The 114,049-nt window shown below is 62.4% G+C and carries 107 protein-coding genes and 1 pseudogene (1 of these 108 cut by a window edge); 61 read left to right on the forward strand and 47 right to left on the reverse strand.

All coding sequences use genetic code 11. The annotated features are described in order from the left end of the window. On the forward strand, window positions 1-530 hold a 530-nt coding region (locus A8G00_RS07835), incomplete at its 5' end, for an IS30 family transposase (protein ID WP_253257940.1). 118 nt (window positions 531-648) lie between these two features. Here the strand turns inward: A8G00_RS07835 and A8G00_RS07840 are convergent. Beyond that, window positions 649-918, reverse strand: a complete 270-nt coding sequence (locus tag A8G00_RS07840) for a hypothetical protein (protein WP_253257941.1) — start codon at window positions 916-918, stop codon at window positions 649-651. A gap of 143 nt (window positions 919-1,061) precedes the next feature. On the opposite strand from A8G00_RS07840, the gene A8G00_RS07845 reads away from it, so the two are divergent. Beyond that, a complete protein-coding gene (locus A8G00_RS07845; protein WP_253257942.1) occupies window positions 1,062-1,718 on the forward strand; it encodes a hypothetical protein in 657 nt (218 codons plus the stop codon). On the opposite strand, the gene A8G00_RS07850 is transcribed toward A8G00_RS07845, so the two are convergent. The 7 genes from A8G00_RS07850 to A8G00_RS07875 all read right to left on the reverse strand — a co-directional run bounded on the left by A8G00_RS07850 (window position 1,698) and on the right by A8G00_RS07875 (window position 6,821). Then, window positions 1,698-2,330 (reverse strand): DUF6088 family protein, encoded by a 633-nt coding sequence (locus A8G00_RS07850; RefSeq protein WP_103000431.1) that lies wholly within the window; start codon window positions 2,328-2,330, stop codon window positions 1,698-1,700. The genes A8G00_RS07845 and A8G00_RS07850 overlap by 21 nt on opposite strands. A 139-nt stretch (window positions 2,331-2,469) precedes the next feature. Further along, complete coding sequence (locus A8G00_RS07855; protein ID WP_103000432.1) at window positions 2,470-3,576, reverse strand: relaxase/mobilization nuclease domain-containing protein; 1,107 nt, start codon at window positions 3,574-3,576, stop codon at window positions 2,470-2,472. Further along, a complete protein-coding gene (locus tag A8G00_RS07860; protein WP_103000433.1) occupies window positions 3,569-4,105 on the reverse strand; it encodes a plasmid mobilization relaxosome protein MobC in 537 nt (178 codons plus the stop codon). The genes A8G00_RS07855 and A8G00_RS07860 overlap by 8 nt, the downstream gene beginning before the upstream one ends. A 250-nt stretch (window positions 4,106-4,355) precedes the next feature. Further along, window positions 4,356-5,288 (reverse strand): ParB/RepB/Spo0J family partition protein, encoded by a 933-nt coding sequence (locus A8G00_RS07865; protein ID WP_103000434.1) that lies wholly within the window; start codon window positions 5,286-5,288, stop codon window positions 4,356-4,358. Beyond that, entirely contained in the window at window positions 5,288-6,052 is a 765-nt protein-coding gene (locus A8G00_RS07870) for a ParA family protein (RefSeq protein ID WP_103000435.1), read from the reverse strand. Before A8G00_RS07870 ends, A8G00_RS07865 begins: the two co-directional genes overlap by 1 nt. Before the next feature lie 13 nt (window positions 6,053-6,065). Beyond that, the gene (locus A8G00_RS25080) at window positions 6,066-6,242 is read right to left on the reverse strand and encodes a hypothetical protein (protein WP_020820482.1); all 177 of its coding nucleotides are present in this window, start codon (window positions 6,240-6,242) and stop codon (window positions 6,066-6,068) included. A gap of 186 nt (window positions 6,243-6,428) precedes the next feature. Next, on the reverse strand, window positions 6,429-6,821 hold the full coding sequence (locus A8G00_RS07875) for a DUF3768 domain-containing protein (protein ID WP_172451809.1): 393 nt from the start codon (window positions 6,819-6,821) through the stop codon (window positions 6,429-6,431). 503 nt (window positions 6,822-7,324) lie between these two features. Between A8G00_RS07875 and A8G00_RS07880 the strand changes: the two genes are divergently transcribed. The 3 genes from A8G00_RS07880 (at window position 7,325) to A8G00_RS07890 (ending at window position 16,032) form a co-directional block, all read left to right on the forward strand. Next, on the forward strand, window positions 7,325-10,438 hold the full coding sequence (locus A8G00_RS07880; protein ID WP_103000437.1) for a helicase-related protein: 3,114 nt from the start codon (window positions 7,325-7,327) through the stop codon (window positions 10,436-10,438). Beyond that, a complete protein-coding gene (locus tag A8G00_RS07885) occupies window positions 10,435-12,195 on the forward strand; it encodes a hypothetical protein (RefSeq protein ID WP_253257943.1) in 1,761 nt (586 codons plus the stop codon). Before A8G00_RS07880 ends, A8G00_RS07885 begins: the two co-directional genes overlap by 4 nt. Before the next feature lie 117 nt (window positions 12,196-12,312). Further along, a complete protein-coding gene (locus A8G00_RS07890) occupies window positions 12,313-16,032 on the forward strand; it encodes an AAA family ATPase (protein WP_103000439.1) in 3,720 nt (1,239 codons plus the stop codon). 139 nt (window positions 16,033-16,171) lie between these two features. Here the strand turns inward: A8G00_RS07890 and A8G00_RS07895 are convergent, their stop codons facing one another. Both A8G00_RS07895 and A8G00_RS07900 read right to left on the reverse strand, forming a co-directional pair. Continuing rightward, the gene (locus A8G00_RS07895; protein ID WP_103000440.1) at window positions 16,172-16,693 is read right to left on the reverse strand and encodes a hypothetical protein; all 522 of its coding nucleotides are present in this window, start codon (window positions 16,691-16,693) and stop codon (window positions 16,172-16,174) included. A 93-nt stretch (window positions 16,694-16,786) separates the two neighbouring features. Continuing rightward, window positions 16,787-16,951 carry a hypothetical protein gene (locus A8G00_RS07900; protein WP_007682673.1) on the reverse strand — a complete coding sequence of 55 codons (165 nt, stop codon included), beginning with the start codon at window positions 16,949-16,951 and terminating at the stop codon, window positions 16,787-16,789. 305 nt (window positions 16,952-17,256) lie between these two features. Here A8G00_RS07900 and A8G00_RS07905 point away from each other — a divergent pair, with 305 nt between their 5' ends. After that, window positions 17,257-17,691, forward strand: a complete 435-nt coding sequence (locus tag A8G00_RS07905; protein ID WP_103000482.1) for a thermonuclease family protein — start codon at window positions 17,257-17,259, stop codon at window positions 17,689-17,691. 75 nt (window positions 17,692-17,766) lie between these two features. Here the strand turns inward: A8G00_RS07905 and A8G00_RS07910 are convergent, their stop codons facing one another. The 3 genes from A8G00_RS07910 to A8G00_RS07920 form a co-directional block, all read right to left on the reverse strand. Beyond that, entirely contained in the window at window positions 17,767-18,174 is a 408-nt protein-coding gene (locus A8G00_RS07910) for a single-stranded DNA-binding protein (protein ID WP_007682669.1), read from the reverse strand. A gap of 433 nt (window positions 18,175-18,607) precedes the next feature. Continuing rightward, window positions 18,608-19,243, reverse strand: a complete 636-nt coding sequence (locus A8G00_RS07915) for a hypothetical protein (protein ID WP_103000483.1) — start codon at window positions 19,241-19,243, stop codon at window positions 18,608-18,610. A 122-nt stretch (window positions 19,244-19,365) separates the two neighbouring features. Continuing rightward, on the reverse strand, window positions 19,366-20,295 hold the full coding sequence (locus A8G00_RS07920) for a DUF2493 domain-containing protein (protein WP_103000441.1): 930 nt from the start codon (window positions 20,293-20,295) through the stop codon (window positions 19,366-19,368). Between the two features lie 650 nt (window positions 20,296-20,945). Here A8G00_RS07920 and A8G00_RS07925 point away from each other — a divergent pair. After that, the gene (locus A8G00_RS07925) at window positions 20,946-21,791 is read left to right on the forward strand and encodes a hypothetical protein (RefSeq protein WP_010335866.1); all 846 of its coding nucleotides are present in this window, start codon (window positions 20,946-20,948) and stop codon (window positions 21,789-21,791) included. Here the strand turns inward: A8G00_RS07925 and A8G00_RS07930 are convergent. From A8G00_RS07930 to A8G00_RS07955, 7 genes are all read right to left on the reverse strand, one after another. After that, on the reverse strand, window positions 21,763-22,845 hold the full coding sequence (locus A8G00_RS07930) for a glycosyltransferase family 4 protein (RefSeq protein ID WP_017183057.1): 1,083 nt from the start codon (window positions 22,843-22,845) through the stop codon (window positions 21,763-21,765). The genes A8G00_RS07925 and A8G00_RS07930 overlap by 29 nt on opposite strands. A gap of 5 nt (window positions 22,846-22,850) precedes the next feature. Continuing rightward, a complete protein-coding gene (locus A8G00_RS07935) occupies window positions 22,851-24,152 on the reverse strand; it encodes a lipopolysaccharide biosynthesis protein (RefSeq protein WP_037509322.1) in 1,302 nt (433 codons plus the stop codon). Further along, window positions 24,149-24,937: a glycosyltransferase family 2 protein gene (locus tag A8G00_RS07940; RefSeq protein ID WP_010335869.1), complete on the reverse strand. Its 789-nt coding sequence runs from the start codon at window positions 24,935-24,937 to the stop codon at window positions 24,149-24,151. Before A8G00_RS07940 ends, A8G00_RS07935 begins: the two co-directional genes overlap by 4 nt. Next, window positions 24,937-26,133, reverse strand: a complete 1,197-nt coding sequence (locus tag A8G00_RS07945; RefSeq protein ID WP_010335870.1) for a hypothetical protein — start codon at window positions 26,131-26,133, stop codon at window positions 24,937-24,939. Before A8G00_RS07945 ends, A8G00_RS07940 begins: the two co-directional genes overlap by 1 nt. Window positions 26,134-26,276: 143 nt before the next feature. After that, window positions 26,277-26,435: a hypothetical protein gene (locus A8G00_RS25085; protein WP_017183059.1), complete on the reverse strand. Its 159-nt coding sequence runs from the start codon at window positions 26,433-26,435 to the stop codon at window positions 26,277-26,279. Between the two features lies 1 nt (window position 26,436). Beyond that, window positions 26,437-27,819: a HAMP domain-containing sensor histidine kinase gene (locus tag A8G00_RS07950; protein ID WP_010335871.1), complete on the reverse strand. Its 1,383-nt coding sequence runs from the start codon at window positions 27,817-27,819 to the stop codon at window positions 26,437-26,439. Next, window positions 27,809-28,483, reverse strand: coding sequence for a response regulator transcription factor (locus A8G00_RS07955; RefSeq protein ID WP_010335872.1), 675 nt, complete (start codon window positions 28,481-28,483; stop codon window positions 27,809-27,811). The genes A8G00_RS07950 and A8G00_RS07955 overlap by 11 nt, the downstream gene beginning before the upstream one ends. A 160-nt stretch (window positions 28,484-28,643) precedes the next feature. On the opposite strand from A8G00_RS07955, the gene A8G00_RS07960 reads away from it, so the two are divergent. From A8G00_RS07960 to A8G00_RS08000, 9 genes are all read left to right on the forward strand, one after another. Then, window positions 28,644-28,961: a PepSY domain-containing protein gene (locus A8G00_RS07960; RefSeq protein WP_172451810.1), complete on the forward strand. Its 318-nt coding sequence runs from the start codon at window positions 28,644-28,646 to the stop codon at window positions 28,959-28,961. An 80-nt stretch (window positions 28,962-29,041) separates the two neighbouring features. Continuing rightward, window positions 29,042-30,361 (forward strand): TolC family protein, encoded by a 1,320-nt coding sequence (locus tag A8G00_RS07965; protein WP_010335874.1) that lies wholly within the window; start codon window positions 29,042-29,044, stop codon window positions 30,359-30,361. Beyond that, on the forward strand, window positions 30,358-31,383 hold the full coding sequence (locus tag A8G00_RS07970; RefSeq protein ID WP_017183061.1) for an efflux RND transporter periplasmic adaptor subunit: 1,026 nt from the start codon (window positions 30,358-30,360) through the stop codon (window positions 31,381-31,383). Before A8G00_RS07965 ends, A8G00_RS07970 begins: the two co-directional genes overlap by 4 nt. Continuing rightward, window positions 31,383-34,457, forward strand: coding sequence for an efflux RND transporter permease subunit (locus A8G00_RS07975; protein ID WP_017183062.1), 3,075 nt, complete (start codon window positions 31,383-31,385; stop codon window positions 34,455-34,457). The genes A8G00_RS07970 and A8G00_RS07975 overlap by 1 nt, the downstream gene beginning before the upstream one ends. 56 nt (window positions 34,458-34,513) lie before the next feature. After that, entirely contained in the window at window positions 34,514-35,530 is a 1,017-nt protein-coding gene (locus A8G00_RS07980; protein ID WP_010335878.1) for a YncE family protein, read from the forward strand. Window positions 35,531-35,557: 27 nt separating this feature from the next. Then, window positions 35,558-36,313: a phosphatase PAP2 family protein gene (locus tag A8G00_RS07985; protein WP_017183063.1), complete on the forward strand. Its 756-nt coding sequence runs from the start codon at window positions 35,558-35,560 to the stop codon at window positions 36,311-36,313. Further along, window positions 36,303-36,830 (forward strand): RNA polymerase sigma factor, encoded by a 528-nt coding sequence (locus A8G00_RS07990; protein WP_010335880.1) that lies wholly within the window; start codon window positions 36,303-36,305, stop codon window positions 36,828-36,830. The genes A8G00_RS07985 and A8G00_RS07990 overlap by 11 nt, the downstream gene beginning before the upstream one ends. 57 nt (window positions 36,831-36,887) lie before the next feature. Next, entirely contained in the window at window positions 36,888-37,835 is a 948-nt protein-coding gene (locus A8G00_RS07995) for a FecR domain-containing protein (RefSeq protein WP_017183064.1), read from the forward strand. After that, a complete protein-coding gene (locus A8G00_RS08000) occupies window positions 37,741-40,128 on the forward strand; it encodes a TonB-dependent receptor (protein WP_234781520.1) in 2,388 nt (795 codons plus the stop codon). The genes A8G00_RS07995 and A8G00_RS08000 overlap by 95 nt, the downstream gene beginning before the upstream one ends. On the opposite strand, the gene A8G00_RS08005 is transcribed toward A8G00_RS08000, so the two are convergent. Next, complete coding sequence (locus A8G00_RS08005) at window positions 40,100-41,158, reverse strand: endonuclease/exonuclease/phosphatase family protein (RefSeq protein WP_037509330.1); 1,059 nt, start codon at window positions 41,156-41,158, stop codon at window positions 40,100-40,102. The two genes, A8G00_RS08000 and A8G00_RS08005, sit on opposite strands and share 29 nt — an antisense overlap. 142 nt (window positions 41,159-41,300) lie before the next feature. Between A8G00_RS08005 and A8G00_RS08010 the strand changes: the two genes are divergently transcribed. The 14 genes from A8G00_RS08010 to A8G00_RS08075 all read left to right on the forward strand — a co-directional run bounded on the left by A8G00_RS08010 (window position 41,301) and on the right by A8G00_RS08075 (window position 58,133). Next, window positions 41,301-42,074: a hypothetical protein gene (locus A8G00_RS08010; RefSeq protein ID WP_037509331.1), complete on the forward strand. Its 774-nt coding sequence runs from the start codon at window positions 41,301-41,303 to the stop codon at window positions 42,072-42,074. Continuing rightward, window positions 42,071-42,814, forward strand: a complete 744-nt coding sequence (locus tag A8G00_RS08015) for a DUF2334 domain-containing protein (protein ID WP_037509333.1) — start codon at window positions 42,071-42,073, stop codon at window positions 42,812-42,814. The genes A8G00_RS08010 and A8G00_RS08015 overlap by 4 nt, the downstream gene beginning before the upstream one ends. Before the next feature lie 7 nt (window positions 42,815-42,821). After that, window positions 42,822-43,985 (forward strand): glycosyltransferase, encoded by a 1,164-nt coding sequence (locus A8G00_RS08020; protein WP_051887075.1) that lies wholly within the window; start codon window positions 42,822-42,824, stop codon window positions 43,983-43,985. A 41-nt stretch (window positions 43,986-44,026) separates the two neighbouring features. Then, a complete protein-coding gene (locus A8G00_RS08025; RefSeq protein WP_230588555.1) occupies window positions 44,027-44,983 on the forward strand; it encodes a hypothetical protein in 957 nt (318 codons plus the stop codon). Continuing rightward, window positions 44,980-45,483, forward strand: a complete 504-nt coding sequence (locus tag A8G00_RS08030; RefSeq protein WP_037509337.1) for a DUF2141 domain-containing protein — start codon at window positions 44,980-44,982, stop codon at window positions 45,481-45,483. Before A8G00_RS08025 ends, A8G00_RS08030 begins: the two co-directional genes overlap by 4 nt. Before the next feature lie 3 nt (window positions 45,484-45,486). After that, entirely contained in the window at window positions 45,487-46,659 is a 1,173-nt protein-coding gene (locus A8G00_RS08035; protein WP_037509339.1) for a glycosyltransferase, read from the forward strand. A 388-nt stretch (window positions 46,660-47,047) separates the two neighbouring features. Then, a complete protein-coding gene (locus tag A8G00_RS08040; protein WP_010338368.1) occupies window positions 47,048-47,587 on the forward strand; it encodes a phosphatase PAP2 family protein in 540 nt (179 codons plus the stop codon). A gap of 109 nt (window positions 47,588-47,696) precedes the next feature. Next, complete coding sequence (locus A8G00_RS08045; protein WP_010338369.1) at window positions 47,697-48,689, forward strand: efflux RND transporter periplasmic adaptor subunit; 993 nt, start codon at window positions 47,697-47,699, stop codon at window positions 48,687-48,689. Further along, entirely contained in the window at window positions 48,689-51,808 is a 3,120-nt protein-coding gene (locus A8G00_RS08050) for an efflux RND transporter permease subunit (RefSeq protein WP_037509340.1), read from the forward strand. The genes A8G00_RS08045 and A8G00_RS08050 overlap by 1 nt, the downstream gene beginning before the upstream one ends. After that, window positions 51,805-53,211: an efflux transporter outer membrane subunit gene (locus A8G00_RS08055; RefSeq protein ID WP_029547837.1), complete on the forward strand. Its 1,407-nt coding sequence runs from the start codon at window positions 51,805-51,807 to the stop codon at window positions 53,209-53,211. The genes A8G00_RS08050 and A8G00_RS08055 overlap by 4 nt, the downstream gene beginning before the upstream one ends. Before the next feature lie 8 nt (window positions 53,212-53,219). After that, a complete protein-coding gene (locus A8G00_RS08060) occupies window positions 53,220-53,894 on the forward strand; it encodes a response regulator transcription factor (RefSeq protein ID WP_010338372.1) in 675 nt (224 codons plus the stop codon). Next, window positions 53,894-55,222 carry a HAMP domain-containing sensor histidine kinase gene (locus A8G00_RS08065; RefSeq protein ID WP_010338374.1) on the forward strand — a complete coding sequence of 443 codons (1,329 nt, stop codon included), beginning with the start codon at window positions 53,894-53,896 and terminating at the stop codon, window positions 55,220-55,222. The genes A8G00_RS08060 and A8G00_RS08065 overlap by 1 nt, the downstream gene beginning before the upstream one ends. A 128-nt stretch (window positions 55,223-55,350) precedes the next feature. Continuing rightward, a complete protein-coding gene (locus tag A8G00_RS08070) occupies window positions 55,351-57,537 on the forward strand; it encodes a TonB-dependent siderophore receptor (RefSeq protein ID WP_037509342.1) in 2,187 nt (728 codons plus the stop codon). A 2-nt stretch (window positions 57,538-57,539) separates the two neighbouring features. Next, window positions 57,540-58,133, forward strand: coding sequence for a type IV toxin-antitoxin system AbiEi family antitoxin domain-containing protein (locus A8G00_RS08075; RefSeq protein ID WP_037509343.1), 594 nt, complete (start codon window positions 57,540-57,542; stop codon window positions 58,131-58,133). 55 nt (window positions 58,134-58,188) lie between these two features. Here the strand turns inward: A8G00_RS08075 and A8G00_RS08080 are convergent, their stop codons facing one another. Next, window positions 58,189-58,992: an alpha-hydroxy acid oxidase gene (locus tag A8G00_RS08080; protein WP_080572848.1), complete on the reverse strand. Its 804-nt coding sequence runs from the start codon at window positions 58,990-58,992 to the stop codon at window positions 58,189-58,191. A 189-nt stretch (window positions 58,993-59,181) separates the two neighbouring features. Between A8G00_RS08080 and A8G00_RS08085 the strand changes: the two genes are divergently transcribed. Then, window positions 59,182-59,814, forward strand: a complete 633-nt coding sequence (locus A8G00_RS08085; protein ID WP_010338379.1) for a tyrosine-type recombinase/integrase — start codon at window positions 59,182-59,184, stop codon at window positions 59,812-59,814. Window positions 59,815-59,949: 135 nt separating this feature from the next. Further along, a pseudogene (locus A8G00_RS25570) lies at window positions 59,950-60,204 on the forward strand (hypothetical protein); the annotation flags it as partial. On the opposite strand, the gene A8G00_RS08095 reads toward A8G00_RS25570, so the two are convergent. The 9 genes from A8G00_RS08095 to A8G00_RS08135 are packed head-to-tail and all read right to left on the reverse strand — an operon-like array spanning window position 60,196 to window position 67,105. Beyond that, complete coding sequence (locus tag A8G00_RS08095; RefSeq protein ID WP_080572849.1) at window positions 60,196-60,300, reverse strand: DUF2474 family protein; 105 nt, start codon at window positions 60,298-60,300, stop codon at window positions 60,196-60,198. The pseudogene A8G00_RS25570 and the gene A8G00_RS08095 overlap by 9 nt on opposite strands. Then, a complete protein-coding gene (gene cydB / locus A8G00_RS08100) occupies window positions 60,300-61,298 on the reverse strand; it encodes a cytochrome d ubiquinol oxidase subunit II (RefSeq protein WP_010338381.1) in 999 nt (332 codons plus the stop codon). The genes A8G00_RS08095 and cydB overlap by 1 nt, the downstream gene beginning before the upstream one ends. Then, complete coding sequence (locus tag A8G00_RS08105; protein ID WP_010338382.1) at window positions 61,295-62,689, reverse strand: cytochrome ubiquinol oxidase subunit I; 1,395 nt, start codon at window positions 62,687-62,689, stop codon at window positions 61,295-61,297. Before A8G00_RS08105 ends, cydB begins: the two co-directional genes overlap by 4 nt. 12 nt (window positions 62,690-62,701) lie before the next feature. After that, the gene (locus A8G00_RS08110) at window positions 62,702-63,487 is read right to left on the reverse strand and encodes a sulfite exporter TauE/SafE family protein (RefSeq protein WP_010338383.1); all 786 of its coding nucleotides are present in this window, start codon (window positions 63,485-63,487) and stop codon (window positions 62,702-62,704) included. Window positions 63,488-63,490: 3 nt separating this feature from the next. Continuing rightward, the gene (locus A8G00_RS08115) at window positions 63,491-65,074 is read right to left on the reverse strand and encodes a bifunctional protein tyrosine phosphatase family protein/NAD(P)/FAD-dependent oxidoreductase (RefSeq protein ID WP_029547838.1); all 1,584 of its coding nucleotides are present in this window, start codon (window positions 65,072-65,074) and stop codon (window positions 63,491-63,493) included. A 37-nt stretch (window positions 65,075-65,111) separates the two neighbouring features. Next, window positions 65,112-65,522, reverse strand: coding sequence for a DUF6691 family protein (locus A8G00_RS08120; protein WP_010338385.1), 411 nt, complete (start codon window positions 65,520-65,522; stop codon window positions 65,112-65,114). Continuing rightward, window positions 65,519-65,725 carry a DUF2892 domain-containing protein gene (locus tag A8G00_RS08125; protein ID WP_010338386.1) on the reverse strand — a complete coding sequence of 69 codons (207 nt, stop codon included), beginning with the start codon at window positions 65,723-65,725 and terminating at the stop codon, window positions 65,519-65,521. Before A8G00_RS08125 ends, A8G00_RS08120 begins: the two co-directional genes overlap by 4 nt. A 16-nt stretch (window positions 65,726-65,741) precedes the next feature. Continuing rightward, a complete protein-coding gene (locus tag A8G00_RS08130) occupies window positions 65,742-66,191 on the reverse strand; it encodes a YeeE/YedE family protein (protein ID WP_010338387.1) in 450 nt (149 codons plus the stop codon). Further along, window positions 66,188-67,105 (reverse strand): MBL fold metallo-hydrolase, encoded by a 918-nt coding sequence (locus A8G00_RS08135; RefSeq protein WP_010338389.1) that lies wholly within the window; start codon window positions 67,103-67,105, stop codon window positions 66,188-66,190. Before A8G00_RS08135 ends, A8G00_RS08130 begins: the two co-directional genes overlap by 4 nt. A gap of 87 nt (window positions 67,106-67,192) precedes the next feature. On the opposite strand from A8G00_RS08135, the gene A8G00_RS08140 reads away from it, so the two are divergent. Both A8G00_RS08140 and A8G00_RS08145 read left to right on the forward strand, forming a co-directional pair. After that, complete coding sequence (locus A8G00_RS08140) at window positions 67,193-67,816, forward strand: peroxiredoxin (protein ID WP_010338390.1); 624 nt, start codon at window positions 67,193-67,195, stop codon at window positions 67,814-67,816. Next, on the forward strand, window positions 67,813-68,205 hold the full coding sequence (locus A8G00_RS08145) for a metalloregulator ArsR/SmtB family transcription factor (protein ID WP_010338391.1): 393 nt from the start codon (window positions 67,813-67,815) through the stop codon (window positions 68,203-68,205). The genes A8G00_RS08140 and A8G00_RS08145 overlap by 4 nt, the downstream gene beginning before the upstream one ends. A 120-nt stretch (window positions 68,206-68,325) precedes the next feature. Here the strand turns inward: A8G00_RS08145 and A8G00_RS08150 are convergent, their stop codons facing one another. After that, window positions 68,326-69,018, reverse strand: coding sequence for a VIT family protein (locus A8G00_RS08150; RefSeq protein WP_010338392.1), 693 nt, complete (start codon window positions 69,016-69,018; stop codon window positions 68,326-68,328). A 205-nt stretch (window positions 69,019-69,223) separates the two neighbouring features. Here A8G00_RS08150 and A8G00_RS08155 point away from each other — a divergent pair, with 205 nt between their 5' ends. The 7 genes from A8G00_RS08155 (at window position 69,224) to A8G00_RS25860 (ending at window position 77,453) form a co-directional block, all read left to right on the forward strand. Then, entirely contained in the window at window positions 69,224-69,904 is a 681-nt protein-coding gene (locus tag A8G00_RS08155; RefSeq protein WP_010338393.1) for a response regulator transcription factor, read from the forward strand. Further along, complete coding sequence (locus A8G00_RS08160) at window positions 69,898-70,911, forward strand: HAMP domain-containing sensor histidine kinase (RefSeq protein ID WP_010338394.1); 1,014 nt, start codon at window positions 69,898-69,900, stop codon at window positions 70,909-70,911. The genes A8G00_RS08155 and A8G00_RS08160 overlap by 7 nt, the downstream gene beginning before the upstream one ends. Window positions 70,912-70,959: 48 nt before the next feature. Further along, window positions 70,960-72,069: an efflux RND transporter periplasmic adaptor subunit gene (locus A8G00_RS08165; protein ID WP_010338395.1), complete on the forward strand. Its 1,110-nt coding sequence runs from the start codon at window positions 70,960-70,962 to the stop codon at window positions 72,067-72,069. A gap of 9 nt (window positions 72,070-72,078) precedes the next feature. Further along, window positions 72,079-75,168, forward strand: a complete 3,090-nt coding sequence (locus A8G00_RS08170; RefSeq protein WP_037509346.1) for an efflux RND transporter permease subunit — start codon at window positions 72,079-72,081, stop codon at window positions 75,166-75,168. Then, on the forward strand, window positions 75,161-75,460 hold the full coding sequence (locus tag A8G00_RS08175; protein WP_010338397.1) for a DUF3240 family protein: 300 nt from the start codon (window positions 75,161-75,163) through the stop codon (window positions 75,458-75,460). Before A8G00_RS08170 ends, A8G00_RS08175 begins: the two co-directional genes overlap by 8 nt. Continuing rightward, window positions 75,457-76,722, forward strand: a complete 1,266-nt coding sequence (locus tag A8G00_RS08180; protein WP_010338398.1) for a TolC family protein — start codon at window positions 75,457-75,459, stop codon at window positions 76,720-76,722. The genes A8G00_RS08175 and A8G00_RS08180 overlap by 4 nt, the downstream gene beginning before the upstream one ends. Window positions 76,723-76,787: 65 nt before the next feature. Next, window positions 76,788-77,453 (forward strand): cytochrome b/b6 domain-containing protein, encoded by a 666-nt coding sequence (locus A8G00_RS25860; protein WP_029547841.1) that lies wholly within the window; start codon window positions 76,788-76,790, stop codon window positions 77,451-77,453. A gap of 70 nt (window positions 77,454-77,523) precedes the next feature. On the opposite strand, the gene arsH is transcribed toward A8G00_RS25860, so the two are convergent. Further along, entirely contained in the window at window positions 77,524-78,264 is a 741-nt protein-coding gene (arsH, locus tag A8G00_RS08190; protein ID WP_010338400.1) for an arsenical resistance protein ArsH, read from the reverse strand. Then, window positions 78,261-78,650 carry a GNAT family N-acetyltransferase gene (locus A8G00_RS08195; protein ID WP_103000444.1) on the reverse strand — a complete coding sequence of 130 codons (390 nt, stop codon included), beginning with the start codon at window positions 78,648-78,650 and terminating at the stop codon, window positions 78,261-78,263. Before A8G00_RS08195 ends, arsH begins: the two co-directional genes overlap by 4 nt. Before the next feature lie 60 nt (window positions 78,651-78,710). On the opposite strand from A8G00_RS08195, the gene A8G00_RS25090 reads away from it, so the two are divergent. After that, entirely contained in the window at window positions 78,711-78,857 is a 147-nt protein-coding gene (locus A8G00_RS25090) for a hypothetical protein (protein WP_155276474.1), read from the forward strand. A 93-nt stretch (window positions 78,858-78,950) separates the two neighbouring features. On the opposite strand, the gene A8G00_RS08200 is transcribed toward A8G00_RS25090, so the two are convergent. The 7 genes from A8G00_RS08200 to A8G00_RS25095 all read right to left on the reverse strand — a co-directional run bounded on the left by A8G00_RS08200 (window position 78,951) and on the right by A8G00_RS25095 (window position 88,844). After that, entirely contained in the window at window positions 78,951-79,286 is a 336-nt protein-coding gene (locus A8G00_RS08200) for a hypothetical protein (RefSeq protein ID WP_230588556.1), read from the reverse strand. 313 nt (window positions 79,287-79,599) lie between these two features. Further along, window positions 79,600-80,520 carry an ArdC family protein gene (locus A8G00_RS08205; protein WP_103000484.1) on the reverse strand — a complete coding sequence of 307 codons (921 nt, stop codon included), beginning with the start codon at window positions 80,518-80,520 and terminating at the stop codon, window positions 79,600-79,602. Between the two features lie 90 nt (window positions 80,521-80,610). After that, entirely contained in the window at window positions 80,611-82,623 is a 2,013-nt protein-coding gene (locus A8G00_RS08210) for a ParB/RepB/Spo0J family partition protein (protein ID WP_103000445.1), read from the reverse strand. 111 nt (window positions 82,624-82,734) lie between these two features. Next, on the reverse strand, window positions 82,735-86,934 hold the full coding sequence (locus tag A8G00_RS08215; protein WP_172451812.1) for a strawberry notch family protein: 4,200 nt from the start codon (window positions 86,932-86,934) through the stop codon (window positions 82,735-82,737). Window positions 86,935-87,000: 66 nt separating this feature from the next. After that, window positions 87,001-87,867 (reverse strand): toprim domain-containing protein, encoded by an 867-nt coding sequence (locus A8G00_RS08220; protein WP_103000447.1) that lies wholly within the window; start codon window positions 87,865-87,867, stop codon window positions 87,001-87,003. 62 nt (window positions 87,868-87,929) lie between these two features. Further along, window positions 87,930-88,256 carry a single-stranded DNA-binding protein gene (locus tag A8G00_RS08225; RefSeq protein WP_017183648.1) on the reverse strand — a complete coding sequence of 109 codons (327 nt, stop codon included), beginning with the start codon at window positions 88,254-88,256 and terminating at the stop codon, window positions 87,930-87,932. 372 nt (window positions 88,257-88,628) lie between these two features. Further along, window positions 88,629-88,844 (reverse strand): hypothetical protein, encoded by a 216-nt coding sequence (locus tag A8G00_RS25095; RefSeq protein ID WP_172451813.1) that lies wholly within the window; start codon window positions 88,842-88,844, stop codon window positions 88,629-88,631. 78 nt (window positions 88,845-88,922) lie between these two features. On the opposite strand from A8G00_RS25095, the gene A8G00_RS08230 reads away from it, so the two are divergent. From A8G00_RS08230 to A8G00_RS08245, 4 genes are all read left to right on the forward strand, one after another. Next, window positions 88,923-90,011 carry a replication initiation protein gene (locus A8G00_RS08230; RefSeq protein WP_041865596.1) on the forward strand — a complete coding sequence of 363 codons (1,089 nt, stop codon included), beginning with the start codon at window positions 88,923-88,925 and terminating at the stop codon, window positions 90,009-90,011. A 195-nt stretch (window positions 90,012-90,206) separates the two neighbouring features. Next, the gene (locus A8G00_RS08235) at window positions 90,207-91,409 is read left to right on the forward strand and encodes an AAA family ATPase (RefSeq protein ID WP_103000448.1); all 1,203 of its coding nucleotides are present in this window, start codon (window positions 90,207-90,209) and stop codon (window positions 91,407-91,409) included. 47 nt (window positions 91,410-91,456) lie between these two features. Continuing rightward, window positions 91,457-92,470 (forward strand): ParB/RepB/Spo0J family partition protein, encoded by a 1,014-nt coding sequence (locus A8G00_RS08240; protein ID WP_028056255.1) that lies wholly within the window; start codon window positions 91,457-91,459, stop codon window positions 92,468-92,470. A 64-nt stretch (window positions 92,471-92,534) separates the two neighbouring features. Continuing rightward, complete coding sequence (locus A8G00_RS08245) at window positions 92,535-92,885, forward strand: hypothetical protein (RefSeq protein ID WP_017183653.1); 351 nt, start codon at window positions 92,535-92,537, stop codon at window positions 92,883-92,885. Between the two features lie 44 nt (window positions 92,886-92,929). Here the strand turns inward: A8G00_RS08245 and A8G00_RS08250 are convergent, their stop codons facing one another. The 3 genes from A8G00_RS08250 to A8G00_RS08260 form a co-directional block, all read right to left on the reverse strand. Further along, entirely contained in the window at window positions 92,930-93,613 is a 684-nt protein-coding gene (locus tag A8G00_RS08250) for an RES family NAD+ phosphorylase (RefSeq protein WP_015449222.1), read from the reverse strand. Then, window positions 93,613-94,011: an antitoxin Xre-like helix-turn-helix domain-containing protein gene (locus tag A8G00_RS08255; protein ID WP_103000449.1), complete on the reverse strand. Its 399-nt coding sequence runs from the start codon at window positions 94,009-94,011 to the stop codon at window positions 93,613-93,615. The genes A8G00_RS08250 and A8G00_RS08255 overlap by 1 nt, the downstream gene beginning before the upstream one ends. A 96-nt stretch (window positions 94,012-94,107) precedes the next feature. Beyond that, complete coding sequence (locus A8G00_RS08260) at window positions 94,108-95,274, reverse strand: hypothetical protein (protein ID WP_103000450.1); 1,167 nt, start codon at window positions 95,272-95,274, stop codon at window positions 94,108-94,110. A gap of 146 nt (window positions 95,275-95,420) precedes the next feature. Between A8G00_RS08260 and A8G00_RS08265 the strand changes: the two genes are divergently transcribed. Beyond that, window positions 95,421-96,659: a site-specific integrase gene (locus tag A8G00_RS08265; protein ID WP_013039113.1), complete on the forward strand. Its 1,239-nt coding sequence runs from the start codon at window positions 95,421-95,423 to the stop codon at window positions 96,657-96,659. A gap of 314 nt (window positions 96,660-96,973) precedes the next feature. Here the strand turns inward: A8G00_RS08265 and A8G00_RS08270 are convergent, their stop codons facing one another. Together A8G00_RS08270 and A8G00_RS08275 are read right to left on the reverse strand one after the other, a co-directional pair. Then, on the reverse strand, window positions 96,974-97,852 hold the full coding sequence (locus tag A8G00_RS08270; protein WP_009824028.1) for an AAA family ATPase: 879 nt from the start codon (window positions 97,850-97,852) through the stop codon (window positions 96,974-96,976). Next, window positions 97,779-99,179 (reverse strand): Mu transposase C-terminal domain-containing protein, encoded by a 1,401-nt coding sequence (locus A8G00_RS08275; protein ID WP_004212864.1) that lies wholly within the window; start codon window positions 99,177-99,179, stop codon window positions 97,779-97,781. The genes A8G00_RS08270 and A8G00_RS08275 overlap by 74 nt, the downstream gene beginning before the upstream one ends. A gap of 191 nt (window positions 99,180-99,370) precedes the next feature. Here A8G00_RS08275 and A8G00_RS08280 point away from each other — a divergent pair, with 191 nt between their 5' ends. Further along, window positions 99,371-99,943 carry a recombinase family protein gene (locus A8G00_RS08280; RefSeq protein WP_009824027.1) on the forward strand — a complete coding sequence of 191 codons (573 nt, stop codon included), beginning with the start codon at window positions 99,371-99,373 and terminating at the stop codon, window positions 99,941-99,943. A 289-nt stretch (window positions 99,944-100,232) separates the two neighbouring features. Then, complete coding sequence (locus A8G00_RS08285) at window positions 100,233-101,435, forward strand: aspartyl protease family protein (protein ID WP_013039112.1); 1,203 nt, start codon at window positions 100,233-100,235, stop codon at window positions 101,433-101,435. Here A8G00_RS08285 and A8G00_RS08290 read toward each other — a convergent pair. Continuing rightward, window positions 101,429-101,848, reverse strand: a complete 420-nt coding sequence (locus A8G00_RS08290) for a helix-turn-helix domain-containing protein (RefSeq protein WP_007406847.1) — start codon at window positions 101,846-101,848, stop codon at window positions 101,429-101,431. The genes A8G00_RS08285 and A8G00_RS08290 overlap by 7 nt on opposite strands. 75 nt (window positions 101,849-101,923) lie before the next feature. Between A8G00_RS08290 and A8G00_RS08295 the strand changes: the two genes are divergently transcribed. The 12 genes from A8G00_RS08295 to A8G00_RS08350 all read left to right on the forward strand — a co-directional run. Then, the gene (locus tag A8G00_RS08295) at window positions 101,924-102,550 is read left to right on the forward strand and encodes a cation transporter (protein ID WP_004212870.1); all 627 of its coding nucleotides are present in this window, start codon (window positions 101,924-101,926) and stop codon (window positions 102,548-102,550) included. Beyond that, complete coding sequence (locus A8G00_RS08300) at window positions 102,550-104,517, forward strand: cytochrome c/FTR1 family iron permease (RefSeq protein ID WP_004212871.1); 1,968 nt, start codon at window positions 102,550-102,552, stop codon at window positions 104,515-104,517. Before A8G00_RS08295 ends, A8G00_RS08300 begins: the two co-directional genes overlap by 1 nt. Before the next feature lie 73 nt (window positions 104,518-104,590). Continuing rightward, window positions 104,591-104,887: a hypothetical protein gene (locus tag A8G00_RS08305; RefSeq protein WP_007406840.1), complete on the forward strand. Its 297-nt coding sequence runs from the start codon at window positions 104,591-104,593 to the stop codon at window positions 104,885-104,887. 60 nt (window positions 104,888-104,947) lie between these two features. Further along, window positions 104,948-106,225 (forward strand): TolC family protein, encoded by a 1,278-nt coding sequence (locus A8G00_RS08310; RefSeq protein WP_013039111.1) that lies wholly within the window; start codon window positions 104,948-104,950, stop codon window positions 106,223-106,225. Beyond that, window positions 106,225-107,403, forward strand: coding sequence for an efflux RND transporter periplasmic adaptor subunit (locus A8G00_RS08315; RefSeq protein ID WP_004212877.1), 1,179 nt, complete (start codon window positions 106,225-106,227; stop codon window positions 107,401-107,403). Before A8G00_RS08310 ends, A8G00_RS08315 begins: the two co-directional genes overlap by 1 nt. 3 nt (window positions 107,404-107,406) lie before the next feature. Next, window positions 107,407-110,652: an efflux RND transporter permease subunit gene (locus A8G00_RS08320; protein WP_004212878.1), complete on the forward strand. Its 3,246-nt coding sequence runs from the start codon at window positions 107,407-107,409 to the stop codon at window positions 110,650-110,652. 53 nt (window positions 110,653-110,705) lie between these two features. Then, complete coding sequence (locus A8G00_RS08325) at window positions 110,706-111,194, forward strand: SRPBCC domain-containing protein (protein ID WP_013849881.1); 489 nt, start codon at window positions 110,706-110,708, stop codon at window positions 111,192-111,194. Next, on the forward strand, window positions 111,191-111,568 hold the full coding sequence (locus A8G00_RS08330; protein ID WP_009824022.1) for a hypothetical protein: 378 nt from the start codon (window positions 111,191-111,193) through the stop codon (window positions 111,566-111,568). Before A8G00_RS08325 ends, A8G00_RS08330 begins: the two co-directional genes overlap by 4 nt. Window positions 111,569-111,615: 47 nt before the next feature. Beyond that, window positions 111,616-112,029: a hypothetical protein gene (locus tag A8G00_RS08335; protein WP_004212881.1), complete on the forward strand. Its 414-nt coding sequence runs from the start codon at window positions 111,616-111,618 to the stop codon at window positions 112,027-112,029. A 3-nt stretch (window positions 112,030-112,032) separates the two neighbouring features. Further along, a complete protein-coding gene (locus A8G00_RS08340; protein ID WP_004212882.1) occupies window positions 112,033-112,719 on the forward strand; it encodes a ZIP family metal transporter in 687 nt (228 codons plus the stop codon). Further along, complete coding sequence (locus tag A8G00_RS08345; protein ID WP_004212885.1) at window positions 112,716-113,324, forward strand: cation transporter; 609 nt, start codon at window positions 112,716-112,718, stop codon at window positions 113,322-113,324. Before A8G00_RS08340 ends, A8G00_RS08345 begins: the two co-directional genes overlap by 4 nt. Beyond that, a protein-coding gene (locus A8G00_RS08350) for a heavy metal translocating P-type ATPase (protein ID WP_004212886.1) crosses the window boundary here: on the forward strand, window positions 113,321-114,049 show its 5' end (the start). Its footprint extends 1,773 nt past the window's final position; 729 of the gene's 2,502 nt are visible here — the first part of the coding sequence; the start codon lies at window positions 113,321-113,323; the stop codon falls past the right edge of the window. The genes A8G00_RS08345 and A8G00_RS08350 overlap by 4 nt, the downstream gene beginning before the upstream one ends.

The following is a 114,049-nucleotide window of genomic DNA, read 5'->3' on the forward strand; positions in this document are numbered from 1 at the left end:
TCTCAACTTCACGCAGCTTGCCGATAATCTCTTCCGGCTTGTGCTTCTTGCTCGGCATTCATCGTCCCTTTCGTGGTCCAGACTATCATAGTCTCTGGGCCGCTCAGCGGGGGGCAGATCAGGTCGAGCGCCGCAGCCGTTTCACCTTCCTCGCGCGTAATCCGAGCCGGCATTCCGCCGGTGTCATGGCCGGCATTGATCGGCATCTGCATGCTCTGCCCCCTTCCCTCCGACGAAGCATCACCTTCGATCGAGGCACAGAATTTGCCGCCTTTGCGACACTGCGAAACAGGCTCGGCATCACCAGTTATTTTTGCCTGCCGTCAGCACCCTGGCAGAAAGGCGGCGTGGAAAATTGCAATGGGCGGATACGGCGCTTCCTACCCTCCAACACCGACCTTGCGCTGCTGTCGGACAAAGAGATCCAGGCCGTCGCCGACCGCCTCAACAGCACCCCTCGCAAGTGCCTGGGCTACCGCACCCCGCAGGAGGTTTTGGGAGAGCAAATCGCCATCCTCAAGGCCGGATAAATTTTGCCATCCGGGGTGGGGCTCGCCCCACCCCGGATGAAATGCTACGCGTCACGTCGGATGTCGCGCTTCAAATCGAAACCGCCTATCAATCATTTATCATCCGAAAGAGCAAGGGTCATTCCGGTGAATTGATATCCGCCCAATCGGTGATCTCCTCGAAAAGGTGCATGCCTTCCGGATCTTCCCATCCCTTACGCCCGTCATCCCATCGGCCGATTACGGGGCGATCTCCTTCCCAGAGCAGCATGAGGCGACCCTCTTTTCGGTCGTCGGGCATCGCGCCAATCGAGTCCCATGGGATGTATTTCGATGTGATCACGCAAAATCTCCTCGCATGCCGGCGGCGCGCGAGTTCATTCACGCTGCGCTGCTCCAGCAACGGCATTGAAGATCGAATCGACGATGTCTAGAAATAAAGTGCCCCGACGGTTTGCAAAGCAGGGACCGCCGGGGGATACCCAGTTCATATGGCGCAGGGGTGCCTAAAAATCAAGTGAAAAGGTTCCCGTGCCAACATTCGTTCATGCCTTGTCCGCTGACCGCTTCGACACTTATCTGAAGTGGGCCGGAGCCGATCAGACGCTCGCAGAGCGCCTGTACACCTATAATGTGCAGCTTTCCGCAGCCCTCTATGGCCCTCTACACATGCTCGAGGTCGTGCTGCGTAACATGGCGGACGCGCGGCTTGCGGCCCAACATGGCGCCGCCTGGATCGACGATCCTGCGATCCTTGTGACGAACTATCAGACGGGCGCAATCGCAAAAGCACGGCAAACGCTGCAGAAAGACGGGAAGGCAGCGACCCGTCCGCAGATCGTAGCGGAGCTGAACTTCGGCTTCTGGGCGTCACTCTTCGGCCCCAAGTCACACCACCTCTGGCAAAGCCTGCGACCCATCTTTCAGGCCAAAGGCGTACAGCGCGGTTTGATCGCGCGGGACTTGCGCGACCTGCGTATATTGCGCAACCGCGTCGCCCACTATGAACCCATCATCGCGCTTCCGCTTGCGCAGCGCTATGCGAGTATCACGACCTTGACGGGCTGGCTGTCTCCAAGCGCCGCGACATGGATCGCCAAGTATTCGACATGGCCGACACTTTATCCGGCCGTCCCTATCCTTGTGCCCGACCCTGCATCTGGAGATTTGCTGGTGGCGCCAGCGGCGCTACCCTTTCTCCCTGCATGACCTATCTCTCCGCGACGCCTGGATCTTGAGGACAATGTCGCCCATCCAGCCCGGCATGGCCGAGCGGGCCGCGACAAGCGCGCGCGTATCGGCATCGTCGAGGCGCGCGGCGAAGCGCCCGATCGCATCCGCGTCGATATTGCCCTTCCCTAGATGTGCGAGCGCCTGGACGATCGCATTCACAGACTCCGGCGCGTCGAGCACCGGCGCGCGGCTGTGCTTCAAGGTAACGCTGCGGCCGCCAGCCTTGGCGGTGCGGGTGCGACCGCTGGTGGCGTAGCTCGCCCGGGCGGGCACCTGTGTCGAGAGACCAAAGCTATTGGCCGCCGCCGCTCCCGACGGCGCGAGCGCATCGCCGCTCTGCGCGGAGAGCGCCTGGGCCACCTGCCCGGGATCCGGGCTCAGGGCACCAAGCTTGTCATGCTGGCGGGGATAGTCGTAGAGACCACGGCCGATCCGACGGATGTCACCGGCATGCGCGAGACGCGACAGCGCCATGTCGACCGAGCCGCGCGTGCCGAAGTCGACGAACTGCTTGGGCGTAAACACCCAGCCACGGCCCTTGCCGCGCACACGCTTCATAATCCGATCAGCCACCGCAGACATGTCCATGCTCCTGCCTGTTAGATAGTAGCATGGTTTTTTCTAACAAGCCATGACCACAGAAGGCGCCAGTTCCCTCGACTTTCCAAGACATTCTAGCACATGGTAGTGGGAGCATCCCTTCGCAAGATCAACCGCCCCATGCGAATCAACGCTCCCGCCCACGCTCCGGCGCTGGCCGCTCGGGACCAGCTCCACCCTCCAGCTCGCGCGCCGGCTGTGTCGCTTGCCGCCCCTGCATCATCTCGCGAGCCAGGGCCAGACGTCGGGAGACCGCCGGCGGCATAGCCGCCAGGAAACCCGCAATTTCGTCGGAAAGCGCCTGGTCGTCGGGCTCGCCGGTACGTGCCAGCGCCACCGCCGCCTCCGCATAAGCACCGCGTATCTGCTTCTGGCGAACCAGCGCCATCACGTCTTGCGGCCGCCGTTCCTCGTCGCGCGCGCGCACAAAGGCCCGAGCGCGCAAAACGTTGAGTTCATCCATATTGAGCCGGCGCCCCTCCTGACCGATCCGAGCATCGAGATGCAGCGCTGCTGAGCGCAGACGCTTTTGAACGTGACCGCGTGCGCGTCTGGGCGTCGCCTCAGCCGCGATGCCGCGCGCCCGTAGCTCATGCGCGAATGTCTCTCTCATATGATGGAGGTCGGCCTTGCGCGGATTTAACCGCGTGCCGTCCGCACCTTCGGTGGCCACCGTCAGATGGATGTGCGGATGATCGGTATCGGTATGGAGCGCCAGCATATAGGCGTGATTGTCCTCGAACAGGATCCGGGCGAACGCCTGGGCGGCATCCTGCAGCGTCTCGGGATCGGTCGAACCGCCGGGCATGGAGAGGACGAGTGACAGCGAGGTCGGCCGATCGCGACCATGCTCGTTCATCGCCTCGTCGAGCATGGCCCAGTCCTGCGCGATCTCCTTCAGCCGTTTAGGATCATCGATGATCTCGCCTTCGCTCGAGCGCACCGCAAGCTTCCCGTGCCGCGCAACATAGCCGAAATGCTCGGATAGATGATGCGCGCCATATTGCTTGCCCGAGACCTTGACCATGACCTCCGGGGCCTTGCGCACGATCCGCTCGAGCTTGGCCCGAGCCTCGGCCTGGCTCAGCGGCACGGACCGCCCCTGCCCTCCCCGGCCCGGTGCGCCTCGTCCGATGCGGACATAGGCCCCCCGCAGTGTCCGTTTACCGCCGGTGGGCGGCCGCCATGCCTCCATGAGGCTGGGCAGCGGCAGGATGCCCTCCTCCTCAAGCATCGAGGCTATCCCAATAGGCAAGATCGCCCTTGAGCGCGGTGCCGAGACCGGCAAGCGCCATCCGGATTTCCGTCCGAAAGCTTGCCACCCGCGCCGCCTCGCGCGCGACATCGAGCCCGGATTCGACCATCACCGATGCGTTGAGCGCCCGCGTCGCCTGATTTAGATTGATGCCGATCCGGTTGAGCTCGCGCCACGCCTGGGCCACTGCCGCCCGTTCTTCAAGCGGCAGCGGTGCCGCCGAATGCAGCCGGCAGCGCACCAGCCTCGTCACCCAGTCGGTTCGCTTCATACCCAAAGCATCGGCCTCGGCATCCAGCGCGGCAATTTCCGCATCGCTCAGCCGGATCTCAAACCGCCGTGTTGCTCGCTCCCGCCGGCGAACTGGTCCCGGCGTCCCGCCCTCCTCCGCGTCCACTGCAGTCATGACGAGGCGCCGCAGCAAAGCCGAGCGGCCGCCGGCGCTCTCCGCCACAGCATCGAAGCGCTGGGCGACTTCATCGTCGAGACGGAAGGTGAAGACGGGCATGCATCAAAGGCTATTGTCATACATCCCCGGCGTCACGCCTATCCGGCCCTCACCTTCACTCAACTCATCTGATAGTCTGCTTGAGCAGACTTCGACCATTCTTGGCAAAATGCGCCTATCATTCACGCCTGATCCACGAAGGGCGGCGCCAACGGTGCCGCCCCAGCTCGGACCTACGGAAAAGGCCGCACCCCGAAAGGGGCGCGGCGACATACACGCGAACAGGATATGCGAACGCGGAGGAAGAGGGTCAGAGCATCGCGGCGTCGGGGCGTCCCTCAGACACGGCGCAAAGTCGTTCGGCCGCGATCTCTTGCCGGGAACCATCGCCGAAGATCACGACAACACGCGGGCCAAGGACAAGACGCGCGGGACGGCCATCGACTTCAACGGCAAGGCTGGCCTCTGGCGTTTGCTCCCCTGGTCGCGCGACTGGCTCAGTCCCTGCCCGAGGTTGGGGACGGGCGACGGTCACCGCCGCAGCCTGCATCGGCGCTGCCTCAATGCTGGGAACGTCCGTCTTACTCTTCAGCCCGGCAATGAACCGCGCGCCTTCCGCCAATGTCGCGCCGCTCTCATCCCAGGCGCCCACATAGGCCTCGACTTCCGCAGGATAATACCTGGCTGTGCGATGCAGGTCATAGAGCAGCCGGATCGGCGCGCGCGGGAGCACCTCCCTGAGATAGGCAGGCATGTCACCATAGGCTGCATAGAGCGAGACGAACTGCTTGGAGCGGCCCAGCGCAGCGGCGATTTCGACCTGGCTCATGCCGCCCTTGAGCATACGGGCAATCGCATGAGCGAGCTCGACCGAAGAAAGGTTCGCACGCTGATCGTTCTCAACGATCTGATCGGCGAGCAGATGGGTTCCCTCCCCCTCGGCCACGACGATCGCCGGGATCGTCACCAGGCCCGCGAGCTCGGAGGCACGAAAACGCCGCTCGCCCAAACGGATGCGATGCAAGCCGGCGGCGTCGGCGGGCGCAACCGTGATCGGCTGCAAGACCCCGCGGGCCGCTATGGAGGCCGCAAGCTCGGCCAAGGCGTCATCGTCGAAACTGCGCCGGGGATTGCCGGGGTCGGGGATGACTCGATCCAGAGGGATTTCCTCGACCCGGCGCGCTGTTTCATGCGCGCCGACGAGCAGGCCGAACTCCTCGATGCGTTCGTCGAACTTACCCATCAGGTGGCGGCCGCTGGCGCTGAACCGAGCCGCCGTTCGATCTCGGCGAGGATCGGCCGAATTTCCTCGGCCGCCGCCTTGGCGCCGCCACCACCCTCCATCCAGACCGGCCGATGATTTTCCGCGGCATGCTTGTAGGTCGGTCGCGCCTTGATAAAGGCCGGGAACATCAGCCGCTCGCCCACCGCGTGGGCGAGCTTGACGGCATTGTCTATTTCGCGCCGGTCGAACGGGTTGACCATCGATGGTAGCAATCCGAGGAAATCGATCTTGCGCCCTGCCCTCGCCGCCTCGGCCTTGCGCAGCGCGGTCAGCAGCATCTTGGCGCACTCGACCGAATCTTCGGCGACCTGGACGGGCGCGATCACTGCGTCGGCGACCGCGAGAGCGCTCAAGGTCAGCTCGTCCCATTTGGGACCGGTATCAATCACGCACAGGTCGAAATGGGGCGCGAGCGCAGGAAAGCGGCCGAGAAAGTCGCGCACATCCTGCGCTGCCTTGATCATCTGCAGACGCTGGTCGGCGGCGAGCAACGTCAGTCCGGTCTGGCCGTCGGCGGCAAACGCCGCCGACGGATCGAAGAGATCGGCCGCGAAGCCACCCGGCCGCTCGCCGGCCAGACGGCGCGACGAACTGCCTTGCGGGTCTAGGTCGACGAACACGACCCGGCGCCCTGCCGCTTCGGCCAGATACCAGGCGAGGTGCGTGGCGAGAAAGGTCTTGCCTACCCCGCCCTTGAGAAGGCTCACAGCGATCGTTCTCATTGGCGCGGCCAGCTCAGCAATAGTCGTCCGGACCGTCGCGCAGATTGCGCTCATAATGGTCACGCGATGACCAGTCGCCGCCACCGCCGATGCCGGGACCGACATAGCGGAAGAGATAGACGGTGAGCGCAAAACAGCCGAACGCAAAGAGGATCGCGTGATCGGGATGCGCGGCGAAATAGGCGGACATGACGGTAGCTCCTCAAATGGTCTGATCCCGTGCCGGTTCACAGCTTTGCACCGGCCGCACGGGGGCGACGCTCCGGTGCGCCCTCCCCTCCTCAAACGCGCTCGGCGCTTGGAGATCTTTCGCGCGCAGTCTGCTCAAGCAGACTTTTCACGGCCATCCCCCCGGTCAGGGGGATGGCCGTGCCGATCAATATTCCTCGGCGAGTAGGATCGTCAGAACCCGAGTGGTGACGTCGGGATTGGCCGGATCGGGTGAGCCCCAGGCAAGCTCGAGATCGTAATAGTCGATCTTCCAATAGAGAACGGCGCTCTCATATTCGAAGCGACCAAAATCATGCTCGCCCAATGGATCGTTGTCGGAATTGAAACTGTCATAGTTTCGCACCGTGCGAAGGATCTCGGCGCGTCTGCGAAATCCGCGAAAAAGGGACACGTCACCGACCAGCGCGACAACGCCCGCGGTCATGACGATCTGGTTTCTGCCAGGGCTGTAAATAGATCTCCGCAGGCTGTCATTCAGTGCGGCGATGCGATCGATCCGCTCGGCTCGGTCTGCCGATTGTTGGGAAGGCTGCGACATGGCTGTGACTCCGGTCTGGATCAGCCCCGCCCATCGGGGCCTTCCGACAGGCGCCCCAAGGGCGGCGTCATAGCGGGGTCGTGCACCCGGAGGGTCGCAACGCAGTGGAGAAGCCCGCTATGCGGGCTTGCTCGGCCCCGCGCGCCGACCAGGAAGCCGACAACGGAACAAGGAACCAGATGGCGTTGCTCCTCCCCGGGTATCGCACCCAGTTTGCAGACGCTGACCGTCGCCAAGCCGACTATTGACCACGACAGAATTTGTCACCCCTGCAAGCTATAATAGCCCCGCCTAGGACGAGGAAGGATCGACTCGATGAATTTCCTGCATGCTCGAACGGTCCGGGAAGTTACTTCCGCCCGTCGCAAGAGAGGGCGGCGCACATCTGTCAATTCCAGCATCTACCAAAGTGAATGGCGCAGATTTTTAATGATTTAACATTCGCCTGACACTTGACGCTGTCGGCTTTCTATTGATCATCCTGTGAGGGGGGAAGTTTCACTATGTTCGAGGCAGGCGAGCGGGTACGATTGAAAAACGATCCGGCGGTTGTCGGTGTCGTAACCGACCGGCCGCCCGAAGAACGAGCAGGACGCACCTTCTTTCAGATTGAGCTTCCGACAGGCCGCCGAAGTCTGCCGGCAAACCAGCTCGAACATGTCCTGGCCGCCCCCGATGCGCTCGTGGATCTGCGAAACGGCAAGCTCTCCGCCCCAACCGATTTGCGACGCGCTCTGACCCATCTGCGCATGACGGGCCGCCTTGCCGACATGATCTACAGCATGGGCGCGACGAACACCGAGTTTCACGCTTACCAGTTCAAGCCGGTCCTCAAGCTCCTGAACGCGCCTTCTCGTGGCTTGCTCATCGCCGATGAAGTCGGTCTCGGTAAAACCATCGAAGCGGGGCTCATCTGGACAGAGCTGGTGGCGCGGAATCACGATTGCCGTCGACTGCTGGTGGTCTGCCCTAAGCCGCTCGTCGAAAAATGGCGGGCTGAGCTGCGCAACAAATTCAATGTCGACGCGCGTATCTGCGGTGCCGCCGAGTTGCTCGACACGCTGCGTGACGACCAGGAGCGTCGCGAGGGTTTTCAGGTCATCGCATCGCTCTCCGCCGTCCGTCCGCCGCGCGGATGGGACGATCCCGACGAGCCCGCCTCGGGTGCGCGCGCAGACCTCGCGCGGTTGCTCAATGATTCGGCTCAGGATTTGTTCGATCTCGCGATCTTCGATGAGGCGCATCATCTGCGCAATGCCGAGACGATGAACCATAAGCTGGCAAAGCTTGTGACCGATGTGAGCGATTATTCGCTGTTTCTTTCGGCCACCCCGATCAATCTGCGCGCCAACGACCTGCGCGCGCTCTTGAAGCTCATCGATCCGGACACATTCGAACGCGAATATCTCTTCGACATCCTCCAGGAAGAAAATGTCCCGCTGGTGCGGGCTTGGGAAGCGGCACGCGATACTCGCGTGCCGATGCACGAATTGGCGAAGCTCGTCGGGGATCTCCCCGAGGGGCGAGTTCTCAAGACCGGCGAACGGCTGAAACGCCTGCGCGAAGAGTTCGAAAAAGGCATCGTCGATTCCCCGGCAAACCGCGTGAAATTGGCAGCGCGGATCGAAGAGATGTCGCTGCTGGGATCCACGATCAATCGCACGCGACGGCGCGATGTTGCCGAATTCAAGGTCGAGCGCCGCCCCCAGACGGTAAAATGGCCGATGAATGAGGCGGAGGACGCCTTCTATCAACGGGCGACACAGCGCATCGAGGCATATGCCTTTGCCAACGACATCAACGAGCGGTTCCTGCTCGCCCAAACCCAGCGACTCCTCGCCTCGAGCCTGGCCACTGCCTATCGCCATTGGGGCGAGCGCAGCGGCTACCTCACGCTAGACGAGGAGGACGATGCATCACCCCCTGGAGCGTTGCCAGGCCCGCTGATTAGCGCGCTTGGCGAAATCTGCGATGATCCCGCCGTTCTAGCGGAACTGGAAGCCGCCGATACCAAGCTTGCAAAGCTGCTCGATTGGCTATGCCAGTTGCGCGAGCGGGATCCCGATCAAAAGTTCATCGTCTTCTCGAGCTTTCGCCGCACGATCAGCTATCTCGCAGCGAAGCTCCAGGCCGCCGGCTTTGCGATCATGGAACTCCATGGCGGCGTCAAAGCCGACCGCCAGGAAATCGTCTCGCGTTTTGCCGACGCTCCCGCAGGCACGATCCTGCTGACGTCCGAGGTCGGCGGTGAAGGCCTCGATCTTCAATTCTGCCGCATTCTGATCAATTGGGACCTGCCCTGGAATCCCATGAAGGTGGAGCAGCGGATCGGTCGTATCGACCGTATCGGGCAGCGATCACCATCAATCGACATCATCAATCTGATCGCCGCTGAAACGATCGAAGAGCAGGTCTATGACCGGCTCTATCTGAGGCTGGGGATCATCCAGGAGACACTCGGCGACTTCGAACCCATCCTGGGCGAGATAATCCGCGACATCGAATTCATCCTGACCAACCCCGAGCTTTCTCCAGAGGCACGGGCACGCGAATTCGACCGCTCTATCCAGGCTGCCGAGCAGAGGAAGATGCAGGCAGAGGAGCTCGAGCGCGAAGCGCCTGGGCTCGTGGCGCATGGCGACAGTATCCTTCAGAAGGTCAAGGAAGCCTACGCACCGCATAAGCGGCTGACCGAAAGCGATCTGCGCGATTATATCGCCGGCATTCTGGTCAATACGTTCGAGGGCACGCGTTTCGAGCCGATCAACGGAATTGATATCGAAGCGTATGACATCCGCCTGTCGCCAAGAGCGCAAGCCGAATTCGGGCATTTCCGAAACCTGAACGCCAGGCGCTATCCGACCCGTTTTTCTCGCGACGCTGCGAGCGGCGTCAAAGCGGTTTTCGGCAGCAACCCCGATCCGATCCGCCATCGCAATCTGGAAGCCATTCCGATGACCCATCCGCTGGCGCGCTTTTGCGCCCAGCTCCTTGATAATCGTCAGGTCGGCGTCGCTCCCCGGCCGGCAACCGCATATCGCGTGCCTCATCAGCCCCATTGGCCTCTGGCGCCGGGCCGATATGTCGTGGCAGTCGAGCGTTGGTCGATTGATGGCCTTCTGCCTATCGACCGCCTGTCATTCGCCGGTGTCGATTTCGCCACCGGCGCAAGCTTGGACGAGGATGCCGTCGAGCAAGTGCTGATGGAATCGCTGGCCAGCGCCCCTCAGCTCCAACATCTCGAACCGGCCGATCTACCCCATGTCGCCGATGTGATGGAATCGCACCTTATGCCGGCGCTCAAGGAACGCCGAACCGATTTCGAAGGGGCGGAAGCCGCCCGGCACTATGACGACGTCGCCACTCAGCGCGCGCTCATCACCCAGCACAAGGAACGAGAGAAAAGCAGGGCCGAAACCCAGATCCGCGAATTGCGCGCCTCGGGCAGCGCCAAGAAAATGAACATCACATACGCCATCCAGGGCAAGCTGAATGCCTTTCTCGCCCGGATGGATATCAAGCTGGAGCAAATAAACCGCAAGGAAAATGACCTGAGCTTTGATGAGCCGATGCTCGTCGGTATTGCAGTAGTCGAGGTCGCGGAGGGCGGCGTATGAGCAGAAAGGGCAAGGGCTTTGCAAGCTTGGCTGATGCCGCTTCCGCCCTCATGGATCTGCGCACAGCCCTGGCTGGAACAAATGCTTCATCCCGAAGCCCTGATCGCAAGCCCCAGACCGCGGGCGGTGACTTTATCGAGCTCGAACAGCAAATGCTCGCGAAACGGGCGGCAGGGCAGAGCATCGAGAAAGTGAGCCCGTCCCCCTCGTCTTTTCCGGCGCGGAGCGAGGTGGGCAAGCGAGCGCACGAACCCGTTCACAAAGCAGGGAGGAAAAAAGGCAAGAAGGCCCAGCCACAACCCAAGCCCAAAGGCCCGAAGAAAATCATCCTCAAAGGCCCAGGCATGAAGGCCGCCTATCAGGCCATCCTGGAAGCCGAGCGGGCCGCCGCGGAGAAGAAGCCAACTCCCGCCGCGGCAAAGCCTGCCCCCTCACGGGAGAAGATATTCCGCGAGGTCATTGCGGCGGTGAGCAACACCACGCCAATGATCGAGCCACGTCCGGTTTCGATCACGCCCCAGAACCAGGCGGCCATCGAACGCGCAATTGTTGATGGCGCGGCGCAGCTCGCGGAAAATCTCCAGCCCGACCTAGACGATGGCTTCATCGTCGGCTTCGATTTTGGAACGAGTTCGGTCAAGCTGGCCGTGAGCCAGCCCTATCATGCGGATAACCCGACCAAGGCCATGCCAGCGCCCGAAGGCCTACAGTCCTTCGGCCATCCTTATCTTTGGCAAACCGCCTTGTGGCTTGCCCCCAAAACCGGCCGTCTTTCACTTTACCCCATACCTGGTGCGGTAACGCTGGAGGGCTTCAAAACCGGGATCATCGGAGCGCATGGCGGCGAGCTGGTGAGGCCCGACGTCAACCTCACCCGCGTCGAGGCGGCGGCGGCTTTTCTCGCCCTCCATTTCGCGCATTTTTTCGGATGGTACAGGCAGGCGAAGCCGCTCGGTTCGGCGGGCGCGGTCCAGTTCATGGCCGTGAATATCGGTATCCCCGTTGCCGCGCACGACGATGCCAGATCCTTCTCGATCTTCAAACGGATCGTTGCCGCAGCCTTGGAACTGGCCCCTTTCGCATCACGATTGACCCCCGACCTCGTCCGGCAGACCCATTCTCGATCGCCGGACCGATTGCCCGAAGGCTTCTACCTGGTGCCGGAATTGACGGCGGCGATTGCAGGCTATGCTTTCGCACCGACCTCCCAACCAGGTTCCCACATGCTTGTCGATGTCGGGGCGTCGACACTCGATATCGTCGCATTCAATCTCGTGGGGCGCGAAAGCATCGCGGTGTTCTCAGCCGCAGTCGAACTCCTCGGCGCAGCCGCGCTGGACAGCGCGCTTGACCAGCAGCTGAGTGCTGAAGATTTCAAGCGCGCATGCGATCATGAATTCGAGATCGTCTATGGCCGGGCGCGCTCACCCGAACGCGCCCAGGACGGCTTCCATGCCGCCTATCGCAGAAAGCCGGTACAATTGCTGGTGACGGGAGGTGGCAGCAAGACGCAGGTCCATGACCGTTTCATCGCTGAAATGCCGACGGAACGGGTGTTGGGCGCAGCCGCGACGATCCACCCGCTCCCGCCGCGGGCAATGACCGACATGTCGTGCGATCGATCGCGGCTGCTACTCGCCTATGGCCTAACCCGAGATCTGCCCGATCTCCCTGAGATCAGGTTGCCATCGCAAGTCCCATCCATCACGCCCACCCATCGGGCTGAGCCCAGCTTTATCGGCCCGGAGATGACATAATGCCAAGCTTACGCGATGGGCTGTGATCGAGGGCTAGTTTGCGACACTCAAATTGCGCCAAATAATCAAACCGGTAGATGAACTAGAGATCGAGTGCTCGGGGGAAATAGGGGTATCATGAGTCAAGCGGCTTTACGGCATGTGTCAGTTCGCGTTCCTTGGCATGACAGCAAGTGGAACGGCCGAGTCTGCAAGGATCCCAAGGGCAATTCCGCATGCCTTGCTGTGCGCAGGACCGCGCAAAATCGCGACGATGAATTCGAGACGCAGTCCGCAGGCACCGCGTTCGCCGAGCTCGAACAGATGCCGCCCTGTCTCGCGGAGCGCGGGACTTTCCTGTCTCCGCAACCGTTCATTCACAGGAGCCGGTTGGACTATTCCAACTATAGCAAGGATCATGAGCACATCCTGCCCACGCCGGTCCATGTACCGGCCTACGGTGGCGTACTCACGCCCTTCAAATGGATGCTGCGGGAGCATGCCTGGCAGCTGTCCGAAGACCTTGGCCTTGATGCAGACGTATCGCGCGAGCCGCAGGAGGGCAAAGCGCCCCAACTGATCGTCGACACCCCTTGGGTTCAGGAATGTGATAATCAACGGAGCTTGCTCGAAGGGTTTCACTCGCTGCTCGAAGACGGCGAATCCCTAGTCTTTTTCTATGCGCGTCAAACGCCGATGGCCGAAAGCCAGGCCCGCCAGATCGTCGCCGTTGCGCGGCTGAGCACGACCGGGAAAGTCGATGAATATCCTTATGATGGGGGCAAGGCCGCAGGCCGTATCCGGTCCATGGTGTGGGAGCGGCCTTTTCAGCATTCCTTGCGCCCTGATCCCGAAAACCCGGGCTTTTGGACAGGAGGTGTCGTCCTTCCCTATCACGAACTGATCGAAGCGGCCGCCAAAACAGACGACATCGACCTTACCGAATTTGTCGCTGAAGTGCCGAGCGAGGGCTATGAGCAGTTTCTCTATGCCAGCGAGCATGTGACGCATGGCAGCGCGATTACTGCGCTGCAGGCTGTGCGGACGGCAATTGACGCCGCATCAAAGGTACTGCCCGGGCCTTGGGCTAATTATCTCGCCTGGATCGATAGCGAACTGAGCCGCCTATGGACCATGCAGGGCTCGGCGCCAGGACTGGGCAGCGCGCTTTCCTGCTTCGACCCGAAGTTCAACGGCACTTTGTTTGCGCTGGCGCTCGCCTCCGAGCTTGAGGAAGGCGAAGATCCGTGGCCCGCCGTCGAAGCCATTTTCGCTGGTGCGCGCACACCCCCGGTCCGCGCTCCGAAAATCTCGTCGATGCAATCGAAGCGCTTCAAACGGCTCAGGGAGCAAGAACCCGATCGCTATGATCTGATGCGCCTACTCTCCTGCTTCGAGCTGACAAAGGAGCAAGCGCAAACGGCATATGCCCGGCCTGACATATTGGCCGTACTGGCCAACCCCTATTTGATCTTCGAGGATACGCGCCTGTCCTCTAATCCGGTCAGCCTGACGACCATTGATCGTGGTCTCTTCCCATCGGAGAAAACCGCTGCCAAGCCAGCACTTCCTCGCGAATGCGAAATCGATCTGGACGAAGCCGATCATCCCCTGCGGCTCAGGGCCATCGTCATTAAGGCATTGGAACAGGCTGCGCTGCAGGGACACACGTTGCTCAGCGCCGAAATTCTCTCGACCGCAGTGGCCGAATTGCCCTTGTCCCGAACCGTCACGATTGATGGGCCGACACTCGATCTGTGCCGGGAAGAGTTCGAGGACGCGATCTGCGTTCTTGACTATGAAGGGACACTATTCGCGCAGCTCAGCCGTTATGATGAGGCGCGCGACGTCATCGCGTCCCATGTCCAAGCCCGCCTCAAGGCCGGGACGGCCGCCAGCGTAGACTGGCCAAGCCTAGTCACCGCCAAGTTCGGTGACCCGGTGGCCGGAGATGAGGATGAGCAGGCCGCACAAAACGAGAAAGTCCTGGCGCTCGAAATTCTTGAGCAGTCGAAAATTGCGGTCCTTACCGGGCCTGCCGGCACCGGCAAGACAACGCTGCTCAAGATCTTTCTTGATCAGGAGAAGGTGGTGGGCCGGGATATTTTGCTCCTTGCTCCGACCGGCAAAGCCCGCGTGAGGCTGGGCCAACAGACTGGCAGGCCGGAACAGGCGCGAACGCTCGCGCAATTCCTCAACGAATTCGGACGCTACGACGGCGAGACCGCGCGCTATCTGGTGCGAACCGATGGAGCGACGGCTGATGTAACGACATGCGTTGTCGATGAGTCATCGATGCTGACGGAAGATCAGCTCGCGTCGCTTTGCAGCGCCCTGCCAAAGGCCGCACGCCTTATTCTCGTCGGCGATCCGCAACAGCTTCCGCCCATTGGGGCCGGGCGGCCTTTCGTCGACATCATCAATCATCTCGATGCGCACGACGGCGTGGGCTTGGCGCGGCTCACCGTCAGCCGTCGCCAGTCCGAAGGCGGACTTGTTCCCGCTCTGTCGCTGCCCGATGTCCAGCTGGCCAACCTCTTCTCCGGTAAACCGCTACCACCAGGTGAGGATGCGGTGATTTCCGCTGGCCAGACCCCAGCGGACTCCGCACGTCTGAAATTCCGTTCTTGGGATACGCCTGGCGATCTGCGCGAACGGATCATCGACGTCCTCGCGGAGGAATTGGGTTCAGCCGGTGAGGATCTGGAACGACAGGTCGAGCTGTCGTTAGGCGGCACCGGAAGCGGCGATTTCATATATTTCAACGAAGGGTGCGGCGAGAAGGCCGAGGCTTGGCAAATCCTCTCTGCCCACAGGAACATGGCAAGCGGATCGGCCGAGATTAATCGTCTGATCAAACAGACGGTGCGTGCCGAGCGACTGGCATCCGCGCAGCGCTGGGGAAGGGGTTGGAGGATGATCCCGCCGCGAGGTGCCGATCAAATTACCTATGGCGACAAGGTCATGTGCTTGCGCAACCATTCGCGTAAGCGATGGAACAGAGAGGCTGGTCAGCGCGCCGGCTATCTCGCAAATGGGGAAGTTGGCATCGTCAATGGCGATGCCGGCAAGCACAAGCTCTATTGGACGAAGGTCGAGTTCGCCTCGCAGAGCGGCGAAAGCTTCAGCTTCAAACCGGGCGATTTTTCAGAAGAAGGCAGCCCCTACCTCGAGCTCGCCTATGCCGTTACCGTGCACAAGGCACAGGGATCGGAATTCGGCGCGGTGATCCTCGTCCTTCCGCGCAGCAGCAATCTGCTGACCCGCGAGATGCTATATACCGCGCTCACCCGTCAGCGAAGCCGTGTCTGGATTCTGCATCAGGGTGCCTTCAGCCACTACCGTAAACTGCGATCGGAATTCTTCTCCGAGACCGCCAGGCGGTCCACCAATCTGTTCGGCGCGCCTGACATGCGTCATCTGTCGGTCCAGGATGTCGGCGGTGTCCGCTGGGGCTGGCTGGCCGCCAAGCTCATTCACGCAACACGTCGCGGGGATCTCGTCAGCTCCAAATCGGAAATACTGATCGCCGATACACTCTACGCACTCGAGCAAGCGGGCAAGATTCGATACAGCTTCGAGAAGCCGCTCACCGATGGTGCTGGCGGCTATCGTCTCCCGGATTTCACCATCGAGCACGAGCAGGATACCTGGTACTGGGAGCATTGCGGCCTGATGGATAAAGCGGACTATGTCGAGCGCTGGACACAGAAATTAAGCTGGTATGCGGCCCAAGGCATCAGCGTTTGGAACGACAGCAATCCATCCGGCCGGCTGATCGTGACTGAGGAGACCAAGGATTCCGGCTTTGATAGTCAGGCAATCCATGATCTCGCCGAGCGCCTCTTTGGTACATGACGACGCCGCACGAGCGGTGCGCGGCCTACCCCGACGCACCGCTCACGGCAGGGATCGTCACCCGAATGGGCTGAGACTTGGAAATCCAAGGCTCAGGGCGAAGCCTAGAGCCCGGTCCGGCATCGCCGGAGCCGCCCGTTCAGCTCTTCACGGTTCGCCGGAAATTGCCGAGAACAGAGCACAGCTTCTGACTTTTCCGTTTCAGATCGGTGAGACGTTCTTCGGCTTCGGCTTGCTCGAAAAGCAGCATCAGGCGTTCAGCCTGCTGCCCGCGGATCGAGACATGGCGCAAGATCACGATCCATTTTCCGGTTCGCTCGAGCGCGATCTTGGCCTGACCATGGGCAAGAAACGACCGTAGGCCCTCGAGTGTGCGGAGATCCGAAAGGGCCTTGGCGGCCGCCTTGCCTTCTTGAGCGAAAGCGCCTTCTGCCTCGATAAGTTTGCTGAGGTCATCGAACCGCTGACCGATCAAATGCCGCAGCCGTACTGTCTCCCCTCTACCTGGCATGGCCTTGAGAAGGAGCAGCGTTTCGGTGACGGCCGCTTCAGCCGCCGAGAAATGCTGCAAACACGCGCCGCGCCACGCGTTCACATCTTGGATCGTCTGGTTCCACAAGGGATCATCGTTAGCAATTTCGATTGGCGCACCGTCATCCATGCCAAACGCCTAGCGCTGCCGCCTTTATTTTCGTTGAATCAATGACACGCCCTCCATGGCAAAGCCGGGAGCCGTAGGCTCCCGGAAGCGCCATCAGGCGAATGGATCATATTCGGCCACCAGGGCAACGCTGCCGTCCGCATCCTCTGCGGTGATGACCCCATATTGCTGCCCGATCGCGATGACGAAGGTGACCACCATGAGGCTGCGCGAGAGACTGAAGGCGTGACGACGAGCGGTTGCGATGTCGGTGAACATGTCGGGGCTCCTTTGCGCGCCGGCGGGTCCGTCCCGCTCAACTGGCGCCCGATGTGTCCGGCCGGCGGCCGCGATCACTTTTTTGGCGCAGCCCAAAAAGCCGTAGCGCAGCGACCGGACCTCTTGCGGGTTGATCGCAATAGGCCGCTGGTCGGACCAAGGATTGCGCCCGATTGAGAGCGGGTGGACCCGCCGGCCAGGCCCCCATGATCCCGCCGACTTTTGCCCAGGCGGTCACCCCGCCCCGCCGGTCCGACGATGGCATACCCATGACAAGCACGCGCCGCTGGGCTAGCGTCGCCGCGATGCTGTTCGCACTCCTGCTTGCCGCCACCGTAATTCCCGATGGCCAGGTCTTCACCTGCACGCCGACGCGCGTCTGGGACGGAGACGGGCCGATCTGGTGCCGCGAAGGCATGCATGTCCGTCTCGCCGGAATTGCCGCGCGAGAGATGGACGGGAGTTGCCGGCCAGGTCAGCCCTGCCCCGAGGCGAGCGCCCTCGCCGCCCGTAACGCTCTTGTTAATCTGCTCGGCGGCGCACAGGGGCGCACCAGCTCGGGCCACATTATGGTCGATGGTCCCACCATGCGCTGCCTTTCAACCGGCAACGCACGCGGCAACAGGACCGGCGCCTGGTGCGCCGCGCCCTCTATCGGCGACTTAAGCTGCGCCATGATCCGCACCGGCACCGTGCTGCGCTGGGATCGCTATGCCCAAGGGCGATGCCGATCCCGCTGATCCGCTTGCCTCCTTTCCCACCCGAGCAGGGAAATAGGCCCGGCGGCGACGCCGCCGGGCCTGATGGGACCGATTTCAGAAAGGGATTTCATCGTCCTCGGGCTCGTGGCCGCCGCCTGCATTGTCATTCGCCTTGGCGCGGGTGAGGAAGGTCACCTCATCGGCGATGATCTCGACGCCGTAGCGCTCGATATTCTCGTTGTCGGTCCAGCGGGTGTAGTGAATGCGGCCCCGGACCATGACCTTCATGCCTTTGTCGACATACTGCTCGACCGTCTTGCCGACCCCGTTGAAGCAGGTGATCCGGTGCCATTCGGTATCCTCGAGCCGGCGGTTGTTGTCGTCGCGGAGGATCTTGCCGTTGCTGTCGCGCTTCGGACGCGAGGTGGCGAGGCTGAAATGCGTGATGCGGGTGCCGCCCTGGGTGGTGCGGGCTTCGGGCGTGGCGCCGACATTGCCGGCGAGGATGACGAGATTCTGCATGGCTGGAGTTCCTTCGAACTGGGTCCAAGGGACCGTCCCTTCGACTGATCCCCGGCCAAGGCGGACAGGACGGATCATCCACCGGCAGGCGCAGCGCCGGGAAACCCCGAGACAAGGGGTGGTGCGGGCAGCCGTGGCACACGGCAACTCGGCCCGAAGGATCGCGGGTTGGATGGGCCGGACGGCCGACTTAGGGGTCAGATGAGGAGAAGGACGGCTCGTCGCTTGGCCGTGCCAGGAACCCCTCCTTGGTGATCACAGGCATCCCCGACCTATAGGGCCACGCCGGTCCAACGCCTTGGCGAACCTCAAGCTCGACTTTGCCCCGCCCGCCGCCCAAGCCGCGCGGCGGAACGGACCATGTCCCGCGCCGCCGTCCGGCGGAACCCAAACCATGGCATGCTCATGCTAGGGGACGGGCAAGAAGGCGCAGTTACGGCGTCGGCATCGGCAGGCTCAGTCCGGCCGCCACGGCATCGAGGAGCGAGCCCATCGCGCGCAGCACGGCCGCGAAATCGCAAACATAACCATCCGCCACCAGCGCGTCGATACGATGCCCGGCATAGGCGGGACCGAGGCTTGTAAGCAAATCGACGAGAATACGGCCAGGGGACGGGAGGCCAAGCCGCCGCGCTTCGTCGAAGGCGGCGATGAGGTCGTGACGAATATCGCGCGCGACCTCCTCGTGCGACCAGACCCAGCTCATAAGATAGGCTTTGAGCCCCAGCTCGCAGGATATCGCCAGTAGGTGCAGCGCGGGAGCAAGAGCAACGGTGGCTCCAAAGCGTGCCCCTTCGTGAAACTCGCGCGCGCGATCAAGGAAGATCGAGGCGGTCTGCCGATCGCTGGGCTCCGCCAATCTCTCGATCGCGCGCCAGCGGCGTGGCGACAGCTGGCCGAGCCATGCCGGGCCGCCTTGGTTGCGCAACTGGCGCAGGCAGGCGCCATTGGCCTCTTCGACGTCGCGGCCGGTCGACCACAAGAATAGCAGCTTCGCTTTCCAGCGGTGGCCATGCGCCGCGCGAAAGGCAAGGAGTGCGCGCGCCGTGGGATGATCGGGCATGAACATGATGCAAACCTCCGGGAAACAGGACGCACCCGCCCTGCCATCCTCCCCTCCGGCATTCGCAGCATTTCGAAACGGGGAAAGCCGGCCGCCGAAGCGGCCGGCGCGGCGGATCAGCCGCAGGGTCACGACGCTGGCGGTGTGCCCAGCGGTCCGCGGCGATCAACGACGTGGATGCCGCGCGCCTTGGCTTCGATCACCAGCCTTTCGGTGACACCATTGCCTTGAAAGGCGATGACGTAGCGCGGCTTGACCGATAGCATCTGCTCATTGCGGCGGAACCCGGCGCGATCGCCAAGCTTGCGATCGAGCCCGAACCGCAGCTGCTGGATACCGTTCTGCTCGGCCCAAGACGCGGCCAGGCGCTCAATGCCTTTCATGTCACCGCCATGGACGAGATACATGTCGCCCACCCGCTCGCGGACAGCATTGAGCGTTCGCAGCAGGTTATCCGCGAACTGCTTGGCGTCGTCGTCGCTGGCGAAACGCAGCCGCCCGCCGGCGAAGATCACGGGCGTGCCATGGACCATATTGGCATCGCGCACCCGTTCTCGCCGCGCCTGGAGATAGGACCGGCCATCGACGATCGCCGCGGTCGTGCCGAGCGAAATGCGATTGCCCGACGCCGGCACCCAGGAACGGCCCGTCTCGTGCAGATAATGGCGGGCCGCCGTGTCGCGCATCGTCTCATAGGCCTCGGCGGACTGCTCGATCTTGCGGGCGAGATCGATCTTGTCCTCAAGGTCGGCGGTCGCGACTTCCGAGCCATCCTGCTCGGCGAGCAGAAGCCGAATTTCGTCCGTCAGCCGGTCGATCATCTGGTGCTTCTTGGCGGCGGCGCGGTGGAAGAGATTGACCAGGCCCCAGCCCAGATCCTCGATGTCGCGCTCGAGCGCACTAAAGGGAAAAAGCACGAAAAGATCGCTCCAGACAGCGCTGACGGTTTGTTCCATGGCTTCGGCGGGGGGCGGCGCCTCCAGGGTGCGCAGGTCGCTGGTGTGATCAAGATGACCGAGTTCGAGGGCGGAGAGTATCGCCGAGAGAGTGCTGGTCATGAGCTTTGCCTTTCGTTCCACTTGGGGCCGGCGGCCCATCCGCCGGATGCGCAGCCTCCGGGCCATCGAAGGAAGCGGCGGCAGCACCGCCGGGCAAAGCCCAAGGGAAACCCGGGACAATGCCGGGTGGAGCGGGCAGGCGCGCAAGCGCCAACACGGCCGGATTGGCCCCGGGTTGCGGCAGCCAGCGCGATGGCCCAAGCATGCGCATCCTCTGGCGAGGGGCTGAGGCTTCATGGAATCAAGGAGCAGCGATTTTCCAGCGATCGTGTCAAATCTCGGATGCTGGATCTCGTCGCATCATGATCGACGCCTCCCGAACAGGCAGAGCTTGGGACAAAACCGACGTTCGCGAGCTGCGCCGGGAACGGCAGGTTCCCGTCCAACACCTGCCGTTCCTGAAGCACTGATGATCGTTTCCCGGAATGCGAGGGATGGCCGATTGCGGAATGGCAGCTTCTCGTCGGCCGAGATGCACTAGCTGCCAGTCCGGTTCCGGGTGGGAAATCATCGAGGCACGAAGCGTGCGATTGCCGTCGAGCATGGCCATCATCCCAGAGCAAGGGGGTAGCGGAATATTGGACCGATGTGCATAGCAAGTCATGCCCCGGCGCAAAGACATATGGAGATGCGGGATCGTCCATCAGCCGATGGCTGCAATCATCGCATCGGGCCGGATCGATAGCGCGTTGACATGGCTCCCGGAGGAGCCGGCATTCCAGTTTCTTGCCGATCCATTCGGATGGAGAGGTGCGGACGGAACGCTTCACATCTTTGCCGAGCATTATGATTATCGCCATCGTCATGGCACGATCATGCGCCTGTCGCTCGATGAGCATCTGTCGGTTGTCGAACGGCGCCTTTGCCTGAGTGAGCCCTGGCACCTGTCCTACCCCCAGATTTTCGCCGGCGAAGGTGCGACCTGGATGCTGCCCGAGGCGCATCGATCGGGCGCGCTGACGCTTTATCGCGACCATGGCGGCCTGGCTGACTGGCGGCCGGAACTGCGCATCGCACTGGACTGCGTTCCGGTCGATGCAACGATCCTCCATCATCAAGACCGCTGGTGGCTCTTTTATTCGCCGGCCACCTCAAAGCAGACAAAGATATCGCAGCTTCATATCGCCTGGGCCGAGCGCCTGGCGGGCCCCTGGATCGTGCATCCGCGCAATCCCGTGCGCGTCGATGTGACATCATCGCGCCCTGGTGGCTCGCCCCAGATCCTGTCCGGACATGTCGTTCTGCCGGTCCAAGACTGCAGCAGCACCTATGGCGGAGCCATCCGTCCTCTCTGGATCGACAGGCTGGATGAGGCGAATTTCAGCGCGAAAGCCGGCGACGCCATGCCGGTCCCATTGTCCGCCGGCGCCTATCGGGACGGCATGCACAGCCTGACCGCATGCGGGGAGATCAGCCTGGTCGATGTGAAGCGGATCGACCGATCCGCACGCGGGCTGGCGCTGGAAATCAGGCGTGCGCTTGGCGGATATGGGTGAGAATGGCTGTACCTGTTCTTTCGAAACGCTCTCTTGAGTAGCGCTGGTTCACCAGGTTTCGTGCGGCCTGCCCCATTTCTTCAAGCCTTGAAGGCGTAGCAAGCAGGGTCTCCAGCGCATGGGCGAGAGCATCAGTATCTGCCGGTGCGCAGGTCAGGCCGCTGACGCCCGGCATGATCGAATAGGGCATTTCCCCGACCGCTGAAGCGATCACCGGCAGCCCGGCCGCCATCGCCTCATGCGCGGCGATGCAAAAGCCTTCGGATCGTGACGGCTGAACATAGAGATGCAGTCCGGCGAGGAAGCTCTTGGGGGCATCGGTAAATCCGGCGAATTCGACATCGACCCCTGCGTTGCGAGCCAGCATCTCCAGGCGACCGCGCTCGCTCCCCTCACCCGCGATCGCCAGCGAGAATGGAGGCGTGGCAAGGCCCCGAGCCTTGATTTGCGCCAGGGCCGCGATCAAGATGTCATAGCCCTTGACCCGATGAAGCCGTCCCAAAGAACCGATGCGGATCGGCTCGCCGGCCTGCCATGGGGATGCCTGCGGCATGGCTGGATCGACGGCGTAGATGGGCCAGCAGCGTAGCCGCTCGTCCGGAACCTGGAGTCGATGCTGCGTCAGATCGGTGACGGACTGCGAATCCCCCACCCACAAAGCCGCCCTGGGCGCCAGGAGGCGCATCAGCCTTTCATTCCAGGGCTTGAGGAAGGCAGCATGCTGCCAGCAGACGACCGGAAGTCCGAGGGAAGGCCCGATAATGAGACCAAGGATCGTGGCACGGCTGAGCGACGTCCAGATATGGGTCGCGCCCCAGTCCATCAGTTCCCGCCGTAGCCACAAGGCGGCCGCCAGATGATCGCCTGTCCCGCCTTCCCGAACGCGCGGAAGCAGCCCCGCCTCGATAATCGCGGGCAAGCCGCGCCTGTCGCTTGGCCGAAGCGCGAACAACCGCACCTGCGCGCCGCCGGCGCGCAGCACGTCGGCTATGGCGGGCACGGGCTGCGCAGCGCCGCCGCCTTCGACCGAATTGATGACATAGGCAATGCGCATGCCGTTCACTGCGACAGGCTCCGGTGCCAGGCCAGGCCGCCCAGCAGGAGACTGGCAATCAGGGCCTGACCAACGGCCTGTATCCCTGCGCCCATCAGCCCGAACGACCCGAGCAACCAGGGCAGCGCCGGCAGGAAAATGAGGCTCGCAAAGAGGTTCGCGCTCATCGACAGGGCCGGATATCCCATAGCGGAAAGCGCAGAGCTGCAGGGCGGTCCGACCAGCGCGATTACCCGCGCAATGATCAGAACCACCATGACCGCGCCGGCCGCCTGGAACGCGCTGCCCGCCAGCAGGGTAACCATCATGGTCGGGAAAAGCGCCGCCAGGATGACCACGGGCAAGGCCGCGGCGATCGCGATCAGAATGACGCGCACAAGCGTGCGGCGGAGCGGTGCGCCGCCTTGGCCGGAGGCAACCATCCCTGCCAGTTCGGCATAGGCGGTGTTCCCCAATATCTGTGCCGGCTGCGAGATGATCACGGTCGCGCGCTGGGCGACCGCGAAAAGCCCGGCGACGGCAGGCCCCATGACCCAGCCGACGATCAGCGGTGCGAGCCGCCCAGCCAGTTCCGCTAGCGTGACATCGGCATTGCTGGCCACCAGGAACCGCCAGATGCCGGCATTTTCGCTTGCCACATTACCCGCCTGTGGACGGATCAGGACCGCGCCCAGTCTTGTGTAGGCACAGATAAGCCCCATGCCCCAGAGTACCGCGAACTCGGCGATGGCGGCCAGCAGCCAGGCAGCGAGGAAGCCCTTGAGCCCCCAGCCGAACAGCAGCGCCAGCGAGGCTCCGCACAGGCGCACGAGCGGCTGGACCATATTGTGCAGGCCGATAAGGTCGAAGCGGTCGATCAGTTGCAGATAGCCCGCCGGCGTAGAGCGCACCGATCCCAGCACGGCGAAGCTGTAAGGAATGGCGAAAGCCATGGTTTCGGGCGGCCAGCCCAGATGTGGTCCGACCCAGGGCGCCAGCAGCATGGCGGCGATGATCGCCGCGACGCCGCCCGCCAGTTCGACCTTGGCACCGAAACGAAGCAGACGTGCGAGGCGGTGCGATGCCCCTTCCTGTCGCGCCTCCGCGCCATAGCGCACGATCGCCTGCCAGGCCGGAAATTCGACGATGCCGCATATCGCCGTCACATAGGCATGGACGAGAACCAATATGCCATAGTCATGCGGCCCCAGGGCGCGCGCGGCGATGACAAGATAGACGAGACTGATGAGCCCGGCGCCGGCCTTGCCGCCGAGCACAAGTCCCAATCCCCTGAAAATACGCCCTGTAACGGTTGCTCGTTCGATCATGGGCGTTGGGCAGGCCAGTCTTTCATGCGCAGGGCATCGCCCGTGCCGTTGCGTGCCGCAAGACGCCGGCCGAGGAAAGTGTAGAAATACCAGTCCAGGGCAAATCGCGGCGTGTAGCGGTAGATCAGCCGTTCGGCCCGTGTCCAGCTTACGGCCTTGCGGCATGATCGCCGCGCTGAGGGAAAACAGACATGATCCCGGTCGTAGATGGCGCGGCCATGCGTCATCACGCGATGCACGATTTCATGATCCTCAAGGACATAGGGCCATCGTTTGGCGTCGAAGCCGCCTGCTGCCCGCAAGGCATCCGTGCGATAGGCCTGGGCATAGCCACCGGCATGACATTTCGCCGAGAAACGTCGGCTCTTGCGCAGGATGAAATCGGTCCGTTTTCGTGACTCAGCGCTCTCCAGCGGCGCATAAAGGTCGATGGCCATCACCGAGGCCGCTTCCGGATCGCCCGTAAACAGGTCGAGGATGCGCTTTACATAGTCGATCGGATATTCCGTGTCCGCATCACAGATCGCCACAAAGGCGGTCTCAACCCTCGACAGGCCAAGCGCCATGGCGTGAATTTTCCCGGGGGTCGGGCACGACAATATCTCTGCCCTGGATCCGAGAGATCGGGCTGCCTCGCGCGCTTGTTCGGTGCCGTTGTCAGTCGAGCCATTGTCGATAAGAAGCAGTCGGAAACGAATATCACTTTGAATCGCAAGGGTCTGAACCGTCTTGTCGATCCAGCCTTCCTCATTGAAGAAAGGCAGAATGATGGTCAGCGAGGACATCAGGCAGCACGAAAATTGCTGAAGCCAACGACGTTGCCTCGGCGCTTGTCTGCAAGCTGCGTGATGACCGCCGCTGCCCGGTCTGACGACGGTCGGCCGTCCAGATCGAAGCTGTCGGCGAACAGATTCTCCTGAATGGCTTGGTAGTGATCGCGATGCAGACCATTTGCGCGGGCGAGAGCCGGGCCAAGATCCTTGGGATCCGAGATGACTTCGCCGGCTCGCCAGTGCGCAAAGTTCGGATCCCCCCGCCAGTCGATGCCATGGCTGTTGAGAAACACACAGGGTCGCGGACGCAGCAGAAATTCATAGACCTGGCTACTCGCGTCGCCCAGATAGACATCGGCGATCAGCGTATAGCTCATATCGGTCGATGCCCGGCTGCCGAGGTCAATATGGATATTGTCGCCATGCAGAAAGCGCTTCGCGATGGTCCCCGGGCGATTGACGCTCAACTTGTCTATCGTGACTACGAACGGCCTTTCGAAGAGCATTACATGGGGTGCAAAAATAAGCTCTTGCGCATCCCGCTCGACGAAATGATCGAGCACCTGTCTGCCATGCTTGTACCAGGAAGAAAGATGCGGCGAGCAGTGCGGATTATATAAAATGATCGGCCGCTCGCGGGAAAAATGCTGGGTTCTGCCCGCCTGCCGAACAAGATCGAATTTGGGATAGCCCACGATGCTGATGGTAGAGGGATCAATCCCGGCTTCAGCGATCAGCCGGCGACGGATCTTCTCGCCCGAACACAGAACATGGTCGAACCCGGCACTGGCCTTGTCAAAGCCGATCGCACGATCGCCCGCGCCATGACGCGTATGAATCATGAAGAGCTTGTCGAGGCCATAGCGCTTCTTGAGGAGCAGAGATGTCTTCTCCGCCACGACAAGCATGTCCAGGCTACGGAAAAATTCGAGATTGTCCCGATAGAGCAGCAATTTCCTGGCCGGGATCATGCTGCCCAGCATCCCGACAAGCCGCTCCGACCGCGTCGTCAGGCCGAGTTCGACATGCTGGATCCTTGATCCCAGTAACGGTCCCGCCAACCGCCGCACCTCATGGGCCAGGCGATCATTTGTTGTTGCGATGATGATCTCGCCGGCAAAACCGCCCGCAGCGAGTGAAATCGCTATGGGCAGGCTGTGGGCCAGTTGGTGGATCTGATCATGGTTGAACAGGAAGCCGATGCGCATGGGGCGCTGACGCCGTGGCACTGGAGCCACCTCAGCTCACGAACGAAAAATATTTGCGGAAGGCGCCATCCGATGAGTTTTGCGATCTGGAGCTTCGTTCTCTCCATATTCTGTACGATTGGCCCGTTGATAGCAGGGCGCTTTCAGACCTGTGGCTTGAAGGTCAGTTGCTGCGGGCAATTACCTTCAATGCCATTCCGGCGTTGCTGCTTTCCGCCATTTGCGCCGTTCGTTCCGTCCTGCAGAATATCCGGCAAGCCGTTGCGCAGACCCGACCTGATCGCATCGACGGGCGATGCCATATCATCCTTGGGGCTGAAGCGTCGGAAAGGTGACTTGCACACACATGCCGGCACTATCCTCACAGATTGTGCAATGTGCTTGATGCAAGTTCGCTATCGCGGCCACGAGCGCCAGCCCCAATCCGGAGCCCTCGGTGTTGCGACTGGCATCCAGGCGATAGAAGCGACCGAACACCTTTTCCCGCTCGTCTGCTGGTATGCCTGGGCCATCATCGCAGATCTCGATGACAGGCGAAGTATCCTGATAGCGGAGTCGTGAGGTGATCCGTGTGCCGGCAGGCGTATGAACGAGGGCGTTTTCGATGAGGTTGATCACCAATTGGGTAAGCAACTCGCCATCGCCATGGATCAGAATATTTCCGGCATGGTCGGCAAGGAGATGGTGGTCGCCATCTTCCGCAACAGGCTCATAGAGTTGCTGGATCCGATCCATGAGTTCGCTCAAATCCACGGCCTTGAACCGCCTGCGCCCAATTCCTCCCTCCACGGTGCCAATGCGCAGAAGGGCGTTGAATGTGGCAAGCAGGCCCGATGTCTGTGCCAGCGCTGCCTCCACTGCCGCCGGCTCGATCGGATCGGCATCCCGCATCTGCTCCAGTTGCTGGTGCAGCCTTGTGAGGGGGGTACGCAGGTCGTGGGCTATGTCGGTGGAAACCTGGCGGAGGGCCTCCATAGCCGCCTCGTTGCGATCGAGCATGATGTTGAGATTGTGGGCGAGCCCGTCAAATTCCGGGCCAAAGCCGATCATCGGCAATCGCTCCTCCCGCTCGCCTTCGACAATCCGGCTTACCGCCAGATTTACGCGTTCCAGGCGCCGCAGGAATAGGACGGCCGCCAGGAAACCGCCCACCAGAACGAACAGCGTAATGCCCACCCCGCTGAGCAGGGTGAAGGCAAGGAGGCGACTGCGCAGATCCAGCACATCGAAATTGTCGGTGGCGACGACCAGCGTCAGGCCGTCCGGTAGGCTCGTCCCCAGCGCCGTCAGCGTCTCCAACCGACCGCTGACCGGGCCGCTGTCATGCTCAACCATTTCGAGCGCATATGTGCCAACCCGGGCCGCGCTGACCGGCAGGTCGCCGGCAAGACGCCGCCGCTGCGCATCGACCAGCAGATAGTGAAATTGCGCGTCATCGCCCACGCTCTGGTGGCGCGCGATGGCATCGGTCAGGCCCGATTGTCCTAGCTGCGCATATTCGCCGCCAAGGATGGCAACTTCCGCCTTCAATCGGCCGCTCGTCGCCTCGGCTGCATAATGTCCAATCTGGCTCCGAACAGTGAACAGAAGTGCCCCAGCCCCGATCGCAAAGATCAGGGCCAGCAGCACGGCAAAACGAAACGCCGCGCTACGCAAGGGCGCACGCAGCACGGCTTCAAACGTCATCGATACGATATCCCGCCCCGCGCACGGTCTGGATCAGTTCCCTGCCAAATCCGCGATCGACCTTGGCGCGCAGCCGACTGACATGGCTTTCGATGATGTTGGTTCTCGGATCAAAATGGAATGACCAGACATTTTCGAGGAGCATCGTCCTTGTGACGATCTCCCCGGCATGCAGCATCAGATATTCGAGCAGCTTGAATTCCTGCGCCTGCAATTCGATCCGATTACCGCCTCGGAGCACCGTTCGCTTGATCCTGTCCAGGCTGAGATCGGAGACCTCAAGAACGGAAACTGTTTCGGCGATGGGCGGACGACGCGCCAGCGCATTGACGCGGGCAAGCAGTTCGGTCGCGGCGAAAGGTTTGGCGAGATAGTCATCTGCGCCCGCTTCAAGCCCCTCGACGCGGTCTTCGACGCCATTCATGGCGGTGAGGAACAGGGCTGGCGCTCTCACGCCAGCTGCGCGCAGCGCTTTCAAGACCGCCAATCCGTCAAGGCCCGGTACCATTCGGTCGAGAATGAGGACGGCATGGTCCCCGCTTGATCCCAGGAAGATCGCATCGCGGCCATTGTCGCACACATCCAGCACATGACCGGCAGCAGTCAGGACGCGCTCGAGATGGACGCGCGTCGTTTCATCATCCTCGAGCAGCAGCAGCTTCATCGCCCGTCCTCATCGCACGATCCTGGTCTTCAACAGAAGGATTTTGCTTCATCTTCCTTCGTCCCCGCAAGTTGGGGATTATCAATGTTCGCGTCACGCTGCGCGAAACTGGCGACCGCTAGAGCGGGTAATGCGCAGATTCGCGCAGGAGGATATCGCCATGAAAAGGATGCCAACCGCCCTGGCGGCTGCCCTGATTGGCAGCATTGCCACGATGCTGCCCGCCGCGCCCGCTGCAAAACTCAAGGGCAGCCAATATGCTGCTCAATCCAAGCTCTCGCTCGCTGCTGCGCGGATGGCGGCGCTCAAGCTGCGCCCCGGCACGATAACCGATCAGGAAATGGAAAAGGAAAAGGGCGGCAGCGGACTGCGCTATTCCTTCGACATCATGAGCAAGGGACGGGCCTATGAAGTGGGCATCGACGCCGTGACGGGCAAACCGCTCGAAAATGTGCCTGAAGGCCATAACCCGGATTGAGCGCCTGGTACCGGGCCAGGCCAACCGGCCCGGTCGCTCCATAAACAGGGGTCAGCCTTCTCATGCCACGTCGCCTTCCCATGTCTGCAAGCCTTAGCCTGCTGGCACTGTCGCTTGCTGGCTGCGCGCATTATACGCCTCTGCCGCTCGCAACCCAGGCGCCGCTCGCGCCTGATCTTCGCTCGCTGGATCCGTCCATCCCCAGCGAACCGCTTGGCGTGGAGCAGGTGGTTACCCTTGCCCTTGCGAACAATCCCGATCTCAGGGCGATCCGGTTCAAGCGCGGCATCGCCACCGGACAGACATTGCAAGCCGGCCTTCTGCCCAATCCGTCGCTGAGCGGCGCACTGCTGCCGCTGCTATCCGGCGCCGGCAGCGTACCGGCGTGGAATCTGGGCATTGCGCAGGATATCAAGAGCCTGGTCACCTACCGTTCCAGGCGCCGTGCCGCCGCCGACAGTGAACAACAGGTCGCAGCCGACATCATCTGGCAGGAATGGCAGGTTGCAGGCCAGGCGCGCCAACTCGCCTGCGACCTCATCATGGGGAACCGCGCCCGCCCGAGCTATGCTGGAGCCTACACGCTTCTGGTCGAGCGCAACACCAAGCTTGAGAAGGCATTGGCAGCGCATAGCGTGACGCTGGTGACGGTCGCGCCCGATCGACTGGCTTTGCAGTCTGCCCGCGCCGCGCTCGATGCCCTGGATCAGCGTCAACTTGGTCTCAAGCATCAGCTCAATGCATTGCTGGGCCTCACGCCCGACGCGCAGCTTCCATTGGCCGAGCAGGTCGATCTCCCACCATTCGACATGGCAGCGATCAGGGCCGATCTTCCCAACTTGCCGGCTCGCCGCCCCGATCTCATAGCCCTGCGCATGGGCTATGCCTCGTCAGACGAGCAAGTGCGCCAGGCGATCCTTTCCCAATTTCCCGACATGAACCTTGGCGGAAGCGTCGCAAGCGACAATGCCAAGGTCATCAATGGTGGCCCGAATATTCAGATCGGCCTGCCGATATTTGATCGCAACCAGGGCAATATCGCCATCGCCCGGGCTACCCGCGAACAGCTTCATGCCGATTATTCCGCGCGGCTCGCGGCCACGATGGGCACAGTCGAAGCCATGTTGAGCGAGGCAGAGCAGCTTTCAGCCCAGCTCATGACGGCCCGGCATGATCTTCCCGCCGCACGCCTTGCTGCCGAGCGGGCACAGGCCGCCTTTGGCGCGTCCAATCTCGACGAGCGCGGCTATGTCGACCTCGTTTCCAATCGCTTCACCAAGGAGCAGGAAATCATGACACTCGAACTTGCGCTCCTCGATCGCCAGATCGCCATACAGACCCTCATCGGATCGGGCCTGCCCAAGGCAGATGCGCTGACTGCGCCGGATGCGGCACGATGAAGGGCGCAGCTTTCCTTGCGCCCATCGTCCTGCTTCTTGCAGGATGCGGAAATACGCCAGTGGCGCCGAGCGATGCGCCGACGACATTGGTCAGCACAGTGACAGCGCGGCGTGGCGCACTGCCGGCAACGCTCGACTGCTATGGCACCGTGGCACCTGCCATCAATGGAACACAGAGCCTGAGCGTTGCGCAACCCGGACAGGTTACCGCGCTGCTGGTAGCGCCCGGCACGGCCGTGAAAGCGGGCCAATCCCTGGCGACTTTCATGGTCGCGCCCTCGGCCCGCAGCGCTTATGAGCAGGCCTCGAGCGGGCTGGCTGCCGCGCGCAAACAGGCTGCGACGACAGCGCAACTCCTCTCGCAACAACTCGCGACCCAGGATCAGCTCACCCAGGCGAACAAGGCGGTTTCCGACGCGCAACATGCACTCGCAGCCCTTCAGGCGGAAGGGGCGGGGCAGGCAGCCCGCACGCTTGTCGCGCCCTTTGACGGGATCGTGACCAGCATATCTGTCGCACAGGGCGATCGCCTGCAGGCTGGCGCCCCGATCGTCACGGTTGCCAGGGCCGGTGGGATTGTCGTCACCGTTGGGGTCGATCCCGCCGTCCATGGCCGCGTAGCGGTAGGCATGCCTGCATCGCTCAAGCGGCTTTCGGGCGGGCAAAGCCTGGCAGGACAAGTCGTTCGGGCAGACAGCGCTCTTAACCCACTCACCCGACTGATCGATGTTGATGTCAGCTTCCCGGCTGGCGCGCTGCTCCCCGGCGAAGCCATGCAGGTAGCCATCGAGACCGGCCAGGTTTCCGGCTGGATCGTGCCACATCAGTCGGTGGTGACGGCTGGCGGCCCGGCCCGCCTGTTTCAGGTGGCCAATCGCCAGGCCCGGGCGATCCCGATCCGCATCCTGCTTGCCTCCGACCGGGGCGATGTCGTCGAGGGCGCACTTGATCCAGGCAAGCCGCTGATCGTCTCGGGCGCCTATCAGGTCAGTGACGGCGACGCCGTGCGGTGGAGCAACTGATGCTGGAATATCTGCTCCGTACGCAAGCGCGTACATTGGTTCTCATCGCCATGGCGCTTGCGCTGGCAGGTGTCGTTGCATCGCTATCGCTGCCCACGGGACTGTTTCCCCAGGTGTCCTTCCCTCGGGTGGTGGTCGATCTCAACGCCGGAAGCCGTCCGGCCGACCAGACGGCGCTCACAATTACCCGCCCGGCAGAAGAAGCGATCCGCGCCATACCCGGCGTCCAGAATGTCCGCTCGGAAACGAGCCGCGGATCGGCGCAGATCTCGGTCGATTTTGGCTGGGGGCGCGACATGGTCGCCAGCACTTTGCTGGTCGACACGGCTTTGGGGCGGATATTGCCGTCGCTGCCCGCCGGCACCCAATATGACGTCCGTCGCATGGATCCTACGGTCTTTCCGATCATCTCCTATGCGCTGGTATCCGAGCATGGCGACCCGGTGGCCTTGCAGGATTTGGCCACCTATCAGATCACGCCCCTGCTTTCATCGATCAATGGCCTGGCGCGTGTCGGTGTCCAAGGCGGTGATACCGCCGAGGTACAGGTGCTCGCCGACCCATATCGATTAGCCGATCACGGCCTGTCGATGACCGACCTGGCCAGCGCAATCCGCAATGGCAATGTGTTGAGCGCGGTCGGCCAGGTGCAGGATCGCGGCCGTCTGTCGTTGGTCATCGCCGACCGCAGCATCATCAGTGCGGGCGACGTCGGCAACATCGTCATCAAGGCTGCAACTGCCGGGATCGTTCACGTCCGCGATGTCGCGACCGTCCAGGACGGCGCGGTTCCGGTTTGGCAGCGCATCGTCGACGACGGCAAGCCTGCGGTGCTGTTCAATATCTATGAGCAGCCCGATGGCAACGCGGTCCAGATAGCCCGTGAAGTGCAGGCAAAGCTGGCTGGCGTAAAACTGCCAGCCGGCGTCAAGCTGGTGAACTGGTATGATCAAAGCGAACTGGTCACCCAATCTGCAGCAAGCGTGCGTGATGCCGTATTGATCGGCCTTGTCCTGGCCGGCCTCGTCCTGTTGTGGTTCCTGCGCAGTTGGCGCGTGACGCTGATCGCGGTGATCGTCGTCCCCGCCACATTGGCAGCGACAATATTGCTGCTTTCGCTGCTCGGCATGAGCTTCAACATCATGACCCTTGGCGGCATTGCAGCGGCCGTCGGCCTGCTCATCGACGATGTAATCGTGATGGTCGAACATATTGCGCGGCGGGCGGGCGCCCTTGGCAGCGATGGGAAGCCACTCGGCGACGCCGCCGTCCTGCCCGCAGCGCGAGAGTTCATGGTACCACTCACCGGCTCCAGCCTTGCCACCTTGATCGTGTTTCTGCCGCTGTCCTTCCTGACCGGCGTGACCGGTGCCTTTTCCAAGGCTCTTTCCATCACCATGGCCGGAGCACTGGCTCTTTCCTGGGCGATGACGGCCTTCGTCGTTCCGATACTCGCGCGCTGGCTGATCGATTTCAACCAGTGGCATGATCCTGGACTGGCCGGTGACGGACGTATTGGGCGTCTACATGAGCGTACGCTCGATCGCCTTTCGGCTCGTCCATGGCTCCTTGCCATGATCGCAGGCCCGCTGCTGCTGATCGGCTTTGTCGGCTATTCCAATGTGCCCACCGGGTTCATGCCGAAGGTCGATGAAGGCGGCTTCATCATGGATTATTTCACGGCGCCCGGCACATCGCTCGAGGAGACCGGCCGACAGGTCGGGCAGATCGATGCGATGCTGCGTGCCAATCCCCAGGTGCTGACCTTCTCGCGTCGCCTCGGCACCGGGCTCGGGGGCGACCTCGGACAAAGCTATCATGGCGACTATTTTGTGCGACTGAAGCCGGATCACAGCACGCCGACCGAAGTGCTTGCCGCCTCGATCGCAAGCGAGATCGCCATCAAGGTTCCCGGTGTTGAAGTGGAAGTCGCGCAGTTGATGGAGGATCTCATCGGCGATCTGACGGCTGTTCCTCAACCGATCGAGGTAAAGCTTTATGCCGCTGATCCTGGCATTCTACAGAGCGAGGCACGCAAAGTTGCAGCCTTGATCGGGCAAATTCCAGGCGTCATCGAGGTGAAGGACGGCGTGCAACTCGCCGGCGACGCGCTCAACGTCCATGTCGATCCTGTTCGCGCCGGAATCGAAGGAGTCGCCCCCGCAGATGTCGAGGCGCAGCTTTCCACCGCTCTTACCGGGGCGATCGCCACGACACTGGCGCAGCCCAGCAAGGCGGTCGATGTGCGTGTCCGCTTGGCCGAGACAATGACGCTCAGCCAGGATGGCCTGTCTCAACTGCCGATCCGGGCTGGCGACGGTCATATATTTCCGCTCTCGCGGGTCGCCACGATCGAGGCCGTCACCGGCCAACCGCAGATTGCGCGCGAGAATCTCGAGCCGATGGTGGCTGTGACGGGGCGTATCCAGGGGCGCGGTATCGGCGCAGCCGTCGGTGACGTAACCAGGGCGCTCGACAGGCCGGGGGCACTTGGCACCGGCGTGCGCTACGAAATGGGCGGCCTCTATCAACAGCAGCAGATCGCCTTTGCAGGACTGATCAAGGTGTTCGCCATGGCCCTGGTCGCCGAACTCATACTCCTGCTGATCCTGTATCGGCGCTTCTGGCTGCCGGTCATCATCATCGGCTGTTCCCTGCTTTCGACCACCGCCGTCTTTACGGCCCTCTGGCTCGCGGGCGTGGACCTCAACATCACCGCTCTCATGGGCATGACGATGATCATCGGCATCGGCACCGAAATGGCGATCTTCTACGTGTCCGAGTTCGAGGAACTCTGCCGCGTAATGCCCGCCGCACAAGCCACCCGGGAAGCCAGCCGGAATCGCCTGCGACCGATCCTGATGACGACCCTGGCCGCAATGTTGACACTCCTGCCGCTGGCGCTGGCTATCGGGCAGGGATCGGGCATCCAGCAGCCGCTGGCGATAGCGATCATCGCTGGCCTGCTGCTTCAGTTCCCGCTCGTGCTGCTGGCGATGCCAGTGCTGGTGCGACTGACTTTGCCGCGCGGCGAAACGGCACAAGCCGGGACGGGAGCCCTACCGGCCACATGACCATATCAAGAGGGCCAGCGCCCCAGCAGCAATCTGCCCATCTGAAGGAACAGCCCATGAAACATGCCCTCCTCCTTCTCGCCGCCCTGGCAGGAAGCGGCAGCGCGCTCGCTGCAGCGAGCCCCCCTCCTTACCGGATCACCGATAAAATTGCCGGACCCGATGGGGGATGGGACTATGCCCGCGTCGATAGCCGGACACATCAGCTCTATGTCGCCCGTGCCCGCGAGGTGACGGTAATCGACACCCGCACCCACAAGATGATCGGCTCGCTAGGCGTCATCGCTCACGGTCATTCTGCAGTGCCGGTCTCGGACGATCGACTTCTGGTGACCAGCGGCGACGATGCAAGCGTAAGATTCCTTCAGCGTGCCAATGGCAAGCAACTGGCACGCTTGACCGTCGGATTGAAGCCGGATGCGGCGATCCTCTCCCACGATGGCAAGCGCGCTTTCGTCATGAATGCGACAAGCGGCACGATATCGGTCGTCGATGTCCAGAGCATGAAAATCGAAAGAACAATCAAGGCGAAACCGGGCCTGGAATATGCGGTACTCGACCGGACCGGCACCATGTTCGTCAATAACGAGGATTTCAGCGAGATCGAACTGCTCGACACCATCACGGGAAAGATGGGACAGTCGATCCCGCTTCCTGGATGCGAGGGCCCCAGCGGCCTTGCTCTCGACGGGAAGTCCACCCGACTGATCGCCGCCTGCGCCAATGGCAAGGCCGCGATAGTGGATGCGCGAAGCCGCCGCTTGGTCAAGCTTGTAGACATTGGGCGGGGACCTGACGCAGTCCTGATCGACGAGACCCATAGACTGGCCTTCATTCCTTGCGGCAAGGATGGGGTACTCGATATCTTTTCGCTCGAGGGCCCTGAGGTCCGCAGGATTGGCCGCGTGGAAACCGAAATTGGCGCGCGCACCGGCGCGATAGATCCGGCCACGGGGACGATCTATCTTCCGGTCGCCAACATGGTATCGCCGCCGAGCGGCAGCGGACCTCTGCAGCCCATGCCAGGCAGTTTCCATGTGCTTGTGATATCGCGCCGCCAAATTGCGGGTTGATCGTCAAATACCTCAGCGAGGAACCTCATGCCCTCTGTCCTGCAGAAATTATCCGCCAGGCATCGTATCGACAGCTATATACTGGTCATGTTCCTTGCGGCAGCAGCGGGCATATTGCTCTTCCTGAAGCTTGGATCCGAAATATTGGAGGGCGACAGCTTCGCGATAGACCGATATCTTCTCCAGTGCCTGCGTCGCAGTTCGGATAGCGCAATTCCGATCGGCCCCGCCTGGCTCCGATCGGCAATGGTGGATATTTCCGCGCTGGGTGGCATCAATCTGCTGACGCTCATCACCCTGTTGGCATCGGGCTATCTTCTTGCTGCGCGAAAGCAGGTAACCGCCCTCTTTCTCCCGATCTCCATTGCGGCTGGCGCCGCGATGAGCGCGCTTTTCAAAATTGAATATGCAAGGCCGAGACCGGATATCGTCAAGCATCTGGTGGAGGTCAGCTCTGCCAGCTTTCCCAGCGGGCACGCGATGAACTCCGCTATCGTCTATCTTACGGTCGGCGCCTTGCTGGCCAGAGCCGAGCAGGCTCCTCGAGTACGGATCTACATCATCTCCGTGGCAATCTGCCTCACCCTGGCGATCGGCAGCTCTCGCATCTACCTGGGCGTTCACTGGCCGAGCGATGTGGTAGCGGGATGGTGCGTAGGAGCGAGTTGGGCGGCCATGGCGTTGCTGATCGCACATCGGCTGCCGGGCGCCAGAGCAGGCGTTGGGCCAGAATCTCTTTCCGGTTCGTCCGTTTATCTGTCAAATCGCGATCATGAGTCTTAGCGACGATAGCGATCTTGAGCTCATTTATGGCGTTCATCGTGCTGATTTACGTCGCTTTCTGATCGCGCGCGTCGGAGATGCTGCCGAAGCAGATGATCTGCTTCAGGAATTGTGGGTGCGTGCCAGGAATGTGGCGGCAGGGCCGATCGGCAATGGTCGCGCCTATCTTTACAAGATGGCCCAGAATCTCGTTCTTGATCGACTTCGCGAGCAGCAGCGGCGCATGGCTCGGGAGCGGCGCTGGAACGATCAGGAAACCGATTTCACGGCACCGGGCATCGACCCGGTCGATCGGTCGCAAACCGCCGAGGACCAGATCATCGCGCGCGAGGAAGTGCAGCGCATCAAAACGGCGCTCGAGACGCTGCCGGAAGGGGCAAGAAGGGCATTCGAACTGCACAAGCTTCGAGGGCTGACACATGGCGAGGTGGCTGCGCAGTTGGGCATCAGCAAGAGCGGCGTCGAAAAACATATGGCCGTCGCCATGAAATATCTTCGCCGCGCGCTCACGGACTGAGGTAATGCCGTCACGATATCGTCACACAGTGATCAAACAGGTGGAAGGGCAATCGCCATGACGGCGCGTGCGGATTTTGACGAAGCGATGCTTGACCAGGCGATTGCCTGGCAGGCGGCGCTCGAGCACGACGATGCGGATTGGGACGGCTATCTCGCGTGGCTGGAGGCAAACCCCCGGCACCGGGAAGCCTTTGATTCGATTGCCCTGGTCGATGCTGCTGTCCGCGAACATCGGGACGTTCTGAGCCATGAGCCTTCTCCTCCTGTCGCCGAAATCGATCCAAGACACCGTTGGAAGCCGAGACTGGTGATGGGCGGTGCTCTCGCCGCTTGCCTGGCGCTTGCCGTTGCGCTCCCGACATTCTGGCAGACATCCAGACCCATTGCCTACAGCAACGAAGGCTCAGCGCCGCGCATGATCGCTCTGGCCAGCGGCACCAGCGTCACCCTGTCGCCGGGAAGCGCCATTCTGGTATCGGCAAAGAATGACGGGCAAATCGAGCTTGCGAAGGGGGAGGCCTATTTTGACGTCCGCCACGATCCCTCGCGCGTCCTGACCGTATCGGCCGGCAACTATCGCGTTACCGATATTGGCACCCGCTTTTCGGTCAATCTTGCAAACTCTGCCTTGCGGGTCGGTGTCGCACAGGGGGCGGTTTCCGTCGCCGGCGCGCAGACCGCTTCGGCAGTCAGGGTCGATGCCGGCCATCAGTTGGTCGGCAAGGATGGTCTATTGACACTCAGCACGGTAGAGCCCTCCCAAGTGGGAAGCTGGCGCAGTGGCCGGCTGACCTATACGAATGCGCCGCTTGCAATGGTGGCTGGCGACATCGAACGATATTCGGGCAAGAGGATTTCTGTCGATTCCGCGCTGGAGAACAAGCATTTTTCGGGCATTCTTGTCATCGGTGACGGATCGAAACTTGCCAGCGACCTGGCGGCCGTCATGGGGCTCGAAGTGCGTCAGCAAGGCGATCTTGTGCATATTGCTGCTGGCCGGTGAGATTGGCCCGGAAACGGTTCTTGCACGCGCACCGGTAGTCAGTCTCGATATCGCGCCCGGGCCGCTCATGGCCGCGATGGACAAATTCTCCGCCTCGACGGGTATCTCCATCGGCTTCAAGGCCAATGTCACACAACTGAAAACGCGTGGTGTGAAAGGGCGCTTGTCGCCCGAGGAAGCCCTGGCGCGGTTGCTCGAAGGAACCGGACTTCAAGCGCTCAGGATCGGTGATCGCCTCTATCGTATCGAGCCCAAGCCGGCGGTAATCGCAGTCCGACAATCCCCTCGCACGCCTGCCCCCACAGTGGCGCCTGCGGCAAGTGAAATCATCGTGACCGCGCAGAAGCGGCCACAGCCGCTCGCGAATATCCCCTTATCAGTATCCGTGCTGTCGCTTGATCCGCTGGGGGGAGCGAGAAGTCCGACGTCCCGCGACATCAGCCTCGACATGGAAGGCCTGGCCATGACCAACATGGGACCAGGGCGTAACCGACAGTTTATCCGCGGGGTTGCCGACAGCCCATTCAACGGCCTGAGCCAATCGACGGTTGCAGTCCAGGTCGATGAGGCAAGGGTGACATTCAATGCGCCGGATCCCGATCTCCGGCTCATCGATGTCGATCGGATCGAAGTCCTCAAGGGACCGCAAGGGCCGCTCTATGGTTCGGGCGCACTGGGTGGCATCTATCACATCGTCACCAGAAAGGCCGAACTGGATGACAGCTATGCCCTGGCGCGACTGTCAGCTCAGGCCGTTCAGCATGGCGAATTGGGCACGGGCGCCGAGGGCATCATGAACCTGCCTGTCGTCGATGGCCGCCTGGCATTACGCGCCGTGGGCTATCGTCTTCTGGAAGGCGGCTGGATATCCAATGATGGTTCCGACAAGGCGACCAATTCAACGGAGACCGTCGGCGCGCGGATAGCGCTGCGATGGCAGCCCTCAGAGCGATGGACGGTCGATGCAGGCTTCATGCTGCAGGACATCAATGCGCGCGACAGCCAATATGTGCTTCAATCCGACGAAATGCTGTCGCGTGATCATCCCATTGCCGAGCCCACCGACAATGATTTCAAGCTGTGGCATGGCACCGTCAAAGGCAATATCGGTACGCTGGAACTGACGTCGGCGACCAGCTATGTCGAGCATGGTTTCGACTATATTCTCGATGCCAGCAGCGCTGCCGACCAGTTCGGATTGACGGGCCAGGTCCGGTTCGACGATGATCGTCGATATACGGTGCTGAACCAGGAACTGCGCATCGCACCTCAAGGCGAGCAGCATTGGCTTGCTGGCCTTTCCTACCTTCGGGCGACCACTCGAGGGGAGGCTTCCGTCACCCCGGAAGGGGGCGATCCCGCCATAGTGGAAATCTACGATCGGCAGGTTGTCGAATATGCGATATTCGGTGAAGCGACCTTGCCGCTCTTCAATCGCCTGGATGCGACGATCGGCGCGCGCCTGTTTCAGAGCATCACGCGCGATGGAACCGGTGACGAACCCAGGATCACGCCCGTTCGTGCGCGCAAGACCATCCTGTCTCCCAGCGCTGCAATCTCCTATCGATTGAACGGATCAGGTATTGTCTATCTCCGCTATGCAAGGGCGATGCGTCCTGGAGGTCTGGCGCCTGCGGAAACCACGTCGGCGCGCCAATTCGATGCGGACGAATTGAGCACCTTCGATCTTGGCTTTCGCAAGACTGCCTTTGATGGTCGCTGGTCCCTTTCAGCTAGCACCTATTACACGCTCTGGAACGACATCCAGTCGGACTATCTGCTCGAAGATGGGCTGGTCTCTACCCGCAATGCAGGCAAGGGACGGATCATCGGAGCCGAGATCGCTCTGGATTGGAATCTGGGCAATGGCTTTACCATTTCCGCCGGTGGCAGCGCGCAGTCGGCCTTGCTCACGCGTGCGGCCGATGGCGTCAAGCTCGATGATCGCAGCCTTCCCATAGCCCCGGCCTTCGCTGGCCGGGCATCTTTTGGCAAATCCTTCGCCTTGGCCGGTGGCTGGCAGGCCAGGACCGGGCTGCAGGCCAATTATATCGGGAAAGCAAGATTGTCCTTCGACGATGATCTGGACCGAAGCATGGGCAATTATGCGACCGCGTCCGCCCATGCAGAGGCGACGCGAGGCCACTGGACCCTCAGCGTCAATATGGACAATCTGTTCGATATTCGGGGTGACAGCTTCTCCTTCGGCAATCCTTTCGCGATCCGGGAGGAAGCGCAATATACGCCAATCCGACCTCGCACCCTTACACTCGCCCTGGCGCGATCCTGGTAAGAGGCTGGCGATTGCGCAATTGATAGGTCGCAGAATAACCCACATGGTCAGACAGCATGGTTCCGTCCGGTTCATGGCCGAACGGGACATCGATGCTGCTCAACTCGAGGTCGGTACGTCGGCCAGGTGTGAAAAACTGCCAGTCGCGGGCGCGCTTCCTTGAAAAACGCGCATCGGCCGAAAGAGCGATGCCACGACGGGCCGCTTCTCCATAGGCGTCGTCAATATCGCCATCCTGACACCATCTGGACTGAGCCCTGGAGAGCAGCATTTGCTTGCGCGCTGGAACGCTGCCCACATTAAAGTCCCCAGCAACGATCAGGGGCCGCGATGGATCATGCGCGCTCGTAATGAAGTTGGTGAGATAATCGACCTGCAATCGGTAGGCGGCCAGCGATCGGTCATCCTGGACCCGTGACGCACGCCTGCTGTTCAGATGCGTCGTGACGATATCGACCCTGTCCCATTGCCCGGGGAGAGCGACGCTGACCAGCAGCGCGCCCTTGTTTGCCAGACAATCAAATCCTGCACAGGCAAAGGCCGGGAAGGCCATTTTCCGGACGCCCGCAATCGGATAATCGGACAGGATCTGAAGCCCGCTTCCGACATATTTGCCGAGCGTTTCACCATGATACCATGCGGCAGCGTCTGTCAGAGCATGCGAGCCGGACGGCAGATTTCCCTGTCCAGGCATCTGCGCGCCCGGACCTTCCACTACATATCGGTAGCCCGCTGCCCGGCCGATCGCCCGAGCGTCAGTCGTAAAGGCTTCCTGCAGAACGATGATGTGAGGTTGCGTCCCATCCTCGCGCATGGTCCGCAAATGCTGCACAATCTGCGCGAATGCCTGTGTCCGCCCTCTTGCGACGGGCCAGGGCAGACCATGGATATTATAGGTCAGCACGGACAAATGCCCGTCGAAAGGCAGCGGGAGCCTGGGCGTCAGATCCGGCGATGACGGGGTCGGTGCCGCAGCGCCGAGCATGCCCATGAGCGAAGCTGCGATCAGAACTGCCTTCGAGGTCCGCAAATTGTGTCTCCCGTATTCGCCGCCTGCGACGATGCGAATGCACGGGCACCTCAGTTTCCATCACGGAAAAAATTGCTGGGCTTGAAGCTGAGGTCTCCATCTCACCACGCCGTCGAGGCACGCAACGGGGAGATGTGAGCTGATGATTATATCTGCGCATCATGCGTTCGGGATCGTGACGCTGGTCTTATTCGGAGCTTTTGAAGCCATGCCGGCTCGAGCCGCCAATGAAGATCCACGCTATGCTCCCCTACTGGTAGCGAGCAATGCCAGGCTCTTGCACGGGATACCGGTTGCGCACGCCCCCAAGACCTACGCGCTTGCCGTCGCGACGCCCACCGATCATTTCGATCTGGCACGGGTCAGATCCCGTTCGCTCAATCTGCTGCTTGGTCCTTCCAGCCTGCGTCTGTCCGCCAACCGTGCCGCATCCTTTGTTCATCAGGATGGAAGCGCTGATCAGGATCGCTGGTCCTTGAGAAGCATATCCTTCAATGCGGCCATACCATTGATGGATATGCTGAACCTGTCGCTGAACGGGGATTACGCGCATATGGGGCGACGCCTCCATGTCGTGGAGATCAACCCCCGCCGGTTGTCGACCAATATTGCCAGTATCGGGCTTGCCATCGACGATGCGCGGGGCTCTCGCCTTTCCTTGGACTATCGGTCCATCTCTCGCCCGTCACGGCATGATGCCCTTACTCGCCTGGCGGAGACGCTGGGGGGCGCCCCATTGACCGGTTCTGGCCCTGAGCTTGCCCTTGCCAGTCCGGCACCGGGGGTCTCCGGATCGATCGATTGGCGCCTTTGCGTCAGTGACATGCGTCGCCCCGCAATGGATCTCACCGGCCTGGAGGGATCAGCCATTGTCAACGATGCGCGCGCCCTGGCCAGCTTTCGCTATCATCTATGAAAGAGAAGCGACTTCTATTCTCGATCCACGACGTCGGACCAGCTTTTGAGGGCCAGGTGGATCGCCTCGTCGATCATGTCGCCCCCTATGTGCGGCTTGACCGGACCGCGATGCTGGTGGTCCCCAACCATTGGGGCGATCATCCTATTTCGGCGCGCTCACCCTTTGCTGGCCGGGTTCGCCGATGGGCGGAAAGCGGCGCGGAGATTTTCCTGCATGGCTGGTTTCACCGTGACGGAGCCAGCCACGGCGGCCTTGGCGCCCGGTTCAAGGCTCAGCACATGACAGCTGGCGAGGGAGAATTTCTCGGACTGGATCTCGCCACGGCCCGTCAGCGGCTTGCAGACGGGCGGGCCCTGATCGAGGAGATTACCGGTCAACCGATTGCCGGCTTTGTTGCGCCGGCCTGGCTGTATGGAGAACCCGCCCTGACAGCGCTTGAGGAACTCGGTTTCCCAATTGCGGAAGATCATATGAAGATCTGGTCACCCATGACTGGGCAAACTCTGGCGCGTGGACCGGTCATGACATGGGCCAGCCGGAGCAAACTCCGCATGGCATCATCCCTGGCGGTCGCATATCTCCTACCGCCGCTATTGCACCGGTCGGAGAATTTCAGGGTCGCCGTCCATCCCGGTGACACGACCCAGCCGGCTATCATGCTCAGCATCAATGATGTTCTGCAGCGGGCGGTCCTGACCCGCCGGCCGAGCCGCTATGGGCATTTGCTGGACGATTGAACCGAATATGCGCGTGCTGACATTTCTTCACAGCTTCGAAGCCGGCGGCGTGGAACGTATCGCGCTGCGTCTTGTCCGCGCCTGGCGGGGCGCCGGTATTGAAGCCCCTCTCTTCATGGGTCGGTCCGATGGCCCGATGCGGAACGAACTCGCCCGCGCGCTCGAATTCCATCAGCCACGCCAGCCCCCCTTTTCCACCAGGCGGTTCGAGACGCTGTGGATGATGATTACCCTGCCGGCCGTCATTCGGCGGCTCCAGCCTGATCTGCTATTTTGTGCCGGCAACAGCTACACGGTCGTTGCGCTGGCGATGAAATTGCTGCTTGGCAGGCGTTGTCCCCCTATTGTCGCCAAGATCAGCAATGATCTCGAGCGCAGGGATATGCCCATGCCGATCCGCACGCTGTATCGGCTATGGGTGCGCCTCCATGCCCGGTTCATCGATCATTTCGTGGGTATGGAACATGCAATGGAAAGGGAGATATCCTCCGCCATCCACATCCCATCGAGATGCATCTCCATCATAGCCGACCCTGCGATCGACCAGCGCCAACTCGAGACTTTACGAGCCGGTGCCACTGGCCGTCGACGGCAGGAAAATGAGGGCCTTCAATTCGTGGCGGTCGGAAGGCTTGTCCCGCAGAAGAATTTCGGGCTCATGCTTCGCGCCTTCGCCGTCGCTGCAACAACGCGCGATTGCCTGACGATATATGGAGACGGGCCGGAGCGCGAACGCCTGGCTGCGCTGGCCCTGCAACTAGGCATAGAAGATCGGGTTCGTTTCAAGGGCCATGTGCCCGATCCGGCGAGGCACCTCACCGGATTCGATATTTTCTTGCTATCGTCCAATTATGAGGGCGTACCAGCGGTGATCATCGAAGCGCTCGGCGCCGGACTTCCGATCATCGCGACCGATTGCAGTTCCGCCATGTCCGAACTCACGCAACATGGACGTCTGGCGACGCTCGTCCCTGTCGGCAATCTCTATGATCTGGCTGCTGCGATCGCTGCAGCCCGCCGCATGGATCAATGCGAGGATGCCAGCTATTCCCAGGCGAAACGTTTCACGATCGAACAGGCATGTGGCGATTATATCACCTGTTTTAAACATGTTACATACAACTCTATCTCCGAAAATAATTGCCATCCGCAAGCTGAGGTTCGGTCCTGAGTGCGCCGTCCCATGGGTGACGCAACTATCAAGAGACGATCATGACGGACCCGAATTCAGGTGGTTCAGTCCTTTCCTCAAATCTCGTTTTCCAGCCCACGGTGCCAGCCATTGGCACCATGATCTCGCCAGAGCCGCTGATACGGACAGGGCGCAACTGGACGATATGGGCGGGGCCGATCATCTCGCTGCTGATCCTGCTGGCGGTCCTGCAGCAGTTCAGGGGCCTGGACACGGCCCACCTCCTGCAGCTTCTGCCGACAACACCCATATTCTGGACCGCGTTCGCCGCCTATTATCTTGCCGGCCCGATCTCGGAATGGGTCATTTTTCGGCGACTCTGGCATATTCCAGCGGCGGGCTTCGGCGCGCTTCTTCGCAAGCTGGTGAGCAACGAGATTCTGCTGGGCTATCTTGGCGAGGTCTACTTTTACGCATGGGCCAGGCGTAGCGCCGACATCAGGTCCGCACCCTTTGCGGCGCTCAAGGACGTCACCATCCTGTCTGCGCTCGCCGGCAACGTCGTGACGCTGATCATGATGATCTTCGCCTTCCCGCTTCTGGGCAGCGGCGTCGCGGGGATTGGCAGATGGGAGATATCGGGATCCATCTTCTTCGTCCTGCTGACGTCCATGCTTGCCATGCTTTTGCGCAATCGGCTGTTCGCGCTGCCTCGGCACGAACTGTGGCTGATTTCCGCCATTCACGTGCTGCGTATCCTGGCCACGACATTGCTGGCCGCCATGATGTGGCACCTGCTGCTCCCCTCGGTGGACCTGAGCATGTGGATCATCCTTGGAACGATCAGACAGTTGCTTTCCAGGCTGCCCCTGCTTCCCAACAAGGACGTCGTCTTTGCGGGTGTGGCCGCTTTCTTGATCGGACGGGACAGCGACATTGTTTCGGCGATGGCTTTGATGGCCACGCTGATTCTTGCCGCGCATCTTGTTGTCGGTCTGCTTCTGGGAATGAACGGCCTGATCAAGGATCGGACATGATCCTGTTTGCCATGATGTCCGCTGCGCCGATCCCTTCATCGCCAGATCTGGGCAAGGCTGAGGGGCTCTGTCGGCCAAATGAAAGCGGGTCAGCCTTTCTCGTGTCGGTCGAGGGACTGAAGGACCGCAGGGGACGCCTCAAGCTTGAGCTCTACCCAGCAAATGACGCCGATTTTCTCGCCGACGACAATATCCTGATTTCGGAAGGTAAGGTGTTTCGGCGGGTCGAGGAAACCGTCCCCTCCCAGGGGTCAGTGACGCTGTGCATCCGGGCACCAGGCCCCGGCGTCTACGCGATCAGCTTGATGCATGATCGCGATGCCAACCGGAAATTCTCGCTCTCGATCGACGGCGTAGGTTTTGCGGGCAATCCCAAACTCGGATTGTCGAAACCGTCAGCGGCAAAGGCATCGGCGCGCGTAGGCGCCGCTCCGGCCCATATTCCCATCAGGCTCAATTACCGGCGCGGCCTGTTTTCCTTCGGACCTTTGGAGCGCTAGCCCATGCGAATTGTCGACGTTTGCGCTTTTTATGCGCCGCAGGGCGGCGGGGTTAAGACCTATGTAGAGCGGAAACTGCATGCCGGCGCAGCGGCGGGGCATGACATAATCATCCTTGCGCCGGGCGAGAAACTGGCGCGGCGGCCTGCGCGCGGCGGGAGCGTCGTGACCATTCCAGCCAAGCGTTTTCCGCTGGATCGGCGCTATCATTATTTCGATGATGAGGCAGCGCTGCATCGCATGCTGGACGCGCTTGCCCCCGACCTGGTCGAAGCATCGTCGCCATGGTCGAGTGCCTCCATGGTTGCACGCTGGCGCGGCGATGTCCCGCGCGCACTGGTAATGCATGCAGATCCTCTGTCGGCTTACGCCTATCGCTGGTTCGGCAATGTTGCGCCGCGGGCAGCCATCGACCGGGGCTTTGACTGGTACTGGCGACATTTGCGACGGCTCGGACAGGCTTTCGACATGGTCGTGAGCGCAAATGACAGTCTTTCCGCGCGCCTGCGCGCCGGGGGCGTCGGTTCGGTCTGTACCGTCCCCATGGGGGTAGAGCCCCATATTTTTACCCCGTCGCATCGCGACGCAGCTTTGAGGCGGCATCTTCTCGCGCGATGCGGCCTGGATGAAAATGGCCTGCTGCTGATGGGGGTCGGCCGGCATGCACCCGAGAAGCGATGGCCAATGGTCATACAGGCTGCGACGCTCGCCGGTTACCGTCGGCCCGTCGGCCTGGTGCTCCTGGGTGATGGTCGGGACAGCGCGCGGGTGCGCCGTGCAGCCGCGCACAACCCGCATATCCATCTGCTGGCGCCGACGACCGACCGGCGGCGACTCGCGAGCCTGCTGGCAAGCGCCGATGCCCTCGTCCACGGGTGCGAGGCAGAGACCTTCTGCATGACCGCCGCCGAAGCGCGCGCCAGCGGCGTCCCCGTGATCGTGCCCGATGAAGGAGGCGCTGCCGATCATGCGCGTTCAGGAATCGGTCTCCGTTTCCGTGCAGGTGACACGGCAAGTCTGGTTGAAGCGATAGAAAATTTCGCAGCTACCGATCCGGACATTTGGCGTAGTCGAGCCGCAACCGCGGCAGCTTCAGTCACCACGATGGACGAGCATTTTTCTTGGCTGTTCGAGGCCTATTCCTCGCTGCGAACTGCTGTGCGCCATGCAGCCTGAAACCTCCGCATCGAAAATGGCGCCCTTACCCGGCCAACCGCCCGCACAGCGCGGCCGCCTCCGCCGCAGAAATCTTGTGAGGTTCGATGTGGAACCCGAAAAGAAGCATCCCGTCCTATCTTCCCTCGAACCCGCCTTCCAGCGCCAATGCACCTGTCGGTGCTGGCCCCTCATGGTCAGGATCATATGGTGGGCGCTCAGAAACGATCGTTGATAGCGTAGGGCAGGAGAGGGGGATGGCGCCCTCCAGATCGTTATCGGACCATTAGTTTCAACGAGCGCAACAGCATTTCCCATAATTTTCGCTGCACAGGCATTTCTCGACTGAGGCACCCCTTGGATGACGCCGTCCTGCCGGCACGGGCATCCAGCCTGGCAGGGGATCTTCATGCGGCTTTTCATCGTAATTGCAGTATTTTGCTGTGTCCTGCTCACGCCGCGATTTGCTCAGGCGTCCGACCGGACGTGGCGCGATACCAGTAATATCGGTCGAGACGCGCTGGTGATTGCCGCGCTCGGCACGCCCCTCGTTCAGGAGGATTGGCAGGGCGCGCTTCAGGCAAGTGGAAGTGTCGGTGCCGCGACGCTGGTGTCTCTTGGACTGAAGGATATCTTTCCCGAAACCCGCCCGGATGGCAGCGACCGGCGGAGCTTTCCGTCCACCCATACCGCCACTTCCTTTGCGGCAGCTGCAACGCTCCAGAACCGCTACGGCTGGAAAGTCGGGCTTCCAGCCCATCTGGTTGCGACCATCGTCGGAATCTCTCGTGTCCAGGGTACCAAACATCACTGGTATGATGTCGCTGCCGGGGCCCTTCTGGGCGAAGCATCAGGCCTGCTTCTCACGACCAGGCGCAACAACAATATTCGAATGCTTCCCTGGAGCGATGGGCAGGGGGGCGGGATTGCAATGGCTTTGCGATTTTGAGGGCTGTAGCCACTTTTCCAGCAAAGATGGACAAATGGTATAGTTGGCGAGATTTGGACGCCAGACAAGTTCGATAGGGCTCGAACCGATCCATTTATCGGTGAGCAGCATGATCCGAACGACCTCTCTCCTATTTCTGCCATTGAGCGCGCTCGTAATGCTCGGCGCCTGCAGTCAGCAGGGCAAGCAGTCTTCTTCGCCTCCATCCCATGGTGAGGTTGTCGCGCATGAGACCGAACTGGTCAGGCTGACGCTGAAGCCCGAAGCTGTAAAAAGGCTCGGCATCGAGACGACCAGGGTTGGTGCGGGAACGGCTGCGCTGGCGCGAGAAACGAGCGGCGAAATCGTCGTTCCCAATGGGACTGGTGGCGTACCCACCGGTGCTCTCAGCAATCTGGCACAAATTGGTGCCAGCCAGGCGAGCGCCGACGGCGAGGTCGAGCGGACGCGCGCGCAGGTTCGGCTCGCGCGCATTGCGCTGGAACGCGCCAGCAGGCTCGTTGCAGAAGAAGCTGGAAGCGTCAGGGCGCGGGACGAGGCTGCGGCAGCGCTCGCAACAGCCCAGGCCCAGGCCCAGGTTGCGATCGAGCAACGACGCTTGCTCGGGCCCGCGGTTGCGTCGTTGGGCAACCAGTCACGTCTCTGGGTCCGCGTTTCCGTCGCCGGCACAGATGTTGCTGCCATCAACCGCAATGCATCCATCATCGTCGCGCCCCTGGGAACAACGCAGGGAGGACGCAAAGGGACACCGGTTCAAGCCCCGCCGTCGGCCAATGCAGTAGCTGGTACGGTCGACCTCTATTATGCGCTCGATAATAGCGACCAATTCTGGCGCGTGGGACAGCGCGTCGGCATTCGACTTCCCCTCGGCAAGACCCAGGAAGGGCTTTCCGTCCCAGCCAGTGCGATCGTGCGGGACATTTACGGCGGAGAATGGGTCTATCTCCAGACGGCGCCGGGCAATTTCATCCGGCAGCGCATCGAAGCCCTGTCGAGCGGGCAGGATGGCGCTGTCGTCATCCGCGGCCTGGCGCCTGAAGCACAGGTAGTTTCGGTCGGCGCCATGGAACTGTTCGGCACCGAATTCGGAGTGGCGCACTGATGCTCGCCTGGCTCGTCCGCAGCGCACTTCAGCAGCGCGTCATCGTTCTTGTTCTTGCCGCTATCCTGGTCGTGCTCGGACTGCGGGCATCGACCGATGTGCCGCTGGATGTCTTTCCAGAATTTGCGCCGCCGATCGTGGAGATTCAGACCGAAGCGCCAGGGCTCTCGACGGAGGAAGTCGAAAGCCTCATTACCGTTCCGATCGAAACCCAGGTGAATGGCGTGCCTGGTATAGCCACGCTGAGGTCCAAGTCGGTCCTGGGTCTTTCGTCCGTGGTCCTTCTCCTGGAGCGCGGCGCGGATGTCTTCCGTGCAAGGCAGATGGTGCAGGAGCGGGTTACCCAGGCACAGGCTCGACTGCCTGCTGCCGCACGCCCTCCGATCATGCTGGCCCCGCTTTCGTCGACCAGCCGCGCCATGAAGATCGGCATTTCCTCGAAAAAGCTCGATCAGATGGAACTGTCCGAACTGGTTCGCTGGACTATTCGACCCAGGCTGATGTTCGTGCCTGGCGTCGCCAATGTCGCCATGTGGGGCATGCGCGATCGTCAGCTTCAGGTTCTCGTCGACCCTGACAAGCTACGTGCGGCTGGGGTCACTCTCAACGAACTGCGCCTGGCAACCGGTGATGCCGTCCTGGTGGGAGGCGGCGGCTTTGTCGACAACGCCAATCAGCGCCTCGCGGTGCAGCAGCCAAGCGCCGTTCAAACAGCCGACGACCTTGCTCGGACTGTCGTCAAATTGACCGGCGATGCACCGATCCGCGTAGGCGATGTTGCCCGGGTGACCGAGAGCTATGCCGCGCCGATCGGGAACGCGATCATTGATGATGGGCCAGGCATCATGCTCATCGTAGAGAAGCAGCCGACAGGCAACACTCTCGAACTCACGCGCTCGGTCGAAGCTGCCCTGGAGGAGCTCAAGCCCGGTTTGCAGGACGTCAAGGTCGACAGCAGCATCTTCCGACCTGCGACCTTCATCGAACGCTCGATCGACAATCTCACCCGCGCACTCGCGATTGGTTGCTTCCTCGTGGCGGTCGTTCTGTTTCTTTTTACCCGGGACTGGCGGCAGGCGATTATCAGTCTGGTCGCCATTCCCCTGTCGTTGCTCGGTGCCGGGCTCGTCCTGCTCTGGAGCGGGGCGACCATCAATACCATGGTTATTGCCGGTCTGGTGATCGCGCTTGGAGAGGTCGTCGACGATGCCATCATCGACGTCGAGAATATTGCCCGGCGGCTCCGCCTCAACCGCGAGGCCGATAATCCCAGGACGCCATTCGAAGTCGTACTGGCAGCGTCGCTAGAGGTGCGCTCTGCGGTGGTTTTCGCGTCGCTGATCGTGATGTTGGTCTTTCTCCCCATCTTCTTCCTGGGCGGGGTCGCGGGCACATTCTTCCAGCCGCTCGCCATTGCCTATGTCCTGGCGATCGCAGCATCGCTGCTGGTTGCGCTCGTCGTAACCCCTGCCCTTTGCCTGTTTCTGCTACCCAATGCTCCGGTCAAACATGAAGGTGACACGCGTTTCGTACGAGCGCTCAAGGGGCGTTATGGAGCAATGCTGCCTCGTATCATTGCCGCACCGCGTGCGGTTATGATCGTGATCGGAGCGGGCCTGCTTCTGGCGGGTGTTGGCTATGCGACTTTCAAGGATCAGTTCCTGCCGGAATTCCGCGAAACCGATTTCCTCATGCACTGGCTCGAAAAACCCGGAGCCTCCATCGAAGCCATGGATCGGATCACCATCCGGGTTTCCAAGGAGCTTCGTGCGATCCCGGGCGTCCGTAATTTCGGCGCACATATCGGGCGGGCGGAAGCGGCCGACGAGGTGGTCGGCCCGAACTTCACCGAGTTGTGGATAAGTCTCGACGAGAAGGCGGACTATGACGGCAGCGTGGCCAGGATCAAGGAGGTGATAGAAGGCTATCCTGGGCTCTTCCGGGATGTGCTCACCTATCTGCGCGAACGGATCAAGGAAGTTCTGTCCGGTGCAAGCGCGACGGTTGTGGTGCGGATCTTTGGCCCCGATCAGAATGAGCTTCGTGCTGCTGCGGACCGGATCAAGCAACAGGTAGCCGGAGTGGAAGGCGTAGCGGACCTCAAGGTCGAGCAGCAGGTTCTGGTCCCGCAGATCCGCATCCGTCCCCGCAGCGGCGATCTGGCAACCTTCGGCCTGACGCCGGGCGAGGTGCGCCGCCAGGCACAATCCCTCGTTGCCGGACAGAAGCTTGGCGAGATTTACCGCGATCAGAAAGCCTTTGACGTGGCGCTCTGGGGAGAGGCAGCGACCAGAGGCGACATGCATGCCCTCGCTGATCTGATGATCCAGACGCCCAACGGCGGTGCGGTACGCCTGCGCGATGTGGCGGACGTGGCAGTGGTGCCTGCTCCCAATGAAATCAAGCGCGAGGATGGTCAACGACGCCTCGATGTGACGCTCAACGTCAGTGGTGCGGACCTGGGCACAGTCGCCCAGGCGGTTGAGTCCATCGTGGCCAGGACCCGCTTTGCTCAAGGCTATCATGCCAAGGTCCTTGGCGAATATGCAGCACTCAAGGAGTCGCGCCAGCGACTTTGGACGACCGGCCTATTCTGTCTTGTCGGGATATTGGTGCTGGTGTGGATGGAGTTCCGCTCTCACCGGATCACTGCGCTGGTTGCGGTCAGCCTTCCTTTCGCGCTGGTCGGTGGCGTTGTGGCGGTGGCGTTCACCGGCAGCCTCTTGTCGCTGGGATCACTCGTCGGCTTCGTCACCGTCATCGGCATCGCGGCACGCAACGGCATCATGCTCCTGTCGCATTATCACCATTTGCGTGTTCATGAGGGAGAGGCTTTTGGTCCATCGCTTGTTCTGCGCGGAGCAGAAGAGCGGCTGGTTCCCATCCTCATGACTGCAGCCTGCGCGGGCCTTGCGCTTGTGCCGCTGATCGTGGCGGGGAACGCGCCGGGCCATGAAATCGAACATCCCATGGCGATCGTCATTCTTGGTGGACTTGTATCATCCACGCTCCTCAATCTTTTCCTGATGCCTGCCCTCTACGCTCGGTACGGCGAGGATGCGGCTGGGCCGGCCGAGCCCTCGCCCCAAGATGCTCGCATGAAGGGAGCAGCAATATGAAAACGGCCATCCTTCACGCGTGCCTGATGACTGCTGGACTCCTGGCAAGCGGCTGTGTCTCCCAGCAAGGCGCGCCACCCGCATCGGGCCTTACCCAGGCTCCGCCTCCCTTTTCGCGTGGCGAACATGTGATCGACCGACCCTTGCCGGAAAACTGGTGGCAGCTTTTCAATGACAGCCAACTCGATGCGCTTGTTGAAGCGAGCCTCGCAGCTAATGCCGATCTTCGCGCAGCCTTTGCCAATCTCGAAGCAGCGCGCGCTGCGACCCGGCAGGCGGACGCAGCGCGACTTCCGCAACCGATCCTCGAAAGCAGCGCAGCGATCGACAATCCTGCAGGGCAGCCAAGCGCAGCCAATGTGTCGAGCAGTGATTATGATGCCGCAGCAACCATAAGCTGGGATATCGATCTGTTCGGTCGGCTGCGTGCGGGAGCGCTGGCCGCCCGCGCTGACGCGCAGGCGCAAGCGGCCGCGCTGGATGGTGTGCGCGTGGCCGTGGCGGCAGATACCGTGCTCGCTTACATCGATCTATGTGCGGCGCGTCAGAATGGGGCGGTGGCCTACAAGATTGTCGATGCGCAGGAACGCAATCTCAAGGCCGTTCGCGAACAATTGTCGGCAGGGGAAGTGTCTCCCCTTGAGGTCGCGCAAGCCGCCAGCCTGCTTGAAGCATCGAGAGCTACGATCCCGGCTTTCGATGCCGCTGCCGCCAGCGCAAGATTCCGGCTCGCAACGCTTCAGGGCTTGCCGCCTACCACCCCCCAGATGGCCAAGGTTGATTGCACGCTGCTGCCCAGAGCGAGCAGCGAAGTGCCAATAGGCGACGGTGCTGCACTGCTGGCACGTCGGCCCGATATTCGCGAAGCAGAGCGCAAGCTTGCTTCGGCAACAGCCAAGATCACCATCGCGCGGGCCGAACTCTATCCCAGGATCACGCTGGGCGGCGCATTGGGACTTCTGTCCGGCGCTTTTTCTGCCAGTGCCTCACCGCTAATTTCCTGGTCCTTCCCCAACCAGGCGCCGGCGCGCGCCAAGATCGCGCAGGCGCAGGCAGCCGAACGCGCTGCGCTGGCTTCGTTCGACAACGCCGTTCTGCGCGCCCTCAGGGAAGTCGAAACCGGACTTGCAGGCCTACAAAGCGAAGCCATCCGGAACCAGGCGCTTGATCGGGCAAGAGAGGCAGCAGGGCTTTACGCCCGTCGAACCAGTGCCCGGGCCAGGATTGGCGACGCGTCGCCATTGCTGGTGATCGATGCCGAACGAACCCTTGCAACGGCTGCTCTTCAAAAGGGACAGTCGGATCATCTGCTGGCACAATCCTATATCTCCCTGTTCCGTGCGCTGGGCGGTGGATGGCAGCGAGCACCTGAGCCGCTCGATCCGGTCAGGGTGATGGAGTAGAAGAACGCATGCATATCCTGATTATCGAAGACGATGGGGAAACACGCGAATTCCTCAGCCGAGGCCTCAAGGAAGTGGGGCATGCCGTGACCCTTGTGGAGGAAGGACGAGAGGGACTGTTCCAGGCAACGGACAGCAATTATGACGCGATCATCGTTGATCGCATGCTGCCAGGACTGGACGGTCTATCCCTGCTCAAGATGCTGCGCGCGACCGGCGACCTCACGCCCGTTCTCATGTTGACCGCAATTGGTCGAATAGCGGATCGGGTAGAGGGGCTCGAGGCAGGCGCCGACGACTATCTGGTCAAGCCCTTCGCCTTTTCCGAGCTCCTCGCCCGCTTGAATGCCCTTGGTCGACGGCAGGCACCGCAAGTCGAACAGTCCCGGCTGACCGTTGGCGACATCGATATCGACTTTCACAGGCGCACAGTGCATCGCGGAGGAAAGAAGGTCATTTTGCAACCGCGGGAATTCTCGCTGCTCGCCGAACTCATGCGCAATTCTCATCGCGTGGTTACCCGAACGATGCTGCTCGAACGCGTATGGGACTTCGACTTCGAGCCCAAGACCAATATCGTGGAGACCCATCTCAGTCGGCTTCGCTCGAAGCTGAATGCGGGCTTCGATGTCGATGCGATCGAGACGGTTCGCGGCGCGGGTTACATGATCAGGAGCAATTAATGCCCCGCCCATGGAAAACGACCTTTGGCCTTACGGCACTGGTTAGCCTGGCCTTCGTTCTGGCGACGCTTGTGATCGGGCTCTTGGCCTATGCGCTGACCCATGAGGCGATGGAGGTGCAACTGGACCATCGAACCGCCACCGAGACGAGCGCCTTGCTGGAGCGGGCGGGTGCTGGCGGAACCCCGGCACTGGCCGAACTCATTCATCAGCGCGATGCCGGGCACAGCACGGCAAGCCTCGGATATATTCTGGTCGATCCCCAAGGACGACGGCTGGCCGGCGCACTGGATGCGCAAATTCCGGCAAAGGCAGGATATTTCGAATTACTGCACTACGGGAAGGATGGCGCCATAGCCCAGGCACTCATCACCGATCTGCCCGACGGCAGCCGCCTTCTGGTGGCAGCAGATCGCACGGTGATTGACGAGATGGACATCACGATCCTGAAGCTGTTTTCGGCCTCATTTGCCGCCATGCTTCTTCTGGCTGTCGGGGGCGCCTGGACCGTTGGCGCTGTAACGCGCAGTCGATTGCGCCGATTCGACGATGCGGCCCAGGCCATTATCGGAGGAGACCTGACCCAGCGCATGCCGCTGGACGGATCTGACAACGAGTTCGACGGCGTCGCCAAGTCGCTCAATCATATGCTGGACCGCAATGCTGCCCTGGTCGAGAATCTTCGACAGGTGTCGAGCGATGTTGCGCATGACCTTCGAACGCCACTGACGCGCCTGAATAATCGTCTGGATGAAGCACTCGCCTTCAGCGGAGACAAGCGCACGCGCGCGATCGAGGCGGCAATAGCAGAATCCCATGAACTGCTCGAGGTCTTCTCGGCCATCCTTCGCATATCCGAAATCGAGGCGGGCACGCTCAAGCGAGATTTTCAGGAACTGGCGCTTGGAGATCTGGTCGAGGATGTGGTCGAAACCTATGCGCCCGATTTCGAGCTTTCAGGTCATGCGCTGCATTCCACCATCCATATGGGGCTTCGCATCCGGGGCGATGCCCGATTGCTGTCCCAACTCATCACCAACCTGCTGGATAATGCGCTGCGGCATACGCCGGCTGGCACGACGGTCGCGCTCAATCTGACTGCCAGCGAGGCTTTCGTTATTCTTGAAGTCTGCGATGATGGTCCCGGTGTTCCGGCAACCGAGCGTGATCGACTGTTCAGCCGTTTTACGCGGACCGAAGCCAGCCGCACCACCGACGGACATGGTCTGGGCCTGGCCCTTGTCTCTGCTGTCGCGCAAATCCATGGGGGCTGTGCGACCGTTCTGGACAAGCCCGGTTTTGCTGTAGAGGTTCGTCTCGCGCGATAAGTTACCGGAACATTGGGGGGCATATACAACATCCCAACCTTATCCCTGGGCCAGTTGCACGTCCCGACCGAAGCGCTAACCCCCCTCGCGAATGATAACTATTCGCATTAAATGAAGGGGATCTAACCTTGCAATATTCAGCGATTTTCCGATCGGCGCTGCTTGCGTCGACTGCGCCCGGCATCCTCCTTTCGCTGGTCTCCCCCTCACTCGCAATAGCCCAGGAGCAGGTTCTCGGGTCCGTAACGGTCACGGACACCGCGATCGATGATCGGGAAGCCGAAAGCTCCTACAAGGTCAGCCGCAGCATCAGCGCGACGCGCACGGATACGCCGCTGATCGATGTACCCCAGTCGGTCAATGTGGTGTCGGTCAAGCAGATCGAGGATCAGGCAGCCAACAGCATCGGTGACGCCATACGCTATGTCCCGGGCGTTTTCTCGGCCCAGGGCGAGGGTAATCGCGAAACGCTGGTGATCCGCGGCAATTCGACCACCGGCGACTTCTTCGTCGATGGCATGCGCGACGATATCCAGACCTATCGCGACCTCTATAACATCGAGAAGCTGGAAATCTTCAAAGGACCGAACGCGATGATCTTCGGCCGGGGCGGCGTAGGCGGCGTGGTCAATCGCGTTACCAAGGTTGCGGACTGGAATCTTCATCGTGCCTTCCGACTGGAAGGCGGAAGCTTCGAGCATAAGCGCGCCCAGTTTGATCTGGGCACGCCGATCAGCGATTTTGCAGCTGTCCGACTGACCGGTGTCTATCAGGACAGCGACAGCTATCGCGATGGCGTCAACTATAACCGCTGGGGCTTCAACCCGACCGGCTCATTCAAAATTGGTCCCGATACGACCATTTCGCTTGGATATGAGCATTTCGAGGATGAGCGCGTCGCCGATCGTGGCGTTCCCGCTCGGTTCGGCGCTTCGGCGACCAATATCGTTGGCCCGCTTCGCACGCCGCGCGGTCAGTTCTTCGGCGATCCGACCCAGAGCCCTACCGGTACGAATACCGACGCCGGTTCGCTGTTCATCGAACATAAGTTCAGCGACACGGTCTCGATCCGCAACCGCACCCGCTATGCCGACTATGACAAATATTATTCCAACGTCTTCCCCGGCGCGGTCAACGCAGCTGAAACGAGCGTGAGCATCTCGGCCTATCGTGCCACCACGCAACGCAAGAATTTCATCAACCAGACCGATTTCAATGCGATCTTCAATACCGGCTCCATTGAGCATACCCTGCTCGTGGGCGCTGAATATGGTCACCAAAAATCCGACAATATTCGGGAAGAAGGGCGTTTTGCAGGCAATGCAAGCTCGGTGACCGTGCCGATCTCGGCGTCTAATGTTCGTTTGCCCACCAGCTGGACCATGATTTCGAGCAGCACGAACAGCAACGGCGTGGCGGAGGTCGCGGCCGGCTATGTCCAGGACCAGATCGCCATCTCGCCCATGTTCGATATCGTCGTGGGCGTGCGCTACGAGCATTTCAAGACCACGCTGCACGATCGGCGCAGCCTCGCCTTCCGGACGAGCGGCAGCACCATATCTCCCGAATATTATGACGTGACCGACAATCTCTGGTCTCCGCGCGCCGGCCTCATCTTCAAGCCGGCCGAGAATGCCTCCATCTATGCAAGCTACTCGCGTACCTACCAGCCGCGTGGTGGCGACCAGTTGACCGGCCTTTCGCTTTCCAACGCCAGCCTGGCGCCGGAGAAGTTCCAGAACTACGAAATCGGTGCGAAGTGGGACATTCTCCCCACGTTCAACCTTGCCGCCGCCATCTATCAACTGGATCGCGACAATGTTCTGGCGCTGAGCGATCCCAATAATGCGGCCTCGCCGACGGTGCCGATCGGACGGCAGCGCACCAAGGGCATCGAACTCAGTGCTGCGGGCAGCATTACCAAGCAGCTCAGCATGGTCGGCGCCTACACCTATTCCGACGGCACCTTCCTCGACAATGTCTCGGGCACTGTCCAGGCAGGGAACATCCTGCCCAACATGCCCAAGCACAGCGCCTCGCTCTGGACCCGCTTCGATCCGATCGAACAGCTCGGCGCTGCGCTGGGCGTGATCTACCAGGGCAAGCGCTACGCCTCGACCGACAATTTCGTCGCGATGCCCGGCTATACGCGGCTCGATGGCGCCGTCTATTTCGACATCGCGCCAGAGCTGAGCCTGCAGGTGAATGTCGAGAATATCCTTGGCAAGCGTTACTATCTCTATGCCCATAGCAACAACAACATCACGCCAGGTTCACCGACTGCGGTGAAGGTCGGCCTCAGCGCGAAGTTCTGACCATGTCCAGCCGCTTCCTTCCTTTGAAGCGCTTCACAAGGGAGGAGCGGCTGGCAATTTGCCTTCTGCGTGGTGGCAGCAGTGCCAAAGTCGGAGAGGCCGCTATCCGGGCATTCGCAGCACTGGGTGAACACGCCACCGAGCGAGGCTTCGTGATAGCGACATTGTCCAGCCCATTTGTGAACCAGGATGAGATCCGGCTTCTTGGGGGCATAGCAGCATTCCAGCGCCAGATACCGCCGATGGACATCGGGCTGCCGGCGCACCTGCACGCATTGCTGGACGCGTGCGCAGCAGGCCTGACCCGGCGTGGCGGCAAACTTGATTTTCGTAATGTCGCCCGGTGCCCAGGTCTTCCTGAACAACGGGCAAAGAAGCGACAGGATCGTTCGATCCGGCTCATAAATCGCACATATGGCGCCCCCAAACAGGCAGTTGTCTTTGCGGTTTTGCGCGATCGTGACACGGCAACAATCGCCGATCTCGGCCGAATGGGCGTGTCTCGCTCGGTCGTCAGCAAGATGACCAAGCGTGGCTTGATCGAGAGGGTGGGCTACGGCGTTTATGCCTCGCCGGCCTCGAAGCGCCGAGGATAGTGCATATGTCGCGCCTAGAGGAACATGCGGCCGGACATTCGTCCGGCCTCACACATCAGTCTGAAGAGGTGACATAAGCAGGACCAAGTTCGTCCAGCGATTTCACGCCGACTTGCGCCATGGCGAGTTCGAACTCTGCCCGTATCATGTGAAGCATATGGGCAACGCCGGCCATGCCTGCCACCGCGAGGGCATGAAGTTGCGGCCTACCAATCATGACCGCGCTGGCACCAAGGCTAATCGCCTTGAGGACATCCGTGCCGGTACGCACACCGCTGTCGAGAAGGATCGGGCATTTTCCATCGATCGTACGCGCGATCGATGGAAGCGCTTTCATGGGCGTGATGAGACCGTCGGTGACGCGTCCGCCATGGTTCGACACGACAATGGCATCAACGCCATGATCAAGTGCCATGCGAGCGTCAGCAGGAGAAAGGATGCCTTTCAATATGATCGGCAAACTGGTCTGCTTGCGCAGCCACGCGATATCGTCCCAGGTTGGTGCGGCGTCGGCCAGCGCCGTTCCAAAGATGATCTGCCCGCCCGCAGCCGCGCTGTTCTGGACGCTGCGGGGCATTCCACGGAGATTGGCGGCCTCGACCCCTTCCGGCAGTGCGAATTCGGATCGCTTCATGGCCGCATCGATCGTTACCATGAGGACGCAATAGCCAGCAGCCTCGGCGCGTCGCACCAGTTCAAGCGAATGCCCACGATCAGCCTGGAAATAGAGCTGGAACCAGAGCCGCGGCGTCTGGTCACGCTCCATGGCCTGGCGCGCGGCATGCGCAGCCCAGGCAATGTCCTCGAGAGGAATGCTGGAAAGAGTGCTGACCTTCTGGGTATGTCGCTCAGATGGCAAAGCTCCGCATGGTGGGCGGCGACTTTATATTGGCAGCAGCCATGGCATGGCGGATCCTGGCAAAAGCTGTCGGTCACATCAATGACGCCAAATGTCTTGAGTTGGTCGGCACGAGCCCTATAGCAAGTCCTGCGCATCCTCGTCGGCAAGCGTTCTGCAGAAGGCCAATGTGGCCAAAGGAGAACGATCATGGAGATGCCTGAAACAGAACTCATCGCCACCAAGCGCCCGGTTTGGAATGCAGGAAGGACCGTGGGCGCCAAGCGGGCGCTGAAACCGAAGCAGATTTGGGAAATCCGTTTCTACCTCAATCAGCGCCGCCGCCTACGAGATCGGGCGCTGTTCGATCTGGCGATCGACAGCAAGCTTCGGGGCTGCGACCTCGTGCAGATCAAGATCGGCGACCTTGTAAGCGGCGGGCAGGTCCGAACGCGGGCAATCGTCATGCAGCAGAAAACAGGTCGGCCCGTTCAATTTGAGCTGCTGCCAGATGCTCGAGCGAGCTTGCTGGCATGGCTCGAACGCCGGGGCGGAACAGTGGACGATTATGTTTTCCCAAGCCGGGTTGATCACAATGGGCACCTGAGCACACGGCAGTATGCTCGGCTTGTCGACGAATGGGTGACAGGTGTCGGCTTGATGCGGAGCGAGTATGGCACGCACTCACTTCGCCGAACGAAGGCATCGATCATCTACAGGGCGACGGGCAACCTTCGCGCCGTTCAGATACTGCTCGGCCATAGCAAGATTGAGAACACGGTGCGCTATCTAGGGATCGACGTAGAGGACGCGCTTGCCCTTGCAGAAAACACGGAGATCTGAATCTGCTGGCGCCCGTGCCCAGGGCGTGCCGGGCACGGGCGCTGGGACATTCCCGACGTTCGCCTGTGACATGTTAAACGGCAGCCCTGATTACAAGCCGACGTTCCCGCACCTCCCGACGAACGGCCTCGGCATTATGCTCGGCTTGTAGATGAATGGTTGACAGGAGTTGGCCTGATGCGGAGCGAATACGGCACCCGCTCACTCCGCCGAGCGAAGGCATCGATCATATACAGGGCGACCGGCAATCTACGGGTTGTCCAGATCCTGCTCGGCCATAGCAAGATCGAGAATATGGTTAGCTATCTCGGGATCGACGTAGAAGACGCCCAAAAATACCGAAATTTGAGTGTTGGCCTCTCACCTATGGCGAGGGGCCATTTAGCGTAGCCACCAGCGGAGCATTCCGCCCACAAGCGCCAACGCGAAAACGCTAGCAGCCCAAATGCCGAAAAACCATCCAAGGCGACTCAGCCAGAGCGGCATCAATGATACCCCTCAATGCCAACCTTGCCCCGGAAAACCCAATAGGACCAGGCCGTATATGCCAGGATCACGGGCACCATGATCGAGGCTCCAACCAGCATGAACAACTGACTGCGGACGGGCGCTGCAGCTTCCCAGATCGTCACCCGCGCCGGAACGACATCGGGCCAGATCGAGACACCAAGGCCGACCAAGCATAGCCCGAACAGGGCCAACGCCCAGAAGAAAGGCTGCGCATCGCGCTTCAATCGGAGGCTACGATAAAACAGGAATGTTACGACGAGCGTGGCGAGCGGCACCTGCGCTGTCGCGACCACGCCCGGGAAACTCAGCCAGCGCTGAAAGTATTGCGTTTCGAGCCGCAGCGTTGCGAGGCTGATCACGCCGATCATGATGAGCAGGCCGATGCCAAGCCGCCCGGCATAGGTCACCGTCTGCCGTCGCAACCCGCCTTCAGTCTTCCAGTTGAGCCAACAAGCCCCGAGCAGGGCATAGCCGACTAGCAGCCCGACACCCGTCAGCAGACTGAACGGCGACAGCCATTCCCACCAACCCCCGGCATAGCTGCGCCCCTCGACCGTGATGCCCTGTAGCAGCGCGCCGAGCGCAATGCCTTGCGCGAAGGTGGCGACGACCGACCCTGTCGTGAACGCCTTGTCCCAGAAAGCACGGTGCGCCGGGTCGCGCCAGCGGAACTCGAATGCCACGCCGCGGAATACAAGGCCAAGCAGCATTGCGATCATCGGCGCGTAAAGCGCGGGAAGGATGATGGCATAGGCCAGCGGGAATGCGGCAAACAGGCCGCCCACGCCCATAACCAGCCAGGTTTCGTTTCCGTCCCAGACCGGAGCGATGCTGTTCATCGCGGTGTCCCGATCCTGCCCGACCTTGAAGAACGGAAACAGGATGCCGATGCCGAGATCGAAGCCGTCCATCACGACATAGGCGATGATAGCAAAGCCGATGATACAGGCCCAGATGACGGTGAGATCGATCATGACGAAGCTCCCTCGATGATAGCCGGCGCCGGGGTGATCCCCGCACTGCGAATGGGCGCATCACTGGGCGGCGGTTCATGTGCTTCAGGCGGCTTCTTCATGAGTTGAAGCAGATACCAGATGCCCATCCCGAAGACGGCGAAATAGACGACCACGAAGGCCAGCAGCGACGAGGCGACCGCAGGAGCATCCAGCGGTGAAGCGCTTTGGGCGGTCCTCAGCAGACCATAGATTGTGAAGGGTTGCCGTCCGACTTCCGTCACGATCCAGCCGGACAGCACTGCGATCAGTCCCGACGGCCCCATCAGCACAGCGAAGCGATGCAGCAGCGGCCAGTCGTAGAGCGCCTTGCGCCAGCGCGCGATGAGGCTCAGGATCCCGATCCCGAGCATCGCGAAACCGATCCCGACCATTACGCGAAAGGCCCAGAAGACGATACCGACGGGAGGACGATCAGCTGGTGGCACGGTGTCCAGGCCACTCAAGGGCGCATCGAGTTCGTGTTTGAGAATCAGCGACGACGCCTTGGGTATCTCGATGGCATAATACACCCGCTGTTCAGCGCTGTTGGGGATGCCGAACAGGATCAAAGGCGCACCGTGCGGGTGGCTCTGAAAATGGCCTTCCATCGCCATCACCTTCACCGGCTGGTGCTTGAGAGTATTGAGCCCGTGCATGTCGCCGGCGAAGATCTGGATCGGAGCAACGAGCGCCGCCATCCACATCGCCATAGAGAACATCTTGCGTGCGCCGGGATTGGTGCGGTCCTTTAAGAGATGCCATCCTCCGACGGCACCCACGATAAAAGCGGTCGTCAGATAGGCGGCAAGGACCGTGTGAAAGAGCCGATAGGGGAAGCTGGGATTGAAGATGATTGTCAGCCAGCTTGGCCCCGGCAGGAACTGGCCGTTGGCGCCGACCTCATAGCCAACGGGCGTTTGCATCCAGCTGTTGACCGACAGGATCCAGAATGCGGAAATAAAAGTCCCCAGCGCGACTGCAAGCGTCGCGACGAAGTGCAGCTTGCGCCCAACCTTGTTGATCCCGAACAACATGACCCCGAGGAATCCGGCTTCTAAGAAGAAGGCGGTCAGCACCTCATAGGCCATCAGCGGTCCGATGACAGGTCCCGCCTTGTCCGAGAACACTGACCAGTTGGTGCCGAACTGGTAGGACATGACAATGCCCGAGACGACGCCCATCGCGAACACGACGGCGAAGATCTTCAGCCAGTAGCGAAACAGGTTCGCATAGACGCCCTTGCCGGTCTTCAGCCACAGAGCTTCGAGCACGGCCAGATAGCTTGCCAGCCCGATGGAAAAGGCCGGGAAGAGGAAGTGAAAGCTCACCGTGAAGGCGAATTGCGCCCTTGCGAGAATGATGGCGTCCATGAATATCCCCGTTCAGCTGGCGAGTTCGGACCAGCTCTTGAATAGCATGTAGATGGCAACGACGAGCACGAAGACTGCGAAGAGGCTGTTCAACCGGCCCTTTTCGGCGGCCAGTACCTGCGATGCACGCGTGCCGATGACGCTCCCGACAATGCCGCCCACGATGAACACGCCGGCCAGACCCCAAAGGACGTAGCCCGAAAGCGCATAGTTGAGCGCTGTCGTCAGACCGAAGGCCGCGACCGCGACGAGCGAGGTGCCGATCGCGCGCAGGATGGGCATGTGGGTCGAGGCGATCAGCCCCGGCACAATGAGGAAACCGCCGCCGATCCCGAAGAAGCCGGAAAAGGCGCCGGTCCCGAGACCATAGCTGACAACCTTGCCGACATTCTCCCGATTGCATTGCGCGCCCTCGACGCCCTGGTCGCCGCGACCGCGAAACATCAAGACTGCCACAACGATCATCAGGATCGCGAACAGGAACAGCAGCTTGTGCCCATCGATGCTCTTGCCAAGCGTTGAACCGCCGAGCGCACCGACGACGCCGGCAGCAGCATAGATCCCCCCGCACCGCCAGTTCACGGTGCGGGCATGGGCATGGTTCCAGAGGCCAGTAAGCGCATTGGCCGCGACGGCCAATGCACTGGTGCCGATCGCCTCATGCGGATTGCGGACGCCTACGAGATAGAGCAGCAGCGGCACGGCGAGGATCGACCCGCCGCCCCCGACAAGCCCGAGGACAAAGCCCACCAGCGCGCCTGACAGTCCGCCGAGGGCATATTGAAGCGGCTCAAGCATGGCTCAGTGCGCCGCTTCGATCGCGTGCGGCGCGACCATCCATTCCCGGCCCTTGAGCATGCCATGCCAGTAAACCGGCGGCAGGATGGTGTCCTTGAGGAGCCAGGACAGGCGCGAGGGCCGCGTTCCGTCGATCAGCCAATTGGGAAAGCTGGGCAGCAATTTGCCGCCATAGCCGAACTCGGCGAGCACGATCTTGCCAGCCTCGACCGTTAGCGGACAGGAGCCATAGCCGTCATAGTCAGCGGTCGGCGGCTTGCCCTCGAGCACGGCAAGTACATTGACCGCGACAACCGGCGCCTGCTTGCGCGCCGCAGCGGCGGTCTTGGCATTCGAGGCGGAGCAGGCGTCGCCCAATGCAAATACATTAGGATAGCGCACATGTCGAAGCGTCGCCTCGTTGACTTCGATGAAGCCGGAGGCTGCTGCGAGGGAACTGGTGCGCACGAAATCCGGCGCGACCTGTGGCGGCACGACGTGAATCATGTCGAAGCGCTCTTCGACGCGTCCGGTGCCGTCGCTATCCTTGCGTTCGAAAGTCGCCACTTTTGCGGCGCCATCGATCGCGACGAGCTTCGATTCGAAGTTGAGGTGCGCGCCATAGCGCTCGACATATTCCATCAGTGCCGGGACATAGGCGGCAACGCCGAACAGCACCGCGCCGGCGGTGTGGAACTGGACGTCGATGTCTTTCAGGACGCCTGCCTTTTCCCAGCGATGACAGGAAAGGTACATCGCTTTTTGCGGCGCGCCGGCACACTTGATCGGCATTGCGGGCTGGGTGAACAGCGCCCGTCCGCCCTTGAATTGCTTCACCAGTCTGTTGGTGTAGGGCGCAAGATCATAGCCATAGTTGGACGTCACGCCGTTCTTGCCGATCGTATCGGCCAAGCCCGGAATAGCGTTCCAATCCAATTTGATACCCGGACAGGCAACGAGAACACGGTAGCGGACTTCGCCGCCATCACTGAGGATCACCTTGTTTTCGTCGGGGGCAAAATCCGAGGCTGCTGCGCGGATCCAGTTCACTCGGCTCGGCATGACCTGCGCTTCAGTGCGTCGTGTGAACTCTCTCTCGAAGACACCGGCGCCGACCATAGTCCAACCGGGCTGATAATAATGCTCCTCAGATGGCTCGATAACTGCAATATCGAGCTTCGGATTGCGCTTTAGAAGGCTTGCTGCCGTCGCAATCCCCGCTGCACCGCCGCCGACAATCACGACATCGTGAATATGGACTACAGGGGCCGATTGGCTCCGAGAGGAGGAGAGGTCATACAACTTCGTCGACCTCGCGCCGGAGCGGCAAAAGGCGAGAATCGGCCTAGGAAGGCGCGCTAGCGCACTTGCCATGGCCTCAACATTCGCATCGGTAATCGCCCCCGAGACTGCGGGCGCATGCGCGAACTCTAAGCCCAGTCGTTCGGCAGCTTCACGAAGCTCCGTAGCGGCAATCTGACCCTTCTCCTCGTTATCAGGTCGATTGCAGATGATCGCCTTGTAACCTTGGGCGGCGATTGCCGGAAGGTCGGCGAGATCAATCTGCGGGGAGATTGCAAAGTCCCGATTGAGCGGCTTGATGTCCATGGCTTCTCCTCGATCCCGCTCTGAAGCGGGCCTCTTTTCATTTTGTAATGATGCGGTGCGCGGTCATGCCGGCGAGCATGGCGGCGACGAAAATTCCGGCTTCAATTGGTGCGATGGCAAGGTCGGCGAGTGCAGGGCCGGGACATAGTCCCCCGATCGCCCAACCGATCCCGAACAATGACGCTCCGCCAAGCAACTTGGCATCCAGCAAGCTTGTACCGGGCAAGTCGAACGCCTCGCAGACGATCGGTCGCGGCATCCGCTTCTGGACCAACCAGGCGATCGCCATCGGCACCATCGCACCGACCATCACGAAGGCAAGCGTGGGATCCCAGGCCCCGAACAGATCGAGGAAGGCGCGCACCCGCGCGGGGTCAGCCATGCCGGATATGGTGAGCCCAGCTCCGAACAAGGTGCCCGCTAGCAACGAGATGGCAGGGACCTTCACTTCCCAGTGCCGCAGGTTGAAAGGCCGAGCGGGCGGTAGAGCGGACAGAAGCTGACCGCGCTTGTCAGAAGGAATATAACTGCGACGATCGCCAAGCCGACACCGAGGTCCCCGCTGATCGTTCCGGTCCACCAGAGATAACCGATCGCCAAGGCTGCGATGGTGCGCAGCATCCGATCGACCGTTCCCATATTCCTCTTCATGTCCGGTGTCCTCCGACTATCCGTTGATGAAACCGAAAGCGCGCATCAGCCCAACGGTGGCGAAGCCGCTGACCATGAAGGTCAGCGTTGCGACCATCGACCGGCGCGAAAGTCGGGAGAGACCGCAGACCCCGTGACCGCTCGTGCAGCCTGAACCAAGGCGCGTGCCGAAACCTACGAGCAGTCCGGCAATGACCAGTTGCAGGACTGATCCTGTAAAAAGCGGTCTGATACTGCTGGAAGACAGTATGACGAGGAGCGCACCAAGCGGCAGTCCGGCGATGAACGCGAGCGCTATGGCGCGCGGTGTGCCCGTATCGGAAATTCCCGACGCGCGGGCCAACATACCGCTTACACCAGCGATGCGACCAAGTCCGAGCAGCATGATCGCTGCCGCAAGCCCGATCAGCAGGCCGCCAACCAACCCCGCGACGGGGGTGGCATTGGGGAAGCCGGGCAGCATCATACTGCGTTGACCGGAATCTTGAGGTACGTGACGCCATTGTCCTCGGCAGGCGGGAAATGACCGGCGCGCATGTTCACCTGGACAGAAGGCAGAATGAGGCGCGGCATCGCGAGCGTCTTGTCGCGGGCCTCGCGCATCGCGACAAATTCGTCTTCGCTTACCCCGTCATGGATATGGACGTTGGCTTGGCGCTCGGCCTCTACGGTCGTTTCCCAGACATAGTCCTTGCGCCCTTCCGGAAGATAATCGTGGCACATGAACAGCCGCGTTTCCGGCGGGAGCGACAGAAGCCGCATCGCAGATTGATAGAGGGTTCGGGCATCGCCACCGGGAAAATCAGCACGTGCCGTGCCGTAGTCGGGCATGAACATGGTATCGCCGACAAAGACGGCGTCGCCGATCACATAGGCGATACAGGCCGGCGTGTGCCCCGGCACATGCAGCACGGTTACATCAAGATTGCCGATCCGGAAGTGATCACCGTCTTTCCACAAATGATCGAAGTCGGAACCGTTGCGCTCGAAATCGGTGCCCGCGTTGAAAAGCTTACCAAATGCCTGCTGCACCGTGATGATTTGCTCGCCGATGGCGATTTGCCCGCCCAACTTCTCCTTCAGATATGGCGCAGCTGACAGGTGATCCGCGTGAGCGTGCGTCTCCAGGTGCCAGTCGATAGCAAGCCCCTTCTCCTCGACAAAAGCGACAAGCGCGTTTGCCGAGGAGAAGGAGGTGCGACCCGAGGCGGGGTCATAGTCCAGCACGCTGTCGATGATCGCAGCGTGGCGGCTCTCGGGATCATGAACAACATAGGTCACCGTGAAGGTCGGCTCGTCAAAGAACGCCTTGATCTGGGGGGTGTCCGTTTGAGCGGCTGAGATCTGCGATGAGGCGGCTGCAAGAGCGGAGTCGGCCACGGAAAACCTCACAAATTCACATTTACATATATCGTGTAATCGAATAATCTTGTTGCGTCAAGAGGGAGGAGCGTCGAAGGAGACGTCATGGAAATGGCCCAAAGAATTGAATCTCGCTCACCGCGCATTGGAGAGCCCGCGCCAGACTTTCGCGCCCGTTCGACCGGGGGCGAAATTCAGCTTTCAAAGTTGCGTGGACGATGGGTGATCTTTTTTTCCCATCCCGCTGACTTCACGCCAGTTTGCAGCACCGAATTCGCTGAACTCGCCCGTCGGCAGTCGGAATTTGATGCCCTTGAAACGTCGCTGTTGGGACTGTCAGTCGACAGCCTTTACTCGCACATGGCGTGGGTCAGAGCGATCCGAGAGACGCTCGGAGCGGATGTCCGCTTCCCGATAATCGAGGATCCGAGCATGGCGATTGGGCATGCCTATGGCATGGTTGACGAGCAATCTGCTGACAGCATGGCTATGCGTTCGACATTCTTCATCGATCCCGAAGGGGTCATAAGGGCGATCACATGCTACCCCCATAATGTTGGGCGATCGGTCGATGAGATGCTGCGGTTGCTTAAAGCACTGCAAGTGGTGGGCAGTGCCCAGAAACTTGCGCCTGAAGGATGGCGGGAAGGACAGCCTTTGCTCTGCCCACCATCTGACATCGCAGAAGATCGCCAGGACTGGTTTTGCCGCTTTGCGGACGCGCTATGAACGAGGCATTTTACGAGGACCGCGAAGCTGCGACCGTCGCGTCCGAAAAGCTCAAGGTCTTTGCGCAACCACAGCGCCTCATGATCCTCTCTTGCCTGTTACGCGGGGAGCGCAACGTATCGGAGATCGGCGAAGCGACAGACATTGTCCAACCAGCACTCAGCCAGCAGCTAGGGGAGTTACGCCGGGCCAATCTCGTTCAAACGAGAAAGGAGGCCAAACTCGTTTGGTACGCGCTTGCTGACGAGGGGGTCGCTTTGTGCGTCCGAACAATGGAAGCGATTTTCGGAGGCCTGGGTAAGGTCGAAGAAATCCGGCCGTCTGCCAAACCGGAGCGTCGTCCATCATTACCTGAAGGGGTGGCCGGATTTGCTCAAGTGCTTGATTAAGATATTTACGCGCTGTTTGCCTCGTTTGGCTTTGTAGCGAGTGCTGCGGTGGTCGCTGCAAGCGACACGCTCTTAACGTCGTAGAAGAAGTTTCATGTGCGCAGCTTTTGGGCCTTTGTCCTAAATTGCTTTCCCGACCAAGCTGCCAATGCCAGCGGTCAAACCCATGGCCAACGCCCCCCAGAACACCACACGACCGACAGGTTTGAGCGGGTTTGCACCGCCAGCGGCAGCTCCCACCCATCCCAGGAGCGCCAGGAACAGGAGCGATCCCAGCGCTTCGCCTGTTACGGTGAGCGACGCCGGCAGCAAAGCCGCAAGGATGAGAGGCAGCAGGGCTCCGGCCGTGAACGTCGAGGCAGACGTCAATGCCGCTGTGATCGGGCGTGCGGCAGTCATCTCGGTGATGTGGAGTTCTTCGCGAGCATGAGCACCCAGTGCATCATGCTCCATGAGTTGTTTCGCAACCTCATGCGAGGTCTTTTCGTCGACCCCTCGCTGAACATAGAAACCAGCCAACTCTGCCAATTCCGCATCGGGATTGTCAGCGATTTCCTGCTGCTCCCGGCGCAAGTCCGCCGCTTCGGTGTCAGACTGAGAGCTTACCGACACATATTCGCCCGCCGCCATCGACATCGCGCCGGCCACCAGACCCGCTATACCAGATATCAACATGGAAGAACGGGAGGCACCGGACGCAGCGACGCCGATCATCAGGCTAGCCGTGGATACGATGCCGTCGTTGGCGCCTAGCACCGCGGCACGAAGCCATCCGATACGAGAGACGAGATGGGTTTCCCGGTGGCTGCGCATCGTAATCCCCTTTGAAGCCAAGCCATTTCTTTGACCCGCATTATAGCCTGTTCGCTATCTCGTGCCAGTCCGGCAAGCTCGATCCGCACAAATTTGGAGGCGCGACGCCGTATCGGATCACAAGCGTCAGAAGAAATTCATATGGTCAGGACGATGTCAGATCGGTTCGGTAATATGCCGGGTAAAACCATCGCCGGATGAGAGCATGCGCATTCTGATCATTGAAGACAATCGCCACCTGGCAGATCTGACGGCGGAGGGCCTTACGCGTCGGAAATTCGTATGCGATTGTGCCTATTCGGCAGCGGAGGCGGATCTGGCTCTTGGGTCGGCTCAGTATGATGCACTCATCCTCGATCTGGGCTTGCCCGATGGTGACGGCGTACATTGGATCAAGAAGAGGCGTGACGCGGGCCTTGCGGTGCCGGTCCTGATGCTGACAGCCCGCAGTTCGCTCCAGCAGCGGGTCGATGGACTGGACGGCGGCGCTGACGACTATGTCGTCAAACCGGTAGAGGCGGATGAGCTGGCAGCGAGGATTCGGGCACTACTTCGCCGTCCGGGAGCTCGGGCAGCGCCCGTGTTGGAGGTGGGCAGCCTATCCTATGACACGAGCGCTCATCGCGCGCGGTATCAGGGTAAGGCCATCGATCTGTCACCTCGCGAGACCAGCCTGCTTGAGTTACTCATGCGGGAGGCTGGTGCAGTCGTTCGTCGATCTCGTATCGAAAATGCACTGTATAGTTTTCGAGACGAGATATCCCCTAATGCAGTGGATGCCGCAATCTCGCGGCTGCGTCGTCGACTTGAGGAATGCGGAGCTCGCAACATGCTCCATACGATCAAGGGGCTAGGCTACTTGCTAGAAGACCGGGAACCGTGCTGAAGCGACTTTCGGTTGGCCATCGGCTCATCGGTGGCCTGCTGCTGGTTGGCGCCATCGGTACGGTGTCGCTGATCTACGCTGTCCTCTCGGAATATGGCATACCGTTTAGCGCCTTGCTCGATCCGACCATGCGCGACGCGGCATCGACGGAACTGTTCGATCATGTTCTCATCCCACTGGTGGTGCTGATCCTGCCAATGGGCCTTGCAACCACATGGGTCATCAGAACGGCGTTCGAGCCCCTGAGCAAAGCGGCGCGTCATATCGAAACCGCACCGACCGAACGCGGGATGCAGATCGATGAAGCCGATATGCCTGCTGAAGCGAAACCGTTCGTGCGATCCATCAACAACCTGCTTCACCGACTCGACACCTCAGCTCAGCAACAGGCGGATTTTGCGTCTGACGTCGCCCACGAATTGCGGACGCCGTTGGCCATTTTGTCTCTAGAGCTTGATCGACGCGAGGGATCGGATGGAGATCCTCTGAAGGCGCAGGTCAGCGCCATGCGCCGTCTTGTGGATCAGCTCCTGCTACTGGCGCAGATCGACGCGGACGCCACCATGCCCATGACGCCTGAGCCACTCGATCTCGAGACATTGGCTGAAGACAGTGTCTCGTCCCTGGCAGCGACCGTCATCGCGCAAGGACGCGAGATCGCGATAGAGTCCGAAGGCCAGGTGCCAAAGATATACGGCCACAGGGAAGCGATCGGGGCGGGAATCCGAAACCTTATTGAAAATGCCGTCCGCGCGACGCCCATGGGTGGCACCGTGACGATCATATCCGGGCCCGGAGCGATCATCAGGGTGCGCGACCAAGGCGCCGGCCTCAGCGAAGAGAAGCTGGCGCAACTCATCCGCCGCCATCAGCGAGCAGACCATGCCAGCCCCCATGGCGCGGGTCTCGGCCTCTCCATAACCCATCGGATTATGAGCGCACATAACGGTCATATTCGAACGAGCGAGACCTTGAGAGAACTCATCCTGGATTTCCGCCTGCAGTAATTTCCCATCGTCAAGACGCCGTCAGGTTGAACCCGATATCGCGGCGAAATGGAAAACGGACGCAAATATCTGGTGGGCGGCGCCATTGTAGCCGTCGCAGTCGCGGGCTTGGGCTGGACTATGTTTCCTCGCTCGGAAACCGTCTCGGCGGGAACGCAGGTCAAGACCGAGAAAGCTGCCGGCATGCTTGCCGTGCTGCCGGACAGGGCGAGATTGCTCGGCATCAAGGCCTCTCCGGCATTGCCTGCATCAGAAGCGCCGATCGCCGATCTCCCCGCCACGATCAGTCCGCCCGCTAATGCGCGTGTGGCGGTGACCGCGACACTTCCGGGTGTGGTGATGCGCACCATGGTCGTGGAAGGCGACAGCGTACGGGCCGGGCAACCACTGGCCGTGGTTTCGAGCCGCGACATTCTGACGCTGGGCGCCGATCTCGCGCGTGCAAATGCACGGTTGGGCGTCGCGCAGACGAGTGCAGCCAGGCTCTCCCAGCTGGACAAGGAAGGGGTGATAGCCGGAGCGCGAGCCGACGAAGCCCGCGCAGTGGCCATGGAGGCGCGTGCGGACGTTCGCGAGAAAAGCCGCATTCTCAGCCTTGTCGGCGGGCATGGGAGCAGCGGCACCTACACGCTGACAGCTCCGATCGCGGGCAGAATCACGCGTGCCAAGATCCAGACAGGCGACCCGTTGGACGGGACGACTGCTCCCTATGTGATCGATGCGAATGGCCGTTACGAAGTCGTCGCCCAGGTTCCCGAGCGGCTTGTTGGACAGATCAGACCCGGCATGACGGTCAAACTCGGCGCGCTTTCTGGCACCGTCACATCTGTCGGCAGCACCATCGACGCGATGACGCGATCTGCCTCGCTGAAGGCGAGCCTTCCCGCTGCTCCAGGGGTCATTGCAGGCGCCACCGGCAATGTCACGATATTCGGGCCTGCACCGAAAGGCGCAGTCGTCCTGCCTGCCGCGGCCGTAGTAGATACAGACGGCAAGTCGGTGGTCTTCGTCGCGGTCCGGGGCGGTTATGTTCAGCGCGAGGTGACAAAGGGCGGCGCGGTGGATGGCCAAGTCCTCCTCCTGACCGGCGTCAGCATCGGTGAGAACGTCGTCACTACGGGCACAAGCGCGCTCAAAGCGCTCGCCATCTCGAAATAGGTCGGGCCCATGCTTCAGTCACTCGTCGCGAAGGCTCTGTCCTATCGCCTGCTCGTCGTAGCGCTTGCACTGGCTGTCGCCGGCCTCGGCGCATGGGCCTTCGTTCAGCTACCCGTGGATGCGTATCCCAATATAGCGCAGACGCAGGTCAAGATCATTCTCAAGGCTCCCGGCATGACGCCGGAGGAGGTTGAGAGCCGCGTAATTGCCCCGATCGAGATGGAGATGCTGGGCATTCCCCGGCAGTCTATCCTGCGTTCGTCCGCCAAATATGCGATCGCCGATATCACCATCGACTTCACCGACGGCACAGATATCTATTGGGCGCGCCAGCAAGTCGCGGAGCGCCTTTCCGGAGTGATGGCGGATCTGCCGGCGAGCGTGTCGGGCGGCCTGGCGCCGATTTCCACGCCTCTGTCCGATATCTTCATGTTCACGATCGAGGGGCCGCTCAGCCTCCAGCAGAAGCGGGAGCTTCTCGACTGGACCATCCGTCCCGCTCTGCGGACTGTGCCCGGCGTCGCCGACGTCAACGCGCTTGGTGGATATGTCCGTACATTCGAGGTCCGGCCCGATCCTCTCGCCTTGGCCGGAGCCCACCTCTCCGTTGCCGACATCAAGACGGCCATCGACAGTGGCAATCGCAACGACGGAGCCGGCCGCCTCGTCACTGGCGAAGAATCCCTGATCGTTCGGGCTGTCGGCGCGATCCGGTCCGTCGCCGATCTTCAGTCGCTGGTCATAACGAGCCGTGACGGCCGTATCGTCCGCCTGGGAGATGTAGCGAGTGTCGGGACCGGAAGCCTGACGCGCTATGGCGCGGTGTCCAAGAACGGCAAGGCAGAGGCGGTCGAGGGCCTTGTGATCGCTCTTCGCGGTGCCGATGCACGGCAGGTTGTGACCGGCGTCAAAGACCGTCTGGCAGAGGTCGAGCGTGGCCTTCCAGCCGGAACGCACATCGCGGTCTTCTACGATCGGTCCGATCTGATCGGCCGAGCGATTGGAACGGTTGAGGAAGCGTTGCTGGAAGCGACCGTCCTGGTCGTGATCCTTCTGATCGTTTTCCTCGGTGACTGGCGAGCCGCCGCGATCGTTGCGGTCACACTGCCGATGGCCGCGCTGGTGACGTTCCTGTTCATGAGCATGGCCGGGTTGTCCGCGAATCTCATGAGCCTCGGTGGACTGGCCATTGCTATCGGCATGCTCGTGGATGGTGCGGTCGTTGTGGTGGAGAACGTCGTAGAGCGTCTGTCGCACCAACAGGATGACTCCCATCCGCGCCTTCACCAAGTCTTCCGCGCAACCAGCGACGTGACTGTGCCGGTATCGGCGGGCATCATCATCATCGCACTTGTGTTCCTTCCTCTGCTCGCGCTGCAGGGGCTGGAAGGCAAGCTGTTCGCGCCGGTTGCCCTCACCATTGTCTTCGCCCTTGCGGGATCGCTCCTGCTGGCGCTGACGCTCGTCCCCGTCCTTGCTTCGTTCGGCTTGAAAAGCGGACATCATGGAGACCCATGGGTGATGCGCTGGCTAACGCCTCGCTACCGTGCGCTTCTGAATGGCGCGTTTGCGCGCAAGAGCCTGGTCTACGGCCTTTCGGCTCTCGGACTGGTCCTCGCCGGATTGGCCTATGGAGCGGTGGGCAAAACCTTCATGCCGACGATGGATGAGGGGTCGGTCATCGTGCAGCTGACGAAACTTCCCTCCATCAGCTTGGCCCAGTCCGTCGAGGGCGACAAGGCGGTCGAGCGCGCCTTGATGGGTGTCCCCGAGGTGCAGGAAGTCATCGCGCGGGTTGGTGCTGACGAAATCGGGCTTGATCCGATGGGACCTAATGAGACCGACACCTTCGTCCGTCTGAAGCCGCAGTCCGAGTGGCGCGGCAGCAAGGAGTTCGTCCTGGAGCAGATCCGCAAGGCCGTCGACGGCCTGCCTGGCATCCAGCCCAGTTTCACCCAGCCGATCGAAATGCGTGTCTCGGAAATGCTGACCGGCGCCCGGGGCGACCTGGCTGTCAAGATTTTCGGACCGGATTCGGCGGTCCTCGCGGATCTTGCAGGTCGCGTGCAGCATGAGTTGGGCCAGGTGCGCGGCGCGACGGAAGTGTTGACGGTCGCGAACGACAGCGTGGACTACCTGCAGCTCGACATCGACCGAGCAGCCGCAGGCCGGTTTGGCATGCCGATCGATCAGTTACAGGACACCTTGCGCGCACAGGTGGAAGGCGTTCGGTCCGGTATCGTCGCCGAAGGTCAGAAGCGGATCCCGATCGTCATCCGCGGTGACGAAAGCATCCGCAATGATGCGACCCGGTTTGAAGACCTGCAGATCATGACGCCGGGTGGAACGCTCGCCCGGGTCAGCGACATGGCGCAGGTGAAGCATACGCAGGGTCCGGTGAAGCTCGACCATGAGAATGGTTCCCGCTTCGCTCTGGTCCAGGCCTTCGTCTCTGGTCGTGATCTGGTGGGCTATGTGGACGAGGCGAAGGCCGCAGTCGCGAGCAAGGTGCCGCTCCCGCCCGGCTATCGCATCGTGTGGGGTGGCCAGTTCGAAAATCAGCAGCGTGCATCGGCTCGGCTCATGATGGTCATTCCCGTCGCGCTGCTCCTTATCTTCTTCGTCCTGCTCGCCACCTTGCGTTCGCTGCGGGCCGCCACGCTGATCCTGGTCAACATTCCCTTCGCCATGGTCGGCGGCCTGATCTCGCTCTGGGCATCGGGAGAGTATCTGTCAGTGCCTGCTTCCGTCGGCTTCATTGCTCTGCTTGGCATCGCGGTGCTGAACGGCTTGGTGCTGGTCTCCTATTTCCGCCAACTCCGTCAGGAGGGGCAGAGCATGACGCAGACGGTGCGCCTGGGTGCCGAGCGACGCCTCCGCCCCGTCCTAATGACCGCGAGTATTACCGCTTTCGGCCTGGTCCCCCTGCTGTTCGCGACCGGTCCGGGATCCGAAATACAGCGCCCGCTTGCCATTGTGGTCATCGGCGGGCTGGTCACGTCCACGTTGCTCACTCTGGTACTTCTCCCGATCCTTTTCGAAAGGTTCGGAGAGGGCCGCGGCGAGCAGGATTTCGAAGAGGTGCTGGCCAATGGCTGAGCTTCTGCTGGTCCTCCACTGTTCCCCTCCGGATGCGGGAACTCTGGTGGAGGCTATTCGAACCGTTGCGTCCGCGCCGATCCATCGCCGTGAGGAAGCCGTTCTCGGTCGCGACTTCAGCGACGCCGGAACGCATGAGCAGGTAAGAGGAGTCCTCCATCGGATCGCATTCGAGCTCGTCGTCGAGGATTCCATGATCCCCGCCATAATCGCTGCGGTTGCCTCATCGCGCCGCAAACAACCTGTGCGCTGGCACTCCTTGCCGATCATCGAGCGCGGGAGGATTTCATGAAGAAGCTGACTGCCCTCTTGCCGCTATCCATCTCGATAGCGACTGCGCTCGCAACTGCCGCGCACGCGCAAGCGACTGGTCTTCAATGGTCCTTGCCGCCTGAGGAGCAGGTGGTGAAGGCGCTTGACGGTCATCCGACCGTCGAGGCAGCGGGCAAGCGCGTCGGCGCTGCATCGGCGGCGAGCGATATGCTCCGCGTTGGCCCTCACGAGGTCCAGCTCACCGGAAGCTACATCAATCGCGACGTGCGGCTGGAGCGGAATTATACGGAGTTCGACGGCACGGTCAGCCGATCTTTTCGCTTGCCCGGGAAGGCTGCCCTGGATCGCGAGGCAGGCCAGCTTGGTGTCGAGGTCGCGCAAAACCGGATGGAAGATACGCGCCATCAGGCGGCCTTGTATCTGTCGCAGCTCTGGTACGACTGGCTGACGGCAAGCGAGCTCAACCGCACGGATCAATCGAACGTCGCATTACTCGAACGCGGTCTCGCTGCCGTGAAGAGGCGAGTGCAGTTACGCGATGCATCGATGCTTGACACCGACCAGGCCCAGGCGGCGCTCGATCAGGCCAAGGGTGTCGCGGCAGCCAGCCTGGCTGATATGAAACAGGCGCGAGCGCTGCTGCAATCGAACTTCCCCGATCTGGCCCTGCCGTCGGACGCACCATCCTTGGCTGATCCAGTCCTGCCTTCTCAGGACCTGACTGCACTTCATGATCTGGTGATCCAGCGCAGTCATGAAATTGGGGCTGCTGATCGCGAAGCTCTGCGTCTTGAAGTCGTCGCACGGCGGGCGAAGGCTGATCGCTTGCCGGACCCACAGCTGGGCGTCCGGGCCTTTAGCGAGCGTTCTGGCATTGAACGCGGTGTCGGTGTCGTCTTCTCGATCCCATTGGGAGGACGATACCGGAAATTCCAGCAGGATCAGGCGGAAGCCAATGCCTCCGCTGCCTCTATGGATCTCGCGCAAGCGCGCCGGATGGTGCTGGCGATGGCCGATACTGATATGGCGAACGCCTCTGGCCGCTACGTCGCTTGGCAGCGGCTTCAGGGTGCTGCCAGAAGTTCGCTCGACGCCGCCACACGGACGGAGCGCGGGTACGAAGGGGGCATTATCGACCTGTCCGATCTGCTCTATTCCCGACGGCAAGCACATGATGCGGACCGGCTGGCCATAGACGCACGCAGCTCTGCGACACGAGCTATCGTGAAATTACTCATCGATTCTCATACGATATGGCAAGGTAACGAGAAGGAGCCATGAGGGCGTAGGTTGGCAATCGCTGTAGAGAATGAAGTCATCTTCCCATTCACGCGGAGGAATCTGAAATGCAGAGTTCAAAACCTGGAATCCCAGTCCGGCCCCTAAAAGACTCAGCCCGAGCAAAGGCGAAATGGGACCCCGTTGTTAAGGTGACCCATTGGTCAATCGTTCTTGCTGTCATCGGGAATGCAATTTTCACGGAAGAGGGTTCGGGGCCGCACGTCTGGGTGGGATACGCCCTCGCAACCGTTTTGGCGTTTAGACTGCTCTGGGGTTTCGTTGGACCCAAAGAGGCACGGTTCACAGCGTTCCCACCGAGCCCGCGTAAAGCGCTTGCCCATATCCGGGAGATTAGAGCCGGACACAATGAAATCCATCCATCGCACAATCCGTTAGGTGCATTGATGGTCTACGCTATTTGGGGAACGCTTAGCATCATCATAGCGACCGGCATTGGCATGGCTGGTCTGCCCTCCACGAAATGGATTAGCGAGGCTCCGTCCCACGCCGTTGGTCGAGGCACAGATAACAGGGACAGCGTCTTACTCAAAGGTTCTGAGCGGAAAGAGACAGTCGATGACGCAGAGGACGAGCCCTTGAAGGAAGTGCACGAGTCAGCGGTAAATTTGCTGTACGTTCTGATTGCCCTCCACCTTGCCGGAGTTGTTTTCGAAACGAGGAGGAGTGGGAAGTATATCCTTACAGCGATGCTTCCCGGCCGAGCACAATAGGATGGAGGTGATGCTGCAACGTGGCGATGGCGGCTCGGCTTTCCGATTAGTCGATGATTGATGTGCTGGCCTACAGAACGGCTTGGACCGCAAGATCGGTGGCAGCGTTACGCTTTGCCTGTACAGCCTTCCGTTCGGAATAGCGGTTGACGAGCTGGCCGGCGTGCGGGCGGGTCAGGATCGTGAACCGCACCAGTTCCTCCATCACGTCGACGATGCGGTCATAATAGCTCGACGGCTTCATGCGGCCGGCCTCGTCGAATTCCTTGAACGCCATCGCCACGCTCGACTGGTTGGGGATCGTGATCATGCGCATCCAGCGGCCAAGCAGGCGCAGCGTGTTGACCGCGTTGAACGACTGCGAGCCGCCCGACACCTGCATGACCGCGAGCGTGCGACCCTGGGTCGGCCGCATGCCGCCGAACTCCAGCGGCGGATGGTCGATCTGCGCCTTCATGATGCCGGTGATCTGGCCGTGCCGCTCGGGGCTGCACCAAACCATGCCTTCGGACCAGAGCGCGTGCTGGCGCAGCTCATGGACCGCCGGATGATCGTCACCCTTCACCTGATCTGGGAGCGGCAGGTCGCTGGGATCGAATATCCGCACCTCCGCGCCGAAGAGGATCAGCAGTCGTGCCGCTTCCTCAGCCGCGAGTCGGCTGAACGAGCGTTCGCGCAGCGACCCGTACAGCAGCAGGATGCGAGGCGGCGGCTGATCGTCGCCCATGCCGGCGGCGGGCCGGGTGATCGCGATGCCGCGATCGAGTGCTGGCAGATGGTCGGCGTCGGGTACGTCACGAAGGCGCGTCATCCAAGATCCTTGACGAGATAGGTCGCGCGCGGACCGCACAGCGACGTGAACTGCGCGGTCGCTGCGATGAAGGCCGGCGCGGCGTCGCGATCGGCATCGGTGTAACCAAGCCTGCGAAAGAACTCCCCGGTGCCGCTGGTCAGGAGGTGCAGCCGCTCGACCGCGCCATCAGCAACGCCTTCAAGGCGTTCGACCAGCATCCGGCCATATCCTTTGCCGCGCCGGGTCGGCAGCACGACCAGCGAGCGGAGCAGCCGGTCGGTGCCGCTACCTTCCAGGCCGATGAACCCGATCAGCTCTTCATCGTCGGACAGGCTGAAGAACATCTGGTCGGGACCGCCGAGATCGTCGGTCGGGAGCTGCGCGGCGCCGAGCGCGAGCCGCAGGACATCATCGGCGTGGCGAGCCTCCGAGAAGCTCCCGCTTCATACCAGGGACGGGTCCGCTTGACGATCGCCCAGCCACAAATGGAACTGGCGCAGGAGGATGCGACTTCGCGCAGTCATGCGAAGTGGCGAACCCGGCAAAACCAGGCAGCGATTATCATGATGGTAATCCTCGGCAGGCCTGGCAGCCGCAAGAGCGCGCATTGAGCCAAGCCAAATCGGACGCAGGTGCATGACAGCGAAGGAGGCGGACGCGATACACGCACCCGTCCCCTCAGCCCCTCATGCGACGACGAACGATCAGATTGCCGGAAGCCCCCTCAGGGGTGGACGCAGATAGGGTGGCGCTGTCGAAGCTCGCAGCACCAGAGGGCGCGTGCCGAGCGCCAGCACGAACAGAATCGCAGCCGCCAACAGAATTGGGTCCGCAGCAGCGAGGGACGGCGCCGACAAGCCTGAGAAGGCGCAAGGCTGTTCTGCCTTGCCCTGATGACCGTCGCTACCGGATTTCCCATGTTCAAGGCCGGGGATCGTAATGACCATCGTCATCGGCCCGGTACCCGAGCAAATGCTGACCACGATCCGCCCGTTCGAAACGGTTGGCATGAACCCCGCCGGCATGACGATCTTCATCATCAGCGCGAGTACAAGCACCGCGCAGGCAAGGGGCCGATTGGCAAGGACAAGTTTGCGAAGTCGATGCACCGATTGCGCTCTTAGCTACGAGACGCGCTTCTGTCATGTGCCATTGATGGTGAGACAATCTGCCCATTTTTAAGCGTTGGCCGCTTTTGGGGAACCCGGCCGTTCGCGTTCCCGCTCATAAAAGGCAATTTCTGGTCGGGAGCAGACATCTGGCGTTTGCCGACCCCTCCCGGAAAGACGCGGACTGTGGTCATTGGATCCGTCATCGCGATGATCACATGAACAGGCAATACTATCGACCGGCTCAAGCGGCGGCCTGCTCATCCACATCCTCGCGGGCAAGACCCGTTGCGCGAAGCAGATAGCCAGCGGCCTCCTCTGCCCGCGCCGCCGCCGTGAGCAGAGCACGATTATCCCTGCGCAGGATCGAAAGCCAGGAACCGATATAGGCCGCATGATCGTCGAGATGGGTGGTTGGGAGACCCACATCGGCGCCAACCAGCGCTGCCGACAGTTCGGCGACCAACTCCTCGAACGCATAGGCCTGATCGCCGAAGCGCTTGCCGAAGGATCGGGCAAGCCGGTCTGGATGACCCGTCCAATGACCAGCCTCATGCGCGAGCGTGGCCGCCCATGCAGCACGCGTGTCGAACTGTTCGACGGGCGGCATCGTGATGAGGTCTGCGCGCAGGTTATAATAGGCGCGATCGCCTCCAGTCCGCAGCCGCGCCGGCAGGCGATCGACGAAGCGTTGTGCCCGCGGACCGAGCCGGTCGCCCGGTGGGACGAGCGATAGCGGTTCTGGATAGAAATCGGACGGGAGCGCGTCGATCTGGTCTGCATTGAAGATCGCATAAGACCGCATCACCCGGCGATGCTCATCGACCAGCTCGCCGGGGCGTTCGCTGGAATCGACCTTCTTCGAATAAGCCTTGTAGAAGATTGCAAATTGCGCCTGCTCACCGGCACGGACCTGCCCGCCAAGGGTCTGCGCCTGACGGTAGGTCATCCAATGCCGTGACCGATAGCCGCATTGCTCGGCAGCCAGCCACAGCCAAAAGGTGTTCATGCCGCGATACGGCTCGCCATTGGCCCGCAGCGGACGCCCCTGCGCCGCACACGAACGCCAGGGCCGTAACCAGGGTCGCACACCGGCCTCGAGCCGGTCGATGATGGCGCACGTGATGGTCTCGGCCGGCGAGGGCCGGCCCGATGATCGAGTCATGGTGGATACTCCACGAAAGAGCGGCGGCCAGCGCCGCCGATGAAGGACTGCGGGCGACGCAAGAGCGCCGCCCGCCATTACGCGTTGGTCTCAGGCCGCCTCGTCGAGGTCATCAGCATCGCCATCGGGGGCGATCTCCCCTGCCCCGCCGTCGCTGTCGTCTTCGTCGCTGAGGAAGGCGGAATAGCTATGGAAGCTTTCGGGCTTCTCCACCGCGCCAAACCGCATCTCATCGGGCAGCCAGCAGAGCGCCTTTTCCCGGACTTCGGCCTCGACGATGCCCTGCCCGGAACAGAGCGCCGCGCAGGCATTGGCAAGGTCACCCTTCTTGGCGTCCTTGCAGCGGCCGCGCAGTACTCGCCCGCCGATCTCTTCAAGCGCTTCGAGCATGACGTCCTTCTTCACGCGTCCGAAAAAGTTCTGGGCATCGGGCCGCCACCATTGCGCGACATCAATGTCGAGCAGACGTCCGAGATGATCGTGGAAGCCGTTGCGGCGCCCGCCATCGTCGACGTTGAGCGTCGGTTCGAGCGTCTGCGCCACGACATGGGCAAGCCAATCGGCGCGCGCCTGTTCATCCAGTTGCCGGAAGGCATCGAAACGCGACGACAGCGTGTTCCCGCCTGCCCAGCTCACATCGAGCCCCTGGCGCTGTTCGGCCAGGACGTTGCTGGCCGCGCTGCCTTCGTCGCGGAAGCCGACGATCGGGAAGCTCGCGGCGGCCGCTTGCAGCGTCGAGTGGTCCCGGACATAGCCGCTGGCGAACACGGTCCGGTGCGCGATCAGGAATATCGCGAGGTCGAGCGCGAACCCCGCGTCCGAGGCGACATGGGACGCCAGGATCTGCCGCCGCTGCGTCGCGAGTTCGTCGACCAGCGTCGCGCTGAGCCGGGAGGTCGCGACCTTGCCGGACGGCGCCTCGGGTTCGCCGTCCTCTCCCGCCTGACGAATGGCGCGCTCGCTGAACATGCGGCTGTGCACCCGCGGGGTGCCGTCAGGGGCAAGATAGATGAAGGTGCCCAGCTGGTCCTTGACCGCATCGTCGACCATCGTGCGCGCCGCCTCGATCGCATCGAGTTCCCGCTCGATGTCGGCGAGCCGCACCGAAGCCGCCTCGGCCTCTGGTGTGCCGTCCTCAAGTTCGGTTTCCAGTTCACGGATGAGCGCATCGCCCTCATCGGAAAGACTGTCGACGCGATCCTGCTCGTCCTCGCGCAATTCGCGCAGCGCCGGATGATATTCGTAGAGCTGGCACTCCATGTCATAGGGCACGTGGGTCGCGAGGACCGGTGTCACGAATGCCAGCTTCTGCTCGGCAGCGAGTGTTTGTGCCGCTGCTTCGAGCTTCTGGGCGGCAAGCTGCTCGATGATCTCCACGTCGATCCAGCTCTCGTCCGCATCATCGCCGAACAGGTCGCGCTCGATCCGGCCGCCCGCACCGACATAGGCATCGCGGCCAACGAACCGCGCCTTCGCATCGGTCGCCTTCACCGTCCCGTTGAGGAGCGCACGGCGGACATTGTCGGGATTGTCACCATAATAGGACTGGCTCATGCTCTCGAACACACGCGCCTGGCGGTCGACATCGGGCGTGACGGCATAAGCCTGTGCGACCCCGAGCGTGATCTCGCCTGCGGCAAGCGCCGCGAAGACGACGGGAGCCAGTTCGGCAAGCCGGACCCGCTGCTCGACGAAGCGGGTCGTGACCCCGAAGCGTTTCGCCACATCCTCGCCGCTCGCCCCCCGGTCGAGGAAGTGCTTGAAGGCCGAGCATTCATCCGCCGGGTTCATCGCTACGCGATGGAAATTCTCGGCAAGGCTCGCTTCGGCCGATCCGGCATCATCCTCAAGCACCAGCACCTGAACCTCATGGCCCGCGGCAAGCCGGTTCGTCTCAATCAGGCGTTGGAGCGCCCGCAAGCGGCGGCCGCCCGCCTTGACGGTGAAGTGCCCCGCCTTTTTTAGCGGCGTGACCACGAGATTCTGCAACAGACCATGCGCAGCGATATTCTCGGCCAGACTGTCGAGGTCGGCATCGCGATTGGATTTGCGGACATTATCCTTGGAGAGCGAGAGGTTCTTGACCTTCACGGACTGGATCATCGGTTGTCTCCTTCGAGGGTTGCGCCGACGTCGTCGGCCGGCTTGAGCCACTCAGGCCCACCCGGCCGAAGGCCCCCTCCCCTCTCTTCGATCGCTTGACGCTGCCGCTGCTCAGCCTGCTATCTCGCCAAGGATCTCGACGGCGCGGCTCGGTGGGACGAAGAGCCGCGTGCGGTGTTGGATGATCTCGGTGAAGCAGCCCGCCGCCTTGAGATGAGGCAGCGCCTCGGGCTTCCAGTCGAGCAATTCGAGGCGTTGGTCGCCGGCGACCAACGCCCGCTTCAGCCGAAGCGACCCGATCGGCATGACCTCGCCCGAGGTGCGGACATGCTCGACCCGAGCACCGAGGTCGATCTCGACATGGGCCGCGATGCCGAACGCGCCCGCGATGCGTTCCACAACCGGCGCCGGAATAAGACGCCCGAGAAGCGACTGGCCGTCATCGCTCGTCAGCCGCCAGACCTGGACATGATCGTCGGGCAGCTTTCCCCAGACCGGGAGCAGCAGGCCCGTGACCAGATAGATGATCTGCGTACGCGTCTGCGCGGCCATTGCGTCGCATTCGGCCTGCCAGGCTTCATCGAAGTTCGCGCAGTCCGCGTCGGTCCAATGGGTTTCGGCGAAGAGGTCCTGCCGGTGCCGTTCGGTGCGCGTCGGCCGCACCAGCTCGTAGCGGCGCACGGTCCGCCCCTCTTCGTCCGTTAGCGGGAAGGTCGGCCGGCAAATCGCGGCCTTGCCGGAACGCGGGTTGATCAATCTGCGCGCTTCCGGATCGGCCAGAAGCCAATGCGCTCGCTCCAGGGTCAGCGGCCGATATCGCTCCTCGGTTTCGATGCGCAGGATTTCGGTTTCGGCGCCGCTCACGGGATCGCGCCGGATCACCGTGCGGTCGAGGATCGAAATACGGTCGGCCGCGATCGTTTCGACGCCAAGATCGAGGGTGCCGGCCTCGCGGGCCTTTTCCACCCGTGCTTCGATCAAGCCCAGATATTCGTCGAAGATCGCGTTCTGCAGGTCGATGCGCAGCGCCAGGATGCGGTTCAACCACCGCTGGATCGTGGGCAAGGTCTCGGTGAGCCCCCCGCCCTCCCCGGCCAGGTTCAAACCGGTGAGCGACTGGAATTGATCAAAGCGCACCGATTGGAGCTTTCCCTGGAACAGCAGGCGAAACCACTGGTCGAGCGATTCCCGCGCGAAGTCGGACTCCAGATTGTCGCGGGGGTCGAAAAGTCCCTGCCCGCCGGTCTGACGCTGGCCGCGGGTCAGCGCGCCCAGGCTGTCGAGGCGCCGGGCGATGGTCGAGATGAACCGCCGTTCGCCGCGGCAATCGGTGGAAACGGGCCGAAACAGGGGCGGGCAGGCTTGGTGGGTGCGGTGCGTGCGGCCCAGCCCCTGGATCGCCGCGTCCGCGCGCCAACCGGGCTCGAGCAGATAGTGGATGCGGCGGCTCTGATTGGGCGAGTCGAGGCTGGCGTGGTAGCTCCGCCCCGTGCCGCCGGCGTCGGAGAAGATCAGGATGCGCTTTTCGCCGCGCATGAAGATGTCGGTCTCCGCGAGGTTCGTGCGCGCGCTGCGCCGTTCGATCCGCTGACGGCCGTCGGCATCGACGATGATCCGCCGGCTGCGACCCGTCACCTCGGCCACTGCCTCCGTCCCGAAATGCCCGATGATGTGATCGAGCGCCGAGCCGACCACCGGCAGCGCACAGAGTTGCTCGAGGAGTTGGTCGCGCATGGCGATCGCTTCCCGGCACAGCACCGGCTGCCCGGCTTTGTCGATCATCGGTTCCGAGCGCACCGTGCCGCTATCGTCGGTATAGGTGCGCATCTGGCGCACCGGAAAGGCGGCCGTCAGATAGTCGACCAGGAATTCGCGCGGGGACAGCTCGATGTCGAGCCAGGCGCGCTCCTCAGGGGACAGGTCAGCAAGGGCACGATCGAGCATCGCTTCCGACGTCGACACGAGCTGGACCACGGCGCAGTCGCCCCGCGCGAGATCGGCGGCGATCGCCGGGATCAGCGACGGCAGCTTCATCGACAGCAGGATCTGGCCGAAGAAGCGTTGCTTGGTCGATTCGAAGATCGACAATGCCGCGGCCTTCGCTCCGCTATTGTAGGTGGCACCGCTGAAACCGTCGGTGACACGCGTGGCGGCGAGCGCGGCCTGCAGATTGTTGTGAATGATCGCCCAGGCATCGGCATAGGCATTGTAAACGGCGATCTGTTCTTCGCTGAGCCGATGCTCGAGGATGTCATATTCGACGCCGGCGAAGCTGAGCGCCCGCGCGGCATAGAGGCCCTGCGCCTTGAGGTCGCGGGCGATCAACTCCATCGCTGCGATGCCGCCGCGGCGAAGCGATTCCACGAAGGCCCGCCGGTCGGCGAAGGCCGTCTGCGGTCCCCACAATCCGAGGCGTGTCGCATAAGCGAGGTTGTTGACGTCCGAGGCGCCCGTCGCCGAAGCGTAGAGAATCCGGGCGCGCGGAGCGAGATTTTGGAGGCGGACGCCGGCGATGCCCTGTTCGGATCCTTTCGTGGCGCCGAACCGGCCCTCGCCACCGGCCACCCCGGCCATCTCATGCGCCTCGTCGAAGACGATGACGCCGCTGAAATCCTCACCCATCCATTCGATCAGCTGGCGCAGCCGCGTGCCCCTGTCACCGCGGTTGGAGCGCAGAGTGGCATAGGTCAGGAAGAGGATCCCATCGCCCAGCGCGATCGGGGTGCCGAGCTTCCACTGGTTGAGATGTTGGATGTCGAGCGGCAAGCCGCCAAGCGCCGACCAGTCGCGGCGAGCGTCTTCGATCAGCGTCTCGCTCTTGGATATCCAGAGGTGGCGGCGGTTGCCGCGCAACCACTGGTCGAGGATGACGCCCGCCACCTGCCGCCCCTTGCCGGCGCCCGTGCCATCGCCAAGGAAAAAGCCGGTCCGATAGGCGTTGCCGGCCTCTGCCGGCGACAGCAAAAGACCCTCCTCGCTAGATACGAACCGGCCCGGAAGGTCGCGCTCGAACGCCGCGCCAGCGTAGATCAGCGTTTCGAGCTGCGCGTCCGAGAGCAGGCCGTCGTCCAAGATCCTGGCCGGCAGCACGGGTTCATTAGCGACCGGGGGTGCTGCAATCGATCCCATTGCCTGCGATTCGACCAGCGCGCTTGGGTGCTCACGTGCATCGGCAATCAGCAGACGGCTCGGCCGATAGGGCAGGTAAATCCCTTGCGGTTCGCCCGCGGGCGCCGGCGCGTCGAGACGGTGATAGGCGACCACGCGGGTCGTGGGCAGGGTCACCGCCACACGCGAGCTTACGGGGCGGGTCCGCCGCGTGAGGCTCCGGAACAATCCGCTGGGGCGGGAGATCGGCTGCGGCGGCGGCGCGCATGGGGTCGGCATCGCATCGATGGCCGCAAGCGCAGCGCCGAGCGTCGTGCAGGTCTGGCGCGGGACCGAGCCCCCTGCCCCGCCCTTTTCGAGGAGTATGAGCTGGACTGCCTGGCCAGTGCCGTGCTTGGCATAGGCATTGGGCGGCAGGTCAAGATGCAGACGGGGATGCGCGCCCGCGGTGGCGTGCTGCCAATCCGCGTCCCCAGTCTCGATGCGATCGGGAAGAATGACGGCGCAGCGCCCGCCTGGTGCGAGGCGCAAGAGCGCGGAGCGCAGGTGGCGAAGCGCAGCGTGGCGGTCGCGCCCCCGTCCCTGGCTCCGCGAGAAGGGCGGGTTGATGAGCACGACGCTCGGCACCAGTTGCGGATCGAGCATGTCGTCGATCAATTCGCCGTCATGCGTGCTCAATGTGCCCTCGGGAAGGGCATGACGCAGCAAACGCGCGCGCCAGGCATCGATCTCATTGAGGAGAAGGCGAGCGCCGGCAAAATGACCGTGTACGGCCAAGAGCCCGGTCCCGGCCGAGGGCTCGAGCACGATATCGCGTGCCGTGATCGCGGCTGCCCTGGCGGCAAGGAAGCCGATCGGTGCCGGTGTCGAGAATTGCTGGAACGCGACCTGCGTTTCGCTACGCACGCTGTGCGTCGGAAGCGCCGCCGTCATGGCGATCAGCTGGGCGAGCCGCACATTCGCATCTGCCGGGAGTGTTGTGTTCTTCAGATGGAGTATCTGCGCGAGTTCGAGCACATCATAGGCGTCGCGCAATGACCATGAGCCATCCGCGCTCGAGCCACCGAAGGCGGTGGTCATCCCGGCAAGGAGGTCGTTACGTGCAACCGAACGGCCTTCGGACAGCCGGTCGGCTATGCCTTGAGCAGCGGTCCGGGCGGGATCATCGAGCGGCAGCGTGAGCGCGAGGGGTTGTGTGGCCATGGGGTATCTCCGGGTCTGACACCTGGCATCAGCGCCAGGTCATCAGCCTGAAGGCCCCCTCCCCTCTCAGGCCGCCTCGGCGGCCCGGCGGACACGCCAAGCATCATTCCAATCCGCGTGCCGTTCCGGGAGGCGGAGCACCAGTTCGCGTCCATGGGCTGTGAGATGCGGCCGAGCTTTTTTGAGCATGGCGGCAGCGGCGGCGCCGCGATCGCCATAGACGATGATGCGTTTGACCCGTTCGGGGATGGCGACGAGTCCAAGGCGTTCGACGCCGCCCAGCGCCCAGGTTGGCGTTCCGAACCAGGCCATTGCCGAAAGGGCGTCCTCGATGCCCTCAGCAAGGCCAAGCTCCTCTCCGGCCGGCGCCAGACGGATGGCCGCGTTGCCAAGCAGGCCAAGGGCAATCTTCGGCTTTGACAGGGGCTTGTGCAAGATGTCAGCGAGATCGAGGCAGGTCCGCTGGACGGCCACGACGCCCAGATCGTTCTCGACCGCAGCGATCATCGCCGGAAAGAACCGGCGCTGGTCACCTGCCCCGACAATGGTGCGGGGATTGTAGCGCAGACAACGCGGATAGGGAGGAGCAAGACCGCGTGCGGCAAGGTAATCGGCCGCTGGCGAGCCGACTATGGGCTGGCTTGCCTTCCATAGCCGAAGCGCGAGAGCGCGATGGTCGGCCATTGCCTTCGGGCGCGGCATGGTGAGCGGCACCGCATCGTGAAGTTTGCGCCGGCGCAGGGCAGTCAGAACGTCGCGCGTATCGCAGCCAGCAAAGCAGTGGAACAAGATCGCCCGTTCGCCCAGGCGCACTGACAGGCTCGGGCCATGATCGTCATGAGCCGGGCAACGGCATTCGCCGCGCGACCCGCGCCACGTTCCGCCGAGGGCTTCGACAATGGCTTTGGCGCGATGGGAAGCAGCTAGGGGCATCAACTAATCCTTGCAAAGTGGTGGAGCGCCGCTGCCGATTGCGCCCTCCCCTCTCCGCCAATTCAGCCAGGCATGCCCTTGGCTGCGAGGATACCGAATTCCTCGACGATGCGATCGGTTGTGTAATGGGTCACGCCGTCGCGTTCATAGGAGCTGTCCTTGAGCCGCCCGGCAATCCGCACCAGATCTCCGACTTGGGCTCGGTCGGCGATATGCTTGCGCTGGCCCTCGCTAAAGACGCTCACGCGGTTCCAGTGACTGTCTTCCTGCCATTCGTCATCGTCACCCTTGCGGCGGTAATTCGCGCAGACCGACAGCAGGGTGACTTTCGGTCGCGCATCGATTTCGCCGATCCGGCCGATGATCTCGAACTTGGCGAAGTTGATCATGCACCCTCCATTCGTGACGTCCTTTGGCGAGGAAGCCTATCGTGGACGGTCAACTTCGCGTATCCCTCCAGGCAGGGGGATTGAACGTTTGCTTCAAGCGCTGCGCCAATCTCTTTCTCAAAATAAAAATATCAAAAGGCCGCTGCTCGCAGCGGAAGCTTTTCCGATTCAAAAGGATTCAGATTCGGGAAGCCGAAAGCCCAGCGTTTCTGCGGGCTTGAGCAAGCCTATCCTGACTGGACGGGGGATTTTGCCTGCCCTTGTGGGGGCTCATTCCTGACCGATCGGGGGATGCAACCTGACCGGTTGGGGCTTTCCTGACCGCATGGGGGCCAGGCTCTGTTGGGCGCGATTCGCTCGTCATCTCGCTCCTCAGGGACGTTCTTCGCCCTCCGCATGGCCGTTTGCGAGCGTCAGATCGCTTTGAAACGCGACTCGGCGTACTTCCTTGTGTTTTGTCGTTTCGGGGTGAAGTTCCATCCTGACCTCTTGGGGGCCGAAACCGCCGTCTATCCTGCCCTGACTTGACGCAAGAGGACAGGTCAGGCAGATTTTCTTCCACGCCGGACGAATCGGTGCAGACTTCATGGCATGGATGACGAACAAGCCCTAGACCACGCTGTAACGCCCTCCCCCGCCGGTGATGATGCTTCTCCGGGGCGGGCGATGCGGGTGGCTGCCGCCCTGCAGGCCAAGGGCGGCGACGAGTTCGCCAAGCCCGGCAGCATCGTTGAGGTCAAGTTCGTCAAAGGCCAGTCGCTGAGCCTGACCGCTTCGCGTTTGCTTGCGCTGATGATTTTGACTGCGGGCGGTGATGCCTGGGAGGACCGCCCGCACAAGATGCGAAAGGCGGATATTCGCCGCGGCCACAAGGGCAATGAGCGCATCTCGGATATGCTCGAGGAACTGCATCGCACGCTTTTTGCGGTCGATGATAAGTCCTGGCGCGGCAAGAAGGCGACGCTGCGCTTTTCTCTGATCTCATCATCGCGCGAAGAAGTGGAGGACGAGGAGGGCGCTGAGGCAGGGTGGATCGAGTGGGAGTTCACGCCCGAGGCTCGGAAACTGATTCAGGAATCGGAGACCTATGCGGTCCTGAACCGGCAGGCGGTGCTCGGCTTTCGGTCGACCTATGCGCTAAAGCTGTACGAGATCGGGGCATTGCGGTTGCATCGACGCCAGTCGCTATGGAAGGGCGACATGACGGCACTGCGTGCGCTGCTCGGCATCGCGCCAGACGTTTACAAGGACTTTGCGCAGCTGCGCCGCAAGGTTCTCGAAAAGGCGAAGGCCGAAATCGACCAGCTCGCTCATTTCCGTGTGGAGTGGCGGGAAATCCGTCAGGGTCGAACCGTCACCGAGATCGAATTTCGTTTTGAGCCAAAGGATGCGCCTGAGCAGATAGCGACCGTGGATGAAATTGCCCGACACTCTGCGGGGAGGAAGGCGAGGCGCGAGGACGAGGTCGAGACTGTGGCCGTCGAAGCCGTCACGCAGGCGGCGGTGGCGGCCTTGGTGTCAAAGGATAAGACTGGGGCAGGGGAGGTCACCTTCCCGAACGGCACGATCCGATTTGGTTCGGACACGCTCGCGGCCATTGGCCGTTCGGCCGGCGGTGGTTGGGACATCGATCTGATTGCCGACGCCTATCGCGCGCAGATGGGTGAGAGGCTGGCGAAGCTGAAGGGCGCCAAGCTGATTGCGTCCTGGACCGGCTTTTGCGAGAGCTTCCTGGCGCGGCGCGGGCGCCCTTGAGCCGAAATTGCACCGGTGCAATTTCAGGGTGGCTAGCCCCCAAGAGGTCAGGTTGTAGGCGTGCACGAAAGGCTGGCGGCGCAATTCGAGGCAATTGGGCCGACCGGGCCTACTCACTTGCGAAAATAAGCCTTTCATTGACCTAAAAGTGCAAATTGAGCTATGCCCCCTACAGTTTCGCAAAGGGGGCATCTCTTGGCTGCATCACTCGATATTGAGGGCACGCAGGATCTGCTGTCCGTCTCAACGCTTGCACAACGGACCAGCTCTGTTCTCGAGCGGCTCCGCGACTCTGCGCGTAGCGCCCGGGCGGACGAACGACGCGAGCCCACCTTCCCGATCGGTAAAGCGGCCGAACTGGTCGGCCGGACCGCGGCGGCCATTCGCGAGGCCGAGAAGGACGGCCGCTTGCCGCCGCCTCCGCGAACCGAAAATAATCGGCGCGTCGGTTATACCCTGGCGCAGCTCAACGACATGCGGGGATTGTTCGGCACCCGGCCCTGGCGGGCTGCCAACGACCCCTGCTGCGTCATCGCGGTGCAGAACTTCAAGGGCGGGGTCGGGAAATCGACCCTGTCGGTGCATCTGGCCCAATATCTCGCGATCAAGGGCTACCGGGTGGCCCTCATTGATTGCGACAGCCAGGCGTCGGCAACGACCCTGTTCGGCTATGTTCCCGACCTCGACCTAACCGAGGAGGACACGCTCTATCCGTTCTTGCGGCATGACGACATGGAGTCGCTCGATTACGCCCTGCGCAAGACTCACTTCGACGGCCTCGAGCTTGTCCCGGCCAATCTGCGGCTCTTCCAGTCGGAATATGAAATCGCGGCGCGTATGGCGCGCGGGCAGGGGAACCTGATCGACCGCATGGCACAAGGCATTGCGAGCATAGCCGATCGGTTCGATGTCGTCGTTCTCGACCCGCCGCCGGCGCTCGGCGCGATCTCGCTTTCGGTGCTGCGTGCGGCCAATGCGCTGGTCGTGCCGGTCCCGCCGACGGTGATGGACTTCTCGTCGACTGCAGCCTTCCTCGCCATGCTCGACGAGACCATCGAGACGCTGGCCGATCGCGGCTTGGCCCCGTCGCTGCAGTTTCTGCGCTTCGTCGCCTCCAAGGTTGACGAGAACAAGTCGATGCAGAAGGAATTGCTGAACCTGATGCGGACCCTTTTCGGCCACGCGATCGTGCGCACACCGCTCAAGGATTCGGCGGAAATCGACAATGCGACGGCGCGGCTAATGACCGTCTATGAGCTTGACGGACCTGTCACCAGTTCGGCGGTGCGCAACCGCTGCCTCGCCTATCTCGACGGCGTGAACAGTGAAATCGAGGTCGACATCCGGTCGATGTGGCCCAGCCATCTGGCGCGCTTGCGCAAGGAGGGCCTCGCCTGATGCGAGCAAAATTGCACCGGTGCAATTCCGGGTAGAAGGGGTGGATGATGAGCAAGAAAAACGCCAACTTCGCGGCTGATCTGGTCGCCGGAATCGACCCGGGGGCGCAAGCCCCAGCGGCGCGGCGCCCTGGCATCGGTGCGAGCGTCCTGGCGGGTCGAGAAAGCCGACTTGCCGAATTGGCGACGGGCAGTGTCGTCTCACGCACACATGAACTCGTTGATCCGGCACGCTGCCGGATGTGGGTCGGCCATAACCGCGAATATGCGCTGCTTAACGAGGAGCGGTGCGCCGATCTCATCGAGAGCATCAAGGCGCAGGGTAAACAGGAAATGCCCGCCATCGTCCGCCGTGTGAAGGACGACCCTGCCTTCGATTTCGAGGTGATTTGCGGCGCGCGCCGGCATTGGACGATCAGTTGGCTGCGCGCCCACAACTATCCGGATTTCCGCTTTCTCGTCGATATCCGCAGCCTTACCGACGAAGAGGCTTTCCGGCTTGCGGACCTGGAAAACCGGGCGCGCGACGACCTTACCGATCTGGAGCGCGCGCGCGATTATTTGCGCGCGCTCGACGCCTATTATGAAGGGCGCCAGAAGGTCATGGCCGAGCGGATCAACGTCACGGAAAGCTGGCTCAGCCGCTATCTCGACCTTGCCCGACTGCCGGCAGAACTGATGGCGGCCTTTGCCATCCCACAGGATCTCAGGATCAAGCATGTCACCGCGATCAAGCCTCTCTTGAAACCGGAGGACCGGCGGCAGCGTGTGTTCGCCGAGGCGGGGCGTCTCGCTCAGGTGCAGTCCGACCGCGCAGCACCGATGCCGGTTCCCGATATCATACGCGCTCTCGCTCTAGCCGCCGATCCCCCCAAGAGGTCAGGATCCCCCAAGAAGTCAGGAAAGCCAGAAACGATCGTGTCCGAAGGGGGGAAACCATTGCTGAAAGTGGAGGCGGTGGATCGTAAGGGTCTCAAGCTCACCCTGCTTCCGCATGCCGGTGGTACGCGGGCTGAAGCGGAGGCCGCGTTGAAAGCCCTGCTCGATCAGCATTGGAGCTAGGACAATCTTCAGCGGTTCTGAGATGTGAGAGTTTTGTCTTCACATGTTGAATATGGACTGCCCAATGACTGCAGCCTTCCAGGATGACATTCGCGAGAATGAGATCATCGCGCCCCGTCGTCTGGCGGAGCGCCTGCGCTTCTCCATGGCGCATTTGGCTCGCGTTGCTCGCCTGGATCGTAAGGCCATGACTCTGTATCCCTCCGCCCCGACCGTGCAGATTAAACTGGAGGAAATAGCCCGAGTTATAACGCGAGCGGCAGAGCTCGCAGGCGAAGAAGGCAAGGCGGTTATCTGGTTCAAGCATCAACCCCTTTCTGGAGTTGGGAAAACGGCTGCGGAATTGGTTGCGAATGGCGATATCGATATCGTCATGGAAGATCTCGATCGTATGGCTGCCGGGGTCTATTCCTGACAGGCGTCACTCGATGCCGAAAGGCTAGCTTGTCCGCAGGACCTTTAGGTGAATGTCTTCTTCTCGTAGACGGTGACAATCGCCCGGCCATCCCAAACGTAGCACAGGTGCCGCTCCTGTCGGCAGTTTGCGAGTAGGCGAGGGCGGAACACCGCGGCGCACTCGCCGTCGGTGTCGCGCACGCTTTGGTATACGATGCCATCCGAACCTTGCTCACGCAGGTGTCGGCCAAGCGCCTGGCCGGCGGCATAACTGTCCGGGGCGTAGAGGGCAGGGCGTTCATCGCGCAGGCCGCGAATATCGTGGAGCATGGCGTCCAAGTCGACCGCGTAGACGCGCATGTCGAGTTCCTGCGCCGGTTCGTGGGTGTACGCCATGAAGCGGGTTCGGTGATGGCTCGTCTCGGCAACCGCAGTCTCGATGGTGTTGGAAGCATAGAACAACCCGAAACTGCCGTCACAGAATCGGCTGCCATCTGGATTTAGGTGGGTGAAGGCTGCCATGATTGCCGAGGTCCCGGGTCCCGATACGCGGTCCTCCGATGGGACGAGCGCGAGGTCCCCGACCTCGTCGCGAAGCCGGTCGTTGGTCATCGCCTCGATCGCATAGACCGCTTCTAAATCGGCCGGATCCGCTACGTCTTCAAACAGCGATATGGGCGGGAACCGGCTTGCGACGATCCGATAGCACGGTTGCCACCGCACTTGCGTCGTCGCAATAGCATCCATCAGCCGCGCTGCGCGTCGATATATTGGCGCACCACGTAGAGATCGGCGACATTGCCCGAGGTCATCCGCTCGATCGCCGGGCGTCCGGCGAACAGCGGCGCCTCATTGGGTTTGCGTACCCATTCGTTGGCGGTACGGGGCAGGAGCATCTTCAGCCCCTTGTAGATCCCCATGACATAGGAGATGCGCTCCAGCGCATCCTTGGGAATCGCCGCGACGGCGCCGCGCTTCCAGGTCTGGAAGGTCGAGCGGCTGTCGAGTCCGAGAAGCTTCATCTGCTCGGCTTCCTTAAGGCCCCAGGCGTCGGCAATGCGGAAAAAGGTGCGCAGCGCCGGACCGCTCAGGTCCTTGCGGCTAGGCGCTTTGGCGGGGACGCCGGAATGGGCAGCTGTGGCCATTGGCCATCTCCTTCTTTCTCTGTCTATGTATGATATCTGTACATAACGTCAAGAGGAGATCATTTTTCATACACGCCTAATGCGCGCGAGGCCGCGTCAGGGATGGCCGGAACGGCCGGCGAGCAGCCGGTCGATCTCGCCCATGGCCGCGTCGAACTCGGTGAGCGCCGGATGGGGGAGCGCGAGAGCGTGGTCCAGGGGTGCCGACAACCGATCCCTTCGCGGCGCTTCGGCGACCAGCAGAACCTTGCCCTTGATGCTCGCGCGCCGCGCGAGGCCCGCTATGACTAGCGCGTCGCCGATCGCATAGGTGCCGCGCCGGCTGATCCCGAACGCCGAGGTCATCTGATCGAGCCCGAGCGGCGCAAAACCAGCGAGCAGGATCCACACCTGCGGTGCCCGCGCGCTCGAGCGCAGGTGCCCCAGCTGCTCGCGCATCAGCGCCGCGCGCCGTCGCGCTTTCGCGACCAGCTCTGCAAGCCGGGTAGCGCTGGCGTGGAGAGTTCGCGCTGAGACAATGGCGCGTTCGCCAGGCCAGAGCTGCGGCTGAAGCGTTTCGGCGGTCACCGCGCCGGGGCAGGGGAGGGCAAGCTGCCACGCGCCGCACGCGGCCAGCAGCCGCCCCAGCGAGGCATCGACCGCCCAGAGCGGTGTGCGCGGGGCGGCCTGCTCGATCGCCACCGCGCGGTTCCCAAGCGAACGGATTTGCACCGCGCGCTCAAGCGGCGCGAACAGCGGATCGGCGTGCAGCAGCGCGTGAAGGCGCGCCAGACCCGCGAAGGGCAGGGGAATCTCGTCATCCGCACCGGCCTGTTTCACCAGCGTGATCGCTCTGCCGATCGCCTCCTCCGCCAGCGCATCTTCGGCTTGGATCGGGCGGTCGGCCCCGAAGCGAGCGGCCAGAGCGATGGTCTGCGCGGCGTCGGCAAACGGTTCCCACGGATGATGGCTGAGTTCGCCCAGAAGGGCGCGGACCACGGCATAGGCGGAGCAGGCGGTGAGGGGCGTCTCTTGGGGGCCGCGATCGAGCCCGGCGAACCAGGCGTTGAACCGGTGTTCGGCGTCAGCAAATCCCGCCTGCGCCAAGGCCGAGAGGAGCACCTCGCGCAGCAGCCCTACGCAGAACAGCCGCTTCTCGGTATCGGTGAGGCCGGTGAGGAGCCCGTCGAGGCGGCCGAGCGCCAGCGCGCATTCGCCTTGCGCGAGCGCCAGCTCTTCGGGTGGGGCGTCGGTGTCGGCGGCGAGGGGATGGAAGCGCTCCATGCGGGATGTGTAGTGAATGCCAAAACACTGCACAACTGCTCGGATGGTTGGTAAATCAACATGTGATAATTGCAGTTATCACATAAGCAGATTTGACCGTTCTTTATAAGGTGGGCTACAAGCGCGGCTGAGGAGCGAGGCGCGTCGTGAGCACCGAAACCGCCCGGGAAGGGCCAGAAATCCCCGTAGCGCCGCCTGAGGCTGTCCTGCCGGCCGTCAGGGCGCCGGCCGACCTTGCGTGGACGATCGTGCAGATGCGCGCCGGCGAGCGCATCACCGTCAACGAGGGCCTGATCGCCGCCTATCAGGCCGCTTCATCGCCCCATAGCATCCGTGCGCTCAAGTCCGACGTCGAGGCGTTCGATGCGTGGTGTAGGCGCAACAACCGGATCGCGCTGCCGGCCACGCCCGAGACCGTGGCCGATTATCTCGACGCGCGGGCCGGGAAGGGGAGCCGGCCGGCCTCGCTATCCCGCTACAAGGCGTCGATCGCCAAGATCCACCAGCTGCTCGAGCTCAAGGATCCGACGCCGGCGCCGCTGGTGAAGCTGCGGCTCCAGACGGTGCGCCGCGAGAAGGGGGCTGCGCAGAAGCAGGCGCGGCCGCTGCGGTTCAAGGGCCCGGTGCGCGACGTCGAGCGCGACAAGGCGCGGGGGCTCAACATCCGCGCGCTGCTCGAGAGTTGTGGCGAGGATCTGCCGGGGCTGCGTGATCGGGCGCTGCTATCGGCCGCTTATGACACCGGGCTGCGCGCCTCCGAACTGGTGGCGGTCGCCATTGAGCATATTGAGGAGGCGATCGATCCCGAAGCGCGGCTGCTGCAGATTCTGCGTCATAAGGGCGATCAAGACGGGGAGGGGGCGACCGCCTACCTCAGCCCGCGCACCGTCGCGGCGATCGCGGCGTGGACCGAAGCGGCGGGGATCACGACAGGGCCGCTGTTCCGGCGGGTGCAGGTGCGGCGCTACAAGGCGCGGGCAGCCGTGCGCGGTCGGCCGATCGACAGCATCTCGGGCCGGGAGACGTGGGATCTGCGCAAGACGCTGTCCAAGCCGGCGGTGAAGGCGCGCGTCGAATATGACATCGGCACCGTGGCGCTGCACCCGGGCTCGATCGGACCAATCTTTCGGTCGATCATCGGCCGCGCGTTCGACCGTGGCGCGCTGCCCGATTTGACGGCGGACGATCTGGCGCGGTTGCTGAAGGGGATCAGTGCGCACTCGACGCGGATCGGGCTCAATCAGGACCTGTTCGCCAGCGGGGAGGATTTGGCCGGCATCATGGACGCGCTGCGGTGGAAGTCGCCGCGGATGCCGCTCGCTTATAATCGCAATCTCGCGGCAGAGCAGGGGGCGGCGGGGCGCCTTATGGCGAAGATTGGCTAGTCATGACGGCCTAAATAGGTCTTTGGATGATGCCGTGCGACCACACGACGGCGGCAGGTAGATCGAGGGATTTGCGCAGCGGCAAGAACCGGAGAAGGGAGGCTGAGCCCCCGGGGTCTTGAGCTACAACGTTAAGCCTAAGAAACGGGCAGGGGCCTGGTAGCGCGTAGTGTATGAGCGAAGCCACCATCGCTCAAACTCATCAGCACAGTCCAATTTCGAAGAGGAAACAAGAAAGTGGTTCCGGAAACGGTATGGATCTTATCCTGTGTAAACGCTCGCGCTAAATGGCGGCGTTCTGATCGCGCTATTTGTCAGTTGCCGGGTCCGATGACGAGGCAATCGCGCGCGGCCTGAACGATGTCAGCGGTGACCTCCTCGACGCGGTTGAGGGTCATGATCCGCCGCATCTGCGCGAACAGGCGCTCCATGAGCCGGAAGTTGCCGCGCGTGATGCGGATCACGGCTGCCTGCGCTTCGATCGCGTCGAGTTGGGCCGGGTCGAAGCTGATCCCGAAATCGCCGGCGTGGGTCGCGAGCAGCAGCCGCATTTCGGTCTCGGTAAGCGGTTTGAACTCGTGGACGAAGCCGATCCGCGAGTAGAGCTGGGCATAGCGGGCGAGGCGCTTCTCCAAGCCCGGCATACCCATCAGGATCAGCCCGAAGCCGTGGCGATCGGCCATGTCGCGGAGATGTTCGAGCGACTTTATGGTCAGGCGGTCGGCCTCGTCGACGATGACGAGGGGGCAGGCGATGCGGGCGGCGTCATGGGTGATTTCGTCCTGCGAGCCGCCCGCGACCGTCAGCCGGGCATAGCCCAGCTTAATGAGGTTGAGGCCCAACACCGCGTCGATCGTCTTGGGCGTGTTGCTGACCGACACGGTGTAGAAGACGGCGCGGCAGCGAGCGACCTTTTCGCCAAGGAGCGCGGCAATGGGACGGAGCGCGGCATATTCCCCCAGGTCGGGGAAGCTGGAAAACTCGCGCGCCGATCGCGTCTTTCCGACGCCCGGCCGGCCATGACACACGCCGATATAGCGGTAGTGCGCGCAGGCTTCGGCAAACTCGACGAACCGGGCATGTTCGCGGGTCGCCAGGAACGGCTGCTCGACCAGGAACTCAATCGTCAGCGGCGTAGAGCCGGAGCCCTCGGTAGGTGGTGGGCCGGGAAGCCGTATCCTCTTGGTCGCCATCGAAGGTCTCCGTGGGGGCAGGCACCTGCTTGTCGCGCTCCTTCGCGCCGCGCCGGGCGCGCTGGATCGCGCGCAACGACGGGTGCCCAGCGTGCTCGGAGCTGAGCGCACGGCAGACGAACCGGCCCTGGTGGTAGACGTGGATCTCGGTCAGGTCGCGGGGGTCATAGACCGCCTCGACCTGCTCGCCGACGAAGGCCGCGAGCGTGGGTTCGACATAGCGCCTGCCCATCAGACGGATGCCGTCGCGCAGCACTTTACGGGGCTTGGGCACGTGCACGAGCAGCATGTCGAGCTGTTCAAGGCTGTCGGGCATTGCGGGCAGGAACCCGCCCTTCTGCCAGCGCGTGATCGGCGGTTCGCCGGTGCTGCCATGCGGGCGACGATGATAGACGCCGCACACGAACGCCTCGAAGCGGGCGCGCAGCTCGTCGAGCGTGAGCACTGGCGCCGACAGCGGCTTGCCCGCGATCAGGTGGCCGGGCAGGTCGGGCAGGAACATGTCGTTGATGGTGCGGAACAGCCGCTCGATCTTGCCGCGCCCGCGAGGACGCCCCGGCAGCGAATGGATGAGGCGGATTTTGAGGGCGATGCACGCCTGCTCGATATGCTCGGAGATGAAATCCGAGCCGTTGTCGACGTAAAGCTGTTCGGGAATGCCGCTGACGATCCATTCGGGATTGGGCTTGCGCCAGATCGCCTGCCGCAAGGCGAGCGCCGTGTTGAGGGCACTGGGGGCATCGAGGCTGAGGAAGTAACCGGCGATGGCTCGGCTGTGATCGTCAACGATGACGGTCAGCCAAGGACGCACCGGGGTTCCGGCATCATCGAGCACGAGAATGTCGAGAACGGTATGATCGGCCTGCCACATCTCGTTCGAGGTCGCGGCTTCGCGCCGATGCACTAGCTCGTGCTGGTCGCGGTAGACGGCCGGATCGGAGGCTGCGGCGATCTGGCTTGCCGGTATCGCCCTGACGACACGCGCGACGGCCGCATAGCTGGGGGTTCGGTGTCCATGCGCGATGGCGAGTTCCTGCACCTTTCGGTGAATGGCGGCGACCGGGGGTCGCGGGCGCTTGGTGGCGAGAGTGCGGGTCAGTTCGACCAGATGTTCCGGCAGGTGCAGCCTGCCCCGATCGTTGCGCGGCAGACGCGCGAGACCGGCAAGTCCTTCGGCACGGTAGCGCCCGAGCCAGCGCTGCAACGTCCGCTCGCTCAGCGTGCCGGTGCGGGCGAGGTCCGCGAGCGGGATGCCATCGGCGAGGTGCGGTTCAAGGACGCGGTAGCGCTCGATCGCCAGCGGCGGGACAAGCGCCGGATGCGTCACCGCCGACGGTCCGTGTCGCAGGTAAGGAAAACGGAGATTTGCCTGCCCATCGCCATGCGAGTCCGCTCGCGTTGCCAAACCGGCCTGTTCGACGTAAATCTACCCGGTAAAGAAAACTAGGGCAACATAGACCTGCCGATGACGACTTTCTTCCCAAACCGCGCCCGATCGGGGCGCCACCGGCCCTACGCATGAAAATCGGTTACGCCCGCGTATCGACCGCCGAGCAGAACCTGGACCTCCAGCGTGATGCGCTGAAGGCTGCCGGCTGCGAGAAGGTCATCACCGACAAGGCCTCCGGGGCGACTGCCGCTCGCCCTGGATTGGAAAAGGTGAAGGAGCTGCTTCGCGCCGGCGACACACTGGTGGTCTGGCGCCTCGACAGGCTCGGCCGCTCGCTCCGTGATCTGATCGGATGGATGACCTACCTCGACGAGGAAAAGGTCGGGCTGCTGAGCCTGCACGAGGCGATCGACACGACCACCACGTCGGGCAAGCTTACCTTCCACCTGTTCGGGGCATTGGCGGAGTTCGAGCGCAACCTGATCCGCGAGCGGACCCAGGCCGGTCTCACCGCAGCCCGCGCTCGCGGCAAGAAGGGTGGCCGGCCGGCCGCACTCGGCAAGGACAAGCGCGACCTGCCCGTCAGGCTCTACCACGAGAACACGATGCCGATCGCCAAGATTTGCTCGATGCTCGGCATCTCCAAGCCAAAACTCTACGCCTATGTGCGATCGGCCGAGACCAAGCCGGTAGCCGCGTAGCGACGCTCGCCGACAAATAGCGCGATCAGAATGCCGCCACTTAGCGCGAGCGTTTACACCGTTCGCGGTCCCGATCGGCCCAGCGTCCCCCGGAACCGTTCGTTATCGGGAAGGCATCTAAGCGGTCTGCACCATCCTTCATCTAAAGTTCTCCAAGCGCTTCTGAGGATTTTCGGGCGCACCAAAAGCACTTGCTCCTCCAGTGGCTGGAGCATGTAACCGCAATTTGCTCTCCTGCGGACGGGGGGCTGGAGGTGGCTTTTTGACGGCCCGTGTTGAAGCAATCGGTATGTCTCGACGCTCATTAGTGGCGCGGCTGGTGGCCTGTGGAACCGGCTTGGTGCTCGGTTCTCCAACGCTCGCGCGACAGACTTCCCGGTCTGCGGGCTCGTGGAACTTCGGTGCGGCTCACCTCGAATGGGAGCCGCTGGAAGTCGGCACGGGTGATACCCTCCTTGTTTCGGCACAAGTGCGCGGAGTGCCGGTGCGGGCGGTGCTCGACAGTGGCAGCGGCGCGTCGATCATGAGCACGGCGCTCGCGGCGAAGCTCGGCTTGAACGATGGTGAGCGGCGCATGATTAGCGGGCTGAGCGCCAAGGCCCCGGTGCTGCTGGTCCGCGACATCGACGTACAGCTCGCCCGCGAAACCCGTCGCTTACCCTTTGCCGTCGTTGGTGATCTGAGTTCAGTGTCGGCGGCCTTCGGACGACCGATCGATATCCTCCTCGGTGCCGATATGTTCACGGGTAGCTGCATCGCGCTCGATTTCGCGAAAAGGCGTATGGCGGTCGTCAAGTCAGGCACGTTTCTCGCCGGTCCCGACTGGCGCGCTGTCGCGCTCGGGCGCGGTGCCAAGCAGGAGCTGTTCATTCGAGCTTCCGTCTCGGGTTTGCCTCCCGTGCCCTTGATGATCGATCTTGGCAGCTCGGCCGCGCTGATGCTCTCGTCGGCCTATGCCCGCGATCAAGGGCTGTTGAACGGGAAGCTCGTCTCGACCGCGGCGATCGGCGGCGTCGATGGTGTGCGTATCAACGATGCTTTCACGATCCAGAACATCAACATCGAAGGGCTTGGCGTCTCGAACGTCCCCACACTCGGGATGAGAGCTTGGCTCTCCACCAGCACGGTTGGCAATGTCGGCCTACCGCTGATCGCTCAATTCGACGTGGTGTTCGACGTGACCGCCGGATTCGTGTGGCTCCGGCCACTCGGTCCTCGTCGTCGCCTGCCGATGCTGAAGGACCGTAGCGGCCTTGGCCTCGCAGCCTCACCAACGGCGCTCACCGTTGTTCATGTGGCGGCGAACAGTCCCGCGGAAAAGGCTGGCTGGGCGGTCGGCGACCGGATCGTGGCGGTGAACGGCCATTCGATCGATGCGAACTATACGCGTGGGGAGCTCTGGCAAGTGCGCTCCCGGCCTGCTGGCACCCTCGTAAAGCTGACGATGGCCTCGGGTGATGTGCGCGAGCTCAGGCTGGCCGATTATTATTGATCGGCTTGAGGGTGGCCTTTGCCGATCGCCTTCATGATCCGACAATCGGCCATGCGCGCCTTGGTGCAGCTCTGGCTGAGCATTGCCAACTCATCCCGCAACACCGCGAGTTGCGCCAGTCTCTCCTCCACATCCTTGAGGTGCTGAGCAGCGATAGCTGAGGCGGCACCACAATCCTGGTCCGGGTTCTGCGCCAGCCCCATCAACGAACGGATCTCGTCGACGGAGAAGCCAAGCCGGCGACCGTTGCGGATGAAGTGCAAACGCTCAATGTCACTGGCATCGTAGGTTCTGCGACCCGACGCCGTGCGAGGGGCGGATCGGAGCAACCCGATCGACTCATAAAAGCGGATCGTCGTCACCTTCGTCGAGGTCTCGCTGGCGAGCTGCCCAATCATCACCGGCTTCATCATGCCATCCTTGCTTATGCGAACGTGTCGCACATTTCGCTTGCTTCTACAGCGACTGGAGGTGGTAAGGAAGGCCGCATGAATGCTTCTACCGAAAGCTGCGGGTGCCACGGGGAGCCCGCGCGCGCGCAAACCGATCCGGCCTATCGCCGTGCGCTGCTGACCGTCGTGGTGCTCAACCTCGGCTTCGGAGTCGCCGAGCTGTTCGGCGGGTTCATCGCCGATAGCCAAGCGCTGAAAGCGGATTCCCTCGATTTTCTCGGGGACGGGTCGATCAGCCTTATCGGTCTTCTCGCGCTTGCCTGGTCCGCACGGGCGAGGGCAAAGGTCGCGCTGACGCAGGGGTTGTTTCTCGGTGCGCTTGGCGTGGGCGTAATCGGTTTCGCGATTTGGCGCGCCCTGAACGCAACCGCGCCCGATGCCGAACTGATGGGCACAATCGGCGTTGTCGCGCTCGCGATCAATGTCGTGTCCGCCTTGGTGCTTGCGCGTTTCCGGGAAGGGGACGCCAATGTTCGCGCGATCTGGCTGTTCAGCCGCAACGACGCGCTCGCCAACGTGGCGGTGATCGCCGCGGCCGGTCTGGTGGCGTGGACAGGAAGCGCCTGGCCGGACCTCGCCGTCGCCGGCCTCATCGCCCTCCTGTTCCTCCACTCCGCTTATGAAATCGTCACTGGCGCTCGGCGCGAATTGGGAGAGCGGTAGTGCGTCTGCTCGCGTTGATCCGGGCAATGCTCTCGTTGCGGCTGCTCTCCGCGCTCGCGGCGCTGCTGATCCCTGCTGCGGCAATCGCCGAACCCGGCGACGTGCAAACCGCATGGCGGCTGCTCGACTATATGGCCGTCGATTATGGCGGCGCGGTCGCCAACGGTCGGATCAAGAGCACGTCGGAATATGCCGAGATGACGGAGTTCGCCGCGTCGGTCTCGACACGGCTTCAGGGCCTGCCGGCGAAGCCGGAGCGTCAAGCCCTCATCCAGCGGGCTGCCAACCTCCAGGCGGTGATCGCGGAAAAGGGACCGACTGAACAGGTGGCAACATTGGCGCACGGGCTCGCGGCCGATCTGTTGCGCGCCTACCCGGTGCCGCTCGCGCCCGATAAGGCTCCGAACCTCGTCTCCAGCGATGCACTGTTCCGACAATCCTGCGCGTCCTGCCACGGGATGACGGGCAACGGCCGTGGCCCTGACGCCGCCAAGCTCGCTACGCCCCCGATTGCTTTCACCGATGCCGAGCGCGCGCGCCAGCGCAGCGTGTTCGCGCTCTATCAGGTGGTGACGCAAGGCATCGACGGGACCGCGATGCAGAGCTTCGCCGATCTGCCCAACGATCAGCGCTGGGCGTTAGCATTCCGAGCCGGGAGCTTCGCCTTCACGGATGCGCAGGCGCGCGAAGGCGAGCGGCTTTGGAAATCCGACCCGACCCTTCGCCGGCGCATTCCGGACCTGAAAACCCTGGTCGCGCTCACCCCGGCCGCGCTCGGCGCGGCGATCGGCGACGCCAAGGCTGACCCAGTGCTCGCGTTCCTGCGTCGTCATCCCGAACAGGTGATACAACAGGCTCCCGGCTCGCTCGCGGTCGCCCGCGCCAAACTCGCCGAAAGCGTGGCGGCTGCGCGGCGCGGCGATGCGCGCATGGCGAAAGAGCTGGCGCTGTCGGCCTATCTCGATGGGTTCGAGCCGATCGAGCCAACACTCACCGCGCGCGACGCGACGCTGATGGGTCGAATCGAGGGCGCGATGGGGGAGTTCCGCGCCTCGATCGACCGGGGCGCGTCGCCCGATGATCTCGCGGAGAAGGTCGCAGTACTGGGCGGCCTTTTCGACGATGCGGAAGCGGCGCTCGCGCCTGATGCCGCCACCGAAGCGTCCACGTTCCTGGGCGCGTTCACGATCCTGCTGCGTGAAGGGCTCGAAGCCCTGCTCATCGTTGTCGCCATGATCGCGTTCCTGCGTAAAGCCGAGCGCGGCGAGGCGCTGCGGTACGTGCATGGCGGCTGGGTCAGCGCGATCATCGCGGGCGGGATCACCTGGGCGGTCGCCACCTATGCGATCGGGATCAGCGGTGCGAGCCGGGAGCTGACGGAAGGGTTTGGCTCGCTGTTCGCCGCGGTCGTGCTGCTCTCGGTCGGGATTTGGATGCACGGCAAGGCGCAGGCCGATCAGTGGCAGCGCTATATTCGCGAGAAGATGTCGCGGGCGCTCTCGGGCGGGTCGGGCTGGTTCCTGTTCGGGCTGGCGTTCGTCGTAGTTTATCGCGAGGTCTTCGAGACGATCCTGTTCTATGCCGCGCTTTCGGCGCAAGGTGACAACGGGATGCTTCTCGCGGGGGCCGGGTCGGCGATTGGACTGCTCAGCCTGATCGCTTGGGCCATGCTTCGCTACAGTCGCAAGCTGCCGATCGCGCAGTTCTTCCGCTATAGCTCCTGGCTCATGGCGGTCCTGACCGTCGTGCTGGCGGGTAAAGGCGTCGCCGCGCTCCAGGAAGCCGGCCTTATCAACATCGCACCGCTCGCGGACGTGCCACGGCTGTCGATGCTCGGCGTGTTTCCCACTTGGCAATCGGTGCTGGCGCAACTCCTGATGGCGGTCGCCATTGCGGTCGGGTTCGCCTGGAACGGGCGCGACCGATCCCGCTCGGGTTCCGGCTCAGTGACCCTTGGTTCGAATTAGTGCAATGACATGAAAACCCTTCCGTGATAGAGGCAAGCTAGTGCGAGCCTTTTTGCCTTTCCTGACATGCCTGATGCTGGTCCTGACCAGCTTCTCCGGCATGGCCCATGCCGCCGATCTGGCGGGGGGAAGCATCGCGGGCGTTGAGTTCACGGTCCATACCGCCGGTGACATCGATCAGGTGCCATCGGACTCGGACAAGAATGTCCCGCATCATCACAATTATTGTCACGGACACGACGTCGGCGCGCCTGCGCGCACGACGATGGAATATACCCCCGTCCTCACAGTGCCCAAGCCGACAATCTCCGCCTCTGCGTCGCTCGACGGCCGCACCGGCATGGTCCATTTGAGGCCCCCCCAAGCCTGACGTCCGATTTGGGCGTGCGTTGGCGCGCCCCTGTCGATCATCGTCAGGAGTCCTATTTTCATGAATCGTATCCTCGCGGCCATGCTGGCCGCAGCGTCTTGCGCCACGATGGCGCAGGCGCAGGTCGGACCGTCCGCGCCTGTTGCGCAGGATGCGCCGGTCTACACGCTTGACCAAGCGGTCAGTGCAGCGGGCGGTTCGGCCCCTGCTGCGGAAGCGGCGACAGCTGGAATCGACGCGGCCCGTGCAGGTCGCACAGTCGCCGGCTTGCGGCCCAATCCGGTGGTTCAAGGCCAAGTCGAGAATGTCATCGGCTCCGGGCCGTATCGGGGGGTCCGCAGCGCGGAAACCACGGTCGGCTTTGCGATCCCGATCGAGCTAGGCGGCAAGCGCGGCGCCCGCGTCGCGGTCGCCAATGCGCAATTGTCCCGGGCCGAGATCCAGGCCGCGATCATCGCGGCGGATGTCCGGCTTCAGGTAACGCAGCTCTATGTCGAAGCGGTCGCGGCCGATCGCCGGGTAATGACAGCCCGCGATCAGGCCCGGATCGCCAGCGACGCGCTGCGGGCCGCGAGCGTTCGCGTGCAGGCAGGGCGGGCATCGCCACTCGAGCAACAGCGCGCGGATGTCGCGCGTATCAATGCCGACGCCAATGTGGAGCGGCAGCTTCGCTTGGCCGAGGCGGCCCGCGCCAATCTGGCGCGTCGGATCGGACGGCCGATCGACGGCCTGCTCGATGACACGCTGCTCGATCGCCTTCCCGATGTGAACGTCTATGGGCCGTTGGCACCGGTCAACACGACCGGCACACTCGCGCTGGCGGCAGCCAACGCGGATTTCTCCATTGCCGAAGCCGGCGTGCGGCTCGCGCGCGCCAATCGCGTGCCTGACCTGAACGTCGGGCCGTCGATCCGCCGCCTGGAAGCGACCAACGACATGGCGGCGGTGTTCAGCGTGTCGATCCCGATCCCGGTGTTCAACAATGGTCGCGCCGCGATTGCGCAGGCGACCGCGCAGCGGACCCAGGCGGATGCGCAGCGCCGCGTGACCGCGCTCGACATCGAACAGGCGATCACGGACGCGCAGGCGCAGGCGGCCAATGCCGCAACGACGGCTCGTGCGGCGTCGGGGCCGGCGCTGGCGGCTGCACAGGAGGCCGCCCGCATCGCGCGGATCGGCTATCGCGAGGGCAAGTTCGGCCAGCTCGAATTGCTCGATGCTGAACGCACGCTCGCCGAAACGCGGGTCGCCGCGATCGACGCGCTTGCCAATTACCAGAATGCCCGCGCGCAAGTGGAGCGACTGACCGCTCGTGCGCCCAATGGGGGGAATCAGTGATGAAGAGCTTTTATCTCGCGGGCGCGGCGTCGCTCGCCCTGCTCTTGGCTGCCTGCGGCGGCAAGGATGGCGGAAACGAGGCAACTGCCGAAGGCGCAGCTGCCAATGAGACGGCAGCGGGCACGGAAAAGGGCGGTGCTGAAGGCGGTCATGCCGGTGAAGGCGTCGTCACATTGGGTGCCGACCAGATCGCCACAGCGGGCGTCCAGGTCGGACGGCCGATCATCGGCGGGGCCGGGACGATCGAGCTGCCCGCGATCATCGAGGGCGACCCACAGGGAACGCAGGTCGTCTCGGCCGCAATTGCGGGACGCGTGGTCGCGCTCACCCGTAACCTCGGCCAATCGGTCGGACGCGGCCAGACCATTGCGGTCATCGAAAGCCGCGAGGCGGCGCAGATCAAGGGCGAGGTCGAGGCGGCGCGGGCGCGGCTTCAGCTCGCTAATTCGAACCTCGCGCGCGAACAGCGGCTGTTCGCGCAGAGAGTCTCCCCTGAACAGGATCTGATCGCCGCCCGCACAGCGGCGACGGAGGCGCGGATCGCCCTGACGCAGGCGCAGAGCATGGTTTCGGCGGCGGGTGTCGGCGGCGGCGGGCTCAACCGGCTCGGCATTGCCGCGCCGATCTCGGGCCAGATCATTGCGCGCCCCGTGACGCTGGGACAAACGGTCGCGGCGGATGCCGAACTCTATCGCATCGCCAACCTGAGCCAGGTGTCGATCGCGCTTAATCTCAAGCCCGAGGATGCGGGCCGGGTGCGTCCCGGCAATACGGTGCTGGTGAAGGCGGCAGGCCGTCAGGCGACCGCCCGCGTGACCTTCGTGTCGCCGGCGCTTGATCCGCAGACGCGGCTCGTGCCTGCGCTCGCCACCCTCGACAATCGCGGTGGCGAATGGCGGGTCGGCGAGCCTGTGACGGCAGCCGTGCAGCTCACGGGCAGCGGCGGGAGCGGGGCGGTCCGCGTGCCGACGACGGCGGTCCAGAGTTTCGAGGGCAAGTCGGTCGTGTTCGTGCGCACGCCCACCGGCTTCAAGGCGACCCCGGTCCAGCTCGGCGATGCGTCGGGCGACACGGTGATCGTCCGGTCGGGCCTGACCGGCAACGAACAGATCGCCACCACCGGAAGTTTCACGCTCAAGGCCGAGATCGGCAAGGGCGAAGCGAGCCACGAGGATTAAGCCATGATCGCCCGTATCGTAACCTGGGCGGTCGAGAAGCGCTGGCTAGTCCTGCTCCTCACCGTCATCGTCGCCGCCATCGGCGCCTTTTCCCTCTACCGGCTACCGATCGACGCGGTGCCGGACATCACCAACAATCAGGTCCAGATCAACGTCCGCGCGCCTGCCCTCTCGCCCGAGCTGGTCGAGAAGCAGGTGTCGTTTCCAATCGAAACCGCGCTCGCCGGCACCCCCGGCCTGGAATATACGCGCTCGTTGAGCCGCAACGGCTTCGCGCAGATCACGGCGGTCTTTTCGGACGCGACGGACATCTATTTCGCCCGCCAGCAGGTGGGCGAGCGTCTGCGGGGCGTGCAAGAGAATCTGCCCGACGGCGTGAACCCTGAAATGGGTCCGATCGCGACAGGCCTGGGCGAGGTGTACATGTACACCGTTCGTCTCGATCATCGCGAGGACGACAAGCACAAGCCCGGTGAACCGGGCCAACAGCCCGATGGCAGCTACATCACGCCAGAGGGCGAGCGACTGACGACCGAAGAGGACAAGGCGACCTACCTGCGCACCGCGCAGGACTGGATCGTGACGCCGCTTCTGAAGACCACACCGGGCCTCGCCGGTGTCGACTCGATTGGCGGTTACGCCAAGCAGTTCCTCGTCGTGCCCGACGTGCAGAAGCTGGCCTCGCTCGGCATCACGCTGACGGACCTGGGAAATGCGCTGGAGCGCAATAACACCAGCGTCGGCGGTGGCTTCGTCAATCGCAATGGCGAAGGTCTGGCTGTTCGCTCGGATGCGCTCGTTCGCAATGCCAGCGAGTTGGCCAGGACCGTGATCGCGACACGTAACGGCGTGCCGATCACGGTCGAACAAGTTGCGACTGTGAAGACGGGTCAGGCGATCCGCATGGGTTCGGCATCGGAGAACGGTACCGAAGTCGTCGTCGGCACGGCGATCATGCGGATCGGCGAGAACAGCCGCATCGTGTCGACCGCGGTCGCTGAGAAACTGAAGACGATCAACGCTTCGCTGCCTCCTGACGTCGTAATTCAGCCGGTGCTGAACCGCACCGAGCTGGTCAATTCGACGATCAAGACGGTCGCGAAAAACCTGTCCGAAGGCGCGGTGCTGGTCATCGTCGTGCTCTTCCTGCTGCTCGGCAACTTCCGTGCGGCCCTGATCGCGGCGTTGGTCATCCCGATCACCATGATGCTGACAGGCTTTGGTATGCTGCGCGCTGGGGTCTCGGCCAATCTGATGAGCCTTGGGGCTTTGGACTTCGGTCTGATCGTCGACGGCGCCGTCATCATTGTCGAAAACGCGCTGCGCCGGCTTGCCGAGCAACAGCATCATGAAGGCCGATTGCTCAGCGTCAAGGAACGGCTCGCGACCGTGGCAGCCGCTGCGCGTGAGATGATCCGTCCCTCTGTGTACGGGCAGGCAATCATCATCCTCGTCTACGTACCGCTGCTCACGCTGACCGGCGTGGAGGGTAAAACGTTCGGACCGATGGCGCTGACCGTCATCATCGCGCTCGCCTTCGCCTTCATCCTCTCTCTCACCTTCGTGCCGGCGATGATTGCGATCTGGCTGTCGAAGAAGGTCGAGGAGAAGGACGGCCGCATCATCACGTGGCTGAAGAAGCGCTACGAACCCGGTCTCGACCGGGCCATGAAGCGCCCGACGCTGACGATCGGTGCGGGTGTGGGAAGCCTTGTGGTGGCGGCGCTTGCTTTCACTACGCTCGGCTCGGTGTTCCTGCCGCAGCTCGACGAAGGCGATTTGCTGATCCAGTCGCTCCGCATTCCGGCAACGTCGGTCCAGCAGAGCCAGGCGATGCAGGTGCCGATCGAGCGGATGATGTCGAAGCAGCCGGAGGTGCAATTCGTCTATTCCAAGACGGGCACCGCCGAGCTGGCGGCCGACCCGATGCCGCCGAACGCGACCGACATGTTCGTCATCCTGAAGCCGCGCAAGGATTGGCCGGATCCTGAGCTTCCCAAGGAGGAGCTGGTCAGCCGGATCGAGGGTAATCTCGCGAAGATTCCGGGAAATGCCTACGAGATCACCCAGCCCATCCAGATGCGCTTCAACGAGCTGATCGCCGGCGTGCGCGGCGACATCGCGGTGAAGGTGTTCGGGGACGACTTCAACCAGATGAACCGGACGGCCGAGCAAATCGCGGCGGTGCTGCGCAGAACGCAAGGCGCAGCGGACGTGAAGGTGGAGCAGACGACCGGTCTTCCCATGCTCGACATTCGCGTCAACCGCGACGCGATGGCGCGGTTGGGCGTTACGGCTCAGGATGTGCAGGACACCGTGACTGCGACGATCGGCGGGCGAACATCGGGCCAGATCTTCGAGGGCGACCGTCGCTTCCCCGTGGTGATCCGCCTGTCGGAGGCGCAGCGTGCCGACATCGGCCTGCTCCAACAGGTGCAGGTGCCGGTGGCAGGCGGCGGCTATGTACCGCTGTCCAGCGTCGCCGAGATCAAGGTGGTCGATGGTCCGAACCAGATCAGCCGCGAGAACGGCAAGCGGCGCGTGGTGGTGCAAGCCAACGTGCGTGGCCGCGACGTCGGATCCGTCGTGGCGGATGCGCAGGCGGCGATCGGCAGCCAACTCCGGCTGCCTGCCGGCACCTATCTCGAATGGGGCGGCCAGTTCGAGAACCTCCAATCGGCAAGCGAACGGCTGAAGCTGGTCATTCCGGCTTGCTTCATTTTGATCCTGCTGCTCCTCTACGGGGCGTTGGGATCGGTCCGCGACGCCGCGATCGTGTTCACCGGCGTGCCTTTCGCGCTGGTGGGCGGCGTCCTGTTGCTGTTCCTGCGGGGCATGGACTTCTCGATCTCGGCGGCAGTGGGCTTCATCGCCCTCTCGGGCATCGCGGTCCTCAACGGCCTCGTCATGGTCAGCTCGATCCAAGATCTGATCCGATCAGGGATGAGCCGCGAGGAAGCCGCGCATGTTGGCGCGATGCAGCGTCTGCGACCCGTCATCATGACCGCGCTAGTCGCCAGCCTCGGCTTCGTGCCGATGGCGCTGGGCGAAGGCGCCGGCGCAGAGGTTCAAAAGCCTTTGGCGACGGTCGTCATCGGCGGTCTGATCTCGGCGACGCTTCTTACGCTGTTCGTGCTGCCGACACTCTATGCCCGGTTCGGGCAGAAAGTGATCGAGAAACCCGAGCACTACAATGAGGAGCATGAAGGGGACGACCACGGTCAGACCTTCGTGAACAACTTGGCCTGATGGATGGGCGGGGCGATCCGCGATCGCCCCGCCCATCTCTGGGAGATGGGGATATGCCTCGCACCATAACCAGCTCGATGCTTCACGGCGGGCCACTGCGCATCTGGTCGGCACTCACCGATCCGGATCATCGCCGGGCGTGGAGTCCGCTCGTATTTCTCGATGATCCGTCCCGGCTCGGCGACACAGAATGCACCTTTGCGATCCAGGGCATCACCCGGCCAATTCGGACGCCAGCACGGATTGATCGATTCGATAAACCGCACGCCTTCGCTTGGTCCTGCGGCATCCCCTATCTGTTCACGCTCGAAGAGCGGTACGAGCTGGCGGGGGACGATGGCGGCACCAGGCTAACGCATAGCTGCACGCTGCGCGGGGCGCTCTCCCTGCCGTTCGCGGCGATGATGTTGCGCCGCCTGCGATCCCTGATGGTCGAATCTGACGATCGCCTCGCAACCTATCTCCGCTGGCGGGTAGGTCAGCCTGCCCGGGCTATCAATCGTCAGCGCGTCCCCTTCCGCTGCAGGAGGAAGGCGCGATGATGATGCACTGTAAGCGGGTGCTGCCCGCCGTCATCCTCGTTGTCGGGCTCGCGGCGTGCTCGGAAAGAAAGCCGCCAGCCCCGCCAACGGAGCAGCAGATCCATTCGTCCGACAGCGCCGTGGCGACCGGGGAAATGGGGCGGCATAGATATCGCTGTTCCGACGGGGAACCGCTGTTCGTCGATTACAAGGACAACGGCCTGCAGATCGATTTGCGGCGCTCCAACGGGGGACCGCCGATGATGCTGACCGCGCCAGCGCAGGGCCTGCAATATGTCGGCGAAACAGCCACCGCGACCTTCAAGGGGTCGCAGCTCACCATCGTGGAAGGCGATGGCCGTACCCGGATCTGCGAGCAGGAAGGCACGCGATGAACTGCCCTGCCTTCGAACGCCACAGGGCGCTTCGTCGGAAGAGACCGATGTCTGACACGTCGATTTCAAATGTGACAACCTTGTGCGGCCTGAATCGGGCCGGTCTGGCGATCGCGCGCCTCGGCGTCGTTCTCGTCTCCGGGGCGGTTATAGGGGCGTGTAATCCAGCGCCGACCCAGCCTACCGAGCCGGCGCATGAAAAGCATCTGACGTCGAAACTAATCGCGCAGCGCATCATGTACTGCGACGACGGCACACGCGCCGATGTCGACTTCATCGATGACGGCTTGAAAATGGCCGTCACCTGGCTGCCGAAGGGCAGGACCGAGATCCTGCGCGCGCAGCGAACCGGTGACGAGTTTCGCGGCGACCATTCGCGGGCTGTCGTGGCGGGCGGATCGATCGCGTTCACGCGACGCGGGAAGATCCGCGTCTGCCACCGAACCCCGGAGGAGTCCTAGGAAATGCAGGCACTGCTCTATACGCTTGCGCCTGTGCTGGCGGTCGTGCTCGGCGCGATTGTCGCGAGCCGCACCAAGTTGAAACCTGGCCTCGTGGCGGGCCTACAGCATCTCGCTGCCGGCGTCGTGTTCGCGGCGGCAGCGACCGAAATCCTGCCGCAGGTCAAGCATGAGGCATCGCCCAGCGCGACGTTGATCGGCGGGGCGGCGGGCGTCGCGACCATGCTGGGGCTCAAGGCTCTTGAGGCCCGCTTCAAGGGGCCGATGGCGCTACTCGCCGCGATCGGCATCGACATTCTGGTCGACGGCCTGGTGCTCGGCCTCGCTTTCGTGGCGGGCGAGAAGGCAGGTCTCCTGCTGACGATCGCGCTCACTCTGGAAGTGTTATTTCTGGGACTGACGCTGACCGACGAGCTGGCGGAAACCTATCGCTCGCGCTTGCGCATCATCGTGATCGTCTCGGCATTGGCCCTGCTGCTGCCGATCGGCGCGCTCGCTGCCGTGCCGGTCGCCGCGCTGTCGCCGGTGATGATCGCCGGCTTCCTCAGCTTCGGGCTGATGGCGCTGCTCTACCTCGTCACGGAGGAGTTGCTGGTCGAGGCGCACGAGAAACCCGACACCCCGCTCATCAGCTCGATGTTTTTCGTCGGCTTCCTGGCCCTGCTGACACTTGAGGAGATGATGGGATGATCCCGGGCAACGACAACAATGGCGGGCAGGAGCGCCGCACACTGTGGATCGTCCTGCTGCTGAACGCGGCGATCGCTGCGGGCTTCTTCGTTTCCGGCTTCTTCGCGGACTCGAGCGCGCTGATCGCCAACGGCGTCGACAACCTGTCCGATACGGCTGTGTATGCGCTGAGCCTTGTGGCGCTCACCCGGGGCCAGACATGGAAGACACGCGCCGCGGTCGCTTCGGGCGTCATGCTGCTGATCTTCGCGGGCGGCATCTTGATCGATGTCGGACGGCGCTACGTGCAGGGCAGCGAGCCCATCGGACCTACCATGATGGTCATGTCCGCGATCGCCGGCGTCGTGAATTACCTCTGCCTGCGGCTGCTCCAGCGCCTCAAGGATCCGGACGTCAATCTCCGGGCCGCAACCACCTTCAGCTTCAACGACTTCATTTCCAACGGCGGCATCCTGATCGCCGGCGTGCTGGTGCTGTGGTTGGGTACCAATTGGCCGGACCTGCTGGTCGGCTTCGCCACCGCCATCATCGCCATCAAGGGCGGTGTCGAAATCCTGCGCGACGCGCGCGCCGAAACCAAGAAAAGCGAAAGGAGGTCGTCATGAACGACAAGCTCGAACTCGACATTCCAGTGTTGTTGCCGGACCTTCCTGACGCGGCCGATGCCTGCCTGGACCGTCTCGTATCAACCCTGTCAAAGCGCGAAGGTGTCGAGCGGGCGCATGTGATCTGTCTCGACGGCAACACGCCAGCGGCGCTGTGCATCCATTTCGATGCCGCCAAGCTGCCGCTGCCACGGTTGCGCGAAATGGTGCGCGCCGCAGGTGCCGAAATCACCGAGCGCTACGGCCATGCGATCTGGCAGGTGACGGGGATCAACCACGAACGTCGGGCGCGCACGGTCAGCGATGCGCTGTGCGCCTTGCCCGGCGTGGTCCAGGCAAGCGCCAGCACCAGCGGGTCTGTCCGGGTCGAATATGATCGCCGCGAAACCACCGAAGAGGAGGTGCGCGCTGCGCTTCGCAAGCTGAAGGTGAGGGTGGGCAAGCGGGTCGCTGCCGATGAACATGCCGGCCACGACCACGGCCCCGGGGGCCACGGCGCGGGCGAAGAGAAGCACGGCCCCGGCGATGGCCACGACCATAGCCACGCCGAATTTCTCGGCCCCAATACCGAGCTGATCTTCGCGCTCGCCTGTGGCGCGCTGCTGGGGATCGGCTACGCGATCGAGAGGCTGGTCGCTGGCGCGCCCGAATGGCTGCCGACCGCCTGCTATATCGCAGCCTATTTCTTCGGCGGATTCTTCACGCTGCGCGAGGCGATCGACAAC

Origin of the sequence: Sphingobium sp. SA916 (assembly GCF_002894065.1) — a bacterium.
In the GTDB taxonomy this organism is placed as follows: Bacteria; Pseudomonadota; Alphaproteobacteria; order Sphingomonadales; family Sphingomonadaceae; genus Sphingobium; species Sphingobium fuliginis.

Bases quoted from the DNA above. Each gene is read 5' to 3' on its own strand.
- A8G00_RS08015 (WP_037509333.1), top strand. From the start codon at position 42,071: ATGAAAGAGAAGCGACTTCTATTCTCGATCCACGACGTCGGACCAGCT.
- A8G00_RS08290 (WP_007406847.1), bottom strand. From the start codon at position 101,848: ATGATGAAGCCGGTGATGATTGGGCAGCTCGCCAGCGAGACCTCGACG.
- A8G00_RS08175 (WP_010338397.1), top strand. From the start codon at position 75,161: ATGGCTGAGCTTCTGCTGGTCCTCCACTGTTCCCCTCCGGATGCGGGA.
- A8G00_RS08075 (WP_037509343.1), top strand. From the start codon at position 57,540: ATGTCCAGCCGCTTCCTTCCTTTGAAGCGCTTCACAAGGGAGGAGCGG.
- A8G00_RS07895 (WP_103000440.1), bottom strand. From the start codon at position 16,693: ATGGATGACGGTGCGCCAATCGAAATTGCTAACGATGATCCCTTGTGG.
- A8G00_RS08125 (WP_010338386.1), bottom strand. From the start codon at position 65,725: ATGAAGAGGAATATGGGAACGGTCGATCGGATGCTGCGCACCATCGCA.
- A8G00_RS08115 (WP_029547838.1), bottom strand. From the start codon at position 65,074: ATGGACATCAAGCCGCTCAATCGGGACTTTGCAATCTCCCCGCAGATT.
- A8G00_RS07865 (WP_103000434.1), bottom strand. From the start codon at position 5,288: ATGGGTAAGTTCGACGAACGCATCGAGGAGTTCGGCCTGCTCGTCGGC.
- A8G00_RS08270 (WP_009824028.1), bottom strand. From the start codon at position 97,852: ATGGCGACCAAGAGGATACGGCTTCCCGGCCCACCACCTACCGAGGGC.
- A8G00_RS08220 (WP_103000447.1), bottom strand. From the start codon at position 87,867: ATGCCCCTAGCTGCTTCCCATCGCGCCAAAGCCATTGTCGAAGCCCTC.
- A8G00_RS08150 (WP_010338392.1), bottom strand. From the start codon at position 69,018: ATGCGCAGCCACCGGGAAACCCATCTCGTCTCTCGTATCGGATGGCTT.
- A8G00_RS07850 (WP_103000431.1), bottom strand. From the start codon at position 2,330: ATGGACATGTCTGCGGTGGCTGATCGGATTATGAAGCGTGTGCGCGGC.
- A8G00_RS08040 (WP_010338368.1), top strand. From the start codon at position 47,048: ATGCGGCTTTTCATCGTAATTGCAGTATTTTGCTGTGTCCTGCTCACG.
- A8G00_RS07960 (WP_172451810.1), top strand. From the start codon at position 28,644: ATGAAAAGGATGCCAACCGCCCTGGCGGCTGCCCTGATTGGCAGCATT.
- A8G00_RS07955 (WP_010335872.1), bottom strand. From the start codon at position 28,483: ATGAAGCTGCTGCTGCTCGAGGATGATGAAACGACGCGCGTCCATCTC.
- A8G00_RS08180 (WP_010338398.1), top strand. From the start codon at position 75,457: ATGAAGAAGCTGACTGCCCTCTTGCCGCTATCCATCTCGATAGCGACT.
- cydB (WP_010338381.1), bottom strand. From the start codon at position 61,298: ATGATCGATCTCACCGTCATCTGGGCCTGTATCATCGGCTTTGCTATC.
- A8G00_RS07975 (WP_017183062.1), top strand. From the start codon at position 31,383: ATGCTGGAATATCTGCTCCGTACGCAAGCGCGTACATTGGTTCTCATC.
- A8G00_RS08060 (WP_010338372.1), top strand. From the start codon at position 53,220: ATGCATATCCTGATTATCGAAGACGATGGGGAAACACGCGAATTCCTC.
- A8G00_RS08025 (WP_230588555.1), top strand. From the start codon at position 44,027: ATGACGGACCCGAATTCAGGTGGTTCAGTCCTTTCCTCAAATCTCGTT.
- A8G00_RS08280 (WP_009824027.1), top strand. From the start codon at position 99,371: ATGAAAATCGGTTACGCCCGCGTATCGACCGCCGAGCAGAACCTGGAC.
- A8G00_RS08240 (WP_028056255.1), top strand. From the start codon at position 91,457: ATGAGCAAGAAAAACGCCAACTTCGCGGCTGATCTGGTCGCCGGAATC.
- A8G00_RS25085 (WP_017183059.1), bottom strand. From the start codon at position 26,435: ATGGCATCGCCCGTCGATGCGATCAGGTCGGGTCTGCGCAACGGCTTG.
- A8G00_RS08340 (WP_004212882.1), top strand. From the start codon at position 112,033: ATGCAGGCACTGCTCTATACGCTTGCGCCTGTGCTGGCGGTCGTGCTC.
- A8G00_RS08110 (WP_010338383.1), bottom strand. From the start codon at position 63,487: ATGCTTGAGCCGCTTCAATATGCCCTCGGCGGACTGTCAGGCGCGCTG.
- A8G00_RS07945 (WP_010335870.1), bottom strand. From the start codon at position 26,133: ATGCGCATCGGCTTCCTGTTCAACCATGATCAGATCCACCAACTGGCC.
- A8G00_RS08310 (WP_013039111.1), top strand. From the start codon at position 104,948: ATGAATCGTATCCTCGCGGCCATGCTGGCCGCAGCGTCTTGCGCCACG.
- A8G00_RS07920 (WP_103000441.1), bottom strand. From the start codon at position 20,295: ATGACCAGCACTCTCTCGGCGATACTCTCCGCCCTCGAACTCGGTCAT.
- A8G00_RS08315 (WP_004212877.1), top strand. From the start codon at position 106,225: ATGAAGAGCTTTTATCTCGCGGGCGCGGCGTCGCTCGCCCTGCTCTTG.
- A8G00_RS08250 (WP_015449222.1), bottom strand. From the start codon at position 93,613: ATGGATGCTATTGCGACGACGCAAGTGCGGTGGCAACCGTGCTATCGG.
- A8G00_RS07875 (WP_172451809.1), bottom strand. From the start codon at position 6,821: ATGTCGCAGCCTTCCCAACAATCGGCAGACCGAGCCGAGCGGATCGAT.
- A8G00_RS08295 (WP_004212870.1), top strand. From the start codon at position 101,924: ATGAATGCTTCTACCGAAAGCTGCGGGTGCCACGGGGAGCCCGCGCGC.
- A8G00_RS07910 (WP_007682669.1), bottom strand. From the start codon at position 18,174: ATGCAGAATCTCGTCATCCTCGCCGGCAATGTCGGCGCCACGCCCGAA.
- A8G00_RS08165 (WP_010338395.1), top strand. From the start codon at position 70,960: ATGGAAAACGGACGCAAATATCTGGTGGGCGGCGCCATTGTAGCCGTC.
- A8G00_RS08085 (WP_010338379.1), top strand. From the start codon at position 59,182: ATGGAGATGCCTGAAACAGAACTCATCGCCACCAAGCGCCCGGTTTGG.
- A8G00_RS08345 (WP_004212885.1), top strand. From the start codon at position 112,716: ATGATCCCGGGCAACGACAACAATGGCGGGCAGGAGCGCCGCACACTG.
- A8G00_RS07855 (WP_103000432.1), bottom strand. From the start codon at position 3,576: ATGCTTGAGGAGGAGGGCATCCTGCCGCTGCCCAGCCTCATGGAGGCA.
- A8G00_RS07840 (WP_253257941.1), bottom strand. From the start codon at position 918: ATGCCGTTGCTGGAGCAGCGCAGCGTGAATGAACTCGCGCGCCGCCGG.
- A8G00_RS07990 (WP_010335880.1), top strand. From the start codon at position 36,303: ATGAGTCTTAGCGACGATAGCGATCTTGAGCTCATTTATGGCGTTCAT.
- A8G00_RS08225 (WP_017183648.1), bottom strand. From the start codon at position 88,256: ATGATCAACTTCGCCAAGTTCGAGATCATCGGCCGGATCGGCGAAATC.
- A8G00_RS08335 (WP_004212881.1), top strand. From the start codon at position 111,616: ATGTCTGACACGTCGATTTCAAATGTGACAACCTTGTGCGGCCTGAAT.
- A8G00_RS08255 (WP_103000449.1), bottom strand. From the start codon at position 94,011: ATGGCCACAGCTGCCCATTCCGGCGTCCCCGCCAAAGCGCCTAGCCGC.
- A8G00_RS08325 (WP_013849881.1), top strand. From the start codon at position 110,706: ATGCCTCGCACCATAACCAGCTCGATGCTTCACGGCGGGCCACTGCGC.
- A8G00_RS08035 (WP_037509339.1), top strand. From the start codon at position 45,487: ATGCGAATTGTCGACGTTTGCGCTTTTTATGCGCCGCAGGGCGGCGGG.
- A8G00_RS07905 (WP_103000482.1), top strand. From the start codon at position 17,257: ATGCTGTTCGCACTCCTGCTTGCCGCCACCGTAATTCCCGATGGCCAG.
- A8G00_RS07940 (WP_010335869.1), bottom strand. From the start codon at position 24,937: ATGTCCTCGCTGACCATCATTCTGCCTTTCTTCAATGAGGAAGGCTGG.
- A8G00_RS08245 (WP_017183653.1), top strand. From the start codon at position 92,535: ATGACTGCAGCCTTCCAGGATGACATTCGCGAGAATGAGATCATCGCG.
- A8G00_RS07860 (WP_103000433.1), bottom strand. From the start codon at position 4,105: ATGCCCGTCTTCACCTTCCGTCTCGACGATGAAGTCGCCCAGCGCTTC.
- A8G00_RS07885 (WP_253257943.1), top strand. From the start codon at position 10,435: ATGAGCAGAAAGGGCAAGGGCTTTGCAAGCTTGGCTGATGCCGCTTCC.
- A8G00_RS07930 (WP_017183057.1), bottom strand. From the start codon at position 22,845: ATGCGCATTGCCTATGTCATCAATTCGGTCGAAGGCGGCGGCGCTGCG.
- A8G00_RS07915 (WP_103000483.1), bottom strand. From the start codon at position 19,243: ATGTTCATGCCCGATCATCCCACGGCGCGCGCACTCCTTGCCTTTCGC.
- A8G00_RS07925 (WP_010335866.1), top strand. From the start codon at position 20,946: ATGGCTGCAATCATCGCATCGGGCCGGATCGATAGCGCGTTGACATGG.
- A8G00_RS07950 (WP_010335871.1), bottom strand. From the start codon at position 27,819: ATGACGTTTGAAGCCGTGCTGCGTGCGCCCTTGCGTAGCGCGGCGTTT.
- A8G00_RS08095 (WP_080572849.1), bottom strand. From the start codon at position 60,300: ATGCCGCTCTGGCTGAGTCGCCTTGGATGGTTTTTCGGCATTTGGGCT.
- A8G00_RS08210 (WP_103000445.1), bottom strand. From the start codon at position 82,623: ATGATCCAGTCCGTGAAGGTCAAGAACCTCTCGCTCTCCAAGGATAAT.
- A8G00_RS07900 (WP_007682673.1), bottom strand. From the start codon at position 16,951: ATGTTCACCGACATCGCAACCGCTCGTCGTCACGCCTTCAGTCTCTCG.
- A8G00_RS08010 (WP_037509331.1), top strand. From the start codon at position 41,301: ATGATTATATCTGCGCATCATGCGTTCGGGATCGTGACGCTGGTCTTA.
- A8G00_RS25080 (WP_020820482.1), bottom strand. From the start codon at position 6,242: ATGTCCGCCTATTTCGCCGCGCATCCCGATCACGCGATCCTCTTTGCG.
- A8G00_RS07890 (WP_103000439.1), top strand. From the start codon at position 12,313: ATGAGTCAAGCGGCTTTACGGCATGTGTCAGTTCGCGTTCCTTGGCAT.
- A8G00_RS08305 (WP_007406840.1), top strand. From the start codon at position 104,591: ATGCTGGTCCTGACCAGCTTCTCCGGCATGGCCCATGCCGCCGATCTG.
- A8G00_RS08230 (WP_041865596.1), top strand. From the start codon at position 88,923: ATGCGGGTGGCTGCCGCCCTGCAGGCCAAGGGCGGCGACGAGTTCGCC.
- A8G00_RS08205 (WP_103000484.1), bottom strand. From the start codon at position 80,520: ATGACTCGATCATCGGGCCGGCCCTCGCCGGCCGAGACCATCACGTGC.
- A8G00_RS07970 (WP_017183061.1), top strand. From the start codon at position 30,358: ATGAAGGGCGCAGCTTTCCTTGCGCCCATCGTCCTGCTTCTTGCAGGA.
- A8G00_RS08145 (WP_010338391.1), top strand. From the start codon at position 67,813: ATGAACGAGGCATTTTACGAGGACCGCGAAGCTGCGACCGTCGCGTCC.
- A8G00_RS07995 (WP_017183064.1), top strand. From the start codon at position 36,888: ATGACGGCGCGTGCGGATTTTGACGAAGCGATGCTTGACCAGGCGATT.
- A8G00_RS08170 (WP_037509346.1), top strand. From the start codon at position 72,079: ATGCTTCAGTCACTCGTCGCGAAGGCTCTGTCCTATCGCCTGCTCGTC.
- A8G00_RS08260 (WP_103000450.1), bottom strand. From the start codon at position 95,274: ATGGAGCGCTTCCATCCCCTCGCCGCCGACACCGACGCCCCACCCGAA.
- A8G00_RS08320 (WP_004212878.1), top strand. From the start codon at position 107,407: ATGATCGCCCGTATCGTAACCTGGGCGGTCGAGAAGCGCTGGCTAGTC.
- A8G00_RS08055 (WP_029547837.1), top strand. From the start codon at position 51,805: ATGAAAACGGCCATCCTTCACGCGTGCCTGATGACTGCTGGACTCCTG.
- arsH (WP_010338400.1), bottom strand. From the start codon at position 78,264: ATGACGCGCCTTCGTGACGTACCCGACGCCGACCATCTGCCAGCACTC.
- A8G00_RS07870 (WP_103000435.1), bottom strand. From the start codon at position 6,052: ATGAGAACGATCGCTGTGAGCCTTCTCAAGGGCGGGGTAGGCAAGACC.
- A8G00_RS25860 (WP_029547841.1), top strand. From the start codon at position 76,788: ATGCAGAGTTCAAAACCTGGAATCCCAGTCCGGCCCCTAAAAGACTCA.
- A8G00_RS07980 (WP_010335878.1), top strand. From the start codon at position 34,514: ATGAAACATGCCCTCCTCCTTCTCGCCGCCCTGGCAGGAAGCGGCAGC.
- A8G00_RS08155 (WP_010338393.1), top strand. From the start codon at position 69,224: ATGCGCATTCTGATCATTGAAGACAATCGCCACCTGGCAGATCTGACG.
- A8G00_RS08050 (WP_037509340.1), top strand. From the start codon at position 48,689: ATGCTCGCCTGGCTCGTCCGCAGCGCACTTCAGCAGCGCGTCATCGTT.
- A8G00_RS08105 (WP_010338382.1), bottom strand. From the start codon at position 62,689: ATGGACGCCATCATTCTCGCAAGGGCGCAATTCGCCTTCACGGTGAGC.
- A8G00_RS08215 (WP_172451812.1), bottom strand. From the start codon at position 86,934: ATGGCCACACAACCCCTCGCGCTCACGCTGCCGCTCGATGATCCCGCC.
- A8G00_RS08140 (WP_010338390.1), top strand. From the start codon at position 67,193: ATGGAAATGGCCCAAAGAATTGAATCTCGCTCACCGCGCATTGGAGAG.
- A8G00_RS07935 (WP_037509322.1), bottom strand. From the start codon at position 24,152: ATGATCGAACGAGCAACCGTTACAGGGCGTATTTTCAGGGGATTGGGA.
- A8G00_RS08130 (WP_010338387.1), bottom strand. From the start codon at position 66,191: ATGATGCTGCCCGGCTTCCCCAATGCCACCCCCGTCGCGGGGTTGGTT.
- A8G00_RS08030 (WP_037509337.1), top strand. From the start codon at position 44,980: ATGATCCTGTTTGCCATGATGTCCGCTGCGCCGATCCCTTCATCGCCA.
- A8G00_RS08065 (WP_010338374.1), top strand. From the start codon at position 53,894: ATGCCCCGCCCATGGAAAACGACCTTTGGCCTTACGGCACTGGTTAGC.
- A8G00_RS08020 (WP_051887075.1), top strand. From the start codon at position 42,822: ATGCGCGTGCTGACATTTCTTCACAGCTTCGAAGCCGGCGGCGTGGAA.
- A8G00_RS08330 (WP_009824022.1), top strand. From the start codon at position 111,191: ATGATGATGCACTGTAAGCGGGTGCTGCCCGCCGTCATCCTCGTTGTC.
- A8G00_RS08045 (WP_010338369.1), top strand. From the start codon at position 47,697: ATGATCCGAACGACCTCTCTCCTATTTCTGCCATTGAGCGCGCTCGTA.
- A8G00_RS07985 (WP_017183063.1), top strand. From the start codon at position 35,558: ATGCCCTCTGTCCTGCAGAAATTATCCGCCAGGCATCGTATCGACAGC.
- A8G00_RS08285 (WP_013039112.1), top strand. From the start codon at position 100,233: ATGTCTCGACGCTCATTAGTGGCGCGGCTGGTGGCCTGTGGAACCGGC.
- A8G00_RS07965 (WP_010335874.1), top strand. From the start codon at position 29,042: ATGTCTGCAAGCCTTAGCCTGCTGGCACTGTCGCTTGCTGGCTGCGCG.
- A8G00_RS08200 (WP_230588556.1), bottom strand. From the start codon at position 79,286: ATGATGAAGATCGTCATGCCGGCGGGGTTCATGCCAACCGTTTCGAAC.
- A8G00_RS07880 (WP_103000437.1), top strand. From the start codon at position 7,325: ATGTTCGAGGCAGGCGAGCGGGTACGATTGAAAAACGATCCGGCGGTT.
- A8G00_RS25095 (WP_172451813.1), bottom strand. From the start codon at position 88,844: ATGAAGTCTGCACCGATTCGTCCGGCGTGGAAGAAAATCTGCCTGACC.